The 115,343-nt window shown below is 62.4% G+C and carries 100 protein-coding genes and 1 tRNA gene (2 of these 101 only partly in view); 60 read left to right on the forward strand and 41 right to left on the reverse strand.

Features of this window, described 5'->3' with window-relative positions:
- On the reverse strand, positions 1-535 hold the 5' portion of the coding sequence (locus BMY91_RS00955) for a YdcF family protein (RefSeq protein WP_256212511.1). It extends 44 nt beyond the left edge of the window; only the first 535 of its 579 coding nucleotides appear in the window; the start codon lies at positions 533-535; the stop codon falls past the left edge of the window.
- 60 nt (positions 536-595) lie between these two features.
- Entirely contained in the window at positions 596-1,060 is a 465-nt protein-coding gene (locus tag BMY91_RS00960) for an Lrp/AsnC family transcriptional regulator (RefSeq protein WP_090817073.1), read from the reverse strand.
- 171 nt (positions 1,061-1,231) lie between these two features.
- On the opposite strand from BMY91_RS00960, the gene pdhA reads away from it, so the two are divergent.
- Genes pdhA through BMY91_RS00975 form a run of 3 tightly spaced genes read left to right on the forward strand, consistent with a single transcriptional unit; the run spans position 1,232 to position 4,985 of the window.
- Positions 1,232-2,425: a pyruvate dehydrogenase (acetyl-transferring) E1 component subunit alpha gene (gene pdhA / locus BMY91_RS00965; RefSeq protein ID WP_090817076.1), complete on the forward strand. Its 1,194-nt coding sequence runs from the start codon at positions 1,232-1,234 to the stop codon at positions 2,423-2,425.
- Positions 2,422-3,519 (forward strand): alpha-ketoacid dehydrogenase subunit beta, encoded by a 1,098-nt coding sequence (locus BMY91_RS00970; RefSeq protein ID WP_090817079.1) that lies wholly within the window; start codon positions 2,422-2,424, stop codon positions 3,517-3,519. Before pdhA ends, BMY91_RS00970 begins: the two co-directional genes overlap by 4 nt.
- Positions 3,507-4,985 (forward strand): dihydrolipoamide acetyltransferase family protein, encoded by a 1,479-nt coding sequence (locus BMY91_RS00975; RefSeq protein WP_090817082.1) that lies wholly within the window; start codon positions 3,507-3,509, stop codon positions 4,983-4,985. The genes BMY91_RS00970 and BMY91_RS00975 overlap by 13 nt, the downstream gene beginning before the upstream one ends.
- 129 nt (positions 4,986-5,114) lie before the next feature.
- Here the strand turns inward: BMY91_RS00975 and BMY91_RS23270 are convergent, their stop codons facing one another.
- Entirely contained in the window at positions 5,115-5,423 is a 309-nt protein-coding gene (locus BMY91_RS23270; protein ID WP_218143818.1) for a hypothetical protein, read from the reverse strand.
- Positions 5,424-5,585: 162 nt separating this feature from the next.
- Here BMY91_RS23270 and BMY91_RS00980 point away from each other — a divergent pair, with 162 nt between their 5' ends.
- From BMY91_RS00980 to BMY91_RS00990, 3 genes are all read left to right on the forward strand, one after another.
- The gene (locus tag BMY91_RS00980; RefSeq protein WP_256212570.1) at positions 5,586-8,129 is read left to right on the forward strand and encodes a S8 family serine peptidase; all 2,544 of its coding nucleotides are present in this window, start codon (positions 5,586-5,588) and stop codon (positions 8,127-8,129) included.
- Between the two features lie 209 nt (positions 8,130-8,338).
- Complete coding sequence (locus BMY91_RS00985; RefSeq protein WP_256212512.1) at positions 8,339-9,847, forward strand: polysaccharide pyruvyl transferase family protein; 1,509 nt, start codon at positions 8,339-8,341, stop codon at positions 9,845-9,847.
- Between the two features lie 87 nt (positions 9,848-9,934).
- On the forward strand, positions 9,935-10,807 hold the full coding sequence (locus BMY91_RS00990) for an MBL fold metallo-hydrolase (RefSeq protein ID WP_256212513.1): 873 nt from the start codon (positions 9,935-9,937) through the stop codon (positions 10,805-10,807).
- A 122-nt stretch (positions 10,808-10,929) separates the two neighbouring features.
- Here BMY91_RS00990 and BMY91_RS00995 read toward each other — a convergent pair whose 3' ends face one another.
- Positions 10,930-12,192 carry a choice-of-anchor P family protein gene (locus BMY91_RS00995; RefSeq protein ID WP_143054023.1) on the reverse strand — a complete coding sequence of 421 codons (1,263 nt, stop codon included), beginning with the start codon at positions 12,190-12,192 and terminating at the stop codon, positions 10,930-10,932.
- A 316-nt stretch (positions 12,193-12,508) separates the two neighbouring features.
- Here BMY91_RS00995 and BMY91_RS01000 point away from each other — a divergent pair, with 316 nt between their 5' ends.
- The 5 genes from BMY91_RS01000 to BMY91_RS01025 all read left to right on the forward strand — a co-directional run bounded on the left by BMY91_RS01000 (position 12,509) and on the right by BMY91_RS01025 (position 22,576).
- A complete protein-coding gene (locus BMY91_RS01000; RefSeq protein WP_090817092.1) occupies positions 12,509-13,624 on the forward strand; it encodes a hypothetical protein in 1,116 nt (371 codons plus the stop codon).
- A 98-nt stretch (positions 13,625-13,722) separates the two neighbouring features.
- Positions 13,723-15,144, forward strand: a complete 1,422-nt coding sequence (locus tag BMY91_RS23040) for a cell wall anchor protein (protein ID WP_177179819.1) — start codon at positions 13,723-13,725, stop codon at positions 15,142-15,144.
- A gap of 150 nt (positions 15,145-15,294) precedes the next feature.
- Positions 15,295-16,512, forward strand: coding sequence for an MFS transporter (locus BMY91_RS01015; RefSeq protein WP_090817101.1), 1,218 nt, complete (start codon positions 15,295-15,297; stop codon positions 16,510-16,512).
- Positions 16,513-16,748: 236 nt separating this feature from the next.
- Positions 16,749-19,565: a S8 family serine peptidase gene (locus BMY91_RS01020; RefSeq protein WP_090817105.1), complete on the forward strand. Its 2,817-nt coding sequence runs from the start codon at positions 16,749-16,751 to the stop codon at positions 19,563-19,565.
- Positions 19,566-19,804: 239 nt separating this feature from the next.
- Entirely contained in the window at positions 19,805-22,576 is a 2,772-nt protein-coding gene (locus BMY91_RS01025) for a S8 family serine peptidase (RefSeq protein WP_256212515.1), read from the forward strand.
- Between the two features lie 96 nt (positions 22,577-22,672).
- Here the strand turns inward: BMY91_RS01025 and BMY91_RS01030 are convergent, their stop codons facing one another.
- The gene (locus BMY91_RS01030) at positions 22,673-24,022 is read right to left on the reverse strand and encodes an acyltransferase family protein (RefSeq protein ID WP_090817112.1); all 1,350 of its coding nucleotides are present in this window, start codon (positions 24,020-24,022) and stop codon (positions 22,673-22,675) included.
- Between the two features lie 301 nt (positions 24,023-24,323).
- Here BMY91_RS01030 and BMY91_RS01035 point away from each other — a divergent pair, with 301 nt between their 5' ends.
- On the forward strand, positions 24,324-24,512 hold the full coding sequence (locus BMY91_RS01035) for a hypothetical protein (RefSeq protein WP_256212516.1): 189 nt from the start codon (positions 24,324-24,326) through the stop codon (positions 24,510-24,512).
- A gap of 29 nt (positions 24,513-24,541) precedes the next feature.
- Here the strand turns inward: BMY91_RS01035 and BMY91_RS01040 are convergent, their stop codons facing one another.
- Complete coding sequence (locus BMY91_RS01040; RefSeq protein ID WP_090817118.1) at positions 24,542-25,555, reverse strand: phosphatase PAP2 family protein; 1,014 nt, start codon at positions 25,553-25,555, stop codon at positions 24,542-24,544.
- 52 nt (positions 25,556-25,607) lie between these two features.
- Here BMY91_RS01040 and BMY91_RS01045 point away from each other — a divergent pair, with 52 nt between their 5' ends.
- Genes BMY91_RS01045 through BMY91_RS01060 form a run of 4 tightly spaced genes read left to right on the forward strand, consistent with a single transcriptional unit; the run spans position 25,608 to position 30,288 of the window.
- Entirely contained in the window at positions 25,608-27,026 is a 1,419-nt protein-coding gene (locus BMY91_RS01045; RefSeq protein ID WP_090817121.1) for an extracellular solute-binding protein, read from the forward strand.
- The gene (locus BMY91_RS01050) at positions 27,023-27,985 is read left to right on the forward strand and encodes a carbohydrate ABC transporter permease (protein ID WP_090817124.1); all 963 of its coding nucleotides are present in this window, start codon (positions 27,023-27,025) and stop codon (positions 27,983-27,985) included. The genes BMY91_RS01045 and BMY91_RS01050 overlap by 4 nt, the downstream gene beginning before the upstream one ends.
- Before the next feature lie 8 nt (positions 27,986-27,993).
- Positions 27,994-28,866: a carbohydrate ABC transporter permease gene (locus BMY91_RS01055; RefSeq protein ID WP_090817127.1), complete on the forward strand. Its 873-nt coding sequence runs from the start codon at positions 27,994-27,996 to the stop codon at positions 28,864-28,866.
- Positions 28,867-28,893: 27 nt separating this feature from the next.
- Positions 28,894-30,288 (forward strand): glycoside hydrolase family 32 protein, encoded by a 1,395-nt coding sequence (locus tag BMY91_RS01060; RefSeq protein ID WP_090817130.1) that lies wholly within the window; start codon positions 28,894-28,896, stop codon positions 30,286-30,288.
- A 244-nt stretch (positions 30,289-30,532) separates the two neighbouring features.
- Here BMY91_RS01060 and BMY91_RS01065 read toward each other — a convergent pair whose 3' ends face one another.
- The 3 genes from BMY91_RS01065 to BMY91_RS01075 form a co-directional block, all read right to left on the reverse strand.
- Positions 30,533-31,585 carry a LacI family DNA-binding transcriptional regulator gene (locus tag BMY91_RS01065; RefSeq protein WP_090817135.1) on the reverse strand — a complete coding sequence of 351 codons (1,053 nt, stop codon included), beginning with the start codon at positions 31,583-31,585 and terminating at the stop codon, positions 30,533-30,535.
- Positions 31,586-31,647: 62 nt separating this feature from the next.
- Positions 31,648-31,929, reverse strand: coding sequence for a hypothetical protein (locus BMY91_RS01070; RefSeq protein ID WP_090817137.1), 282 nt, complete (start codon positions 31,927-31,929; stop codon positions 31,648-31,650).
- On the reverse strand, positions 31,926-32,555 hold the full coding sequence (locus tag BMY91_RS01075) for a DUF2510 domain-containing protein (protein ID WP_254779929.1): 630 nt from the start codon (positions 32,553-32,555) through the stop codon (positions 31,926-31,928). The genes BMY91_RS01070 and BMY91_RS01075 overlap by 4 nt, the downstream gene beginning before the upstream one ends.
- Positions 32,556-32,670: 115 nt before the next feature.
- Between BMY91_RS01075 and BMY91_RS01080 the strand changes: the two genes are divergently transcribed.
- From BMY91_RS01080 to menD, 4 genes are all read left to right on the forward strand, one after another.
- Complete coding sequence (locus tag BMY91_RS01080) at positions 32,671-33,279, forward strand: hypothetical protein (RefSeq protein ID WP_256212517.1); 609 nt, start codon at positions 32,671-32,673, stop codon at positions 33,277-33,279.
- 61 nt (positions 33,280-33,340) lie between these two features.
- Complete coding sequence (locus BMY91_RS01085) at positions 33,341-34,357, forward strand: o-succinylbenzoate synthase (protein ID WP_090817147.1); 1,017 nt, start codon at positions 33,341-33,343, stop codon at positions 34,355-34,357.
- Positions 34,358-34,435: 78 nt separating this feature from the next.
- Positions 34,436-36,526 (forward strand): PhoX family protein, encoded by a 2,091-nt coding sequence (locus BMY91_RS01090; RefSeq protein ID WP_090817150.1) that lies wholly within the window; start codon positions 34,436-34,438, stop codon positions 36,524-36,526.
- A 239-nt stretch (positions 36,527-36,765) separates the two neighbouring features.
- A complete protein-coding gene (menD, locus tag BMY91_RS01095) occupies positions 36,766-38,475 on the forward strand; it encodes a 2-succinyl-5-enolpyruvyl-6-hydroxy-3-cyclohexene-1-carboxylic-acid synthase (protein ID WP_090817153.1) in 1,710 nt (569 codons plus the stop codon).
- A gap of 114 nt (positions 38,476-38,589) precedes the next feature.
- On the opposite strand, the gene BMY91_RS01100 is transcribed toward menD, so the two are convergent.
- The 4 genes from BMY91_RS01100 to BMY91_RS01115 form a co-directional block, all read right to left on the reverse strand.
- Positions 38,590-39,378, reverse strand: a complete 789-nt coding sequence (locus BMY91_RS01100; RefSeq protein WP_090817156.1) for an amino acid ABC transporter ATP-binding protein — start codon at positions 39,376-39,378, stop codon at positions 38,590-38,592.
- Between the two features lie 11 nt (positions 39,379-39,389).
- Positions 39,390-40,181, reverse strand: coding sequence for an amino acid ABC transporter permease (locus BMY91_RS01105; protein ID WP_090817160.1), 792 nt, complete (start codon positions 40,179-40,181; stop codon positions 39,390-39,392).
- 93 nt (positions 40,182-40,274) lie between these two features.
- Complete coding sequence (locus BMY91_RS01110; RefSeq protein WP_090817164.1) at positions 40,275-41,072, reverse strand: ABC transporter substrate-binding protein; 798 nt, start codon at positions 41,070-41,072, stop codon at positions 40,275-40,277.
- A gap of 158 nt (positions 41,073-41,230) precedes the next feature.
- Positions 41,231-42,583: an isochorismate synthase gene (locus BMY91_RS01115; protein ID WP_090817167.1), complete on the reverse strand. Its 1,353-nt coding sequence runs from the start codon at positions 42,581-42,583 to the stop codon at positions 41,231-41,233.
- 91 nt (positions 42,584-42,674) lie between these two features.
- Here BMY91_RS01115 and BMY91_RS01120 point away from each other — a divergent pair, with 91 nt between their 5' ends.
- From BMY91_RS01120 to BMY91_RS01135, 4 genes are all read left to right on the forward strand, one after another.
- Positions 42,675-43,436, forward strand: a complete 762-nt coding sequence (locus tag BMY91_RS01120) for a demethylmenaquinone methyltransferase (RefSeq protein WP_090817170.1) — start codon at positions 42,675-42,677, stop codon at positions 43,434-43,436.
- Between the two features lie 29 nt (positions 43,437-43,465).
- Positions 43,466-44,809 carry a geranylgeranyl reductase family protein gene (locus BMY91_RS01125; protein WP_090817173.1) on the forward strand — a complete coding sequence of 448 codons (1,344 nt, stop codon included), beginning with the start codon at positions 43,466-43,468 and terminating at the stop codon, positions 44,807-44,809.
- A gap of 9 nt (positions 44,810-44,818) precedes the next feature.
- Positions 44,819-45,922: a polyprenyl synthetase family protein gene (locus tag BMY91_RS01130; protein WP_090817176.1), complete on the forward strand. Its 1,104-nt coding sequence runs from the start codon at positions 44,819-44,821 to the stop codon at positions 45,920-45,922.
- Positions 45,923-46,497: 575 nt separating this feature from the next.
- On the forward strand, positions 46,498-47,367 hold the full coding sequence (locus BMY91_RS01135) for a type IV toxin-antitoxin system AbiEi family antitoxin domain-containing protein (protein ID WP_090817179.1): 870 nt from the start codon (positions 46,498-46,500) through the stop codon (positions 47,365-47,367).
- A 181-nt stretch (positions 47,368-47,548) separates the two neighbouring features.
- On the opposite strand, the gene BMY91_RS01140 is transcribed toward BMY91_RS01135, so the two are convergent.
- Entirely contained in the window at positions 47,549-47,974 is a 426-nt protein-coding gene (locus BMY91_RS01140) for a hypothetical protein (protein WP_026546392.1), read from the reverse strand.
- Between the two features lie 13 nt (positions 47,975-47,987).
- Entirely contained in the window at positions 47,988-48,659 is a 672-nt protein-coding gene (locus BMY91_RS01145) for a trimeric intracellular cation channel family protein (RefSeq protein WP_090817182.1), read from the reverse strand.
- Between BMY91_RS01145 and BMY91_RS01150 the strand changes: the two genes are divergently transcribed.
- The 10 genes from BMY91_RS01150 (at position 48,660) to BMY91_RS01195 (ending at position 59,176) form a co-directional block, all read left to right on the forward strand.
- Positions 48,660-49,427, forward strand: coding sequence for a sirohydrochlorin chelatase (locus BMY91_RS01150; protein ID WP_090817185.1), 768 nt, complete (start codon positions 48,660-48,662; stop codon positions 49,425-49,427).
- A gap of 153 nt (positions 49,428-49,580) precedes the next feature.
- Entirely contained in the window at positions 49,581-51,317 is a 1,737-nt protein-coding gene (locus tag BMY91_RS01155; protein ID WP_090817188.1) for a nitrite/sulfite reductase, read from the forward strand.
- On the forward strand, positions 51,314-52,066 hold the full coding sequence (locus BMY91_RS01160) for a phosphoadenylyl-sulfate reductase (RefSeq protein WP_090817191.1): 753 nt from the start codon (positions 51,314-51,316) through the stop codon (positions 52,064-52,066). Before BMY91_RS01155 ends, BMY91_RS01160 begins: the two co-directional genes overlap by 4 nt.
- The gene (gene cysD, locus BMY91_RS01165; RefSeq protein WP_090817194.1) at positions 52,063-53,022 is read left to right on the forward strand and encodes a sulfate adenylyltransferase subunit CysD; all 960 of its coding nucleotides are present in this window, start codon (positions 52,063-52,065) and stop codon (positions 53,020-53,022) included. Before BMY91_RS01160 ends, cysD begins: the two co-directional genes overlap by 4 nt.
- On the forward strand, positions 53,023-54,426 hold the full coding sequence (locus BMY91_RS01170; protein ID WP_090817197.1) for a sulfate adenylyltransferase subunit 1: 1,404 nt from the start codon (positions 53,023-53,025) through the stop codon (positions 54,424-54,426).
- 93 nt (positions 54,427-54,519) lie between these two features.
- Positions 54,520-55,473: a homocysteine S-methyltransferase gene (gene mmuM, locus BMY91_RS01175; RefSeq protein ID WP_090817200.1), complete on the forward strand. Its 954-nt coding sequence runs from the start codon at positions 54,520-54,522 to the stop codon at positions 55,471-55,473.
- 153 nt (positions 55,474-55,626) lie between these two features.
- Positions 55,627-56,778: an ABC transporter substrate-binding protein gene (locus BMY91_RS01180; RefSeq protein ID WP_090817203.1), complete on the forward strand. Its 1,152-nt coding sequence runs from the start codon at positions 55,627-55,629 to the stop codon at positions 56,776-56,778.
- A 96-nt stretch (positions 56,779-56,874) separates the two neighbouring features.
- Complete coding sequence (locus tag BMY91_RS01185) at positions 56,875-57,606, forward strand: ABC transporter ATP-binding protein (protein WP_090817206.1); 732 nt, start codon at positions 56,875-56,877, stop codon at positions 57,604-57,606.
- Positions 57,596-58,540 (forward strand): ABC transporter permease, encoded by a 945-nt coding sequence (locus tag BMY91_RS01190; protein ID WP_090817209.1) that lies wholly within the window; start codon positions 57,596-57,598, stop codon positions 58,538-58,540. Before BMY91_RS01185 ends, BMY91_RS01190 begins: the two co-directional genes overlap by 11 nt.
- Positions 58,541-58,636: 96 nt before the next feature.
- A complete protein-coding gene (locus BMY91_RS01195) occupies positions 58,637-59,176 on the forward strand; it encodes a hypothetical protein (protein ID WP_143054026.1) in 540 nt (179 codons plus the stop codon).
- Between the two features lie 109 nt (positions 59,177-59,285).
- Here the strand turns inward: BMY91_RS01195 and BMY91_RS01200 are convergent, their stop codons facing one another.
- Positions 59,286-59,903 (reverse strand): DUF305 domain-containing protein, encoded by a 618-nt coding sequence (locus BMY91_RS01200; protein WP_090817216.1) that lies wholly within the window; start codon positions 59,901-59,903, stop codon positions 59,286-59,288.
- Positions 59,904-60,596: 693 nt separating this feature from the next.
- On the opposite strand from BMY91_RS01200, the gene BMY91_RS01205 reads away from it, so the two are divergent.
- Positions 60,597-61,154 (forward strand): dihydrofolate reductase family protein, encoded by a 558-nt coding sequence (locus tag BMY91_RS01205; protein ID WP_090817219.1) that lies wholly within the window; start codon positions 60,597-60,599, stop codon positions 61,152-61,154.
- Between the two features lie 51 nt (positions 61,155-61,205).
- Here the strand turns inward: BMY91_RS01205 and BMY91_RS01210 are convergent, their stop codons facing one another.
- From BMY91_RS01210 to BMY91_RS01230, 5 genes are all read right to left on the reverse strand, one after another.
- Positions 61,206-61,736 (reverse strand): hypothetical protein, encoded by a 531-nt coding sequence (locus BMY91_RS01210; RefSeq protein ID WP_090817222.1) that lies wholly within the window; start codon positions 61,734-61,736, stop codon positions 61,206-61,208.
- A 107-nt stretch (positions 61,737-61,843) separates the two neighbouring features.
- Complete coding sequence (locus BMY91_RS01215) at positions 61,844-62,383, reverse strand: hypothetical protein (RefSeq protein WP_090817225.1); 540 nt, start codon at positions 62,381-62,383, stop codon at positions 61,844-61,846.
- Between the two features lie 106 nt (positions 62,384-62,489).
- Positions 62,490-62,939, reverse strand: coding sequence for a hypothetical protein (locus BMY91_RS01220; protein ID WP_143054027.1), 450 nt, complete (start codon positions 62,937-62,939; stop codon positions 62,490-62,492).
- Positions 62,940-63,124: 185 nt separating this feature from the next.
- Complete coding sequence (locus tag BMY91_RS01225) at positions 63,125-63,634, reverse strand: hypothetical protein (protein WP_090817229.1); 510 nt, start codon at positions 63,632-63,634, stop codon at positions 63,125-63,127.
- 2 nt (positions 63,635-63,636) lie between these two features.
- Entirely contained in the window at positions 63,637-65,430 is a 1,794-nt protein-coding gene (locus tag BMY91_RS01230) for a hypothetical protein (RefSeq protein WP_090817232.1), read from the reverse strand.
- 269 nt (positions 65,431-65,699) lie between these two features.
- On the opposite strand from BMY91_RS01230, the gene BMY91_RS01235 reads away from it, so the two are divergent.
- The 6 genes from BMY91_RS01235 (at position 65,700) to BMY91_RS01260 (ending at position 72,901) form a co-directional block, all read left to right on the forward strand.
- On the forward strand, positions 65,700-66,743 hold the full coding sequence (locus BMY91_RS01235) for an LLM class flavin-dependent oxidoreductase (RefSeq protein WP_090817234.1): 1,044 nt from the start codon (positions 65,700-65,702) through the stop codon (positions 66,741-66,743).
- Between the two features lie 124 nt (positions 66,744-66,867).
- Positions 66,868-67,779, forward strand: a complete 912-nt coding sequence (locus BMY91_RS01240; RefSeq protein WP_090817237.1) for a glutaminase — start codon at positions 66,868-66,870, stop codon at positions 67,777-67,779.
- A 15-nt stretch (positions 67,780-67,794) separates the two neighbouring features.
- Positions 67,795-68,595, forward strand: coding sequence for a DNA alkylation repair protein (locus BMY91_RS01245; RefSeq protein WP_217639253.1), 801 nt, complete (start codon positions 67,795-67,797; stop codon positions 68,593-68,595).
- A 91-nt stretch (positions 68,596-68,686) separates the two neighbouring features.
- Entirely contained in the window at positions 68,687-69,964 is a 1,278-nt protein-coding gene (gene cobA / locus BMY91_RS01250) for a uroporphyrinogen-III C-methyltransferase (RefSeq protein ID WP_090817240.1), read from the forward strand.
- 20 nt (positions 69,965-69,984) lie between these two features.
- Complete coding sequence (locus BMY91_RS01255; RefSeq protein ID WP_090817243.1) at positions 69,985-71,451, forward strand: FAD-dependent oxidoreductase; 1,467 nt, start codon at positions 69,985-69,987, stop codon at positions 71,449-71,451.
- Between the two features lie 85 nt (positions 71,452-71,536).
- Positions 71,537-72,901, forward strand: coding sequence for an MBL fold metallo-hydrolase (locus BMY91_RS01260; RefSeq protein ID WP_090817246.1), 1,365 nt, complete (start codon positions 71,537-71,539; stop codon positions 72,899-72,901).
- 75 nt (positions 72,902-72,976) lie between these two features.
- On the opposite strand, the gene BMY91_RS01265 is transcribed toward BMY91_RS01260, so the two are convergent.
- From BMY91_RS01265 to BMY91_RS01275, 3 genes are all read right to left on the reverse strand, one after another.
- The gene (locus BMY91_RS01265) at positions 72,977-73,657 is read right to left on the reverse strand and encodes a FadR/GntR family transcriptional regulator (RefSeq protein WP_090817249.1); all 681 of its coding nucleotides are present in this window, start codon (positions 73,655-73,657) and stop codon (positions 72,977-72,979) included.
- Positions 73,654-74,940: an MFS transporter gene (locus BMY91_RS01270; RefSeq protein WP_090817252.1), complete on the reverse strand. Its 1,287-nt coding sequence runs from the start codon at positions 74,938-74,940 to the stop codon at positions 73,654-73,656. Before BMY91_RS01270 ends, BMY91_RS01265 begins: the two co-directional genes overlap by 4 nt.
- A gap of 78 nt (positions 74,941-75,018) precedes the next feature.
- Entirely contained in the window at positions 75,019-76,461 is a 1,443-nt protein-coding gene (locus BMY91_RS01275) for a PucR family transcriptional regulator (RefSeq protein ID WP_090817254.1), read from the reverse strand.
- 144 nt (positions 76,462-76,605) lie between these two features.
- On the opposite strand from BMY91_RS01275, the gene BMY91_RS01280 reads away from it, so the two are divergent.
- The gene (locus tag BMY91_RS01280; protein WP_090819041.1) at positions 76,606-78,036 is read left to right on the forward strand and encodes a gamma-aminobutyraldehyde dehydrogenase; all 1,431 of its coding nucleotides are present in this window, start codon (positions 76,606-76,608) and stop codon (positions 78,034-78,036) included.
- A gap of 46 nt (positions 78,037-78,082) precedes the next feature.
- The gene (gene gabT / locus BMY91_RS01285) at positions 78,083-79,438 is read left to right on the forward strand and encodes a 4-aminobutyrate--2-oxoglutarate transaminase (RefSeq protein WP_090817257.1); all 1,356 of its coding nucleotides are present in this window, start codon (positions 78,083-78,085) and stop codon (positions 79,436-79,438) included.
- 167 nt (positions 79,439-79,605) lie between these two features.
- Here gabT and BMY91_RS01290 read toward each other — a convergent pair whose 3' ends face one another.
- The 3 genes from BMY91_RS01290 to BMY91_RS01300 all read right to left on the reverse strand — a co-directional run bounded on the left by BMY91_RS01290 (position 79,606) and on the right by BMY91_RS01300 (position 84,279).
- Entirely contained in the window at positions 79,606-82,026 is a 2,421-nt protein-coding gene (locus tag BMY91_RS01290) for a polysaccharide lyase 8 family protein (protein ID WP_256212518.1), read from the reverse strand.
- A gap of 133 nt (positions 82,027-82,159) precedes the next feature.
- Positions 82,160-83,254 carry a LacI family DNA-binding transcriptional regulator gene (locus BMY91_RS01295; protein WP_090817261.1) on the reverse strand — a complete coding sequence of 365 codons (1,095 nt, stop codon included), beginning with the start codon at positions 83,252-83,254 and terminating at the stop codon, positions 82,160-82,162.
- On the reverse strand, positions 83,254-84,279 hold the full coding sequence (locus tag BMY91_RS01300; protein WP_090817264.1) for a hydroxyacid dehydrogenase: 1,026 nt from the start codon (positions 84,277-84,279) through the stop codon (positions 83,254-83,256). The genes BMY91_RS01295 and BMY91_RS01300 overlap by 1 nt, the downstream gene beginning before the upstream one ends.
- Before the next feature lie 256 nt (positions 84,280-84,535).
- Between BMY91_RS01300 and BMY91_RS01305 the strand changes: the two genes are divergently transcribed.
- Genes BMY91_RS01305 through BMY91_RS01325 form a run of 5 tightly spaced genes read left to right on the forward strand, consistent with a single transcriptional unit; the run spans position 84,536 to position 91,586 of the window.
- The gene (locus tag BMY91_RS01305; RefSeq protein WP_090817266.1) at positions 84,536-85,576 is read left to right on the forward strand and encodes an ABC transporter permease; all 1,041 of its coding nucleotides are present in this window, start codon (positions 84,536-84,538) and stop codon (positions 85,574-85,576) included.
- Entirely contained in the window at positions 85,560-86,540 is a 981-nt protein-coding gene (locus tag BMY91_RS01310; RefSeq protein WP_090817269.1) for a carbohydrate ABC transporter permease, read from the forward strand. The genes BMY91_RS01305 and BMY91_RS01310 overlap by 17 nt, the downstream gene beginning before the upstream one ends.
- Positions 86,541-86,575: 35 nt before the next feature.
- A complete protein-coding gene (locus BMY91_RS01315; RefSeq protein WP_090817271.1) occupies positions 86,576-88,225 on the forward strand; it encodes an extracellular solute-binding protein in 1,650 nt (549 codons plus the stop codon).
- 32 nt (positions 88,226-88,257) lie between these two features.
- Entirely contained in the window at positions 88,258-90,222 is a 1,965-nt protein-coding gene (locus BMY91_RS01320; RefSeq protein WP_256212519.1) for a DUF2264 domain-containing protein, read from the forward strand.
- Positions 90,219-91,586, forward strand: coding sequence for an alpha-L-fucosidase (locus tag BMY91_RS01325; protein ID WP_256212520.1), 1,368 nt, complete (start codon positions 90,219-90,221; stop codon positions 91,584-91,586). The genes BMY91_RS01320 and BMY91_RS01325 overlap by 4 nt, the downstream gene beginning before the upstream one ends.
- A 95-nt stretch (positions 91,587-91,681) precedes the next feature.
- On the opposite strand, the gene rarD is transcribed toward BMY91_RS01325, so the two are convergent.
- Entirely contained in the window at positions 91,682-92,746 is a 1,065-nt protein-coding gene (gene rarD / locus BMY91_RS01330; protein ID WP_090817277.1) for an EamA family transporter RarD, read from the reverse strand.
- Between the two features lie 117 nt (positions 92,747-92,863).
- On the opposite strand from rarD, the gene BMY91_RS01335 reads away from it, so the two are divergent.
- From BMY91_RS01335 to BMY91_RS01360, 6 genes are all read left to right on the forward strand, one after another.
- Positions 92,864-94,312, forward strand: a complete 1,449-nt coding sequence (locus tag BMY91_RS01335) for an FAD-dependent oxidoreductase (RefSeq protein ID WP_090819050.1) — start codon at positions 92,864-92,866, stop codon at positions 94,310-94,312.
- A gap of 135 nt (positions 94,313-94,447) precedes the next feature.
- Positions 94,448-95,797 (forward strand): GAF domain-containing protein, encoded by a 1,350-nt coding sequence (locus tag BMY91_RS01340; RefSeq protein ID WP_090817280.1) that lies wholly within the window; start codon positions 94,448-94,450, stop codon positions 95,795-95,797.
- 96 nt (positions 95,798-95,893) lie between these two features.
- Positions 95,894-97,417 (forward strand): acetaldehyde dehydrogenase ExaC, encoded by a 1,524-nt coding sequence (locus BMY91_RS01345; protein ID WP_090817283.1) that lies wholly within the window; start codon positions 95,894-95,896, stop codon positions 97,415-97,417.
- A 43-nt stretch (positions 97,418-97,460) separates the two neighbouring features.
- Positions 97,461-98,471: an alcohol dehydrogenase AdhP gene (gene adhP / locus BMY91_RS01350; protein WP_090819052.1), complete on the forward strand. Its 1,011-nt coding sequence runs from the start codon at positions 97,461-97,463 to the stop codon at positions 98,469-98,471.
- On the forward strand, positions 98,471-98,887 hold the full coding sequence (locus BMY91_RS01355; protein ID WP_090817285.1) for a DUF779 domain-containing protein: 417 nt from the start codon (positions 98,471-98,473) through the stop codon (positions 98,885-98,887). The genes adhP and BMY91_RS01355 overlap by 1 nt, the downstream gene beginning before the upstream one ends.
- A gap of 157 nt (positions 98,888-99,044) precedes the next feature.
- Entirely contained in the window at positions 99,045-100,598 is a 1,554-nt protein-coding gene (locus BMY91_RS01360; RefSeq protein WP_090817288.1) for an APC family permease, read from the forward strand.
- Between the two features lie 116 nt (positions 100,599-100,714).
- Here BMY91_RS01360 and BMY91_RS01365 read toward each other — a convergent pair whose 3' ends face one another.
- Positions 100,715-101,350 (reverse strand): DUF2461 domain-containing protein, encoded by a 636-nt coding sequence (locus tag BMY91_RS01365; RefSeq protein WP_090817291.1) that lies wholly within the window; start codon positions 101,348-101,350, stop codon positions 100,715-100,717.
- An 11-nt stretch (positions 101,351-101,361) separates the two neighbouring features.
- Between BMY91_RS01365 and BMY91_RS23335 the strand changes: the two genes are divergently transcribed.
- The gene (locus BMY91_RS23335) at positions 101,362-101,484 is read left to right on the forward strand and encodes a hypothetical protein (protein WP_256212521.1); all 123 of its coding nucleotides are present in this window, start codon (positions 101,362-101,364) and stop codon (positions 101,482-101,484) included.
- On the opposite strand, the gene BMY91_RS01370 is transcribed toward BMY91_RS23335, so the two are convergent.
- The 3 genes from BMY91_RS01370 to BMY91_RS01380 are packed head-to-tail and all read right to left on the reverse strand — an operon-like array spanning position 101,481 to position 104,260.
- Positions 101,481-102,962, reverse strand: a complete 1,482-nt coding sequence (locus tag BMY91_RS01370) for a catalase (RefSeq protein ID WP_090817294.1) — start codon at positions 102,960-102,962, stop codon at positions 101,481-101,483. The two genes, BMY91_RS23335 and BMY91_RS01370, sit on opposite strands and share 4 nt — an antisense overlap.
- A 14-nt stretch (positions 102,963-102,976) precedes the next feature.
- Entirely contained in the window at positions 102,977-103,453 is a 477-nt protein-coding gene (locus BMY91_RS01375) for a Fur family transcriptional regulator (protein WP_017199873.1), read from the reverse strand.
- Positions 103,454-103,483: 30 nt separating this feature from the next.
- A complete protein-coding gene (locus tag BMY91_RS01380; RefSeq protein ID WP_090817297.1) occupies positions 103,484-104,260 on the reverse strand; it encodes a hypothetical protein in 777 nt (258 codons plus the stop codon).
- 80 nt (positions 104,261-104,340) lie between these two features.
- Between BMY91_RS01380 and BMY91_RS01385 the strand changes: the two genes are divergently transcribed.
- Both BMY91_RS01385 and htpX read left to right on the forward strand, forming a co-directional pair.
- Positions 104,341-105,612: an MFS transporter gene (locus BMY91_RS01385; RefSeq protein WP_090817300.1), complete on the forward strand. Its 1,272-nt coding sequence runs from the start codon at positions 104,341-104,343 to the stop codon at positions 105,610-105,612.
- 146 nt (positions 105,613-105,758) lie between these two features.
- Positions 105,759-106,628, forward strand: coding sequence for a zinc metalloprotease HtpX (gene htpX / locus BMY91_RS01390; protein ID WP_090819055.1), 870 nt, complete (start codon positions 105,759-105,761; stop codon positions 106,626-106,628).
- 32 nt (positions 106,629-106,660) lie between these two features.
- On the opposite strand, the gene efeB is transcribed toward htpX, so the two are convergent.
- From efeB to BMY91_RS01410, 4 genes are all read right to left on the reverse strand, one after another.
- Positions 106,661-108,112, reverse strand: a complete 1,452-nt coding sequence (gene efeB / locus BMY91_RS01395; RefSeq protein ID WP_090817303.1) for an iron uptake transporter deferrochelatase/peroxidase subunit — start codon at positions 108,110-108,112, stop codon at positions 106,661-106,663.
- Positions 108,109-109,293 (reverse strand): iron uptake system protein EfeO, encoded by a 1,185-nt coding sequence (gene efeO / locus BMY91_RS01400; RefSeq protein WP_371261003.1) that lies wholly within the window; start codon positions 109,291-109,293, stop codon positions 108,109-108,111. The genes efeB and efeO overlap by 4 nt, the downstream gene beginning before the upstream one ends.
- Before the next feature lie 41 nt (positions 109,294-109,334).
- Positions 109,335-110,189: an iron uptake transporter permease EfeU gene (gene efeU / locus BMY91_RS01405; RefSeq protein ID WP_090817305.1), complete on the reverse strand. Its 855-nt coding sequence runs from the start codon at positions 110,187-110,189 to the stop codon at positions 109,335-109,337.
- 218 nt (positions 110,190-110,407) lie between these two features.
- Positions 110,408-110,899 (reverse strand): YajQ family cyclic di-GMP-binding protein, encoded by a 492-nt coding sequence (locus BMY91_RS01410; RefSeq protein WP_017200185.1) that lies wholly within the window; start codon positions 110,897-110,899, stop codon positions 110,408-110,410.
- A 182-nt stretch (positions 110,900-111,081) separates the two neighbouring features.
- On the opposite strand from BMY91_RS01410, the gene BMY91_RS01415 reads away from it, so the two are divergent.
- Both BMY91_RS01415 and BMY91_RS01420 read left to right on the forward strand, forming a co-directional pair.
- Positions 111,082-111,348, forward strand: coding sequence for a hypothetical protein (locus tag BMY91_RS01415; protein WP_090817308.1), 267 nt, complete (start codon positions 111,082-111,084; stop codon positions 111,346-111,348).
- Between the two features lie 128 nt (positions 111,349-111,476).
- Positions 111,477-111,558 (forward strand) — tRNA-Tyr (locus tag BMY91_RS01420).
- Between the two features lie 153 nt (positions 111,559-111,711).
- On the opposite strand, the gene BMY91_RS01425 is transcribed toward BMY91_RS01420, so the two are convergent.
- Positions 111,712-112,485 (reverse strand): potassium channel family protein, encoded by a 774-nt coding sequence (locus BMY91_RS01425; protein WP_090817310.1) that lies wholly within the window; start codon positions 112,483-112,485, stop codon positions 111,712-111,714.
- A gap of 46 nt (positions 112,486-112,531) precedes the next feature.
- The gene (locus BMY91_RS01430; RefSeq protein WP_090817312.1) at positions 112,532-112,753 is read right to left on the reverse strand and encodes a hypothetical protein; all 222 of its coding nucleotides are present in this window, start codon (positions 112,751-112,753) and stop codon (positions 112,532-112,534) included.
- Between the two features lie 179 nt (positions 112,754-112,932).
- On the opposite strand from BMY91_RS01430, the gene BMY91_RS01435 reads away from it, so the two are divergent.
- Positions 112,933-113,478, forward strand: coding sequence for an acyl-CoA thioesterase (locus tag BMY91_RS01435; RefSeq protein WP_090819061.1), 546 nt, complete (start codon positions 112,933-112,935; stop codon positions 113,476-113,478).
- Here BMY91_RS01435 and BMY91_RS01440 read toward each other — a convergent pair.
- The 3 genes in view from BMY91_RS01440 to BMY91_RS01450 are tightly spaced (each overlapping or abutting the next) and all read right to left on the reverse strand, a layout consistent with a single transcriptional unit that may run on beyond the window.
- Positions 113,475-114,275, reverse strand: a complete 801-nt coding sequence (locus BMY91_RS01440; protein ID WP_090817315.1) for an ABC transporter permease subunit — start codon at positions 114,273-114,275, stop codon at positions 113,475-113,477. The genes BMY91_RS01435 and BMY91_RS01440 overlap by 4 nt on opposite strands.
- Complete coding sequence (locus BMY91_RS01445) at positions 114,268-115,290, reverse strand: ABC transporter ATP-binding protein (RefSeq protein WP_090817317.1); 1,023 nt, start codon at positions 115,288-115,290, stop codon at positions 114,268-114,270. The genes BMY91_RS01440 and BMY91_RS01445 overlap by 8 nt, the downstream gene beginning before the upstream one ends.
- A protein-coding gene (locus BMY91_RS01450; RefSeq protein WP_256212522.1) for a TetR/AcrR family transcriptional regulator crosses the window boundary here: on the reverse strand, positions 115,256-115,343 show its 3' portion. It continues 620 nt past the right edge of the window; only the last 88 of its 708 coding nucleotides appear in the window; the start codon falls outside the window, past its right edge — the gene reads right to left on this strand; the stop codon is at positions 115,256-115,258. The genes BMY91_RS01445 and BMY91_RS01450 overlap by 35 nt, the downstream gene beginning before the upstream one ends.

The following is a 115,343-nucleotide window of genomic DNA, read 5'->3' on the forward strand; positions in this document are numbered from 1 at the left end:
CGCCCGTTTCGACCACTAAGCGGTCCATCCAAGCACCTGCGGAAAGGTCCGGCTGGGACCCAACCATCTGCACCTCGGCCGATGTGCATTGTCCAATCAGGGTGCCCGCCCGCATGAGGTGATATTCAGACGTCACCACGGTCACGGATTTCCAGCCATGATCCGCAATCAATCCGCGCAAGGCCTCGGCCTCGCCCCTTGTATTCAGAGGAGAAGGTCGGAAGCACACAAGATCAGGATCGCCTTCGCCCGCGTTCTCCTGGCATAGCGCGTCCCCTTCCACGTTGCCGGCCAAGCCGGTGGTTGAGACGACCAGAACGGGTATATCCAGGTTCTCCTGCAATTCCAACGCCACCGGCAACCGTTCCTTGCTCATGCCACCCAGGACAACGATCGCGTCCGTGCGGTGGGGCGTCGCCTGAGGCGGGTTGTAGAAGAATTGAAACGCTGCGATCAGCCAGAGCAATACCGCCAAGAAGCAAGCGCCAACAACAACGCCAATGATGCGCGTAGCGGGGGCAGTTTTGAGGGGCACGGGGACAGTCTAAGGTTCGGAAATGTGTGCCCTCTCCCAGCCAGGAGCCGCCGGGAGCGCCTAGCGGGTGTCAACATCCTCAAACACAAGGAAAGTCTGGGTATCCAGCACACCGTCCATGGACTGCAATTGGTCGAAGATCACACGGCGGAGATGGATGTTGTCCGTAGCACGCACCAGAAGAATGACGTCAAAGTCCCCACCCACCAGTGCAATGTGGTGAACCTCGGGAATGGCCCGCAGTTGTTCCTTCAGTTCGCGCCACGAATGTTGCTGAACCTTCAGCGTCACGTAGGCAGAAGACCGTAGGCCTGCCTTGATGGGGTCAACCAAGGCAGTGAACTTGGTCAGCACGCCCTCGCCGGTGAGCCGGGCAATGCGGGAGTACGCGTGGGCGCGGCTGATGTGGACGTTCTCGGCCACCTGTGTGATGGACATGCGGCCGTCGGTGGTGAGCTCATGGATGATGTCCCGGTCCACGTTGTCCAGGGGTATGGCAGTCTGCTCCGCCTCGGCCTCACTCATGCGCTCTCCAAACCGTCTACAGCACGGGCACGTTACCCAGCTCACAATTGCAATCTGTCTTTCAGAATACCCATTTTAGGCAAGGTCTTCCATGATTCAGCCGAAAGCTGGATACGAAATATCGCGGGGGAACATACTGGAAGCACATAGTGGCTAGAGAAGGACGGACCAATGACGATCCACGCAGACCACTCTGCGCCGGAAACGGTTGTAGAGGACCAAGCTGCTGACGTTCGGACAAAATTCGGCATCAGCGTTGAGGACTACATGCTTCCCGCCCGGCACCAGATCCAAATGGTGAACCCGGACGGCACCCTCCGCTCCCATGACGAGCAAGGCACCGAACCCGGCCACGAATACCCCACGCCCAGCGATGCTGAACTCATGGCCGCGTACGAGCAGCTCGTCGTCGGCCGCCGCGTTAACGACCAGAACTCAGCGCTCGTCAGGCAGGGCCGTATGGCCGTCTATCCCTCAAGCCACGGCCAGGAAGCCTGCCAGGTGGCAGCTGCCATGTGCCTTAGCGAGGGGGACTGGCTTTTTCCCACCTATCGTGATGCCGTCGCCGTCATGACCCGCGGGGTGGACCCCGTTGAGGTGATGACCATTTTCCGCGGCGACTGGCACGGCGGGTACGACCCCACCGAGCACAATGTGGGCATCCAATGCACCCCGCTCACCACCCAATTGCTGCACGCCGTGGGCGTCGCCCACGCTGCCAAGCTGCGCGGTGAAAACACCGTTGTGATGGCGATGTGCGGCGACGGCGCTACCAGCGAGGGCGACTTCCACGAGGCCCTGAACTTCGCCGCCGTCTTCCACCTTCCCGTCATCTTCTTCGTCCAGAACAACAAATACGCCATCTCCGTACCGCTCAGCCACCAGTCCGTGGCACCGTCGCTGGCCCACAAGGCTGTTGGCTACGGCATGGCCGGTGAGCGCGTTGACGGTAACGACCTCGTGGCGCTGCTCGCCGTGATGGACCGGGCCGTGAAGCTGGCCCGCGACGGCTCTGGACCGTTGCTGATCGAAGCCCACACCTACCGCATGCAGGCCCACACCAACGCCGACGACGCTACCCGCTACCGCCCGGACAGCGAAGTCGCCGAATGGCAGGCAAAGGATCCGCTGGCGCGTATGAAGTCGTACCTCACGGACAAGGGTCTCCTCGACGATGAGGCCAGCAACAGGATTGCTGAGCACGCCGAAACCGTCGCCACCCAGCTCCGCGAAGGCCTGGGCGAGGACGTCCCCGTTCAGCCGCTGGACCTCTTCAAGTACGTCTTCGCCAAGCAAACCCCGCAGTTGAAAGAACAGTCCGAGATGCTCGCCAGCGAACTCGCACGAGAGGAGAGCGCAAAATGACCGTCACCACCACTGCCGGCACCACCACAGCCAACGTCAGCGCAGCCACCGCCAGCGCCGCCGCTTCCGCCGCGGCCACTGCCGAAGCCACCGGCCCGCAAAGCCTCACCATGGCCAAGGCGCTGAACACGGCCATGGCCGATGCCATGCGCGCCGACTCTTCCGTCCTGGTCTTCGGCGAAGACGTGGGAATGCTGGGCGGCGTCTTCCGCATCACCGACGGCCTCATGGCCGAGTTCGGCGAACAACGCTGCTTCGACACCCCGCTGGCAGAATCCGGCATCGTCGGCATGGCAGTGGGCATGGCTATCAACGGCATGCGCCCTGTCATCGAAATGCAGTTCGACGCCTTCGCCTACCCTGCCTTCGAGCAGATCGTCAGCCACGTGGCCAAGATGCACAACCGCACCAAGGGCAAGCTCAAAATGCCCATGGTCATCCGCGTTCCCTACGCCGGCGGCATCGGGGGAGTGGAGCACCACTGCGACTCTTCCGAGTCCTACTACGCCCACACCGCCGGCCTCAAGGTCTACACCCCGGCCACAGTGGCCGACGGCTACCGCATGCTCCGCGAAGCAATCGACTCTGATGACCCCGTGATGTTCATGGAACCCAAGAAGCTCTACTGGTCCAAGGATCAGGTTGACTTGGGTGCCTTGCGAGCAGAGCACGACGCCGGCACCTCCACCGAGGGCCGCGCGGCGGTTGCCCGTCCCGGCACAGACGCGACGCTCATCGCCTACGGCCCGTCCGTACCCACCGCGCTCGCCGCTGCCGCTGCCGCCGCTGAAGAAGGCCGCTCCCTGGAAGTCATCGACGTCCGCACGCTGGTCCCCTTCGACGACGAGACCGTCTGCGCGTCCGTACGCAAGACGGGACGCGCCGTCGTGATCGCTGAAGCGCATGGCTTCGCGTCCGTGTCCTCCGAGATCGTTGCCCGCGTCCAGGAACGCGCGTTCCACTACCTCGCGGCGCCGATCCTCCGCGTCACCGGCTTCGACGTACCGTTCCCGTCTCCCAAGCTGGAGCACTACTACTTGCCAAGCGTCGATCGCATCCTCGACGCCGTCGACGACCTTCAATGGGAGGACTGACCGTGAGCTCAGATATGCAGGTCTTCAAACTGCCCGACTTGGGGGAAGGCCTCACCGAAGCTGAACTGGTGAACTGGCTTGTCGCCGTTGGTGACGAGGTCAAGGTTGACCAGCCGATTGCCGAGGTCGAGACCGCCAAGTCAATGGTGGAGGTGCCTTCGCCTTACGCCGGTACGGTTGCCGAGCTTCACGGTCAGGCCGGGGAAACGCTCGACGTCGGCAAGCCGCTGATCTCGATCGCCCGGGCTGGCGCTGCGGCCGCGGCGCCCGCTGCCGCAGCCGTGTCTGTGGCGCCCACTGCCGTCTCCTCCGGTATTGATGCCTCGCCTGCAGTTGAGGCTGCGGCGGAGTCGTATCGCACGGAGGAGAAGGCCGGTTCCGGCAACGTGCTGATCGGCTATGGCACCCCTGGTGGCGCGACCGGTGGTCGCACCCGGCCGCGCAAGGCGAGTGTCGCCGTCGTCGATCTTGGAGCCGTGGCTGAGCCCGCTGCTGAACCGATGATGGAACCGGTGGTTGCCGGGACGCGCATCCCAGGAAAGCTCAGCGCCGTCATTTCCCCGCTCGTGCGTAAGATGGCACGCGACCATGGCGTTTCGCTCGACGCCATTGAAGGCTCGGGTGCCAGCGGATTGATCATGCGCCGGGACGTGGAGGCTGCTATCTCAGCGCCGGACGCTCCTGCAGCTCCCGCCGTTTCTCCGTCCAAGGCAGAGGCGACGGCCGCTGCCGAAGGTTCCGTTGATAACCGGACTGGCTTGGCCGTCACGGCGCGGACACCGGTTCGCGGAGTCCGCAAGGCTGTCGCGGCGAATATGACCCGCAGCCGTTCCGAGATCCCCGAGGCAACGGTCTGGGTGGATGTAGACGCAACGGCTCTGCTTGAGATGCGGGCTGAACTCAAGAAGCGCGCACCGCACGATACCCCCGGTCTGCTGGCCTTCATCGCCCGTTTTGTCACGGCTGGGTTAAAAAAGTACCCGGCCCTGAACACCCGCTTTGAAACTGCTTCAGATGGCTCGCAAGAGATCGTCGGCTTCGATGGCATCAACCTCGGTTTCGCGGCCCAGACGGACCGCGGTCTCGTTGTTCCTTCGGTCCGCAACGCGCATGGGCTGAGCGCCCGTGAGCTGGACGCGGAGATTCGCCGCCTTACCGCCGTCGCCCGTGAGGGTAAAGCGACTCCAACCGAGCTGGGCTCGGGCACCTTCACGCTCAACAACTACGGTGTGTTCGGCGTGGACGGCTCGGCTGCAATCATTAATTACCCCGAGGTTGCGATGCTGGGTGTGGGCCGCATCATCGACAAGCCGTGGGTGGTCAATGGTGAGCTGGCCGTCCGCAAGGTCACCGAGTTGACCCTCGCCTTCGACCACCGGGTGTGCGACGGCGAAACGGCTGCGGGCTTCCTGCGGTACGTGGCTGACGCGATCGAGAACCCGGGTGGAGCGCTCGCGGATATGTAAGTACTTGTTGCACACAAAGAGGGCCTCGGATCGTCATGATTCGAGGCCCTTCCGCATTTGTTGTGGCGGTGTCTTAAATGCAAAAGTGGCGCGGCGCAAGTCAAAAGTCTGCTTACAATCTCCCGGGGGTCAGTTGGTGATCTCCAACTGCCTGCGACCAACCGACTCAGGGGTGGTCGCCATGTCCGTAGGATGCCCAGAAATATGCCAAAGAATTTCCGTGCCCGAGCGCTGGCTGCGTCCGGCACAGTAGTTGCGACTCTTTTGTTCAGTATGGGAGCGGTGGCGCTTCCCGCCTTCGCAGACAACAATGAGGTTTTGCCTAGCACGCCCCATTTGCTCCAGGAATCGTCCGAGGTATTCACTGATCAGTTCATTGTTGGTATCAACTCCAACGCTGGACAGGAACTTGCGGTAGCAGAAAATGCAGTCGTTCAAGCGGCAAGCATGCTCGAAACTACTGCTGAAGAGGTACGCCAAACAGCCGCCGGCGGGTACATCGTGAAGCTCGATGAGGCGCTTTCAACAGATGATTCTGGGCTTTTCCTCGATGCACTCAGATCTGATCCGAAGGTTTCATACGCAGAACCTGATGCCATCATGCAGACTTCGGCTGAACCAAACGATGGTTTATACCAGTTTCAGTGGAATTTGCGAGAAGACCAGACGGGCATTCGGGCGCCGGGAGCATGGGAATGGAACCGAGGTCAAGGCGTCGTGGTTGCCGTTGTTGACACCGGGATCACTAGCCATTCGGAGCTGGACGGCAACGTCCTCCCGGGTTATGACATGATTTCGAGCGCCTCGATTGCGCGCGACGGAGATGCGCGGGATTCCAATCCTTCAGATGAGGGGGACTGGGTTTCTGCAAATCAATGCTCATACGGCAGTGCCCAGGGAGAATCGTCTTGGCACGGAACACATGTAGCGGGCACCGTGGCTGCCATCGCTGGCAACAAGAATGGTGTTAGCGGCGTGGCTCCGGAGGCTCGGATTTTGCCGATCCGTGCGCTCGGTGCCTGCGGCGGGTACACATCGGACATTGCAGACTCAATTATTTGGGCCGCCGGTGGTGATGTCGCCGGGGTGCCGGTCAATCCCAACCCAGCGCGAGTGATAAACCTCAGCCTCGGCGGTACAAGAGCCTGCTCGGTTACGTACCAGAATGCGATCGACTTCGCTCACAACGCAGGTTCTTCAGTGGTTGTTTCAGCCGGGAACTCCAGCCGGCCAGCCGCGGATTCAAGCCCTGCCAATTGCCGGAACGTCATCGCAGTTGCTGCGAGCGGACAGACGGGAGCGCTGGCTCCGTATTCTAACTACGGCAGTGTGGTAGACGTCACCGCGCCAGGTGGAGACATGAGTTGGGACGCTTTAGGCGGCATCCTGTCGACTTCCAACACGGGCGCAACGACACCGGGGCAGGAGGCCTACCAGTTCAAACAGGGGACTTCGATGGCGGCTCCACATGTTGCCGGCATAGCTGCACTCCTGTATTCCGAAGCCGGCGCTGACCTTAGTCCTGATGCAGTAGAACAGCGTCTGAAAGACTCAGCGCGTCCGCTTCCTTCCGAGTGTTGGATGGGCTGTGGTGCAGGCTTGGTGGACGCTGCGGCAGCGGTGGACGGGGTAGTCGCACGTACGTCCGTGACCCCTGCGCCAGTGGTGTTCGCCGACGAGGACGGTACGCCGAATGACACCTACACGGTTCCGAAGACAATTGGCGTTGAGTATGTTGTTGCTGGCGAAGTAGTCGCTTCAGGCACCTACCCGGGAGCAGGCACGGTGAAGGTGACGGCAAGGGCCATGAGGAAGTACGTACTCGCCGAGGGTGCTGCCACGGAGTGGTCGTATACGTTCAAGGCGACTCCCTTTACCGTGACTCCTGCCGCCGTTGTCTTTACGGACAAGGACGGTTCGAAGGACGACGTGTATGTTGTTCCTTCGACGACGGGTGTTGAGTACCTGGTCGGTGGGAAGGTCGTTGCTGCTGGCACGTACCCGGGAATGGGCGCGGTGACGGTCACGGCGAAGGCGACAACGGATTACGTGTTGGCTGTTGGTGCGACCGCGTCGTGGTCTGCCACGTTCAAGGCCTCCCCGTTTGTGGTGACTCCTGCAGCCGTCACGTTTACGGATAAGGACGGCACGAAGGACGACGTTTATGTTGTCCCGTCCACGGCGGGTGTTGAGTATCTGGTCGGCGGGAAGGTTGTCGCTGCGGGCACGTATCCGGGAACTGGCACGGTGACGGTCACGGCGAAGGCGAAGACGGATTACGTGTTGGCTGTTGGTGCGACCGCGTCGTGGTCTGCCACGTTCAAGGCCACCCCGTTTGTGGTGACTCCTGCAGCCGTCACGTTTACGGATAAGGACGGCACGAAGGACGACGTTTATGTTGTCCCGTCCACGGCGGGTGTTGAGTATCTGGTCGGCGGGAAGGTTGTCGCTGCGGGCACGTATCCGGGAACTGGCACGGTGACGGTCACGGCGAAGGCGAAGACGGATTACGTGTTGGCTGCTGGTGCGACCGCGTCTTGGTCTGCCACGTTCAAGTCCGCGTCCGCGGTCTCGTTCGCGGATGTTGCGCCGGGCGCCCAGTTCCATGCTGAAATTTCGTGGTTGGCATCGCAGGGGATTTCCACGGGGTGGGTTGAGGCGAATGGGTCCAGGACGTTCCGCCCGTTGCAGGCGGTGAACCGGGATGCGATGGCTGCGTTCATGTATCGATTGGCTGGTTCGCCTGCGTTCCAGGCACCCGCGAAGTCGCCGTTTGCTGACGTGACTCCGAGTACGCAGTTCTACAAAGAGATCACCTGGCTTGCGTCCCAGGGCATCTCGACTGGTTGGGTGGAGGCCAATGGGTCCAAGACGTTCCGGCCGGTGCAGCCGGTGAACAGGGACGCTATGGCTGCTTTCATGTACCGCTTCGCGGGTAAGCCGGCGGTCACGTCCTCTGCCTCGTTCGCGGATGTGCCTGCTGGGGCCCAGTTCCAGAACGAGATCAGCTGGCTGGCTGGGGCAGGGATTTCCACTGGCTGGACCGAGGCAAATGGGTCCAAGACGTACCGGCCGCTCCAGCCTGTGAACCGCGACGCGATGGCTGCTTTCATGTTTCGCTACAACCAAAAATACGGAAAGTAGCCGTGTAGAAGGCATTAAGACCTTCACGACGCCGGTGGTCAGGTTCCCCTCGAACCTGACCACCGGCGTCGTACTTTTCCACAACCAAAAAGCCACCGTCCGGTTCCCACAGCCCGACCCGGTAGGCTGGAAGCTGCTTTTTGACGCTCTAAAACCGAGGTACCGTGCGAGTTGTAGTTCTTGGAGACATTGGTCAATCCATTTATCACGTGGGTGACGAAGCGATGACTCATGCCGTAGTGGACGAACTCCAGGCCCGCGGAATCACGGACATTGTGCTCCTGTCCCGGAACCCGGAACAGAGCAGCAAGCTGTATGGCACGGCCGCAGTGAAGACCTTGAAGTTCCCGTGGCCTCCCAACCGTCGAGAGACGTACCTGAAGGAAATCCAGGCTGTCCTGGCGGGTGATATGGATGCCCTTCCTGCCGCAGATCAGGTCCATACGCTCATCGAGACAATTAAGTCTTCTGATGGTGTGGTTATTGCAGGCGGCGGCAACATGAATTCCCCGTATGGCTGGTTGCTGTACGAACGGGCCGCAGTGGGCGCAATTGCGAACGCACTCGACAAGCCGCTGGTCATCTCTGGCCAGACCGTGGGACCCGTCCTCACAGGACCCGACTACGACGCCGCTGTGGAACTCTTCCGCTCGGCAGCGCTCTCCAGTGTCCGGGAGCAAACGTCCTTCGAACTGATGCGTGAAGCTGGCGTCCCGGCCGGATTGACCTTGGATGACGCCAGCTTCCTCAAAGCGGGCCCTGTTGACGCAGCCTATTCGTCGGCCGTTCCGACGTACCAGCCCAGCCCGGATCGGCCGTACATAGTGGCCAGCTTCGCGCCTGGAACGGGAGCGATGGACAGGGACGACTTTAACCAGGGCGTAGCCGACCTGCTGGACAGAATCGCTGATGCCGGCCAGGTGGACGTCGTGATGGTTCCGCACATGTCCCGACCGGGGAACCGTGACATGGACATGGAGACGCACGAGGATATCCGCCGCCGGATGCGGTCCAAGAACGTCACCGTCTGCGGGCAGTTCACTGCGGAAGACGCTGCATCCCTGACGATGCGGGCCGAATTCGTAGTCGCCAGCAGATACCACCCCATCGTCTTCGCATTGGCAGTAGGGGTGCCTTGCCTTGGTATTGCGGTGGACTACTACGGAGAAGTCCGGCTGGGTGGCGCCCTTGCCAACTGGGGCTTGGGACACACCCTGCGTTCATTGAGGCACGTGGTAACCCCAGGGTTTGACGACTATGTGGACCTTCTCTGGAACCGCCGGAATGACATCCGGGCTTATCTGCAGGACCTCAGCCCTGCGCAAAGCTCGTTCCAAAGCACATGGTGGGACGCCGTCGTCGAGACCCTCAAGGGCGCCACCCTGGACGCCCCGGTCCTCAGCACTCCGGAACCGGTCTTCCCCGAACTGCACTCGGGCGAGCACCCTGCCGCTGCCAAACTAACGGCCAACAACGAATCGCACATTGGTCACCAGTCCGTGGAGCTTTACCGGCTGACCCATGCCTTGGAGGACACCACCGGCACTCTCGCGGCGGTGGAAGCTGAACACGAGAAGCTGCGGGTTGCTTTGGAGGACTCGGCCGGGAAACTGTCAGCCGTAGAGACCGAATCCAACGAGCTCCAGAATCAGCTCCGGGCGCTCGAGACCTCCCTTGTTGTACGGGTGGCACGACGCCTGAAGTTGCTGCGGGCCTGACCCGCCAGTCTTCCAGCTTTCCCTCGGTTTTGATGGGTAGAGTAGAGGCCTGAACATCGCCGGATTGCAGTGGATACGGAGCACGAATTGTCAGCTTGGCTAGAACTCGGACCGGACAACTACGTCTTGGAAACCGAGGGATCGTTACTGAACACCGGGCTCGTGGTGGGCTCTGAGCTTGCCATGGTCATCGACACCGGCTGCGGCCCCCGCCAAGGCCGGGAGATCCTCGCTGCGGTCCGCGAAAAGACCCAGCTGCCGCTGGTAGTTGTGAACACACATGCGCACTATGACCACTTCTTCGGCAACGCAGTCTTTGCCGACGACGGCGTCACAGAGTTTTGGGCGCACGCCAACTGTGCTGCGGCCATCCAGCGCGACGCCGACAACCAGCGCCGCTTCGTGGCCACCAACGAACCGGAGATGGCAGCATCGGAAGGCGACGCCGTCGACATCGTTGTTCCCAACGCGCTGGTCCACGACCAGCCGGTCCTCGTGGACCTCGGCGGAATCACAGCGACCCTCTTCTACCTGGGCCGCGCGCACACTGACGGTGACCTCTTGGTAGGCACCAGCTCCACGCTTTATGTGGGTGACTTGGTGGAGCAGGGCGCGCATCCGTCGTTCGAGGATTCGTACCCCGAGGAGTGGGCAGATGCCCTGCGGCACATCTCTGCCCTCCGCCACCGCTACGAGTTCCTGGTGCCAGGTCACGGCAAGCCCGCCAGCGACGAGTTCGTCAAAACCATGGCCGACACCATGAGCACGGCTGTCCGCCAGGCCACCCAGAGCATTCGGGACATGCCTTCAGACGCAACCAAGGCGATTCCCGTCCTGCCATACGGCCCGGAGCAGTCCCGCTGGTTCATCAAGAGGCTTCAAGAAACCAACGCCCAAGGACGTGCCTCGCTGGCTACTCCGGACTTCGGACCGGGAAAAACAGGTTCCTACCCTTCTTAATCCAGGGCTGCTGAAATCCAGTCAACGAAGCAGAAGAACGGTCCGTCATCAGAATGTTGGTGACGGACCGTTCAGTTTCTAACCAGTGATAAGGACCCAATCCTTGGCCTACAGACCGCCGGCTATTGTCCGATTCCTGTGTAGGAGTAGCCGATCTGGATCTTGGATCCTGTGGGCAGTGCGCCGATGGGTTGGCTCAGCACCACGTCAATCATGGTGACGATGATTGATGTGGATGATTTGCTGACCTTGTGCAGAGTCACTTGGCCGAGGCCCGCCACCTGCACCACGGTGTTCGGGGCGACAGAAGCGTTGATGGCCGGCAGCCCCGCGATCCTGAGGTTGGTGAACGTTGACGTGTCCGACAATGTCGCTGTGGTGGCGCCCGCGGCTCGGGTCGTACTCGTCTCGGCCTTGATGGCATCGGCCTGGATCAGTCCGTTGAGCACGTTCAGTCCTGCAAGGGAATTGGTCACGGTGACCTTCGGTTGTGGTGACAGAACTCCGATGGTCTTCGTTGAGGCTGCTCCGGAGCTTGCAAGGCCAGGGATATTAAGTCCTGCCACGTTTGCGGAGGTGGTCCCAGCACCACACCCTGCGTAGGCCACCGCTGTAGGCCCGGAATTGAGCAGGCCATTGGCGAGAACGGCCCTGCTGGTGAAGCCCGTACCGGAAAGATATCCGGCCTGGGCTGGGGTAAGGTTGGCCGTGCTGACGCCGAGGCGGATGTCCGTTCCGACCTTGATGCCGGCCAGACCAGCCTTAAGGACCTCAACACGAAGGGCCGTGGTCGAAACCTTGTAGACGCCGTTGACAAGGACTTTTTCCTGGCCATTGAGCGTGATTTTTCCGATGGAACCCAACAACGGTGCCTTGAGGTCGAGCACAGTGTTCGCGCCGGGGTTGGCCCCAACCGCGACTCCCAAAACCTTCAAGTCAGCAATGGTCGTCTTATTTGTTCCAGAAAAAGCGCCCGCAGTGTTTTTATCCGCAGAACTTTCGGAGGTGATGGCACCGGCAGTGACAAGTCCACCCAGAAGGTTGGTACCAGCGATCGTTGATTTGCTTTCGATTCGCTTACCTGTGGTGGTCAGCAGTGTTTTGACACTGGTTGTTGCGGCGCCGACGTTGCCGACGGCGGGCACGGGCAATGCCGCTGCGGTGTTCGAGGACGTCCTTCCAGTGAGGCCTGTGCAACTGATGCCGGAACTCGCCGTAGGACCTGAAGTTAGTGTCTTGTCCGTATTGAAAATGTAGGAACCATACGCGGTACCAGCGAATCCGGTGGTTACCTGCGCTGGTGTGGTTGCGGCGAGGGCCGGCGTAGCCGACCCGGCAAGCGCAAGAGTTAGTGCCCCCAATAAAGCAACATGCGAACGTTTCATGTAGTTCTCCCCAGAATGTCGTACACGATCTCGTAAGAGTGCTTACGGTGGTGCTCACGGTACAGTCCGGAAATAGGCTAAAACAATAGATCCAACGAATCGGGTAAAGAGTTTCTTTTCTATTCCCTCGTCCGACGCCCTAGGCAGGACTAACCAAGAATTGTCCGCGCGGTGCAGGCTGCAGGGATTCTGTGAGATGAGGGCCCCCCGGAATCACGTTGTGAAATCTTGTTTACTCCCAGCCATGGACTAATGGGTAACTCCAGTCCTAGGATGAAGGCGACCATTCGGTTCGCGACTACCTGGGGGTGTCGAGATGAAGGGCACACGCGTATTCCCGCGTGCTACCAACATTCTCCGCTCTGTCATGATCGCTGGAGCCGGTACGGCAATCTGGATGGCACTCTCCGCAACAGCTGCGAATGCCGACAGTGGATCTGCAGATAATCACACACTTGTGGGTGAAGCATCGTCCAACGTCTCCGCTGCTGTTTCCTCGGCAACAGACGCCGTCGGGTCCGTTGCAAAAGCTGCTGATCCACCTGCGAAGGCTCAAATCATCAGCATTCCTGTCCCGAACGTGCCGCTGCCCGCACCTGCTAAGGCGGTAGTGCCCACTAAACCGATGACCATTCATGTTCCGGTGGTGACGCCCATCGTGGAGCACGTGGGGGGATCGGTCGGCACCATCGTGGGGACCGTCCCAGTCGTCAACCACGTTGTTCCGGCTGAAACAGTCGAAAACGTCGTGGACACGGTGGTGGCTCCAGTAACTGGAAGCGTTGACCAGACCGTGGAGGCAGTGGTTCCTCCCGTCAACGATGGCCTGGCACCCCTTGGCTTGGAGCCCGTCACCGACGTAACGAACCCCATTGTTCAGCCGATCGTGGATGTGGTTGACACCGTCCTCCTGCCAGTCGCCACGGTTGTTCCACCGGTTGTACCGGGCCTTCCGCCGCTGGCTGGTGGGGGCTCCGAACCTCCCGAAATCCCGGCTGGAGACACAGCCCCGGGCGTCGGCACGCTCCCAGGTTCCGGCGTCGTAAGTCCACCGGAAGGTGAGGCCGTGGCCGGAACTCCACCCCGGGAGTCATCTCCCGCACAAGTCGAGCAGCTAGCACTCGCGACTGCTGCGCCGGTGCTTCCCAACGCCCGCGTGCTCGGCTATTCAGGCACGGTACTGGCCGTTGGAGCAGCCGCGACGAGCAACCGTAGGGCGCCGGCGGAGTTGCCTGCGGACCCCAAAGCTGTACCGGCTGGCCTGGCTGGGGCCGGGGCCGGTAACTCCCAAAACGGTCCACCGACCCCTGCGGCAGCTTTCCTGCACGGCGGGCTCATCATTCCCGCGGATTTCCTTTCTGACCTTGTGACGGTCAGCGATGAACACCATCCAAAGCCGGTCTGTTTTGATCCCGGCTCCTCTCCTGACTAGTTCCCCAGCCCAGCTGCGCTTTAGTCCGCAGCAGACGGTAATTCGGCCGATCCGACAACGGACGCCTCTGGGAACAAGACCTTCAGGAGAAGATCACAATGAACACGACCATTCGCAAGTGCCTGATCGGCACATGCTTTGCCGGGGGCATGATTGTCCTCAGCGCAACCGCGGCAAATGCCGCGGATACTACCAGCGGCAAGGACGGGCTCCTTTCCGGAACGCAGGTGGTTGCGCCTGTATCGGCGCCTATCACCACCGGCGCCACATCACTGGGACTGTTGGGGGATTCAGCAGCTACGACGTCCGCGCCGGCAACTGCTGGAGGTTCGGGCCAAGCACCTGCTGCCACCACCAGCGGCTCCGACAGCATCGTTTCCGGTACGCAAGTAGTCGCCCCGGTTTCGGTGCCCATAAACCTGGGCTCGTCGTCAGTGGGTCTGCTGGGGGGCTCCACTGTGGCGAGCCCAGCCACACCTGCCGCACCAGCAGCGGCAACAAGTTCGACGCCGGCAGCCGGGACCAGCGGTTCCGGCGGCATCGCCTCGGGAACCCAAGTGGTCGCTCCCGTGACGGTTCCCATCACGGTGGGGTCGACGTCGGCGGGCGTCCTGGGTGACTCATCTGCCACCTCAACGCCGGCAACATCAGCTCCCGCACCGGCTCAAGCGCCGGCGCAGGCAACAACGTCGGGGGGAGAGTCAATCGCATCCGGCGCTCAGGTAGTGGCTCCGATAGTGGTCCCTGTTAATGTCGGAGCCACTGCTGTGGGTGTGGCTGGAGATTCTGCAGCCACGTCCGGCAGTTCTGGTGGGACTGTTCCTGCTGGTGGCACTTCTGGCGCTTCGACGAGCGGTTCGGATGGTGTTGGTTCGGGGACTCAGGTTGTTGCTCCGATTACGGCCCCGGTGAATCTGGGTTTTACTTCGGCTGGTGTGTTGGGTGACTCTTCCGCAACGAGCACTGGTTCTTCCGGTGGGGCTGCTCCTGCTGGCACCACGGGTGGCAGCACCACTTCCGGCAACGACGGACTCCTCTCGGGAACCCAGCTGGTCATACCGATTACGGCTCCCGTAACTGTCGGTTCCACGTCAGTGGGCGTCGGAGGCGGCTCAGTCGGCACCGTTACGCCTCCGGTTGTGAACCCGCCTGTGGTTGCGCCTCCGGTGGTGAACCCGCCTGTGGTTACGCCTCCGGTGGTGAACCCGCCTGTGGTTACGCCTCCGGTGGTGAACCCGCCGACCGTCAACCCGCCTGCTGGCGGCGGTCCTAACGCTGGGGGCAACGCTCCCGTTACCGGCACCACTGCAGGGGTCGGCACCCAAGCTGGCACCGTTGTGACCCTTAGTTCCACCCAGGGTGCGAAGACCGCGGCAGCCTCCACCGCCGTCGGGAGCTCAAGCTCACTGGCCAATACGGGGCTGAACGGCACCTTCGTTGTCTGGGCAGGCGCCATGCTTCTGATGGGCCTGCTCCTGGCCGCAGGTAGCCGACGGAAGGCGGCAGCCAACCGCCGGTAGTCGGCCGCAGGCAATCCCGCTTCGCATGTAGCTGTTGCGGCTTCGGATCCCGGAGCCGCAACAACTGCGGAACCCACTGGTGTGCTGGTGCGCATTGCACAACGTAATGCTGGCCCCGACTGCAGCTACCGCAGTCCTAGGATGAAAGGGATGACCAAGACCCAGACGAATCAAGCCTTCAGCCTTCGCAGCGTTGCATTGCCGGCCTTCGGGCCCGCACTGTTGTTCTGTATAGGTGAAGGGGCGGTCCTTCCGGTCATCGCACTCTCGGCACGTGACCTCGGGGCGTCCGTCGCAGTTTCCGCCTTGATCGTGACGCTGATCGGGCTGGGGTCCTGGATCTTCAACATTCCGGCATCAATCATCACCGAGAAGTTCGGCGAACGATGGTCGATCGTCGGGGCGGGCGCCCTGGGCGCTATGGCGTTAGGTGCGGCAGCTTTCGCACCTCAAATGGAGCACGGGCTCTGGTTGCTTGCGGCGTCCATGACCCTGGTGGGGATGTCGGCCAGCGTCTTTAACCTTGCACGGCAAAAGTTCCTCACCGAAGCTGTCCCTGTTCTTTACCGGGCCCGGGCACTGTCCACACTGGGCGGCGTCACCAGGATCGGTATCTTCATTGGGCCTTTCGTTGGTGCCGGCGTCATGCAGTTCGCGGGAATCAGCGGGGCATACTGGGTTGGATTTGCGGGGATGATGGCGGCAGCGGCCTTGTCGCTCACCATCCCGGACCTGGTGGCCCCTGACACGTCCGACGGCGGTCCACGCCCTCCGGCGTCCACGTTGCGGAGCGTCGCGGCATCCCACGCGGGGGTGTTCCTGTCCGTCGGTTTCGGCATCCTACTGCTCAGTGCATTGCGTGCCTCACGTCAAGTGGTTATCCCGTTGTGGGCGGATCACCTGGGCCTCGATGCGACGCATGCTTCCCTTCTCTTCGGTCTCTCCGGAGCGATCGACATGCTGGTGTTCTACCCTGCCGGAAAGCTCATGGACAGGAAGGGGCGGCAGTGGGTGGCCATCCCGTCCACCGTGATTATGGGGAGCGCCCTGATCCTGATCCCATTCACTGGCGGGTTCGTGCCGTTGCTGCTGGTCGCCCTGCTGATCGGCTTCGGCAACGGCATCAGCTCCGGGCTCATCATGACTCTCGGCGCAGACTTCTCGCCCGACAACGGGCGGAGCCACTTCCTTGGCATCTGGCGATTCATCGCCGACTCGGGCGCTACCGGGGGGCCTGTGCTCATGTCCGGACTGACGGCCGCCATTTCACTGTCCGCAGGCATCTGGGCCACAGGCGTACTTGGCTTCGCAGCGGCGGTGGTGTTCGCCGTCGCGATTCCCAGGCTGAAGCACCGGCGCAATTATTGAGTTGTTTTGCGTAGGTTTCTGACCCTGTTTATTCCACTGAGGGGCGTTCTGAAACCTCGATAGGTTGGGATCGGCTCCTGTGACGGGCAAACCCGATGAAGAACCCCCGGCCGGCGCCAGAGACGACTCACAGGAAATTCGCAGGAAACTCCAGAGAGTGGCTAAACTCATGCTGGCCGTAGACTCGCGGCCATTTTTCCGCGCTCTTGGGGGCGTTTGAGCAGAGGGCGCTGTCTATGCAGAACCGACGGAGAGCCAGCGTGCGCTCTCAATTACTACTTGTAGGCGTTATCGCGTTGGTCGGAGCTGGCCTGCCAGCGTTGCCGGCAACGGCGGATGACGTTCCAGTACCGGCGCCGAGTGCGGCGCCGTTGTCGACGTCCACGCAATCGTCAGTGATACCCACCGATCAGTTCATCGTGAAGTTCAAAGAGCGCGCGGGCATCCAATCTGTTGACCGGCAATCTTCTCTTCGGCAGGCTGCCGGTGCCGCTGGCGTCCCTGTCCAAGCCGTACGGACCACCGCCACCGGCGAGGAAGTAGTCAAGACCGACCGAAAGCTTGGGGCCGAAGAAGCCGGTGAGTTGGCTGCCACGCTGGCGGCGGATCCTAATGTGGAATACGCAGAACCGGACATGATCATGCGGCTCCACGATGTCCGGCCCAACGATACCTATTTTGATTTTCAGTGGGGTGTGGGCGACAACACCCGGGGCGGCATTCGCATGCCAATGGCTTGGGACATCAACCAGGGTGAGGGCAGCGTAGTCGCTGTCATCGACAGCGGGATTCTGAGCCACTCCGACCTGAACGCAAACGTCCTCCCTGGCTACGACATGATCAACGACGCCGCGGTGGCCCGCGATGGGAACGGGCGTGACTCCAACCCACGTGACGAAGGAGACGCCGCCGGCGCTGGTCAGTGCGCGCCGGGCGAGCCTGCCAATATTTCCTCTTGGCACGGGACCCACGTAGCCGGCATTGTTGCGGCCGTCGGTGGCAACGGAAAGGGCGTCACCGGTGTGGCGCCAAAAGCCAAGGTTGTGCCGATCCGAACCATTGGCACGTGCGGTGGCTACACCTCCGATATTGTCGACTCGATCATATGGGCCGCGGGTGGAACCGTGACCGGTGTCCCCGCGAACGCAAACCCTGCCCGCGTCATCAACCTCAGCCTTGGTGGGCGATCCACGTGTCCCACCGCCATGCAGAACGCCGTGGACTTCGCTCATGGCAAGGGTGCGGTGGTGGTGGTATCTGCCGGCAATGAAAACATCGACGCGTCCCTGGTAAGCCCCGGCAACTGCCGGAACGTCATTAACGTCGGCGCCACCACGAAAGACGAGCTCAAGGCTTATTACTCCAACTACGGGCCGGCCATCGACGTCATGGCGCCTGGCGGCGACATGAGCGTGGACGTTCTGGGCGGCATCGTGTCCACGCTCAACAACGGCACCGACCGCGCTACAACGGAGGATTACTACCTCAAGGCTGGAACGTCCATGGCCGCACCGCATGTTGCGGGAGTGGCTGCAATGATGTTGTCGGTCCTGCCTGCCCTGAAGCCCGAGGACGTAGAAGCGAAGCTCAAGGCAACAGCCAAAATGCCTACCTGCACCGGTTGTGGTGCGGGGCTCATTAACGCTACAGGTGCCCTTCGCGACGTACAACTGGAAGCTGAACCGATTATTGGTGGAACCCCGGTGATCACGGGTGAGCCCTTCGTAGGGAAAACCTTGACCTCTACCGACATCGGCAACTGGACCTTCAACCACCTCACGCAGTGGACCCATCAGTGGAACCGTAACGGTGTTGCTATTCCTGGCGCCAGCGACTACTCGTACACGCTCTTGCCGGAAGACTTGGGCTCGACACTCACGTTTACTGTTTCAGCCAAAAAGGATTTCACTCCCACGGTCTCAGGCACCTCAGCTCCGACGGCCACGGTGAAGCCGGGCACGTTGTCTTCAAACGTTCCCACTATCAGCGGATCGGCCTACGTGGGCAATGCACTGACGATGGACGCGGGAGCATGGGGACCTGAACCCGTCGAACTTTCGTACCAGTGGTATCGGGCCGGGGCCTCTATCCCTGGCGCCACGGGGACGGGTTACACCCTTGCCGATGCAGACGCCGGTAAGACAGTGACCGTCAAGGTAACTGGCGTAAAACCGGCCTACGGCACCGTGGTCAAGACCAGTGCTGCCACCCCGACCGTTGTGACGGCAGACAAGGCAGTCACACCGGAGGCAGTTGGCTTCGCAGAAGCCCCATATATGGCGGACGACAAATACACCATCCCGGAATCCGAGGGCACTGATTATCAAATTTCGGGGACAACAGTTGTCGCCGGGACTTATGCAGCTCGAGGCCAGGTCAAGGTCACGGCCAAGATCCGGGACGGCTTTGCACTGGCAAACGGTGCAGCATCGGAATGGCTGGCGTACTTCAGCTCCAAAGGCCCAGCCTTCACCCCTCCGGCCAAGTCGCCGTTCAAGGATGTGCTGACCTCCCAGCAGTTCTACAAGGAAATGGCGTGGATGGCAGATCGGAAAATCTCCACGGGTTGGGTAGAAGCGGACCAGTCCGTGACTTACCGCCCCGTGACACCGATCAATCGTGACGCGATGGCTGCGTTCCTGTACCGTATGGCGGGCTCGCCCGCCTACACGCCACCGGCCAAGTCCCCGTTCAAGGATGTGCTGACCTCCCAGCAGTTCTACAAGGAAATGGCGTGGTTGGCCGAAACAGGCATCTCATCGGGATGGACGGAATCTGATGGGTCACGGACCTACCGACCTTTGACGCCCATCAACCGTGACGCCATGGCTGCCTTCCTGTACCGCTTGGCGAACAAGCCCGATTATTTGCCACCGAATTGGCTGCCATTCTATGACGTGCCCTATGGAACGCAGTTCTATAAGGAAATGGCGTGGATGTACGAACAAGGGATCTCCAAGGGCTGGCTTGAGGCTGACGGACAGTACACCTACCGCCCGCTGTCTCCCATCAACCGCGATGCCATGGCAGCCTTCCTCTACCGGATGCCGTAGCGACGCCAAAGTACAAATCAACCGGGGCCGGTTGCAGACTTTTCTGCAGCCGGCCCTCGGTGTTACCGGGCATGTGATACACGACTCACAGGTAATTCGCAGGAATCTTGACTCTCTGGCTAAACTCAATCTGGCTGCAGACTCGCGGCCATTTTTTCGCGCTCTTGGGGGCGTTTGAGCAGAGGGCGCTGTTTATGCAGAACCGACGGAGAGCCAGCGTGTGCTCTCGAGTATTACTGATGGTTGTAATCGCGATGGCCGGCGCCGTGCTGCCGGCTCTTCCTGCTGCTGCTGCCGACGATGAGCCCGTGCCCAGTGCTGCACCGCTGTCGGAAACTGTCTCTGCGGCGCCAGCACCGACCGATCAGTTCATCGTGAAGTTCAACGAGCGTGCAGGTATTCAGTCTGCTGATCGCCGTAGTTCCCTGGACCGTATCGCCGATAATCTCGGCGGACAGGTTGAAAGCGTTCGAACCACGGCCGCAGGCGAACAGGTGGTCAAAACGGACCGGAAGCTTACCGCGGACGAGGTCGGTGACGTCATTGAAACCCTGGAGGCCGACCCCAGCGTGGAGTACGCCGAACCGGACGTCATCATGAGGTCATTCGCCAGCGCACCGGACGACACGTACTACGACATGCAGTGGGCGCTTGGCGACGGGAGCGCGGGAATCGACATCCTTGGTGCCTGGGACTTCAGCGAAGGTGAAGGCAGTGTGGTTGCTGTCATTGATAGCGGCATCCTCAAGCACACCGATCTCGATGCCAATATCCTTCCGGGTTATGACATGATCGCGGACCTCGACACTTCCCGTGACGGCGATGGCCGGGACTCCAACCCCCAGGACGAGGGTGACACAACCTTTGATGGCCAGTGCGCTGCTGGGGAGCCTGGGACAAAGTCCTCATGGCACGGAACGCACGTCGCAGGCATCATCGCCGCTGTTGCTGACAACGGGAAGGGTGTTGCGGGCGTCGCTCCGAAATCGAAAGTTGTCCCGATCCGGGCTATCGGAACGTGCGGGGGATACACCTCTGACATCGCGGACGGCATCCGATGGGCCGTCGGTGGAACCGTGACCGGGGTGCCCGCGAACGCAAATCCCGCCCGGGTGGTCAACTTGAGTTTGGGCGGAAAGGCCACATGTTCCACGACGTACCAAAACGCTATTAACTTTGCACGCAGCAAGGGAGCTGTAGTGGTTGCTGCTGCTGGCAACGAGAACGTGGACGCCGCCCAGGTCAGCCCGGCAAACTGCCAAAACGTGATTACCGTAGCCGCCAGCACACGAACACATGCCAAAGCCGATTACTCGAACTTCGGATCCGTGGATCTCTATGCTCCCGGTGGCGAGATGAGCAAGGCAGCGGTAGATGGCATCGTGTCCACGCTGAACAACGGAACCGACCGACCCGGCGTCGAGGATTACTACCTCAAAGAAGGCACATCCATGGCGGCTCCGCATGTGGCGGGCGTCGCTGCCCTCATGCTGGCGCGGATGCCGGCCTCCACTCCCGCAGATATTGAACGACGACTCATCACGACCGCCCAAGACCTCGGATGCACCTACTTCAGCTGCCGGGTGAACGTGGTTGACGCCAGGTTGGCTCTGAGGGAAACCGAGTGGGATGCAACCCCTTTGGTGGCTGTCCCTCCCACCATCAGTGGTGATCTGAGTGTGGGCTCGGTCTTGTATGCGCTCCCAGGCAACTGGGGACCTGCAGGTAATGATGTTGTTCGATGGGGGTACCAGTGGTTTCGGGATGGCGTACCCGTCCCGGACGCTACGAGTTCCTCCTACAATGTGGTCCCGGGAGACCTGAACGCCGCAATGACGGTGAAAGTCACGGCTAACAAAGTTCACTTTGACGAAGTCACAGCGACCTCGGTGCCAACGGCCAAAGTGGGGCCGGGAACCATCAACGCCAGTGTTCCCGTCATCGACGGGCCCGCATACGTGGGAAGCGTGCTGAAAGCAGAGACAGGGACGTGGGAGCCGGCTCCGGTCGAGTTGACCTACCAATGGAGCCGTGCCGAAAGCCCGATCGAAGGGGCCACTGCCCCCGAGTACGAGGTTACGGAAGCAGACGCGGGCAAGCCTCTGCGGGTCACAGTGTCCGGAAGTAAGACTGCTTACGCACCGACGTCGACCACGAGCGCCCCGACCATCAACGTGCTTGGCGCCGACAAAGCGGCTACACCCGCACAGGTCGTTTTCGAGGATCATTCCTACATGGGCGACGACAAGTACACCATTCCCGAGTCCAACGGTGTGGAGTATCAGGTGAGCGGCAAGGCGGTCGCGGCTGGTACCTACCCCGCCAGGGGACAGATGAAGGTCACAGCCACGGCCAAGCCTGGGTACCTCCTGAAGGCCGGCGCCACTTCGGGGTGGTCGGCATACTTCAGCACCAAGGGTCCCGATTTCACCGCCCCCGCCACGTCGCCGTTCAAGGATGTCCTCACTACCCAGCAGTTCTATAAGGAAATGTCCTGGCTTGCCGACAGGAAGATCTCAACGGGATGGCTTGAAACAGATAAGTCGGTCACCTACCGTCCGGTGACGCCCATCAACCGTGACGCCATGGCCGCATTCCTCTATCGCATGGCTGGCTCGCCGGAGTACACACCGCCGGTAAAGTCCCCGTTCAAGGACGTGCTGACCACGCAGCAGTTCTATAAGGAGATGTCCTGGCTGGCTGAAACGGGCATCTCATCCGGTTGGACGGAAAGTGACGGCTCACGCACGTACAAGCCGCTGACGCCGATCAACCGCGACGCTATGGCAGCGTTCCTCTACCGTTTGGCCAACAGCCCGGACTTCGAGGCTCCCACAACCTCGCCGTTCCAGGATGTGTACACCACTCAGCAGTTCTACAAGGAGATGGCGTGGATGGCCGACAAGAAGATCTCGTCGGGTTGGCTGGAGTCAGACGGCGCCTACACCTACCGGGCGTTGTCTCCGATCAACCGTGACGCGATGGCAGCCTTCCTCTACCGCATGCCCTAGGTGATAGGGCCGGAGCGCCACGATCCTGTTTGACACAGCAACGGCCGCGGAGCAACCTCATCAGGTTGCTCCGCGGCCGTTTGGCATCAAAGAAGATCAGGACGCTCGAGGCCCCACCGGTACTGGAGTCTTCCACGCGCGATCCGGAACCTTGCCGGTCACCAGGGCTACAGCAATGACCAGAAGAACCAAGCCCCACGTTGCATTGGCGACGTCCAGGGCCTGCCTCATCACCACGAACGGCGGGATGATCGCCAACGCTGTCCCCATCAGGATGCGCCACATGGCAGGCCGGGCAGCTCCTGGCGCCAACGCAGTACTGGCCAGTTCCAAGCGGACCAGCGGGGTTGAAACCAGGAGCACCAAGGCCCAGGCCGCACCATAGAACAGGGGCCTGCTGAGCCACCACTCGGTGCTGGCCGGCTCAGGGAACGGCAGCCGAAGGACCAGCGCGATCCCGAACATTGCGATGATCAACGGCAGGTGCCACAGGTAAATGGTCATCGCCCTGCTGCCCACCACGAACATCACCTTCTGCACCCAGCCAACGTGCACGCACCGCTGCAGGACCGGGTACACGGCCTTCACCAGCAGTACGTGGGCCAAACCCACCAGGATGAGCGGGAACATGGGTGGGTTCTGGCTGGTCAACATATCCACGGGGTAGGGCCCCATGTGGGTGAGCGGAATCAGCGTCATGTAGCAAGCAACCGCGGCCAGGATCAGCTTCCACCGGGCAATCCGATCGAAGAAGCCGTCAGCGTAGAAGAACCCGAGCTGCTGCAGCAAGCCCCAGACGAACACCATGTTCAGCAGCCCGACCGGGTTTGAATCGAAGCCCCAGGGGTTGCGCTCCAAGCCCAAGCGAACAACGTCAACGACGACGGCGCCCGCAGCCAGCGCTGCGAGGGTCCGGTACGGTGCCAGGCCGTGGAGCTTGGCCAAAGTGGGCACCATGGCCTGGCAGATCAGGTATGCGGCGAGGAACCACAACTGCACTCCGGCGCCCGCAGCGATCACTGCGAGAAGATCGCCCGGGACGCCAACCGCCGTCGCGCACCACAACGCTATGGCGAGGAACACGTACAGGGCCACCGTAGGACGAACCAGTCGCAGAACCCTGTTCCGTAGGTAATCCCCGGCATCGCCGCCCTTGCGCTGCAAGCTGCGCCACGAGGTCAGCGACGCGAAGCCACCCACCACAAAGAAGAGCGGCATGACCTGCCCAAACCAGGTTCCCTGTGCGAACCAGCTCAAGGAGGTCAACGGGTTACCCACTCCGATGCCGGATTGGTCCACGCTGATGCCCATCATGAGTAAGTGGACGGCCACCACAGCAAACATGCAGGCGACGCGAATGAAATCCACCACCAAGTCGCGGGATGCGGGAACGGCGTCAGTGAGCGCAGTGCGGCTGGTGGAATCGGGCCGAAGGGTGGAAGGCATGGGTGCTCCTGGGATTTGCCATTGTTTGTCCATCGAATGGACTAACTGTAATGCATGCGTGGCATATCGTCGACGTCATCCTGGAAAAAGTTGCCCTTTATGGCTCGCGATCGGTCTGTCGGGCGTAGCCTGAAGAAAGAGGACCCCGTACCAAGCCCCGAGTGTTTGTTGCAGCGCATTATGGGAGTCCTCCAAGCCCCTCAATCAATGAACGGCAGCGCTGATCATCATGCACATCAGGGAATTTTGGACTCAGCTTTCTCCGGACACACAGCGGTGGCTCATGGATAACCCTGGAAGCATGATTGTGCCCCGGACCATGACGGCAATCTTCAATGGGGAAACGGGTGAGGACGGCGCCGTGGACATCCATGGCGGCACGTCGCTTACCGCCGATGATCGCCTCTTCATTCAGGAGCAGGCCCGGGGGAGTCGGGATGCCGCCGGGGAGGCTCCCCGGTTCTTCGACTCAGTGGGCCCCGAAGACTAAGGGTGGACCGCCGTCGACTTCTGGCGGCACTAGGCCTTCCGCGCCGCCAAGCCGAACAGCCATGTCCCGCCAAGGGCTGAAAGATAGCCTGCGATGACGATGAATGCGGTCCCTGCCCAGAAGTAATCGATGGTGCTGTCGGTGCTCAAGCCAGGCATGACCTGCATCAGTGAGTAGCCCGCCACCGCGATCGCAATTACCAGCGCGGCTACTGTGAGCCATACCCAGATGCGGGACGCGGCCCAGTGTTCGCCGTATCCCTTCCAGACGTTCCAACTGCTGCCGGTGCGCAGGATGAGCCAGCCCGCAGGGAGCATGACGGCACCCACTACCAGGAAGGCCGCCACAACATCCGCCGGGCGGTGCCACTGGTTGATGAGCGTGGAAACGCCTGTTGCCACAGCGAAGGAGCTGCCGAGGAATCCTGCCAAGGGGCGCCAGCGCGGCGAGACCATGAGGAACACGGCGGCTGCGGCGGAGGCGGCAAGCGTGGTGTGCCCGGACGGCAGTGAATTCAATTCCAGGGTCTGCACGCCGCGATCGGGCCTGTCCGGGATGAGGAACTTGAGGATCTGGGTGGCTGCGTTGGCGGCGATGCACGCGGCCACGGCGATTCCCGCCGCCCTCCAGCGACGCCGTGCAACGGTCACGAAGAGCACCATCACCGTGGCGATCGCCAGCGAGAGCATGGGGAGCATGTCCAGGAATTCGGTGGAGGCCCTGCCGGCCGTTCCGCTCAGCACTGTGGCTTCGACGAGAGCTGACTCGTCGATGAACTGCCCCATGGTGGTGCGCACAAAGAAGTAGTACGTCGCGGCCAGGCCAACGATGCTGGCGATGGTGGCCAGGACGAACAAAAGACCTGTGCCGGCGCCTGCGTCGCGTCGTTGAAGCGGCCGCTTGCTCGACCTCCCGCTGGTGCGGAATTGCTGGGAACTCATTCTGTCTAGGGTGCCACAGTTCTCTGGATGGCTGGTGTGAGCATCGCCTTCGCGTGGCGGGGTCCGGTGAGACGTGTGCAACATTCCTGTGACGCTTGACACGTGTTAGGTGGCGGATTAGGCTTCCTAACACGTGTTAGGAAAGGGAATCTACATGTCGGGAACCAATGGGGCTTTGCGTCAATTCACACGCAGAAGTGCCCTCACAGCCCTCGGCGCCGGGATTGTTGGAGTAACCGCGGCGTCGTGGCCGCGCTTGACCGGAGCAGACATTCCGGGCCGGGGAGACAACAGCCTCAGCATCGCGATCATGGGCACTGCCGCGGACGCTGCCGCCCGCCAGAAGGTTATTGACGCCTTCGCCAAAGTCCACCCTGAAATCAAGGTCAAGGTTCAGGCCATCCAAGCCGTGGACTGGAAGGATTTCTTCACCAAGATCCTCACCATGGTGGCCGCGGGCACTCCGCCGGACGTGGTGTATGTGGCCACGGAAGGCGCCCAGCTGTTCGCCGAAAAGCTTGCCCACCCGCTGGATGAGTACCTGCGCCGCGATGCCGCGGACATGAAGGAGTACTTCGAGGACGTTCATCCAAGCCTGGTTGAAGCGTTCATGTACAAAGGCAGCCTGTTCCAGCTCCCCATCGACTGGAACGCGGCCAACATGTACTACAACACCGCTTCCCTCCGTGCAGCAGGGCTTGAACGCCCGGCAGATGACTGGACGCACACCGACTTCCGGAGCACTCTCGCCGCCATGAAGAAGGCCAAACCGGCCGATTTCACTCCGTACTACTGGACCAACCGCCTCTTCGGCGGAGTGGTGCCGTGGCTGTACGCCAACGAGACCAGCTTCCTCAAGGAAACCAAGTCCCCGGGCGGCGAATGGTTGTGGGATGGCTTCTACGCCAACGATCCCTCGCGAAGCCTCCGCTCCGGCGGCTACCAATGGCTCGAACCCAACGCCGACGATCCCCGCGTTTTCGAATCATTCGACTACCTCCGCGGACTGGTCAAGGACGGGCTGGGTGTGCGGCCCGAGGAAGGAGGCGGAAGCGCGCTGATCGGCCTCTTCGCCTCCAGCAGGATAGGTACGACGCCGGCGGGCGGCTATTGGGTGCAAGGCCTCCACGAGGCGGGCATGACGGAGAACGACTTCGACGTCCAGTTCTTCCCGAAGTGGCGGACCCAGCGGCACCAGTTCGGCACGGCCGGCTACGCGATCATGAAAACCGCCAAGGATAAGGACGCCGCCTGGGAATGGGTGAAGTTCAGCTCCAGCCTTGAAGCCATGCAGATTGTGTTCCCTACCCCGAACACGACTCCGGCCCGGCGGTCCATGGTCAACGAACAGCTTTACGCGGGAACCGGTCCGCGGAACTGGAAGGTCTTCTACGACACCCTGGACCGTTTCCCCTGCACAGGTCCCATTCCGGCGCCACCGCAGCAGGCCGCCGTCGAGACCGCCCTGATGAAAAACGTCAGCCTGGCTGTGAGCGGCGACGAGCGCCAACTCAAGGACGCGCTCACTGCCATGCAGCGTGACCTTGAACTTGCCCTGAGGAGGCAGCCATGAGCACCGCAACCAGTACGCCCACTGGAACGGGCAGCGAGCCGGGCCGTAAACCCGCCCACAAGGGCGGTACAACCTCCAAGCGTGGGCGCGTGCAGCAGCGCTGGCTGCCCTGGGCCTTCCTGGCCCCCACCATCGTGGGCATGGGCATCTTCACCCTGCTGCCGATTGTCGCTTCAATCGCGCTCGCGTTCTTCCGGTGGGACATCATCTCCGCGCCGACGTTCGTGGGCTTCGACAACTTTGCTGAGGTAGTCCAGGACCCCACGGTGCGGGTCTCGTTCCTGAACACCATCGTGTTCGTGGTGGTGGCCGTGGCACTGCAGTTGGGCTTGGCCCTGGGCTTGGCGATCATGGTGCAGGAAAAGCTCCCCGCCTGGCTGCGGGTGTTCTTCCGCTCGGCCTTCTTCTTTCCGCTGATCCTCTCCGCAGCATCGGTAGCGATCTTCATGCGCTACCTCTTCAACGAGCAGTTCGGCGTCGTGAATTGGATGCTCTCCCTGGTGGGGATTCCCGCGGTGCCGTGGCTGACGACGCCAGGTGGGTCTGCCGCCGTCGTGATCCTTGTGTACGTGTGGCAGAACTTCGGGTTCTCGTTCCTGCTGTTCATCGGCGGCCTGGCCTCGATCCCAGTGGAGACCTACGAGGCCGCGTCCATTGATGGCGCTACCGGTTTCCGCAAGCACTTCTACGTCACGCTGCCGCTCCTGAGCCCCACCACCCTGGTGGCCTCGGTGATGGCGATCATCAACGCGCTTCAAGTGTTCGACCAGCCCTACGTCCTCACCCGTGGCGGACCCGGCGACTCAACGCGCACAGCGGTGATGGTGATCTTCGAGTCCGCGTTCCAACGCCTTGAGTTCGGCCAGGCCTCGGCGATCGGCGTGATCCTGACGCTCATCATCATGGCCATCACCGCCGCGCAGTTCCGGCTCAGCAAACGATTCGTCTTCTACCAGTGAGGCCCGCCATGACCACCATTCAAGAACGTGTCACCACCACGGCGCCCGTTGTCACGCGGAAGAAGCGCGATTGGTCAGTGGCCGTGCGCGTCGCCGTCCTGCTGATCGCGTCCGTCTTTGTCCTGGGGCCGGTTTTGTGGACGTTGTCCACCTCCTTGCGCCCGCCGTCGGAATCCTTCAAACTGCCGCCCGCGTTCCTGCCGCTGAACCCGGACCTGACCTCCTATACGCAGGTCTTCAAGCAGCTCAACATTGTGGCCCTGGTGGTGAACAGTGCGTTGGTGACCGGACTGATCGCCGTCGGGCAGATGCTTACTGCAGCACTGGCCGGCTACGCTTTCGCGTATCTTCGCTTCAAGGGGCGCGGTGCACTGTTCTCGATTGTGCTGGCCACCATGATGGTCCCGGCGCAGGTGACGATTGTGCCCGTCTTCATGTTGATCCGCGGCGTGGGACTCTCCGACACCCTGCTGGCACTGATCATCCCGGCCATCCCGACGGCGTTCGGCACCTTCCTGATGCGCCAGTACTTCATGGGGTTGCCGGGCGAGCTCGCTGAAGCGGCTGCCATCGACGGAGCCTCGCCGTGGCGGACTTTCCGTTCCGTGTACGCCCCACTGGCCATGCCCGGCCTGGCGATCGTGGGCATCCTGGCGTTCAACTTCCACTGGAACGAGTTCTTCCGGCCACTCATCATGACCATCTCGGAGCAGAACTTCACCCTGCCCCTGGGCTTGGTCTCGCTCCAAGGCAACCTCGGCACCGGAAGTATCTCCGTGGTCCTGGCCGGTGTTGTCCTCTCCATGATTCCCGCGCTGGTGGTGTTCATGTTCGGCCAGCGTGCGCTGCAGGACGGACTCACCGCAGGCACGGGTAAGTAATCTTCTCTTCTCCCTGAAAGGGCTTCCATGACGGACCTTGCACTTGTTGACTCGCTGGCTATGGCTGCGACGCACCCGGATCCCGCGTTCCCGCGCTTCCACCCCCGTCCGGCGCAGGGTTGGATCAACGATCCCAACGGCGTCAGCTACATCAACGGCAGCTACCACGTGTTCTTCCAGTACAACCCCCTCTCCGCTCGGCACTCGCAGATCCAGTGGGGCCACGTGAGCTCCCCGGACCTGGTGGGGTGGGAAGAGCACCCTGTGGCGCTTTCGCCCCAGCACGGCGGGCCCGATTCGGCCGGGTGCTGGACGGGAGTGGTGACCACTGATGACGGGGTGCCGACGGCGGCGTACTCCGGAGTCAAGGATCATGGCGGCCATTCGCAGGTGGTGATTGCCCGGGGTTCCTCTGACTTGGTGACATGGGAACAAGACGGGCATGTTGCGGCCTCGATGCCTAACGACCCCCTGGTGACCGCCGTGCGAGACCCCTTCATCTTCCGCTTCAACGGTGGTCGGTACGCCATGCAAGGCGCCGGCCTGGCCGACGGGCGCGCTGCACTGCTGCTGTACACCGTGGAGGACATGAACGACTGGAAATACGAAGGGATCTGGCTGACCACGGCCAACCCTGTGGCGGCTTCCCACACCCCGGCTGAGATCTGGGAGTGCCCGCAGCTGGTTCAGGTGCCTTCGGGCGAATGGGTGATGATGTTCTCCCTGTGGCTCTCCGGTGACGATCACGAGCACGCCAACGGTGTGGGGCACCTGATCGGTTCGTTGACCGGGGATCCCGTCTCAGGGTTGCCGGTATTTGTGCCTTCCTCCGGCGGGAAGTCCGATCTGGGCCGTGACTTTTACGCCCCGCAGATCGTGCAGCTTCCTGCCCTCGGTTCCGATTCTGAGATGGGGTCTGAGCCCGCGGCGTTGCTGTGGGGCTGGGCAAACGAGGGCCCCGGCCGGGACGGTCGCCGTGGCCGCACCCAGGAAGAAATCGACCAGGCCGGCTGGGCGGGCGTGTTGACGCATCCGCGCGTTCTAACCGTGGTTGAGGGGGCGCTCGCTGTTTCTCCGGCGCCGGAAATTGACGCCTACCGGGGTGCCGCTGTGGCCTCGGGCGTTGCCGGTTCGGTTGTTGTTCCGGGGTTCGCCGAGGTGTTGGTTCGGGGTTCTGCCGCCACGTCAGGCCTCGTGGAGCTGGTGCTCGGATCGGGGGCCGATGCTCAAGTGGTCTACTCCGGATCAGTGGCTGCCGGGGAGGAGCTGAGGATCTTCCTGGATGCATCCCTCGTGGAGGTGTACCGATCCGGCTCCGTGGCCACGACGCTCCGTGCCTACCCTGCTCCGGGGGAGGAATGGGAGCTCACCCTGCCCACGGGCGCGACTGCCGACGTGTGGGAGTTGACCCTGCCGGCCTAGGCGGCAGGCCGGCGTCGTGCGTGTGTTGTGGGGCCTGCTGTGCGTGTTTCCGGGTTGTTTTCGGGCGCAGAGTGGGCCTCACAACGTGGGTGGGGTGCGTTGTGGGGCCTGCTGTGCGTGTTTGCGGGTTGTTTTGGGGTGCAGAGTGGGCCTCGCAACGTGGGTGGGGTGTGTTGTGGGGCCTGCTGTGCGTGTTTCCGGGTTGTTTTGGGGCGCAGAGTGGGCCTCACAACGAAGGCGTGTGTCAGCGGGTGGGCACGGGGCCTGTCGACTCACGCACCACGAGACGGCAGGGGACCATGGTTTCGATCGGAGTCTCTTGTCTTGGTTCGCCCGTGCCCTCGATCGCGTCCAGCAGCGTGGTCATTGCGGCACGGCCGATTTCCCGTAGGGGCAACGCCATGGTGGTGAGGGAGGGAACCATGGTGTCGGCGATCCGGGTTTCGTCGTCGTAGCCCATGATGGACAGGTCCTCAGGAACTCTCAGTCCAAGACGCGCGGCGGCGAGGATTACGCCCACCGCCAGGCGATCGTTCGCGCACATGATGGCTGTGGGCCGATCGGCGGGGGACACGCCGTCGAGCACTTTCATGGCGCCGCGGAAGCCGGCGTCGATGTCCCAGCCGGCCATGAAGATCCGGTCCTCAAGGACCGGTAGCCCGGCCGCGGCGTGCGCGTCACGGTAACCCTGAACGCGCAGAGGGGCCGCGGGCGAATCCTCTAACCCGGCAAGCAGCGCGATGTCCTGGTGGCCAAGTTCCAGCAGGTGCTCAGTGGCCTCCCTGCCGCCGGTGATCTCGTCCGGAATCACATGGCGCAACTGCGGCTGGGGGTGCTCGTCGTAGCAATTGGCCAGGACCGAGGGGACGCGGAGCATCCCGTGCGGAACCTCGATCGGTTTCAGGCCCACGGTCACGTACATGAGCCCATCAACCTGCCGGTCCAGGAGGGTTTCGATGGCGCTCGCATCCCTGGCGGTATCGCGTTCAGTGTCCATGACCACGGTGACGAATCCGCGGGCGCGGGCAACGTCGTCGGCGCCACCGATGATGTTGCCGTCAAAGGGGCTGACCACCACCTCGTCGGACAGGATGCCGATCACGCGCGACCGCTGATTTCGGAGGCTCAAGGCGATGGCATTGGGGGAGTAATTGAGCTCCTCAGCCGCCTGCCGGATTCGGTCCTGGCTCTCCTTGGCCACGTTCCCGTCGCCACGACCGTTCAAAACCAGCGAGACCGCACTCCTGGAGACACCCGCCTTCTTGGCGACATCCAGCGCGGTGGCCTTGCGGTTCATTGACAGTCCTTTCGTCCTTTATTGTCAGCAGTCTACCTAACGCGTGTGAGGGAATCGGGCTTTCAGTACCCCAGTTCGTAGAACACTGACTGCATGAAGGGCAGCGCCTTGGCGACCCCAGCGACGATGTAGAGGCCCCACGCGGCAACGATGACTGCAATTGGCCACAGCCCTCTTCGTGGTGCCACCTTATGCACCTCTGGGTTCCAGGACACCATCAGGCTACCCACGCCAAAGGGCAGACATGCGAGTAGCCAGATGAACGGGTTGCCAACTGCCTGATCTGTGGCCAGCAAAGGGCGTGGTGTGTCCGGTGGGGGATACCAGCCGGGCGCTGCTGTCATGCGTTGACCGAGTACCCAAACTGCGAGTACATCGACTGCATGAAGTTGGACATCCAAATGCCGGTAACCACCAGGCTGATAACAATCACGGCGATGCTGGCCCACACCGGCCACAGCCCCCGCTTGGGCGCCACTTTGTTGACGATCACAGAGCGGCCGATCACGTACACCAGTGAGCTGAGGAACGCCCAAGCCCAGTGGAAGGGACGGACGACGCCGGACTTGAGCAGGCGTTGACGGTCCAGGAAAGCGAAAAGCACTGAAAGCCCGTAGGACAGGAAGCTTGCGCCCATCAGCAGGAAATAGCCGGGGGTGTACATGGAGAAGGGGTCCATGGTGGTAACGCCCTGCCGCGTGGTCATCATCCTGAACTCCGGCTGCCAGGTGAGCAGGAGCAGGACGGAGAGCAGCGGCAGCAAGGTTATTGCCCAGATGAACGGGTTGTACACCGGCGTGTCCGGGCTGAGCTGAGGACGTGGTGGCTGGACGGGCGGCTGGAACTGGCCCGGTGCTTGGAATTGGGCGGGCGCTTGGTTGGCTGTCCAGGCGCGTCCGTCCCACCACCGGACGAAACGTGAGTCCGAAGGGTCCGGGTACCAGCCGGGAGGTGTTGTGGAACCGGGCATTGATTGAGTCATTATTCCCCCGCGTTAAGTCGTGGTTCTGAGAATATCGCGATTGCGGCCTCTCGCTTGCAAAGAGCCCCTCCCCAGACGCCACGTGGCGGTGTATGGATGGAGCATGAGCCTTTTCGATGACCTCCCTCAACAGCCATCGCGTCCGCGTGAACCGCAGCCTCCCCAGCCCGGGTGGTTCGGCCCGCCTTCGGACGAGATGCCTGGCATCGCACGCGTTGGTGGGTTTGTTTTCAAGAGCCAGCGGATGGTCCTGGTGCTGAAACTGGTGGAGGTTTTCTCCACTGGTTGCTTGTTGGACCTGGTCTGGTCCGTGCGGCGGGGCAGCGAATCGGACCAGGAATGGCGGGAGATCGTGGAGGAGAGCTATAACAATTCGCGGTCCAGCATAGACACCAGGACGGGCTTGGAAATCGGTGTTGCTTTGGCAGACGGACGCAAAGCTGTGGCGGCCATTCACGGACCGTCGGCCTTCGAAGACGCCGACGACGTCACTGGCCCCGTGCTAACAACTTTGGGAGGCGGTGGAGGAAGCAACAACTCCGAGTTTGCCCAGTTCACCGGTCGGTACTGGTTGTGGCCGTTGCCGGTTGAGGGGGATACGGCGTTGGTGGCCAAATGGGATGCCCTGGGAATGCCGGAAAGCTTGCTCGTCCTGTCCGCACAGCAGCTGGCTGACGCCCTGGGCCGGGTGCAAAAGTACTGGAGCGAGTAGCTTTTCCACATAGCCGAAACGGGCTCCTTGTTGGGTGGGAGGCCGCCGGTACAGTGGCAATATGCCTGCACTTCCCTCTCTCGAAGACCTCCTCGATTCCGCCCACGTAGTCTCGCTGCCCATGCGCGTGAAATTCCGCGGCATCATGGAGCGCGAGACCCTCCTTTTGCGTGGACCGCTCGGCTGGGGTGAGTTCTGTCCTTTCCCCGAATACGACGACGACGAATCCTCCCGCTGGCTGGCCGCAGCGCTGGAAGCGGGCTGGCTGGGTTTCCCCTCACCATTGCGGGACAGGATCCCCGTCAACGCCACAGTTCCCGCCGTCGCTGCGGAGCGGGTGCCTGAGGTGCTGGCGCGCTTCGGGAGGGTTGACGCCGTCAAGATCAAAGTTGCCGAGCGGGGGCAGGAACTGGCGGACGACGTCGCCAGGGTGAATGCAGTACGCGAGACCCTTCCTGACGCTGCCATCCGGGTGGATGCCAACGGAGGATGGGACGTAGACCAAGCCGTGGAAGCGCTGAGCAAACTCTCCGCGGCTGGGCTTGAGTATGCCGAACAACCCGTTCCCACCATCGAGGGCCTAGCTGAGGTCCGGCGTCGGCTGACGTCTGCAGGTGCGCCTGTCCTCATCGCCGCGGACGAGAGTGTCCGCAAGGAAGAGGACCCACTTCGCGTTGCCCGGGCCGGTGCGGCTGACCTGATCGTAGTTAAGGTCGCCCCACTCGGGGGAGTTGCGCGTGCACTGGACATTGTGGAGCAAGCCGGGCTGCCCGCCGTCGTAAGTTCTGCCTTGGACACCTCCGTGGGCATCCGTGCCGGCTTGGCGCTCGCAGCCGCGCTGCCGTCACTCCCTTATGCCTGCGGCCTTGGCACCGTTTCGCTGTTCGCTTCGGACATCACACTGGACCCGCTGGTGGCCGACGACGGCGCCATCCAGCTGCGCGATACCGTTGCCGACCCTGGCCTGCTGGAGCAGTATGCGGCACCGGGGGACCGCCGGGACTGGTGGCTGGACCGGCTCCGCCGCGTGCACTCCGCGTTGGCTCGAAACCAGCATGGTTTGTTCACCGGGGATTAACCAGAGAGACCTCTCAGCTTTGGATTCCGCTGACAGGCTCAGCGGGAACCTCGTACATCCTCTGGAAGGTCTACCCCCATGTCTGAAACCACCGGACGCACGTTTGCGCTGCTCCCCATGCTTGGCCACACCAAAGGCAAGCGCAGTCCCGTGACGTGCGCACTGAAATGCGACAACGCCTGCTCGGGCGATGTCTGCAATACCAGCGCCAACGGTTACTTCCGGGACATCGCTTCAACGGCCATGTCCCGTCGCGCCGCCCTTGGGCTTGGCGCCGCAGGAGCGCTCGCGATCGTGCTTGGTGGTGCTGTTACTGGTGGTGACGCTGCAGTGGCTGACTCGGGCAACGGGCTCTCCGATGCCGCTAAGAAGGGCTACGACAAGTCCAAGCTGAAGTTCACCGCCATCAAGCCCGTTGACGCTGCGGTGGATGCCTTCACCGTGCCTGAAGGGTTCGACTGGAAGCCGGTCATCCGCTGGGGCGACCCCCTCTTCGCCGACTCACCGGCCTTTGACCTCAACGCGCAGACCGCTGCGGCGCAGGCACGCCAATTCGGCTACAACAACGACTACACGGACATCCTGCCGATTTCCGGTTCCAAAGATCGCCGAGCCGTGCTGTTCAGCAACCACGAGTACACCAACGAGAACATCATGCTCCCGGAGGGCTTCGACCCCGCCGAGGCGCGCGCGATCGGTCGCGCAGGGCATGGGTTGGCCGTCGTTGAACTGGAACGCAAGAACAAGAACAAGCCGTGGAGCTACGTCCAGGGCGCACCGCTGAACCGACGCTTCCTCACAGACACCGTCTACGAACTGACTGGCCCTGCCGCCGGGACCAACTTGGTCAAGACCATCGATGACCCCGCCGGCCGGTGGATCAAGGGCACACTGGGCAACTGCTCCGGCGGAACCACCCCGTGGGGCACCATCCTCTCCGGCGAAGAAAACTTCAACGGCTACTTCGCCGCCCCTGGCACCAGTGATGGCGACAAACGCTATGGCATTTCCGCCAAGGCCACCACCCGCCAGTGGGAACTCGATGAGCCGCGCTTCGATACCCGCAATTCCGGCTACGCCAATGAAACCAACCGCTTCGGGTGGATCGTGGAAGTGGACCCGTTCGACCCCACATCCACCCCCAAGAAGCACTCCGCCATGGGCCGCTTCAAGCATGAGGGCGCCAACGTCATTGTTGCTCCTTCCGGCCGGGTAGTGGCCTACATGGGAGATGACGAGCGCTTCGACTACCTCTACAAATTTGTCTCCAAGGGTAAGTACCAAGCCGGCGACTCCGCCGCTGCCCGCCGGAACAATATGGGCCTGCTCTCCGAGGGTGACCTCTACGTCGCCAAGTTCACCGGCGATTCACCGGTTGCTGAGATCGATGGCTCCGGCAAGGTTCCCGCGGACGGAGCTTTCGATGGCGCCGGCGAGTGGCTGCCCCTGGTGGTGGACGGCAAGTCTGCTGTTCCGGGCATGTCTGTTCCGGAGGTGCTGGTCTACACGCGCCTCGCGGCAGATAAGGTTGGCCCCACCAAGATGGACCGCTGCGAAGACGTCCAGCCGAACCCGCTCACCGGCAAGGTCTACGTCGCCTGCACCAACAACTCGGACCGCGGCAAGCCCGGCAAGGAAGGTGCCACGGAGGTCAACCCGCGTGCGCTGAACCGCGACGGGCACATCGTGGAGATCACCGAAGGTCGCGAGCAGACGGGCACCAAGTTCAACTGGACGCTCCTGCTGGTGGCGGGGGATCCCGCCAAGAACACGTCCACCTACTTCTCCGGCTTCCCGGCGGACAAGGTCTCCCCGATTTCCTGCCCTGACAACGTTGCCTTCGACTCCGTGGGCAACCTCTGGATCTCAACCGACGGCGCGCCGTCCACCATCGGCTACGCAGACGGCCTGTTCAAGGTGACCCTTGAGGGCCGGGAACGCGGCAAGGTGGAGCAGTTCCTGGCCGTGCCCCGTGACGCCGAGACCTGTGGGCCGATCGTTCATGACGAAGAGCGCACTGTCTTCGTCGCGGTACAGCACCCGGGCGAGGAAGGCACCTTCGCGGACCAGCACTCCTTCTTCCCGGACTACGTTCCGGCCGGAAGCACCCCCGCGGCTGGTACTGTGCGGGCCCCGCGCCCGTCCATCGTGCAGGTGTTCCGCAAGTAACCCTCTCTCACCTTTCGTGCGGTTGGGGTGGATGCTCTCTCACCTTTCGTGTTGTTGGGGTGGACCCTCTCTCACCTTTCGTGCCGTTTGGGCGGACCCTCTCTCACCTTTCGTGCCGTGCACGCTGGTAGGTGAGAGAGGGATGCCCGTTAGGGGCCGGTAGGTGAGAGAGGGATGCCCGTTGGGGGCCGGTAGGTGAGAGAGCGTTGGGGCCTCTTGGACGCCAATAGACTGGAACGGTGACTTCCCAGGACTCTCTGACTTCCATCGCCGCCGCCCGGATCGCCGTGACAACACTGCTGGACGGCGGTGTGCGGCACGCGGTGGTGGCGCCGGGCTCGCGGTCGGCGCCCCTGGCTTATGCGCTGGCTGAAGCCGAGGCAGCGGGGCGTGTTCGCCTCCACGTGCGGATCGACGAACGCGACGCAGGATTCACTGCTTTGGGCCTGGCCCTCTCCACCGAGGCTCCCGTCGCAGTGGTGACAACATCCGGCACCGCGGTGGGCAACCTCCTGCCGGCCGTCATGGAAGCCAACCATTCAGCCGTTCCAGTGGTGGTTGTCTCCGCAGACCGGCCTGAGGAACTCCACGGAACGGGGGCCAACCAGACCACCATCCAGCTGGACCTTTTTGGCGAGCATGTGCGCTTCGCCGTCGACGTTCCTGCGGGTGACCATCCTCAGAAGGCCATTGCCACCGCCCTTTATGCTGCCACCGGCGCCCTGGAAGACACTCCGCCCGGCCCCGTCCAGGTAAATCTCGCGTTCCGGGATCCTCTGGTTCCGGGGGTGGGTGACGCTCTCCCGGAGACCGCGGGACACGGCGTGTTCCATTACGACGCCGGCCCCCAGGCACTGGATCTCCCGGCGGCTTTGACGGACCTCCCCGTGCGACGCGCCGTGGTCCTCGCGGGCCACGACGCAGGTGCCGTGGCCGAAGCCTTTGCACGTGCCCACGGCTTGCCGTTGCTCGCAGAACCTTCGTCCAACGCCCGCTTCGGCCCCAATGCCGTGGGCCCGTACCGGGTGTTGCTGGAACACTTTGGACCCGGATCGCCCGCCCCGATCGAACGGGTGGTGCTGTTCGGCAGGGCAACCCTTTCCCGTCCCGTTTCGGCTCTCCTTGCCCGGGAATCGGTCGAATCCGCCATTTACCAGCCAGTGCCCGTGGCCTGGTACGAGGCCGGTCGACGTCGTGAGAAACCCATCGAGACCCTTCCCGAACTGGCAGCATTCGCCGGCCGCGGGTCCTCAGATTGGCTGGACTCCTGGCTTCTGGCAGGTGCTGCGGCCCAGCATGCCCTGGACAGCACCTTGGACGCGGAGGACCTTGCCAACGGGCCTTCCGTGGGGGCAACGGTCTGGGAACACTCCCGTGGGCAGTTGGTGCTCGGGTCCTCCAATGGAATCCGCGACGTCGACCTCGCAGGTCAGCCGCACACGGAACCCCTTGCCACTGTCTATGCCAACCGCGGTCTGGCGGGGATCGACGGCACCATCGCTACGGCAACTGGTATCGCGCTGGGCAGCGGACGTGAAACAACGGTCCTCCTGGGCGACGTTACGTTCCTGCACGACGCCGGCGGGCTCTTCCTCGGCCATGGTGAACCCGTCCCGGATCTCCGCATCGTGGTGCTCAACGACTCAGGCGGAGCCATCTTCGCGCTGCTGGAACACGGTGCCGTGGACGACTCAGGCGCCTACGGCACCGCCGTCGAACGCCTCTTTGGTACCCCGCACTCAGTGGACATCGCGGCACTCGCGGCGGCATACGGCGTCGGGCACCAGACCGTGAGTACGACGGCGGAACTCGCCGACGCACTCAAGTCACCGCTGAAGGGGCGCACCATTGTGGAGGTGCGCGTGGACAGGACCGGCTTGCGGGCGCTCCATGCACGGATCAAAGAGGCCATCAACGCCGCGGTGGGCCAGGTTCTCACCGCAGGCTAAAGAACTGGCTCGCCAGTGACGTAGAAACTCGCCAGTGACGCAGAAACGGGAGGGCTGCACCCACATGTGAGTGCAGCCCTCCCGTCTCGGTAGCGCTAACGGCGGTGCGTGCCGTTAGGCTTCCTCGACACCAATGTGCGTCGGGTCCAGGACGCGGCGCAGGAATTCCTTGGTCCGCGGCTGGGTGGGGGCGCTGATGACGTTCTCCGCCGGGCCTTCTTCCACCACAACACCGGCGTCCATGAAGACGACGCGGTCGGCCACTTCACGGGCGAAGCCCATCTCGTGGGTAACAACCAGCATGGTCATGCCCTCCTGGGCCAGCTTGCGCATGACAGCCAGGACATCGCCAACTGTTTCGGGGTCCAGCGCCGAGGTGGGCTCATCAAAAAGCATGAGCTGGGGATCCATGGACAGCGCGCGGGCGATGGCCACACGCTGCTGCTGGCCACCGGAGAGCTGGTCCGGGAAGCGATCGGCCAAGTGACCCAGGCCCACGCGTTCCAGGTTGTGGCGCGCCACTCCGGAAGCCTCGGACTTGGAACGCTTGAGGACCTTCAACTGAGAAATGGTGCAGTTGTCCAACACGCTCAGGTGCGGGAACAGATTGAAGTGCTGGAACACCATTCCAACGCTTTGGCGCATCTTGTTGAGATCAACATCGGGATCGGTGGCTTCGAACTTGCCCACATTGATGGTGCCGGCGTTGGGCTGCTCCAGCAGGTTGACGCAGCGCAGCAGCGTGGACTTACCCGAACCCGACGGGCCGATCAGGCAAACTACCTGGCCCGGTTCGACGGTCAAGGAGATGCCCTTGAGGACCTCATTGCTGCCGTAGGACTTGCGAAGGTCCTTGATGTCCACGCCTGCAGCGCGAACTGTGCTGTTTACGACGTCGTTCATGACTGTCCTGCCTATCGCTTGGTCCGCGCGGAGCGGCTTTCGAACTTCCGTGCCAGGAGGCTCAAGGGGATGGTGATGACCAGGTAGAAGGCACCGGCCACCAGCAACGGGGTCAGGCCCGCGCCGAGGCTGGAGATTCCGTCGCGGCCGAACTTGGTGAGCTCGTACTGGGACGCGGTGAGGCCCAGGACGTAGATCAGCGAGGAGTCCTTGGTGAGCAGGATGATTTCGTTGGTCAGCGGCGGCAGCACGATCTTGAAAGCCTGGGGGATGACGATCGAAACCATGGCCCGCCAGTGCGGCATGCCCAGCGAACGTGCAGCTTCCATCTGGCCCTTGGGCACAGCCTGGAGGCCTGCGCGGAGGGTTTCAGCGATGTAGGCGGAGGCCACCATACCCAGCGAAACCATGACCACGATGTTGACGTCCCACTGGACACCAAACGCGAGCGGGACGCCGTAGCCAAAGGCGATGAAGACCAACAGGGCGGGGACACCGCGGAAGAATTCGATGTAGCCCGTGGCCAGCCAGCGGTACAGCGGGAAGGAGGAAAGCTTCATCAGGGCAAGCAGGAGGCCGCCGGACAAGCCCACCACGAAGGCCAATGCCGTGTAGATGAGGGTGTTCTTGAGGCCCACCAGGAAGATGTCCGGGAACATCGGGCCGATCTTGGCGAAGTTGAAGACGCTGGTGCCGATCGTCTTCCAGTCCACAGCAAGGATCACTGCGGCCAGGACCACAACAAAGATTCCGGCCTGGACGTACAAACTGACTTTGGCTCGTTGACGTGCAGTCATTGCCATGGTGTTCTCACATTCGTGTTGCGCAGGTGGGGCCCCGAAACAACGTATCGTTTCGGGGCCCGCCTGCGTGGTTCTCGGGAGCCGGGGCTCGGACTACTTGGTGGCTTCGCCGAACCAGGTGGTCTCGAACTTCTTCAGGGAGCCGTCGTCGGTGATGCGCTTCAGCGTGGCGTTCACGGCATCGGCCATGGCGGTGTTGCCCTTCTTGATGGAGATACCCAGCTTCTCGCCCGTTGCGTAGTCCTCAACACGCTTCAGGTTGGAGTCGTCCTTGATGGCGTAGCCCAGGACGGACTGGTTGCCGATTGCGGCGTCGATGGTGCCGGCCTTGAGGGCCTGGACCAGGAGGCCGGAGTCTTCGAACTGCTGTGCGTCGATGCCCTTGTCCTTGGCATACTGGGCGCCGGTGGTGGCCTGCTGGACGCCCACCTTCTTGCCCTTGGCACCGTCAATGTTGCTGATACCGGAGGACGAGGTGGCCACGAGGGTGAGGTCGTCGTCCAGGTACGGGGTGGAGAAGTCCATGACGCTCTTGCGGACATCCGTGATGGAGATGGAGGAGATGGAGACGTCGCAACCGGTCAGTGCGGTTCCGGTCTCGATTGCCTCGAAGGAGCTGTCCACCACATTGAGTTCGGCCTTGACGTCCTTGGCGACTTCAGCGGCGATGTCCATGTCGAAGCCGACAATCTTGCCGTCCTTCTGGAACTCGAAGGGCTCGTAAGGAACGTCCGAGCACACCGTGAGCTTGCCTGCGTTGATGAGCTTGAGGCCGGAGGCATCCGAGGCGGCCGGAGTGGACGAACCACCGCAAGCGGTGAGGGCCAGTGCGCCGGCGGCGAGCACGGCGGCAATCTTGGTGCCGGACATAACCGAACGGGAGATCTGCATGTTGTTTACCTTTTGTTGCGGTGGATGCTGAACTGAGTCGGTTTTAGTGTAGCGCCGAACATGAGATGTGCATCACAGGAAACGAAGTTTCACTAGTAGATAACTAGTTTACGCACCTATCAACCGCCGAAAAGGAAGTGCTGTCTGGAATCCCAGAATCAGCGCCGAATGCCCAGCGCCTCAAGCATCGGGCGGAATTTGGCCCAGGTTTCGGCCAGCTCGGCTTCCGGCTGCGAGCCCTCAACAATGCCGCATCCAGCGAACAAGCGCACAGTGTTGGCATCCTCAATCACGGCTCCGCGGAGGGCGATGCCCCACTCACCGTTGCCCGCGGCGTCCAGCCAACCCACTGGCCCGGCGTAGGGGCCGCGGTCCAGATGCTCCAGTTTTCGAATCAAAGCGCCGGCCACCAAGGTGGGTGTCCCGCACACTGCCGCAGTCGGATGCAGTGCATTAATGAGGGCAAGGCACGTGGGCACGTGGCCCTCGATATCCGCCAGTTCAGCCTTCACATCCGAGGCGAGGTGCCACACGTTGGGCAGTTCCAGAATGAACGGTTCGCTGTGCGAATTCATCGCTTCGGAGAACGGAGCCAGCTGGCGCGTCAGGGAGTCAATCGCGATTTCGTGCTCATGGCGCTGCTTATCGGATCCGGCCAATACCCGTTCGGCGTACGCCATGGGGGATCCATCAACGCCCTCTGCATCCCTGCGGTCCAAAGTTCCGGCGAGCACCCGGGCCTGCGCCGTGCGGCCCTCCACCTGGATCAGCATTTCCGGCGTGGCACCCACCAGACCGTCAACGCCATACGTCCAGCACTCGCGATACCGTGCTGCCAGCTGGCGAAGTACCTCCGCAGCGTTTACGCCCTCAGGCAGGGTGGCAACGACGTCGCGCGCCAACACCAGCTTTTCCAGCTTGCCGGCGCGGATCTCTTCCACGCCATCGGCAACAGCCTGCATCCAGGCGGCTTCGCTCAGGGAACCGTGGCTGAGGTGACCGGCTCCGTCTGCGGCGACAGTTTCAGCTGACGGCCCGACGCCGGACCCTCCTGCCGCTGAATCCTCACCGTTCGGCTCGCCGCCAGTCAGCCAGTGGTCAACGGCAGCGAGGACGCCGGCCTCGGTGAGGGGTGCGTCGTCGAACGTTAACTGTGTGGCCCAGGCGCGGCCATCGCGGATGCCGACCACCAACTCCGGGAGGATCAGGCGAGAGATGTGGGGTGATGTTTTGGAGAAGGCGAACGAGCCGAAAGCCACCGGTCCTGTGCCGGGAAGCTCCACATAATCAGTGATCTCTGCCTCAAGAATGAGGTGCCGCCACCAAATATCGGCCTCGAGGAAACGCTCAGGGCCCGTGGCGTTGAACCGGGTCAGCTCGCCGAATCCCACCAGGCCCGCTTCACGGCGGGACCAGCAGAGGACGTCATCCCGCACCAGAAACGACGGCAGCCCCCCGGAGGATGATTCGACATCGAGGGGGACTGTCAAGGTGCGGAGCGTGCTCGTCATGATGGAACAACAGTACTCCCGCGGACAACCAGATTCTGTGCCGACTTCTACAGCGCAGCAAAGTCGCGTGAATGTCTGAGACAATTACAGGGTGAACCGAGCATCCTTGGAAAAGCGTCCGGACGAAGTTGCGACGATGTTTGATGATGTCGCCCCCAAATACGACGTCGTGAATGATGTCCTGTCCATGGGACAGACGCGTCGTTGGCGCCGGATCGTGGTTGATGCCATGGATGTGAAGGTGGGGCAGAAGGTCCTGGACCTCGCCGCCGGAACGGGAACCTCCAGCGAACCCTATGCAGACGCAGGCGTTGACGTCGTAGCCTGCGATTTCTCCCTGGGCATGCTCAAGGTAGGCAAACGCCGCCGCCCGGATATCGACTTCATCGCTGGTGACGCCACCAACCTGCCGTTCGCGGACAACAGCTTTGACGCCTCCACCATTTCCTTTGGCCTGCGCAACGTTGTGGAGCCGCGCAAGGCCCTTGAAGAGATGCTGCGCGTCACCAAGCCCGGCGGCCGGCTGGTCATCGCCGAGTTCTCCCACCCTGTGGTGCCGCTGTGGCGCAACCTCTATACCGAGTACCTGATGCGCGCGCTCCCGGCCATCGCCACCAAGGTTTCCTCCAACCCGGACGCCTACGTGTACCTCGCCGAGTCCATCCGCGCCTGGCCGGACCAGGACCACTTGGCCCAATGGCTCAGCGACGCTGGCTGGACCGACATCACCTACCGCAACCTCAGCGGCGGCATCGTAGCCGTGCACCGGGCACAAAAGCCCGCTGAGCACCGCGAAAGTGTTCCCGTAGCCAAGCTTCGCCGCCAGATCAAGCCGCGCCACCAGGCCGGCTGACCTCGTACTGCCTGCTGATTTAGGACGACGTGAAAGTACTGATTGTTGGCGCGGGCCCAGCCGGGTCCACCGCCGCGTATTATCTCGCCCAGGCGGGCATTGACGTCACGGTGCTGGAAAAGACTTCCTTTCCCCGTGAGAAGGTGTGTGGCGACGGACTGACCCCCCGCGCTGTCCGCGAAATCCAAAAGCTTGGCCTTCCGCACGCTGTTGAGGAGGGGTGGCGCCGGAACAAGGGGCTGCGCCTCATTGCCGGCGGACGCACCATCGAGTTGCCCTGGCCCGAGGTTGCCGACTTCCCCACGTACGGCCTGATCCGGACCCGACTCGGTTTCGATGAGGACCTGGCCCGCCACGCTGAGTCCGCCGGCGCTGTCGTGCTTGAACGCCACAGCGTCACCTCCGCACTGACTGCAGACGACGGTCGCGTCATCGGCGCCCGCGCCGCCATCCTTGACGAGTCCGGACGCAAGACGGGCGAAACGCGCGACTTCCATGCCGACGTCGTACTAGCCGCAGATGGCAACTCAACGCGAACCGCCGTGTCGCTGGGCATGCACAAGCGTGACGACCGGCCGCTGGGTGTCGCGGTGCGCACCTACTTTACGTCGCCGCGGCACGAGGACGACTGGATGGAAGGCTGGCTGGAACTGCCCGGCAAGTCCGGGAAGCCACTGCCGGGCTACGGCTGGGTGTTTGGCGTCGGCGATGGCACGTCCAACGTGGGCCTCGGCATCCTGAACTCTTCCAAGGAATTCGGCAAGCTGGACTACAAGCAGGTCCTCCGCGAATGGACCGCCGGCATGCCCCCAGAATGGGGCTTCACGCCCGAAAACCAGGTGGGGGAGATCCGCGGTGCCGCGCTGCCCATGGGCTTCAACCGCACGCCGCATTACTCGCCGGGGCTCCTCCTGCTGGGCGACGCCGGGGGAATGGTGTCCCCGTTCAACGGTGAAGGCATCTCCTACGCCATGGAATCGGCCCGGTTCGCGGCTGAGTTCCTCGTTGACGCTTCTTCGCGTTCGGCTTCCGCCGGTTGGTCCACGCACGACGCCGATGCTCACCTCGCGCGGTACGCGGACTATGTACGGGACCAGTGGGGATCACACTTCACACTGGGACGTCTCTTCGCCGCCCTCATTGGAAAGCCGGCCGTGATGAAACTTGCGCTGCGCACGGGCATGCCGGTTCCGGTGCTGATGCGCTTTGTGGTCCGTATGCTGGCCAACCTCACCGACCCGTCGGCGAAGGGCTTCGAAGACCGCGTGATCCGGGTCCTCGAGATGCTGGTTCCGGCCACGTCCAACACTTCCTCTGCCCGTGCTTTTACGGCGGCAGCCTCCGACACCGCGGTTTCCGCACCAACTAGTTAGGGTTAACCCGTGACGAACTCTGCCGAACACAGCTGGACGCATGCCGGGCACGGCTTGCCGCAGACTGTTGAGCCTGCTCCCAACACCACAGCGATCGCTACGGGGCTTCAGCTGCCCGCCGGTTTTGCCGCCATCGCCGGCGACGCCGAACTCGGTCCTGCCATCACCACCAACCTTGCCCGGGTGGAGAAAAAGCTCCGCGAAGCAATCTCCAACTCGGATCCCCTGGCTGACGCGACGTCCCGTCACCTGGTGGAAGCCGGCGGCAAGCGCATCCGTCCCCTCCTCACGTTGCTGTGTGCGCACCTCGGCGATGCTTCGCGCCCCGAGGTTGTCCAGGCTGCCGTGGTTGTGGAGCTTACGCACCTTGCCACGCTCTACCACGATGACGTGATGGACTCCGCACCCTTCCGCCGCGGTGCTCCCACCGCCCACGAAGTGTGGGGCAACTCGGTAGCCATCCTTACCGGCGACCTCATCTTTGCCCGCGCCTCCATCCTGGTCTCGGAACTGGGCTCCCGCGCCCTTGGCATCCAGGCCCGCACCTTCGAGCGCCTGTGCCTGGGCCAGCTCCACGAAACCGTGGGACCGCGTGAAGACGAAGACCCCGTGGAGCACTACCTGTCCGTCATTGCTGACAAGACCGGCTCGCTGGTGGCAGCATCCGGCCAGCTGGGTGCGATCTTCGCCGGTGCCGACGAAGCTTTTGAGGATTTGCTGGTTGAATACGGCGAGAAGGTTGGCGTGGCCTTCCAGCTTGCCGACGACGTCATTGATGTCACCGGCGTTAAGGTCAAGTCCGGCAAGTCACCGGGCACCGACCTCCGCGAAGGTGTTCCCACGCTGCCCGTCCTGTTGCTTCGTCGCGACGCCGCTGCGGGGGATACCTCCGCTGCTGCCCTCCTTGAATTGATCGACGGCGACCTGTCCTCCGACTCGGCTCTGGCTGAGGCCGTGGCAGGCCTGCGCGAACACCCCGTCACCAATGAGTCCTGGAAGATTGCCCGCCAGTGGTCCTCGGAGGCCATCGCCGCACTGGCGCCGCTGCCCGAAGGTGTTGTAAAAGACTCCCTGACCAACTTCGCCCACGCAGTGGTGGACCGCAGCAGCTAAGTTTTCCCTGTTTTCGCAGGCGTCCGGACTCTCGTAGTCCGGGCGCCTGCTTTTTGTTGCTGCGACTTGGGCGCAGGCGGTCTTGTGCCTGGTACCGTCAGCACCCACTTTGCGGGTCCGAGTGTGGCGACACACTGGTAGATGCGGCGTGTTGGGCGGTTTGTGGAATCAAAGTGGGTGGTGGGCGCATGCGGCTCGACGCACAACCTCCGGGAAAAACGGAATGGCCCCGGCTCGCTGCAACGTTACGAGTCATACGCTGCACCGAACCGGGACCACAATCTCCGTTCGCATCAGACCCACCGGAGGCATTTAGTGGATCCGTGAAAAGCTTATGACAATCCTGTCACATATGCAACTCTCTGGGTCAACGGTTTTAGTGATGGTGCAGCACGATTTACAGCCAATCGCCGTCCCTCGCCATCAGCTTTGAATTTTGGAAGCGACGGACACACCGATTTCGGGGTGTGTTGCAGCCTTCCAGGTGTTCAAAGAGGGTGGTGGAGGTACACGGAGTTGTCCACATACGGGACTTCTCAGCGACCGCAGGCTCCCGCCGAAGCCAGCATGGCTGTATGAACATCGAAGATTTCCTCCGAAGCCGGAGCGGAGCAACCACCACTCGGACCCTGCTGACTGCTGGCTTTACTCGCCGCATACTCGCACATGCGGTGAGAGACGGCCGCGTAACCCGCCTTCATCGTGGCGTCTATACGTCCAAGGACTCAGATCCCGACGTCGTGGCCGCCTTTCGATCCGACGGACTACTTACCTGCATCTCGGCTGCGCGCTTCTATCGCCTGTGGACCCTCGAGGCAGCTGAGCCGCTGCATCTCAGTTGCAGTACTGGACTAGGGGGACGGGGCGTAGTCCACCACGGAGGCTGCCTACACCCGGCTCACCCGTATCTACCAGTTGCAGGGGTAGCCGATGTGGTGATCCACGCCCTCAGATGCCTACCGGAACTTGAAGCACTAGTCATGGTGCAGAGCGCAGTTAGCCAAGCCCTCCTGTCAACAGAATTCCTGAGATCGAAGCTCCCCGGCAACCGGAACGGTAAGGTCCGGGAGACCTTGCTTTTGGTTCTACCTCGTGCCGATTCGCTCTTGGAGGTGCTGGCACACACCCACTTCACCAGGGCAGGTCTTCGAGTCCGTATGCACGTAGACGTGCCCGGTGTGGGAGAGGTGGACTGTCTGGTCAATGAATGCCTGATCGTTGAACTCGACGGCGGGACTCACCTTGAGGGAAAGCAGGTCAAGAAGGACCAGTACAGGAACAACGCGGGCATGCGGGGAGGCCTTTTGACTCTCCGCTATTACTACGTGGACGTCGTGCATCATCCGGAGAGAATGGTCGCCGAAGTCCTGACAGTCCTGCTCAATAGGGAAGTTGGCCGCTACGCTCCGGCACGATACGCGCCAGGGTGGGTTCCGCCGTCGTGAGCCCCCCTCACGGTGGTACCGCCACCACCAACTTTGAACGAAAAAATCAGGCGACACGCCCCGCGAGCGGCGTGTCAGAGTTGTTCCGGAATCAATGTGGGTGGTGGCCGTACGCAGGCCACAAACACAACAGCCCCTCCCAGACCAAGAAGGCCGGGAAGGGGCTGCGGAAAAGTGAAACTTAATCTTCGTCGTCGTTGAATGCCCACTCGAACATGTCGAACACGAACTCGGAGAACGTGCCTTCTTCGCTCTTCCACTGGCCGCGTGCGTTGTTGCGGCGCCAGACGATGGGGTCCGGGATGCCGAGATCGGCGGTGCGGAAGCCCCAGGTGAACTGTTCCTCTTCGTCCTCGAGGAACATGAGGAAGCCTTCGTCATCAACTTCGAGTTCCTCGGGATCCCAGAAGTAGTGGTAGGCCTCCATGAGGTCCTCGCAGCCGCCGATGGCGAGGTAAAACTCGCGCAAAACCAGCGGGATGGTGAAGGAGTGATCGGCCAGCGCGTCGTCCAGCTCGTCCGGCGTGAGGCCGTCTTCTTCCTGCCATTCATCCTCGAGATACTTTGGGACCAGCGCGCGGAACTTCTCGAGGAACATGTCAGTCATGCTCTTATCCTAGCTAATCCCGGAGACCTGAAATTGCGCCTCCACCGGTACCTGCGCGATGCCATCCGCGCACAGCCAACGGCACATACCAACTGCGCCGCCACGCGGTTACCCGGAAAGCGAAAACAACCCCCGCAATGACACAAGCGGTAACCCCGTTGAACAGGCCAAGGTTCCACAACAACGTGGTCAAGCCGGCACCAGCGAACGCCGGCAGCGCATAGATGTCGCGGTTGTTGAACAAGGTGGGGATTTCGTTGGCGGTGATGTCACGGAGCAGGCCTCCGCCCACGGCTGTGGTGACTCCCAGCAGGATCGCGGCCACCGGATTCATGCCCGCGCCGATTGCCTTCAACGTGCCCGTGATGCAGAACAAGGCCAGCCCGCCGGCGTCGAACAGGGTCAAAAGGGAAGTGAAGCGCTGCACTGAGGAGAACAAGTAGTAAACCAGCAGCGCAGCCAGCAACGGCGGGGCCAGGTACGCGGGGTTGGTGAAAGCGATAGGGGGACCGGCGTTGATCACGATGTCACGGATTACGCCACCGCCCAGCGCCGCGATGGACGCGAGGAGTATGGAGCCCACGACGTCGAACTGCTTCCGGGCTGCCAACAACGAGCCTGATACAGCAAAAAAGAACACACCAATGAGGTCAAGCCAAAGAAGAACAATGTCAAAGGAAATCAAGTGGACGGGTTCTTTCTTAAGGTGCTTAACAACGGGTGCTGGCTCAACGTTACGCTAGCTCCCATGAACAGCCCCGTTTTGATTGCCTGCGCCCACGGAACCCGCAATGCCGAAGGCCAGGCTGCCATCCGACAGGTCATGGCCGACATTGAAGCCCTGCGCCCGGGTTTGCGCGTTGTTGAGGCCTATGTTGACGTGCAGGAACCCGAGTTGGGCGGTGTGGTGGAGGGCCTGCCTGAGGGGACGGACGCCGTCGTCGTACCGCTGTTGCTGTCCACGGGCTTCCACATCAAGGTGGACGTGCCCAAGGCGATAAAGAACCGTTCTGAGGTAGTTGCTGCCCGTCCGTTGGGTCCGGACGCGCGGCTGGCTGAGCTGTTGGCCACCCACCTGCGTGCGGCTGGGTTGCAGGAGAACGACGGCGTGCTGCTGGCTGCCGCGGGATCGTCCCTTCCGGACGGTTCGGTGGACTCGGAAGAGCAGGCGCGACTCCTCGCCGAGCTGCTGCCGAACAAGGTGCGCGTCGCCTATGGCGCCAGTGCCCAGCCGACAGTGCCCGACGGCGTCGCCTCCTTGCGGGCAGAACTCGCCGCTGAGGGCGAGGCAGGCAGGGTGTTCATTTCCTCCTACCTCCTGGCAACCGGCTACTTCCATGATCAATTGGCCAAAGCGGGGGCGGACATTGTGTCGGCGCCCTTGCTGCCGTCGAAGGTACTCGCTGAGATCGCGCTGGAACGGTACGACGCAGTGTTGGAAAGGCTCTCCTAACCTTTATCCACGCGGAAAAATGCCCAAAGGGGCCTGCATTAAACAGGCCCTTCGGACAAGGCCAATGGCGTGTTCGTGACGAAATGTTTCCCTAGGTGACTTAGCATTTCCGGACCTTTGCTGGCGAAATCTGGCCAGACCTACAGTCGAGATATGACAGATACAGCTGTAGCCGGTGCGTCGGCTGATACCGCCAAGCGTCCGGCACGCACGCGCCCTGCCGCCAAGCCCCACGGCCAGTGGAAGGTTGACGGCACTGAGCCCCTCAATGCCAACGAAACCTGGAAGCAGGAAGACAACGGGCTGAATGTCCGTGAGCGCATTGAGTCTGTCTACTCCAAAGAAGGCTTTGATTCGATCGACGGCACGGACCTTCACGGCCGCTTCCGTTGGTGGGGCCTCTACACCCAGCGCAAGCCCGGGATCGACGGCGGCAAGACCGCAACGCTTGAACCGCACGAGCTCGAAGACAAGTACTTCATGCTGCGCGTGCGCATCGACGGCGGGGCACTGACCACAGAGCAACTCCGGGTCATCGGCCAGATTTCCGTGGACTTCGCCCGCGGCTCGGCTGACCTGACGGACCGTCAGAACATCCAGCTGCACTGGATCCGCGTAGAGGACGTGCCGGAGATCTGGCGCCGCCTTGAAGGCATTGGACTGTCCACCACAGAAGCTTGCGGTGACGTTCCCCGCGTCATCCTCGGTTCGCCGGTTGCGGGCATCGCCAAGGACGAGATCATCGATCCCACGCCGCTCATCCACGAGCTTGCGGAGCGTTTCATCGGCGATCCCGAGCTGGCCAACCTGCCGCGCAAGTACAAGACCGCCATCACGGGCCACCCGTCCCAGGACGTGGTGCACGAGATCAACGACTTCGCCCTGGTGGGCGTGGTTCACCCTGAGCTCGGTGCCGGCTACGACCTCTGGGTTGGCGGCGGCTTGTCCACCAACCCGCGCCTGGCCGAGCGCCTTGGCGTGTTCGTCTCCGCGGATGTGGCAGCTGAAGTATGGCTCGGCGTTACCAGCATCTTCCGTGACTACGGCTACCGCCGCATGCGCACCAAGGCCCGCCTGAAGTTCCTCATGAACGACTGGGGCCCGGCCAAGTTCCGCCAGATCCTTGAGGACGAGTACCTCGGCTTCAAGCTCCCGGACGGCCCCGCCGCACCCAAGCCCACATCTCCCGGCGACCACATCGGTGTTCACGAGCAGAAGGACGGCAAGTTCTTCATCGGCGTCACCCCCACTGTCGGACGCACGTCCGGCGAAGCACTCGTGACGCTGGCTGACACGTTGGAGAAGCACGGCAGCTACCGCCTCCGCACTACTCCTCACCAGAAGCTGGTCATCCTGGACGTGGCCAAGGAGCAGGTGGAGCCGCTCATCGCCGAACTGGACACCCTGGGCCTTTCCGCCCGTCCGTCCGTGTTCCGCCGCGGCACCATCGCTTGCACGGGCATCGAGTTCTGCAAGTTGGCCATCGTGGAAACCAAGGTCACGGCAGCTACGGCCATCGCTGAGCTGGAGCGCCGCTTGGCCGACCTCGTGGAATCCAAGCAGCTGCCGTCGGCACTGTCCCTCCACATCAACGGTTGCCCGAACTCCTGCGCACGTATCCAGACGGCCGATATCGGCCTGAAGGGCATGATGCTGCCAACGCCCGACGGCGACCCCACCCCGGGTTTCCAGGTTCACCTCGGTGGCGGGCTGGCGAACAACGAGCGCGAGGAAGCCGGTTTGGGACGTACCGTCCGCGGCCTCAAGGTCACGGTGGAAGACCTGCCCGATTATGTGGAGCGCGTGGTCCGAAAGTTCGTCGCCGTAGGCGCCGAAGGCCAGACCTTCGCAGAGTGGGCACACTCGGCAGATGAAGGAGATCTCCAATGACAGATCCCGTCACTATCACCAACCTCGCCAGCGCGGCAGCGCGTCCGGCGCTGCGTTCTCCTGAAGAGCTCAAGGCCCTGGCTGAACAAGGCGCCGCTGAGCTCGGCTGGAACGCCCCTGCCCGGGACATCATCGCCTGGGTGGCCCGTAACTTCGAGCTGCCTGCCGTGACCGTGGCCTGCTCCATGGCCGACGCCGTACTGCCCGCCTTGGTGGCGGACCAGCTTCCCGGCGTCGACGTCTTGTTCCTGGAAACCGGCTACCACTTCAAGGAAACGTACGAGACGCGCGACGAAGTCGCAGCGAACCTCCGCGTCAACGTGGTGGACGTCCTTCCCGAAACCACTGTGGAACAACAGGATCGCTTGCTGGGCAAGGACTTGTTCGCCCGCGACCCCGCCCAGTGCTGTGCACTGCGTAAGGTGCAGCCGCTGCGCCGTTCGCTGACCGGATACGAAGTCTGGTTCACCGGGGTGCGACGCGACGAGGGCCCCACCCGCACCAACACGCCGGTGGTCACCTGGGATGAAGGCTTTGGCCTGGTCAAGGTGAACCCGATGGTGGACTGGACCTTCGATCAGCTGATCGAGTACTCCGAGGACAACATCCTTCCCGTCAACCCCCTCCTGAGCCAGGGCTACCCGTCCATCGGCTGCCAGCCCTGCACCCGCAAGGTTGCCCCGGGTGAAGACCCCCGCGCCGGCCGCTGGGCAGGATCCGACAAGACAGAATGCGGACTACACACATGAGCACGTACACAACAGAGGAGTCCACGGTGAAAGTTGCAGCGGCAGTCGACGCCCCCTCGGTCGAGCGCCTGAGCTCATTGGACACCCTCGAGTCCGAAGCCATTCACATCATCCGCGAGGTTGTTGCCGAGTTCGAGAAGCCTGCACTGCTGTTCTCCGGCGGCAAGGATTCCGTGGTCATGCTGCACCTGGCCACCAAGGCGTTCTGGCCGGGCAAGGTTCCGTTTCCGGTCCTCCACGTGGACACCGGCCACAATTTCCCGGAGGTCATCGACTTCCGTGACCGCACTGTTGAGCGCCTTGGCCTGAAGCTGGTTGTTGGCTCGGTCCAGGAGTTCATCGACCGCGGCGAACTGGCTGAGCGTGCCGACGGCACCCGCAATCCGCTGCAGACCGTCCCGCTGTTGGACGCGATTCAGCGCAACAAGTTCGACGCCGTGTTCGGCGGCGGCCGTCGCGACGAGGACAAGGCCCGCGCCAAAGAACGCATCCTGAGCCTCCGTGACGAGTTTGGCCAGTGGGACCCGCGCAACCAGCGCCCCGAACTGTGGAATCTGTACAACGGCCGCCACACCGTGGGCCAGCACGTCCGTGCGTTCCCCATCAGCAACTGGACCGAGCTGGACATCTGGCGCTACATCGAGCGCGAGAACATCGAGCTTCCCAGCCTGTACTACGCCCACGACCGCGAGGTCTTTGCCCGCGACGGAATGTGGCGGGCAGTGGGCGAGGTTTCGCAGCCGTTGCCGCACGAGGAAGTCATCACCAAGCTGGTCCGTTACCGCACGGTGGGAGACATGTCCTGCACCGGTGCAGTCGAGTCCGACGCACGCACTGTGGCCGACGTCGTTGTTGAAGTCGCTGCCTCCACCCTGACCGAACGTGGCGCCACCCGAGCAGATGACCGCATCTCCGAGGCAGCCATGGAAGACCGCAAGAAGGACGGCTACTTCTAAATGAGCACCGAAACTTTGGCTGCCGGGCTGGAAACAGCCCTGCCCACCACACTCTTTCGCTTTGCAACCGCCGGTTCGGTGGACGACGGCAAGTCCACTTTGGTGGGCCGTCTCCTTCACGACTCCAAGGCGATTCTTGCTGACACGCTCGACGCCGTTGCCCGCACCTCTGCGGACCGCGGCTTCGGTGGCGAAAAGGGCGGGATCGACCTCGCCCTCCTGACCGACGGCCTGCGTGCCGAGCGTGAGCAGGGCATCACCATCGATGTTGCTTACCGCTACTTCGCCACGGACCGCCGCAGCTTCATCCTGGCGGACTGCCCCGGCCACGTTCAGTACACCAAGAACACGGTGACCGGCGCGTCCACGGCGGATGCCGTCGTCGTACTTATTGACGCCCGTAAGGGTGTGCTGGAGCAGACACGACGGCACCTGTCCGTGCTGCAGCTGCTACGGGTTGCCCACGTCATTGTGGCGGTCAACAAGATCGACCTGGTGGACTTCAGTGAGCAGGTGTTCCGCGACATTGAAGCGGATGTGCAGAAGGTTGCCCGCGAGCTTGGCCTTGGATCGGACGGAGTGGCTGATCTGCTGGTGGTTCCGGTCTCGGCGCTTGATGGCGACAACGTGGTGGACCGCTCCGAGCGCACCCCTTGGTACACCGGCCCGGCACTGCTGGAGGTCCTCGAAACCCTCCCCGCTGCTGACGAACTTGAGGCCGAACTGGAGAGCTTCCGCTTCCCGGTTCAGCTGGTGATCCGTCCGCAGGGTGCCCTGGCCCCGGATGCTGTTGCTGCCGGGCTCGATGTGGAGGCGTACCGCGATTACCGCGCTTACGCAGGCCAGATCACCGAAGGCTCAGTGAAGGTTGGCGACGAAGTCTCCGTCATCAGCCCGGGCCATGAGCCTCGCACCACCACGGTGATTGGCATCGACTTCGCTGGCCAGTCATTGGAAGAAGCTGCGGCTCCGCAGTCGGTAGCCGTCCGCTTGGCTGACGAGATCGACATCGCCCGCGGTGACACCATTGCCGCTGCCGGAACGGTCCGTGAAAGCACCGCTGACTTGTACGCGTCGCTGGCATGGCTTTCACCGAAGCCGCTCCGTGAAGGCCAGAAGGTCCTGGTGAAGCACGGCACGCGCACGGTCCAGGCACTGGTCCGCAACGTCACCGGCAAGCTTGACCTCGCCACGTTCAACGTGGAGCCTGCGTCCAACCTGGAGCTCAACGACATCGGCCACGCACAATTACGCCTGTCCGCTCCGTTGCCGCTGGAAAACTACCTGCACCACCGCCGCACCGGTGCTTTCCTGGTGATCGACCCCATCGACGGCAATACCCTTGCCGCCGGACTTGTGAAGGACCACCCGGGCGACCACGAAGACGAACGTTACGTCATCTAGGGTCACGTAGTCACAAAACCGCAGCTTGTTCGCGACTCCTCACGTTGTACGGCGGGATTCGAACAAGCTGCGGTTTTCTTTTTGGAAGGCCGCATGCCACAGAACACCACCCTCAGCACACTCCTCAACGCGGGCACGGACCTGGTCCTGGACGGCGCCTTGGCCACCGAACTGGAGGCCCACGGCTGCGATCTTGAGGATCCGTTGTGGTCGGCCAAGGTCCTGCTGGAGCAGCCACACCTGATCAAACAGGTCCACCGCGACTACTTCGACGCCGGTGCCTCTGTGGCCATCACGGCCAGTTACCAGGCGACACCCCAGGGTTTTGCGCAGCGCGGATTGTCCGTTGATGAGTCGTTGGAGCTGGTGGCTTTGAGCGTCCGGTTGGCGGACGAAGCACGGCAGGAAGCCTTGGCGGAGGGCACCGCGAATGGCCCCCTGCTGGTGGCTGGATCTGTGGGTCCCTACGGGGCCTACCTCGCTGACGGCTCAGAGTATCGGGGCGATTACACGCTTTCAGCCGCGGAATTCCGGGACTTCCACCGGCCACGCATAGCCGCGTTGGTGGAGGCCGGTGCGGATTTCCTGGCGTGCGAGACTCTGCCGTCGTACGCCGAAGCGGAGGCGCTGTTGGCGCTCGTGACGGAGTTCGACGTCGAATCCTGGTTTACGTTCACGCTGCGGGACAGCGGCCACATCAGTGACGGAACCCCCATTGCGGATGTGGCTGCGCTGCTCCGCGCCGAAGCGCGGGTTGCCGCCGTCGGGGTTAATTGTGTGCCGCTTGAACTGGTCACCGAAGCGCTAGGCACCCTGCAGAGGTCCTCCGGAAAGCCCTTGGTGGCGTATCCCAATTCAGGGGAAATCTACGATGCTGCGAGTAAGACGTGGAGCCCGGCAGAAGGGGTTCAGGGGAGCGGGACCCTGGCCGGCAACGCCGGTGTTTGGCGGGGTAAAGGAGCCCGTCTCATAGGTGGGTGCTGCCGCACAACTCCGCGCGACATTGAAGGCCTGGCAGCGAATATGACGTCAGGTGACCCTGCATGAACCTTGGTTTCTACGGGATTGAAGCGGAAATATGACAGTCCCTACTGTGAACACATGACCTCTCCGGAATGGTCCTTCCTTGCCCACCACGGGCGATGTTACGGGGCCTGATCTTCGCCCCACCTCGCATCCCACATTTCATAAGGACCCCCCATGGCAAACACACCCGAGTCACAGAAACCCGATTCCGGTACCACCCGCATCGTCGCCGGTGAGACCGCACCCAAGCCCAAGCGCCGCCGCACCCTGGAGATCGGCCTGGCCGTCGGCCTCGTGCTGCTGATCGGAGCAGGCGCAGCAGTGGCCTCCGCTGTCTCGCAAAACAACCAGGCCGCACCGGCTCCTGCCACGACTCCCGCAGCGGAACTCAAGCTGGGCTACTTCAGTAACGTCACCCACGGACCGGCGCTGGTAGGTACCAGCAAGGGCATCATCGCCAAGGAACTGGGCGAGACCAAGCTCAGCACGCAGATCTTCAACGCAGGCCCCGCCGCGATCGAAGCTTTGAACGCCGGCGCCATCGACGCCACCTACATCGGCCCCAACCCCGCCATCAACTCGTTCGTCAAGAGCAACGGTGAGTCCATCAGCATCATCGCCGGTGCTGCTTCGGGCGGCGCCCAACTGGTGGTCAAGCCGGAGATCAACTCCGCAGCCGACCTCAAGGGCAAGGTCCTCAGCTCACCTCAGCTCGGTGGCACGCAGGACGTGGCACTCCGTGCCTGGTTGGGCGATCAGGGCTTCAAGACCAACACCGATGGCAGCGGCGACGTCAACATCAACCCCACCGAAAACGCCCAGTCGCTGAAGCTCTTCCAGGACGGAAAGCTCGACGGCGCGTGGTTGCCTGAGCCGTGGGCCTCCCGCCTGGTGCTCGAAGCCGGAGCGAAGGTGCTGGTGGATGAGAAGGACCTGTGGGAAAACGGTGACTTCACCACCACCATCCTGATCGTGAACAAGAAGTTCGCTGCCGAACACCCGGAGACCGTGAAGGCGCTCCTCAAGGGTCACGTGGAGTCCGTGAACTGGCTCAACTCGGCATCCGCTGAGGAGAAGGCAACCACCATCAACGCTGTCCTCAAGGACACGGCCGGCAAGCCGCTTCCCGCAAATGTGATCGAACGTGCACTCCAGAACATCAAGTTCACCACTGATCCGCTCGCCGGAACGTACAAGAAGCTGCTGGATGACGGCGTCAAGGCCGGCACCACCAAGCAGGCTGACATCAATGGCATCTTCGACCTCCGCACCTTGAACGAGGTGGAGGGCAAGAAGACCTCCGCTGCCGGTCTCGGCCAGGACTAAGCAGTAACAGGCTGGTCCGCTTCCCTCCTGTTGACCGGGGGAGCGGACCGGCCTTTAGCCATATCAGCTCTACCAATCAACACGAAGGACGGGACCATGCCAGTCGTACTCGAGAACCTGGGCAAGCGCTTCGGCGACGGCGCCCCGGTGCTGGACGACGTCAACGCCACCATCGCGCAGGGCGAGTTCGTTGCCCTCCTCGGTGCGTCAGGCTGCGGCAAGTCCACCCTGCTGAACATCATGGCAGGACTGGAAAAGCCGACGTCGGGCGCCCTTGAAGTCCCCAGCGACGGTGCCGCCTTCATGTTCCAGGACGCATCGCTGTTCCCGTGGCTGACCGCGCGTGGCAACATCGAGCTGGCTTTGCAGTTGGCGGACAAGACCAGCACCAAGGCGAGCCGGCGTGAACGCGCCACCGAACTGTTGGAGCTTGTCCACCTCGGTGGCGCAGGGGACAAGCGTCCGCATGAACTCTCGGGCGGCATGCGGCAGCGCGTTGCCCTGGCTCGTTCTTTGGCTCAGGATCGGCAGCTGCTGTTGATGGATGAGCCGTTTGCTGCCCTCGATGCGATCACCCGCGACCTTCTCCATGATGAGCTTGAACGGATTTGGAAGGAAACCGGCCGGACCATCGTGTTCGTGACCCACAACGTCCGCGAAGCTGTCCGCCTCGGCCAGCGGGTGCTGCTCCTGTCCTCGCGTCCCGGCCGCGTGGTGGCTGAATGGAACGTCACCGAGGAACACCGTACCGATGCTGGTCGAGCCGGGGAGCTGACCGGCGTCATTACCCGCCGTCTTCGCGAGGAGATCCGCCGCCATGCCAAGTAACCCCATCACCACCGAAGAGCGGACGCTTCCCGTGACCGAATCCAAAGAGCACATCACCTCGCCGTCGCTGAAGGGCAACGCCTCCGAACTCCGCGATCTTGAAGCCGGCCTGGACAACCTCCAATCTGACACGGGCCGCAAGCACGGTATTGAGTGGAAGCGTGTGCTGCTTCCAATCGCCGCATTGGTGATTCTCATCCTTGCGTGGCAGTTCTATGTTTCGCTGGGCCTCAAGCGTCGCGACCAAGTACCGGGGCCGTTGGATGTGCTGAACCAGCTGGTTCTGCTCTGGAGTGAAGGCAAGGTCCAGGAATCAGTGTGGACCTCGCTGCAGCGTGGTGTGATCGGCTTCCTGATCTCGGTGGTCATCGCAACGCCGGTTGGCTTGATCCTGGCCCAGGTAGCACCCTTGCGCCGTGCGTTTGGTCCGCTCATTTCCGGGCTGCAGGTTCTTCCGTCCGTGGCATGGGTTCCCGCAGCCATCATCTGGTTCGGCCTCACCGATGCCACCGTTTACTTTGTGGTGTTCATGGGCGCCATTCCGTCGATCATCAACGGGCTCATCTCCGGCGTGGACCAGATCCCGCCGCAGTATCGCAGCGTGGGCACCGTCCTTGGTGCGAACAGGCTCCAAATGGCGTTGCAGATTGTCCTCCCAGCGGCGCTTCCCGGCTACATCGGGGGCCTGAAGCAGGGCTGGGCGTTCTCCTGGCGCTCACTCATGGCCGCCGAAATCATTGCCGTGGGCGGCACCATCGGGTTCGGGCTCGGTTCGCTTCTTGATCAGGGCCGCGTCTTGTCCGACATGGCAATCGTGATGGCCGCGATCCTGCTGATCCTTGCGGTGGGCATCCTGATTGAGCTGCTGGTGTTCGGGCCGATCGAGAAGCGTCTGCTGCAGCGCCGGGGTTTGCTGGCGGGCAGCTCGCGCTAACCGGATCTGGTTTCACACCGGACGAGATGCTACGTTTCGACCAGCCTTTGCATATGGGGGAGGCGATTCCGGGAATCGTGTTAAGGGTGGCAGGTCATGACCAGGCAGCAAAGAATGCTGGTGTCGGTTGCTGTAGCTGCACTGCTTGCCGTCACGTCGTGTGCAGCGCCGGCACCGCAGCCCGACGCGGAAGCGAAGGGCGCTGTTCAGTCTCTTATCGAGCGGGCCATCGACCGTAGAAATCATCAAGTTGTCACAGGGTTCTCCTCCACCAAGGATGAGATCAGTATGGATTTCGTCCCGGCGGCAATTGAGGGTATCGAGCTTGAGTACCGAAAACTCCACCAACGCAGGGACGCGATTGCTCCCTATGGCGTCCTTTTGACGGACACCGGCTCGGAGATCACCATCAAGAAATTCACCATCACCCAAACCGGCGCCAAGGTTGAGATCTCGGAGCAGACACAGCTGGAACACGGTCCGGTGAACGGCGTGCAAGGCCCCGGCGAGGGGTACGTATACGACCAAACCGTTGAGCTTGAGAGGACCGGCGACGCGTGGAAGATCAGCAGTATCGCCCCTGAAAATCCGGGCAAGCCATACCCGACGACAGTTGTTGATCCAGACACGATTTAGGCCCTCGGCACTAAGCGTCGACCGTTGCATAACGTCGACTTCCGGACGGCGCGCAAGGGCTCGACGGCGACCTCCCGCCGTCGAGCCTTTGCGTCACCAGACGGTGAGGTTAGAGTCCCGTCAGCAGATCCCGCATTTCCCGAATCTCTGCTTCCTGCGCCGTGACGATGTCCTTGCCTAGCTGGACAGCCTCAAGGTTCTTGCCCTGGGCTACTTCGGCTTTGGCCATGGTCACGGCACCTTCGTGATGCGCGATCATCTGCGTCAGGAAGAGCTTGGCGGCTTCCACGCCTTGGGCTTCCCTGAGTTTCTGAAGGTCCGCTTCGCTCAGCATGCCCTCCATGCCGTGGCCGCCATGCCCGGAAGATCCCATGACAGGCACATTCCAGCTGTTCAGCCAACCGGTCATCTTCTCGATTTCGGGTGCTTGCGCGTTTTTGATCTTGACGGCCAAGGCAGTGATTGCGGGCGGGATGTCAGCCTTTGCCAGCATGACGTCGGACATCTCCACTGCTTGGGAGTGATGGGGGATCATCATTTGGGCGAACATGGTGTCTGCGGCGTTGTGCCCGGCGTCGCTGCTGTTCGCAGAGGGGCTGATGGAAGTGCCGGAACTTCCATGGTTCATGCCCGGCATGGAACCGGAGCCGGAGTTGGAAGCACAACCAGCCAGGGCAAGCAGACCTGCGAGAGCCGCTCCGGTCACAGTGAAGTGAGTTCTGTTCATGAGTAAAAGTCCTTTGCATTTCGGGCGGCGGTGATAGTCAGCCGCCCGGTAGTCAGCAGATGGTGAATGGATGTACGGTCCCGGCTGTTACCGGACCATCCAGTGCTCACGTACGGCTGATGCAGAGTTGCCCGGGTGTAGGACCGTGGGGTTGGTAGGACCAGGACGGAAAAATGGTGGGCAGTTCCCACGATGCAGGGGTGACTTCGCCTGTCGTGCCGGGCGGGGGAGCGCTCAGGGAAGCTGTTGTGAGGGATGGAATGCAACTGGCAGCCTGAGTGCAGGAGCAGCTTCCAAACTCCGTGCCGCGATCGTCGGCAGCCGAGGCAGCGCTCACCTCATGAGAAGGGCCGTGCGCGTGGTGGGATGAGGAGGTGCTCACTAGGGGTGATGCCGCATGAGACCCATGCGTTCCCCCTGCCCCATGCGGACCGCTGATGATGTGCATTCCGAATATGCCCGCAATGACGGCCGTTACCAGAAGTAGAAGCAACGCCCGCCCGACGACGGCGGCAAGAGCTTGAGGGGACAGCTGCTTGCTCATGATGCTTCACCACCTTCGTCCACTTCCAGGGCTTCCAGCATACCCCGGTAGGGTATACATGAGCGATTCTTTTTCTGGCAGCACTCCTTATCCTGGGCAATCCTCCGCTTTACGCTGCGCCTTTGCGCCTCGCGGCCTAGAATCGTCGAATGGGCCTCTTAACGTTCAGCATCAACGTCACGCTCGATGGTTGCGTGGACCACCAGGAGGGCATCGCCGACGACGAGACGCACGCCCACTTCACCCGCCTTCTGGATAAGAGCGGCGCCATGCTCTGGGGCCGGACTACCTACGAAATGATGGAGGTCTACTGGCCCTTGGTGGCTAATGGTGAGGTTGAAGCCCCGCCGTCGCTGCTTGAGTTTGCCCTTGAACTGGAAACCATGCCCAAATACGTCGTTTCCACAACGCGGAGCGACTTCCCCTGGACCAATAGTCATCAGCTGGTCGGCGAACTGGGTGCGGCCGTTCGGGAACTCAAGGACAGGACTCCCAAGGGGGTGCTTGTCGGCAGCGGGAAACTAGCAACAGAGCTGGACCGACTGGGCTTGATCGACGAGTACAAATTCCTCATCCACCCCATGATCACCGGTCACGGCCCCACCCTGTACCAAGGCGGACTGCCCAGCACCCGGCGCCTTGAGCTGATCTCGGCCGAGCCGCTCAGTAACGGAGCGGTGGCGATGCACTATCGCCGGGCTGTCTGACGAATGTGCAGGCAACATGGCAACGCCAAGCCATCCCCATGAACTCCGGTTTTAGAAATCTCCACCGGGGTAGGTGCCCTCGGGCAATGTGAAGCACGGCGAGCCCGAATCGATGTCAATCTGGTTTGGGGCCAATCCTTCGGAGACGACGTAGTTCTCCCCAGGTGCAGGCGGGTCGATCTGAATTCGATAGTCTTCGTTTGGATTGCTATCGGCGGATACTTTGGTTCCTTTCGCCCGGTAGTGGGCCTCGATGGCTCTCACTATCTGCTCGATTTTGGTTCCTTCGGCAACGGTGATGGCCGTGAAGCCCTTCCAGTTGTGCTGGGTCTTGTTGCACGACAGAAGCATGCCCTTCTTCTTCTGATCAATTGAGACAACAGCATCTTTTGGGATCAGGGCGGCGAGGTCCAGTTCCATCGCTTGGGTGTGGGCTTTGGCTTCCTGCCAGGTCAGTTCAGCATTCATCGGTTCACCCTGTGTCTCTGCTGCGGTGGGTGCTGCTGGTTCGATATGTGTCCCTCCGGGGCTTCCGGAACAGCCTGCCAGAACCATCGCACCCACCAGCAGCAACGACGCCATGGCACCGCGACGCGCCCTCATCGAGCCACAACTCCCGGCACGTCATTGAGCGCATGGTCGTTGTCTTCACTGTTAGAGGCTACGAGATCACGGTTGCTCAAAAGCATCTAGAAATCCCCAACAGGATAGGTACCCTCGGGCATTGTGAAGCAAGGCGAACCTGACGCAATGCGAATGACGCGGGGATCGTCCTCCCTGATGAGATACATTTCCGAGGTGGCCGGATCGCTTATCTCAACACGAAAGGTGCCTTGTATGGTCCGGTCGCTTGAGACCTCAAAACGATGATCCGTGAAGTGTGTCCGTGCAGCCGTCTCAAGTTCTTTCACGACAGATTCAGCTTCGCTTCCCTCAGCCAGCGTGATCGAAGTCGAACCGTTCCAGTTGTGTTCTGTCTTGCTGCAGGACAGGAGAACGCCCGTCTCTTTCTGGACTATGGAAGTAACCTTGTCCTTTGGGATCAAAGCCGCTATCTCCAGCGCTTCCTTTTCCGTGTTTGCTTTAGCTTCCTGCCTAGTGAGTTCCGTGGTCATCGGTTCCTCTTGTGTATCAGCGGCAGTTGGCACGGTTGACTCGGTCGAACTCACGCTTGGGTTTCCGGCGCAACCTGCGAGCCCGATCGAACCCGCCAACAGCAACAACGCCATGGCTCCTTGTCGCGCCCTCATTGAGACACAATTCCAGGCATGACTCTGAGTACTTGCAGGTTGTCCTCGTTGTTTGAGGCGATGAGGTTGTAATTGTTCATGGGATCTAGAAATCCCCGCCTGGGTAGATGCCCTCGGGCAGTGTGAAGCATGGAGAACCCGAATCGATCCAAATCTCATCAGGTTTTACGCCTCCACCGACGAGGTAATTCTCCCCAGGAGCAGGTGGATCGATTTGGACCAGTATCTTTCCGTCTATATCCCTTTCGGCTGACACCTTGAGTCCATTCGCCCGGTAGTGGGCTTCGATGTCCTTCACGATTAAATTGATTTTGGTTCCGTCGGCTACCGTGATGGTCGTGGAGCCCTTCCACTTGTGCTGTGTCTTGTTGCAGGACAGCAGCACGCCCTTCTTCTTTTGATCGATCGAGACAACCGTGCCTTTCGGGATCAGGGCGGCGATCTCCAATTCCATGGCTTGGGCTTTGGCCTTCGCTTCCTGCCACGTCAGTTCAGCTTTCGTCGGTTCACCCTGTGTCTTTGTTGCGGTGGTCACTGGTGGTTCGATGTGTGTCCCTCCGGGGCTTCCGGCGCAACCGGCCAGAACCAGCGCACCCGCCAACAACAACGCCATGGCGCCGTGTCGCGCCCTCATCAAGGCAGAATTCCAGGCATGACTCTGAGTACTTACAGGTTGTCCTCGTTGATTGAGGCGATGAGGTTGTGGTTGTTCATGTGGACCTAAAAATCTCCACCGGGGTAGGTGCCCTCGGGCAATGTGAAGCACGGCGAACCGGAATCAATGCGAATCACATTTGGGGTTAGGCCTCTACCGATAAGATATCCTTCACCGGGAGCGGGCCCAAGCAAATGCACTTGATAGTCACCATCAATTCCCCTTCGAGTTGTCACCTCGAAGCTGCCACCTCTGTAGTGCAGTTCAAGGCCTTTAATAACTTCTTCCACATTCGCGTCGGCCGTCAGCGTGATATCTGTCCAACCGTTCCAGTTGTGAGCGGTCTTGTTGCACGACAGGAGTACGCCGGTCTCCTTCTGAAGGACGGAAGTGACTTTGTCTTTCGGGATTAGACCGGCGATCTCGAGTGCGGTCTTCTGCGTATCTGCTTTCGCGCTTTGCCATGTCACGTTTGTTTCCAAGTCATTTTCCTCCCTTGAAATATCCGTACCAGTACAGCCGGAAAGACTTATGATGGTCACCAAAAATAGGGCGATAGCCGTGTAGCGTGACATTTTCATCGGTTAATCAGGCTTTGCATGTCCCGAAGCGCCTCCCGGTTGTCCTTAATGTTGGAGGCAATGAGGTTGTGGTTTTCCATGAGGATGTTCCCTTCTTCGACGGTGTTGATCGCCCTAAGTTGGTCGTCGTGGGGGCCGCGGTAGTAGTGCTGTTCGAACTCTTCGTGATGAATCGGATTGTTTCCCTCCCACACCACCCCTTTTTTCGTGACGGGGTTGGTAACTCCCTGGCCATGGATGAGCAGATCATAGTAGTACAGGTTCGAATATTGCGTGGTTGGCTGTGGTTTCCAGTCCGGGAGCATGCCTGCCCCAGCGAGAGAGACCACCTTGTCGTATCGGGCCCCGGCGACTTCGGAGCTGGCGACGTTTGCCAGGCCCCAGCTGTGCCCGATGCCGATTTGTTCGGCACCGTTCAGGAAGGGATCAGTGCGCATCCCGGCTTCGAAGGATGCCAGTTGCTGCCCTGACGTGCGTGCGAGTTTTTCATCGTTCGCCTCACCGATTCTCGCTAGGTTCGGACCGCCGGCAGTGTTCTCCTCCCCGGGGAACCGCCCATCCTTATAGACGAAAGCCACCGTCCCCGGCACGTTGTTATTGAGGTATGACGAGACCTGCTGTACGCCGCCTTCGTAGAAGATGTTCAGTCCGGTGAACGTTCCCGGGACGTAGGTGATCACATGCCGTGTGTCGGGGCCCGGGGTGCCGATCATTTGCACAATCCGGGACTGGTCCCGGTCATAAAGGTAAAGCTGCACGTCCCCGGCTTCCACCTGCTTCAGGTAGGCCACCTCATTTTCCAGCATCTTTGTTCGGTTCGGGTCGTGGTGGGCTTGCCCGATCCCCGACAACTTCCGGGCTGTTTCCAGGTCGTTCTCCGCCGCACGGAGCAATCTTGGCGCGTTCAACTGGTTAGCCCGGACCCGGGCCAGTGCGGGCACCCCGTCCAAAGCGCCGAACATGGCCGGAGCCGCAGCCAGCAGCAGCTCCTGCACCTGCGTGAACCCGGACTCGTTCGCTGCAAGGTGGGCTCCCGTGTTCATGCCCGCCCACCAAGCCCCAATTTTCGATGGGTCCATGCCTCGCAGGGTCTTCTGCCATCCGGGTATGGTGGCCAATGCCTTCACGTCAGCCTCGGAGGCAGTGGACAAGTAGCCCAGCAGCGCCGAGCCCGATAAGGTCATCGGCGCCGTTGCAAGCACAAGAACGCCGTTCGATACCGTTATCTGCCCGAGGACACCGCTCCCACCGGCAGCACGGAACGTCGACGCGATGTCGGAAAGCCGGGCTGCGTCCTGATGGTTGTCTTCCAGGAACCGTCGCAGCCCGCCACGGACAGCGTCGAGATCAGAGTGCACCCAGGAGCACTTGTCCTCGAACTCGGACACAGCTGCACTGACTCTGTTGGCCGCGCCTCGGTCTGAGTCGTCCTGGATCCTGAAGGTTGACACTGCGGAGTCCAAGGTGTCCGGATCAGCGGAACTCGCCCCACCAGTGCTTCCGCTCGCCCAGACGCGGAATCCCTGCCGCGCAGTCTTCACGCTCACCACCGGACGGTCAGTCTCCTTCATCGACGGGCGCGGCCCCACATCCACTGCAAAACCTCCGCCAGCACGGGCCCAACCGGAGGCAAGCGCCCACTCCGTCACATCGTCCAAGCGACGTTGCTCAACCTCCGCCGCGCCCTTCGCTTCGTGGACCTGACGGGCAACATCTTCCAACATGTGGACCAGCTCGGACCGGGCCGCCCGTTCAGCGGCAACGTTCTCCCGGAAGCAGTCAGAGAACACGCCCCGAAATTCCGCGAGTGCAGCCGTTGAGGTCGATTCCCGTCCACCGCTTTGATCTTGTAGTGTTCGCGCTGCGTCTCGACATGCACCGATCAGACGATCGGCAACCCCCGTGTCGAAATTCATTTTACTCCATCAAATAGATAAACTGCCGACGGCTCCACTATACCTAATGCGCTCGACGGATTCTGAATCATTTTCGGAAAGTGCTGAGCACTGGACGAGGGGCTCCGTGGAATTCTCCGGGCCCCCGCGGAGTTGTCCCGAACATGCACAACAAACGGATCGGTTTCCTCTCCTTCGGTCACTGGGCCCGTGTCCCGGGTTCCCCCGTGCCAACGGCTGGGGAGGCCTTGAAACAGGGCATAGAACTCGCTGTGGCCGCTGAGGAACTGGGCATCGACGGGGCCTTCTTCCGGGTGCACCACTTCGCCCGGCAGCAAGCATCGCCCTTTCCACTGCTGAGCGCTATTGCAGCCAGGACCAGCCGTATCGAGATGGGCACCGGCGTCATCGACATGCGCTACGAAAACCCGCTCTACATGGCCGAGGAAGCAGCAGCCACGGACCTCATCAGTGATGGGCGGTTGCAGCTCGGAGTGAGCCGTGGTTCACCCGAACCCGCACGGAACGGGGCAGCGAACTTCGGCTACGTCCCCGAGGACGGTGAGGACGGCGGCGACATGGCCCGCCGCCACACTGCATTGTTCCGCAAAGCCATCGCCGGGCATGGCGTAGCCGAGGCAGATCCCCATTACGCGGGCGGCGCCACGGGACTACTGCCCATCCAGCCCCAATCACCTGGCCTCGCACAAAGAATCTGGTGGGGTGCCGGAACCCGCAAAACGGCTGTGTGGGCTGCTGAGCAGGGGATGAACCTAATGAGCTCAACCCTCCTCACTGAGGACACAGGCGTGCCCTTCGATCAACTACAGGCGGAGCAGATCAGCCTTTTCCGCGAAGCCTGGGCTGCCGCCGGGCACGACTTTGAGCCACGAATCTCCGTGAGCCGCAGCGTGATCCCCATCGTGGACGACGTCGACAACCACTACTTCGGGCTCCGCGCCCAAGCGGACAGCCAGGACCAGGTGGGAATTCTCGACGGCGCGTTGTCCCGTTTCGGGAAGAGCTACATTGGCGAGCCGGATTCACTAGCGGATGAGCTGGCGATGGACGCAGCCGTGCAAGCAGCTGACACTGTCCTGCTCACAGTGCCTAACCAACTGGGAGTGGACTACAATGCCAAGCTGCTTGGGAACGTGGCCAAGCACATTGCACCGGCCTTTGGCTGGAGTGCCTCCCCGACCAAGTAACGGACCCCACGGCCGAGGAAAGGCAGGTATTGTTGCTGGCTGTGCGCTCTCGCGTCAAGAGCGCGCGAGCACTTGTGAGTCCCGTCAATGAGGACAGGAATCACCCAGAGAGCAAAGGTTGCCCATGGACATCCAGAACCTCCTCGAGGACATCGTTGGAGCAGTTCAACCCCACGTCGGTCAGGGAAAAGTAGCCGACTACATCCCGCAACTCGGGGCCGTGGATCCTCACCAGTTTGGGATATCGCTGGTGACCCGGGAGGGGGAAGTGTTCTCGGCAGGGGACGCCCATGTGGAGTTCTCCATTCAAAGCATCTCCAAGGTCTTCGCCCTTGCATTGGTTCTGGCTGCGGACGGCGACCACATTTGGAAGCGCGTCTTCCGCGAACCCTCAGGCAACCCCTTCAACTCCTTGGTTCAGTTGGAAAGCGAAGAGGGCATCCCGCGTAACCCCTTCATCAACGCCGGCGCAATCGTGGTGACGGATCGGCTACTAAGCCTCACAGGCGACGCAGCCAAGGCCGTGCGGGAACTGATGCGCCAGGAGACCAGCAAGGAGAGCATCGACACCGATCACGTTGTGGCCTCATCCGAACTGGGCAAGGGACACCGCAATGCCTCGCTGGCCCACTTCCTGGCAAGCTGCGGCAATCTGGAGAATCCTGTCGAGGATGTCCTGGACTCGTACGCAAAGCAATGCGCGCTCGCCATGACCTGTGAAGACCTGGCGCTCGCCACCCGTTTCCTTGCCTCGAATGGTCTGGGCGCGGACGGAACCCTGCTGCTGTCTCCAGCCCAGACCAAGAGAATCAACGCCGTCATGCTCACCTGCGGAACATACGATGCCGCGGGCGAATTCGCCTACCGCGTGGGCCTTCCGGGAAAGAGTGGAGTAGGCGGTGGAATCGTGGCCGTGGTTCCCAACAAGTGCTCCATCAGCGTGTGGAGTCCGGGCCTTGGACGGTCCGGGAATTCCGTGGCAGGTGTTGCCGCACTGGACGAATTCACCACCCGTACTGGCTGGTCGGTGTTTTAAGCGCATGATGGTGTCATGACCCCCAAGGACGGAAAGGCCACGAAACCAGTCAAGGTCCGCAAGCCTGCTGCGCCGGCACCGGGAACCCAACCCACCGCCGTCGGCTTTTTGCAGCGTTTGAAAATCCGTCAGTCAGACATCGAGCAAGCCAAATACCAGCGCTATTTCAAGACCGGCAAAGGTGACTACGCCGAAGGCGACTTCTTCATGGGCGTGCGCATGGGCGAAGTTTTCACGCTCAGCAAAGAGTTCGCTGCCATGTCAATGGAGGACATCGAAAAGCTTCTGGAGCAGGACATCCATGAGGCCCGCGCGGGCGCCGTAAAGATCATGTCGCTCCAAGCCCAGAAGAAAAAGACCACCGAAGAGCGGCGTCGCCAACTTTACGAGCTCTACCTGCGAAGGCACGACCGGATCAACAACTGGGACCTCGTGGACCTGGGCGCGGGACGGGTGGTGGGTGGCTGGCTCATGGACAAACCGCGGGACCCACTCTACGAACTCGCCCACTCGGAGAACATGTGGGAACGCCGGACCGCCATCGTCGCCACCTCGGCGTTCATCCGTGAAGGCCAGCTGGACGACACCTTCGCCATCGCAGAGATCCTGCTCCACGACAAGGAGGACCTCATCCAAAAAGCCGTGGGTGGGTGGGTCCGTGACGCCGGGCGGAGCAGCCGCGAACGCCTGCTGGCTTTCCTCGACGAACACGCAGCCACCATGCCGAGGACCACGCTTCGTTACGCGATCGAGCATCTGGGCAAGGAGCAGCGGGCCTACTACCTGACCCTGAAAGACAGGGTTTTTCCCACGTGAGTCCATTCCATATGTGACGCTGGATTACCCAGCGTTACCGGGTGTTTCCGAGTCTTTGAAGCATGTTACGGAGCCGCCCTACAGTTTTTTCATGGCAATACAGGACATTTACCCCACCGCGCTGCGGCTGCTCGGCCGCCCGGTGCTGGTGGTGGGCGGCGGACCCGTTGCGGAGCGCCGCGCCAAGGGACTGCTCGACGCCGGTGCGAAAGTCACCGTCGTGGCGCCCGTTGCCACCCAAAACCTTCACGCACTCGCCGCTTCCGGGCTGCTCACCTTGGAGCAGCGCGAGTACCGCACGGCAGACCTCGACGGCGTCTGGTTCGCTCAGACCGCCACGGGCACTTCCGCCGTGGACACCCAGGTAGCAGCCGACGCCGAAGCGCAGCGCATCTGGTGCGTCAACGCCTCCGATCACGAAGCATCAGCCGCCTGGACACCCGCCGTTGCCGTGGTGGACGACGTCAAGATCGCCATTAACGCAGGGGGAGACCCGCGCCGTGCCATGGCCCTTCGCAACGCAGTGGCAACCGCCCTGGAAACAGGTGACCTGCCGCTCCGCCGCCACCGCAAGCCGGACGTCGCTGGCACAGCGCCCGCCGGCTCCGTGGCCCTCGTGGGTGGCGGTCCTGGCGACTCGGGACTCATCACCGTCCGCGGCCGGCGCCTGCTGGGCCAGGCCGACGTCGTGGTTGCTGACCGCCTCGGCCCCCGTGAGTTGCTCAACGAACTTGCCCCGGACGTTCGCGTGATCGAGGTTGGCAAGACGCCCGGCCACCACCCGGTTCCTCAGCTGGAGATCAACCGCATCTTGGTGGACGAAGCCTTGAAGGGCAACCGCGTGGTCCGCCTCAAAGGCGGCGACCCCTACGTCCTGGGGCGCGGCGGCGAGGAAGCAGAATTCTGCCGGCAGAACGGCGTCGAGGTTGAAGTGGTGTCCGGCGTGACGTCGGCAATCTCGGTTCCGGCCGCTGCCGGTATTCCCGTGACACACCGCGGCCTGGCCAAGGGCTTCAGCGTAGTGACCGGCCATGAAGAACTGTCCGAGGTCCCCGCACGCCCCGATCACACTGTGGTGTTGCTCATGGGAGTAGCGCAATTGCGGGATTCCGCGGCCGCTCTGGCAGGCTCGGGTCTGCCTTTGGACACGCCAGTAGGTATCGTAGAGAACGGGTATTTGCCGGATCAGCGCGTCACCATCGGCACTCTGGGTACCATCGCGGACCAGGCGGAAGCCGTCGGCGTGGCTAACCCGGCGGTCATCGTGATCGGCGATGTGGTCCGCGTCAGCCCCTTTGCACCGCAGCATTTCAAGACCGCTGATTACAGCACTATTACCCCAAATCGTCCCCGCGTCCGCAGTAACTGAGAAGAAGAAGGAACACAGCCGTGTCAATTAGCACCCCCGTAGGTTCTGCGGACCGTCCGCTTCGCGTCGCCGTCATCGGCTCCGGCCCGGCCGGCGTGTACGCAGCGGACATCCTGACCAAGAGCGAAGCCGTCAAGAGCGGCGAGCTCACCGTCAGCATCGACCTCTTTGACCGCTACCCGGCACCGTATGGCCTCATCCGTTACGGCGTAGCCCCGGACCACCCCCGCATCAAGGGCATCGTCAATGCCCTGCACAAGGTGCTGGACCGCGGCGATATCCGCTTCTTCGGCAACGTGGACTACGGCACGGACATCTCCATTGAGGACCTCCGCAAGCACTACGACGCCATCATCTTCGCCACTGGCGCCATCAAGGACGCCGACCTGAACATCCCGGGCATCGAGCTTGAGGGTTCGTTCGGCGGCGCGGACTTCGTCTCCTGGTTCGACGGTCACCCGGACGTTCCCCGCGAATGGCCGCTGGAAGCCACCGAAATCGCTGTTCTCGGCAACGGCAACGTGGCCTTGGACGTGGCCCGTGTCCTATCCAAGCACGCCGATGACCTGCTGGTCACCGAAATCCCGGACAACGTGTACGCCGGTCTGAAGGCCTCGCCCGTCACGGACGTGCACGTCTTCGGTCGCCGTGGCCCGGCACAGGTGAAGTTCACCCCGCTGGAACTGCGCGAACTCTCGCACTCCAAGGACGTTGACATCATCCTCTACGCCGAGGACTTCGAATTCGACGAAGAGTCCGATCGCCAGGTCCAGACGAACAACCAGATCAAGACCATGGTTGGCACGCTCACCAACTGGATCGCAGAGCAGCCGGAGGACCTTTCCGAGCTCAAGGCTTCCCGTCGCCTGCACCTGCACTTCCTGCACAGCCCGGTGGAAATTGTCGATTCCGCAGAGACACCTGGCAAGGTTGCCGGCATCAAGTTCGAGCGCACCGAACTGGACGGCACGGGCAACGCCCGCGGCACCGGGGAGTTCATCGACTACCCGGTCCAGGCCGTATACCGAGCAATCGGCTACTTCGGTTCGGCCCTGCCGGACGTCGAGTTCGACCACAAGAAGGGCGTCGTGACCAACGACGGCGGCCGCGTCCTGGACGCCGACGGCCAGCACGTGCCGGGCCTCTACGCAACGGGCTGGATCAAGCGTGGTCCGGTTGGCCTCATCGGCCACACCAAGGGTGATGCCCTGGAGACCGTGACGTACCTCTTGGAAGACCGCGAAAACCTGCCGCTCGCCGAGGTTCCCGCAGCCGACGCCGTGGTGGATCTCCTGGACGCCCGCGGTGTGAAGTTCACCAGCTGGGAAGGCTGGCTGGCGCTGGACGCCCACGAGCTCGCCCTCGGCGCTGCAGCAACCGAGGCCGGCACCTCCCACGGTGTTGAGGTCAAGCGTGAGCGCATCAAGGTTGTTCCCCGCGAGGACATGGTCAACATCTCCCGTGACGGTGTAGCCGCACAGGTCTAGTTCCCGCGTTTCCTGGCAGCGGGGTCACTCCTTTCGAGTGGCCCCGCTGCTGCTTATGGGACAACCGCCGGCGGTACCCTGAGTCATGGACGTCGTTGTCATTGAAACGCCCCAGTTGGGGGACCGGAGCTACTTGGTGCACGACGGCAATGTGGCGCTGGTGATTGATCCTCAACGCGATATTGACCGGGTTGAAGCTGCCGCCCGCGAAGCCGGAGTTCGGATCACCCACGTGGCCGAAACGCACCTCCACAACGACTACGTCACCGGCGGGTTGGTCTTGGCAGAGAAGCACGGTGCTGCGTACCTGGTGAATGCCGAGGATCACCTCGCATTTACCCGGGTGCCCGTCACGGACGGGCAGGTTATCCGCGTTGGCCAGCTCGTGGTGCGAGTGGTTGCCACGCCAGGCCACACTCACACGCACCTTTCGTATGTGGTCCGGGATGACACGCACGACGACGGCGCTGAGGCCGTCTTTTCCGGCGGCAGCCTGCTCTACGGTTCGGTGGGCCGGACGGACCTGGTCTCTCCCGATGACACTGCGACGTTGGCTCATCACCAGTACTCCTCGGTTCGGCGACTGGTGGGCTCGTCGCATCCGGAGGCCTCGCTCTACCCAACTCACGGCTTCGGATCGTTTTGTTCCAGCGGCCCCGCGAGCCACCAGGAAGCATCCACAATTCGTGAGCAATCCAAGAGCAATCATGCCCTGACGGATCCCGACGAGGACCACTTCGTCTCAGAGTTGTTGGCGAACATCACCGCTTATCCCGCGTACTACGCCCACATGAGCCCGCTCAATGCGGCAGGAGTGGGACCTGCGGCCCTTGCTGTCCCGGACTCCGTCAATGCTGAAGAGTTGACCCGACGCCTGGACGCAGGGGAGTGGGTGGTGGATCTTCGGCACAGGGTGGCTTTCGCGGACAGCCACCTCAAGGGCAGCGTGAGCTTCGAGTACGGGAAGGGCGATAACTTCACCAGCTACCTCGGCTGGGTGATCCCCTGGAATCAACCACTCACGCTCTTGGGGCCCAGGGGAGAGGTGGAAAAGGCGATCCGCGACCTGGCGAGAATCGGCATCGACAGTCCGGATGCCGCCGTCGGGCATCAACCTGGTGAGTGGTCGCCGGAGTCTCCGCCGGCGAGCTACCCGCACGGGGAGTGGACTGCGCTCCTCAAAGGCCGTGAACCGGGGGACGTGGTGCTGGACGTTCGTCGCCCGGAGGAGTTCGGGGCATCGCACATCAAGGGAGCCCTCAACATTCCCGTCTACGAGCTTCCCGGCAAGATCACGGAACTGCCGGATGCGAAGATTTGGGTTCACTGTGCCACGGGATACAGGGCGAGTGTCGCGGCCAGCCTGCTGGACCGGGCCGGACGCGACGTGGTGCTGATCAACGCCAGATTCAGGGACGCAGCCGGGGCCGGGATCGAAACGGTGCCGTAAGACGTTGCCGGCCCGCTGAACCGTGGTGGGGCAACAACGGTTCCGCGGGTTTGGAACGTCATAGCCCAGCAGACGTTACCGCGGCGCCTGATCCGAACAGTAGTCAAGGTTCCGGTACACGCTGCGGACGGCGGCATCGGGATCGTGGGCCTCCAAAGCGTCCACCAATTCGTCGTGGCCTTCGCGGGGGATGCCGTTGAAGCCACCTTTCCTTTGCTGGCGGAGGAGGTCGTTGTGGAAGACACCGCCGAAGGAGACGTATAGCTGGTGCAACAGCGGATTGCCGGACGCCAAGGCAACGCGCTCGTGGAATTCCCAGTCGGCGCTGGCCCACGTGGGGTAGTCCTCGGCCTGCCAGGCATCATGCCGGAGTGCGAGGAGGCGGCGCATCTCGGCCAGATCCTCGGTGGTGGCGTGCTTGGTGGCGAGCCGGGCAGCCTGGGTGTCCAGACCGAGGCGGACCTCCACAATGTGTTCCTGCGTGTGCTCCAAGTACATGCGCTGGGCTGCACCGGACATCTCGCTGTTCGCCCGCACATACGTGCCATCTCCCCGGCGGACCTCCAACATGCCCGAGTGCGCCAGCGCCTTGATGGCCTCGCGCAGGGTTCCCCGCGAAACACCAAGGGTGGACATGAGCTCGGGCTCGGCAGGAATCCGCTCCTGTAGCGGCCATTCACCGGACTTGATCATGTCCCGCAGCTTGGCGGTGATCTCCTCGGCAAGGGCCGGGCGATGCGAAGGGGTTAGGGTCATGCTGTCCTCGGTCCGGTCTTGGTGGCAGTGCGCTTGCTCGTCAGCAGGTGGCAGGTAACCATGAGCGCCACGGCCACGATGGACAGCAGGCTCAGCGGCAATACCCAACCGCCGGTGGCGCTGTGGAGCAAGCCCATGCCAAAGGGGCCAATTGCCGCAATCAAGTATCCCAGCGATTGGGCGATGGTGGAGAGCGCGGTGGTTTCCGCCGTCGAGCGTCCACTACGGCTGATGATCACCAGCACCAGCGGGAAGATGCCCAAGCCGAAGCCAAACAGCACGGCGGGAACAACGGCCAATGACGTCGGCAGCCAGACCATGGCGGCGATGGCCAGCAAGGTTGAGCTGCTGGCCAGATACAGGGCCGGGCGGAGCATGCCGGGCCTGGAGCCGAAGGCGAGCAGGATCATGCCGGCAGCGACGGATACCAGTTGCATCACACCGAACTGCAGGCCGCTCTCGGAGGGGCTGAGACCTTGAGACGTCAGGATGTAGGCGAACCAGCTCATCACGGCGTAGGCGAGGAAAGCCTGGAAGGTGAAGATCGCGGTGATCAGAAGGCCCAAACGGGTGCGCAGCAGGGGCCACATGGAGACCCGCGGACGATCGGTTTTGGTGGCCTTCCGATGCGTGTGCAGGACTACCGGCAGGAAACCCAAGAGAGCCGCGACGCCGAGCAGGCCCCAAGCAGCCAGTCCAATGGACGGCGAGCCGAGCTCCTGGGCCAGCGGAACGCTGACCACTGCGGCGAAGGTGGCTCCGCCTGACATGGTGAAAGTGTAGAGGCCGGTCATCATGGAGGTGCGCTCGGAGTAGTGCTCACGGATGAAGGACGGCATGGCCACGTTGCACACGGCAAGGCCGGACATTGCCAGGACTGTGCCTCCAAGGAGGGCGCCCGTCACCGGAATGCCGCGCACCAGCAAGCCGCCAGCCAGCAGTGCCAAAGCGATGGCGATCGCCTTCTCCACGCCCACCCGGCGGGTTAGCCAGGACGTTCCCATGCCTGCAACGGCAAAGCACAGCAGTGGGATGGACGGCAGGATGGACGCCACCAGAGCGCCATAACCCAGCACCTGCTGAAGGTCATGGAACAAGGCTGCGGCGCTGGTGATGCCCGCGCGCAGATTCAGGCCGATGAGCACCACGGCAATAATGCCGACGACGGCGACGACGCGCGTCTTGGGGACTGCTGAAGTTGCCGAAAGCGCAGGGGCGGCCTGAGCTGGGCTGACAGTAGGGATGTTTCCGGTGCTGGGGGTAAGAGGAGTCGTCGCGGCCATATCTAAAGGTTAGACGTTTGACGTCTAATGTCTAGACTTTTGTGGTGAAGCTCTCCGCGCTGGTTGTTTACGAGGCGGCTATCGAGGGTTGCGGGAACCCAGGCGCTGGACGGCCAAAGCCAACCACAGCTGCACGCGGTCCTGCGTTTGCGAGGGGTCGTAGCCGGTCAGTTCCGTTATTTGCGCCAAGCGGTAGCGAACAGTGTTCCTGTGCAAGGTCAGAGCTTCGGCGACGGCGGCCACTGACCCATTGTGGTTGAGGTAGCTTTCCAACGTGGCCACCAATTCGGCGCCATGGGCAGCATCAAACTTCCGCAACGGGGTGAGGGATTCGCTGGCCATGTCCGCCAGCGGAACATCCTCGCTGGCCAGCAGCAGGGACGTCAGGCTCAACCGCTCAGGCTCGTTGACCGGCAAGCCGTGTGCCACGGCGTCGCGCGCTTCAAAGTAGCTCCACCGCAAGCCGTTCGGCTTCGTGTAGGCGCCCCCGATGCCAACGACCGCGTGGATTCCAGCCTCCTGCAAGTGATCGCTGAGGCTTTTGGCCAACGCGGTAGCTGAGCTGCCGTCGTCGCTGATGACCGTCACCAAATCCTTCCCGACGACGGCGCTGACGCCGGCTTCCAGGGCCTGAGGCAGGGAGATGCTGATCAGTTGCTTATGGTGTGCCGTTGATTCCGCCACGAGCACTACGTTTTTCCGTGTGCTGTTGACTCCAACACCCGCCAAGCGCCTTGCGGCCTCAATGGTCTCCAGGGTGCCGTGGATGACGTCGTCCAGCACTTGGCCGGCCATCGCCCGCTGGGACTGACGTTGCTTAACCATGTTGTTGAGTTCCACGCTGATAAGGTTCTGCGCGTAACTGACGATTCCGGAGTCCACAAAGGGCTGCCGCAACCAGAGCGTGCAAGCATCCCTGCGGCCGGTGGGAATCGGGTACGAAGCCCAGCCATCCGCCGTCGGGGCCGGTTTCCCCGCCACGCTGTTGTAGAGCTGCGCGCTGAACTGGGTGAGTACAACGTCGGTGCGGAGCATGCTGCCCAATTGCTTGAGGAGTTCGTTCAGGCCACCGCCGGTAAGGAGTGAGCGGGCCAGGATCTGATGTCCGGCGAGCAGGCGCTCCAGGTTTGAGTAGTGGTCCGCGGAGTGTGACTCGGCCACGAGCTTTCCGATGGCGATGAAGGGGATCTCGTACGGCACTTCCACGAGGGGCAGCCCCCAGCGGTTGGCCTCGGCAATGAGGGCATCCGGAACCGACTCGTGGGTGAGGCCGATGCCGAAGCCGATGCCCACGGCGCCGGCGCGCTGTGCTTGGCGGACAAACCGGCGCTGATCGGCGGCGCTCTTGAGGCGCAGCCCTGTGGTGAGGACCAGTTCTCCGCCGCTCAGAAAACGCTGCGGGTCTTCCAACTCCGTGACAGCAACCCAGCTGATGTCCTGGTTCAACGTGGTTTCAGCGAGGCCGGCCTGACGGAGTTTCAGGGAGGGGACAGCGACGAGCGAAGCGAGGGACATTGCCATGCTTTAAAGCGTAACCCGGTACTGGTCAAGCGCACTAAGCGGGGGGTTCTTGTGTGTGCAGCTGGCTATTCCTTGGACCCCCTCCCTGGCATAGGCTCTGATCAGCTAAACCCATGCCCAGACTCCGAAAGAGGGTTGCACACCGTGGTTCAAACCTTGCAGAACTTCATCAACGGCGAATTCGTTACGCCGGCAGGCACGGGTCTTTTGGACATCGTTAACCCGGCCACCGGGGAGATCGTTGCCAAGTCGCCCATCTCGGTGCAGGCCGATGTGGATGCCGCCATGACCGCAGCCAACCAGGCGTTCAAGTCCTGGAAGAAGGCCACCCCGGGCCAGCGCCAGCTGATGCTCCTCAAGCTCGCCGATGCCGTAGAGGCCAACAGCGATGAACTCGTGGAAGCCCAGCACCGCAACACCGGGCAGGTCCGCTCCCTTATTGCTTCCGAGGAAGTTGCCGCAGGCGCCGACCAGCTCCGCTTCTTCGCAGGTGCTGCACGCATCATGGAAGGCAAGTCCGCAGGCGAATACTTCGAAGGCCACACCTCCTACGTGCGCCGCGAGCCTATCGGCGTCGTGGCCCAGGTTGCTCCGTGGAACTACCCGTTCCTCATGGCCATCTGGAAGATCGGCCCGGCCCTGGCCGCAGGCAACACGATTGTCCTGAAGCCCTCGGACACCACCCCCGAGTCCACGCTGGTCCTGGCACGCCTCGCCGGCGAGATCTTCCCGGCCGGCGTCCTCAACGTTGTTCTGGGCACCGGCGAGACCGGCGCCATGATGGTTGACCACAAGGTTCCAGGCCTGGTGTCCATCACCGGTTCCGTCCGCGCCGGCATCGCCGTTGCCAGCGGTGCAGCCAAGGGACTTAAGCGTGCCCACCTTGAACTTGGCGGCAAGGCCCCGGCCATCGTCTTCAAGGACGCCGACATCAAGAAGAGCGCAGCGGCCATCGCCGAGTTCGCCTTCTTCAACGCCGGCCAGGACTGCACGGCCATCACCCGCGTACTCATCGAGGATTCGGTCCACGATGACGTTGTGGCAGCCATGGTGGAGCACACCAAGACCCTGCACACGGGTTCGCAGAACGACGAAGACAATTACTTCGGCCCGCTCAACAACGTGAACCACTTCAATGCCGTGACCTCCGTGGTGGAGCACCTCCCGGAGAACTGCAAGATCGAAACCGGCGGCCACCGGGCAGGCGAGAAGGGCTTCTTCTTCGAGCCCACCATCATCACCGGTGCCAAGCAGAGCGACGACATCGTGCAGAAGGAAACCTTCGGCCCGGTCATCACCGTGCAGAAGTTCAGCACGGAAGAAGAAGCGCTCGAGTTGGCCAACGACGTCGAATACGCCCTGGCATCCAGCGTCTGGACCACCGACCACGGCACGGCCATGCGCATGAGCCGCGACCTGGACTTCGGTGCGGTCTGGATCAACACCCACATCCTCCTGACGGCAGAGATGCCTCACGGCGGCTTCAAGCAGTCCGGCTACGGCAAGGACCTCTCCATGTACGGCGTCGAGGACTACACGCGCATCAAGCACGTGATGTCTGCGCTTGACGCATAGCGCCGTCGCGTAACCCGTACGAATTTCCCAGAAAGGCAACCACCTCATGACCACCACCGCGAACGAACTCTCGTACCGCATCGAGCAGAAGCGCAACATCAACGGCACCTTCCCCGGCCCCAAGTCGCAGGCACTGGCCGAGCGCCGCTCCGCCGTCGTTGCTGCCGGTGTCGCCTCGGGCGTCCCCGTCTACGTTGAAGACGCCGACGGCGGCATCATCCGCGACGTCGACGGCAACTCCTTCATCGACCTCGGCTCCGGCATCGCCGTGACCAGCGTCGGCGCGTCCGACCCCGCCGTCGTCGCCGCTGTCCAGGAAGCTGCCGCGCACTTCACGCACACCTGCTTCATGGTCACCCCGTACGAGGGCTACGTTGCAGTTGCTGAGCAGCTGAACCGCCTTACCCCGGGCGATCACGCCAAGCGCACCGTGCTGTTCAACTCCGGCGCTGAAGCCGTGGAGAACGCCGTCAAGGTTGCACGTCTGGCTACCGGCCGCGACGCCGTGGTTGCTTTCGACCACGCTTACCACGGCCGCACCAACCTGACCATGGCACTCACCGCCAAGGCCATGCCGTACAAGACCAACTTCGGCCCGTTCGCGCCCGAGGTCTACCGCATGCCCATGAGCTACCCGTTCCGTGAAGAGAACCCGGAGATCACAGGTGCCGAGGCTGCCAAGCGCGCCATCACCATGATCGAGAAGCAGATCGGTGGCGACCAGGTTGCCGCGATCATCATCGAACCCATCCAGGGCGAGGGCGGCTTCATTGTTCCGGCCGAAGGCTTCCTCCCGGCACTGTCCGCGTGGGCCAAGGAAAAGGGCATCGTCTTCATCGCTGACGAGGTCCAGTCCGGCTTCTGCCGCACGGGCGAATGGTTCGCCGTTGACCACGAGGGTGTTGTCCCGGACATCATCACCATGGCCAAGGGAATCGCCGGCGGCCTCCCGCTGTCCGCGATCACCGGCCGCGCCGACCTCCTCGACGCCGTTCACCCGGGCGGCCTCGGCGGTACGTACGGTGGCAACCCGGTTGCTTGTGCTGCAGCTCTCGCAGCCATCGACACCATGGAACAGCACGACCTCAACGGCCGTGCCCGTCACATCGAAGAGCTCGCCCTGGGCAAGCTCCGCGAACTGGCTGCTGAAGTTTCCGTCGTTGGCGACATCCGTGGCCGTGGCGCCATGCTGGCCATCGAGCTGGTCCAGTCCGGTTCCAAGGAACCGAATGCTGAGCTCACCAAAGCCGTTGCTGCCGCTTGCCTCAAGGAAGGTGTCATCATCCTGACCTGTGGCACCTACGGCAACGTGATCCGCCTGCTCCCGCCGCTGGTCATCAGCGACGAACTGCTGATCGACGGCCTTGAGGTCCTCGCCGCAGCCATCAAGGCTCACGCGTAACACTCCACGCTACAAAACGAGGAGGGCCGGGAAATTTCCCGGCCCTCCTTTTGTTTGGGCGCCGAGTTCGCGGGAAGGCGGCGAGGTCGCTGGAACTCTCCGGCGATCTGGCACACCTCCCGCGAACTCGGCGGGGGCCCGCGAAAGCGCTCGACGGCGAGACGCGCCTAGCTGCCCAGCGTCAGGTTTTTCTGGTGCCCATGGCCGTCGAGTTGGACCTCGACGACCAGGGGATTGGCGCTGACCAGGATGACGCCGGGATCGGCCTGCAGCAGCGTGCGCCACTGTGAGCCAGCCAGCGTTAGCCGGACAACGGACTGCGTCCGGGACGGATCCGCCACAGACAGGGTGAGCTTGTCCCCGGGCTGGTGGGCAGCCACGGTGCAGGGCCCGGACGCTGCGTAGCCGCCGGCAGATGCTGCGGCGAAGAAGTTGGCCAGGACCAGCTTGTCTTTGCCCACTTCCACGATCTGGGCATCCGCCGAGTTGGCCAAGACCTTCACATCGGGGTTGGCCGACTGGGAGAACGTGTCCGAAGCGGCTGCGGCAGGCAGCATCATGTAGGCGTAGCCCGACGCCACGGGGTCCACGCCGTGGCGGTGGGTAACGGTCACATAGTCTCGCGTGACAGGATCCGTAGTGCCGCCAGTGTCCGCGCCTGAGTTGACGTCGAACCAGTTGCCGGTCCGCCGGACCACAGCCACTTCCGGGGTGCCCGAAACTCCGGGTGAGTCCAGGAAGACGTAGCCGCCGTGACCTTCAAGGTGCACGGACCGCTTCACGGCAGCTGGTGCATCACCTGGTGCCATATGACGATTCCGGGAATCCGTGCGCACAGCAGGCACTGAACCCACGGCGAAGGACCTGTTTTCCACCGTCGTCCGGACCGCGGCGCCGCCGGTTCCTGTGATGCCTGCGCCGAGGCAGACCACGGCGTCGTCCAGGAAGAACCATGACTTCCGGCCGGACAGGGTCTTGTTGTGGTTCAGGTGGTCCATGCCGATCACACCCCAGCGACCGTCCACGGTGAGTCCTCCGGCGAACGCCTGGAATGCGCGGGGGATACCGGTCCCTGCGCCTCCAGCTCCGCTTGCCCGAACCTGGTCATTGACGGTGGTGCCAGGAAGGGAATAGGGGTCAACAGTGGGCCAGAAGTCGGCGCTGAATTGGGACGGATCCTGACGGGTGTAGAGAAACGTCATGCCGTCGCCCTGGTACCAGCCGAGGTTGTTCTCACTGTTGCCCCACTCGTAACGGCCTATCCTCTTGGAGGACAGGTTCACGGTGCAGCCCCATCCGGGACGGTGATGGACCAGCCGGTCCTGATCGGCAAACATGCGGCTGTACACAGGCGCCGGGACAGCAACCACGCTGGAATCGGAGAGCACGCCCAGGGAGAGCAAGGACTTCGCCAGGCTCTGCGTTGGATGCCCCACCAGCTTCTGGTCCGCGCAGCGTTCCAACCACCCCTTGGCCAGTGCCAGGAAACGGGAACGGTACGGCTCCTCACAACCCGGTGCCAACAGAAGGACAGCGGAGATCAGCCCAAAGCCGCTGACGTAGTCAGGTTCCCGCTGCCGGGAAACCGCGCGTCCACGGATGGTGTCCATGATCCGGCCGTCCCAGACGAACGGGGCGTACGTCTCTTCCACGGCGTCGAGGAGTACGGATCTCTTGGGGTCGTTGACCGCCCAGGTGCTTCCCCCCAGCATCGCGATGATCTCGGCGATGCCGGCCAAAGCCACCACCCCGTACGTACCGGCGTAGGGCAGATAGGAGTGCTGCACATAGGACCCGTCGGCGTAGAAGCCGTCGCCGCTGGTGACGTATGTGAAGACACTGTTGGTTCCACCGCGGACAGTATCGCTGAGGGCATCGCGGCCCAAGGCGATCTCACTGGGATTGTTGTCCAGGATGCCCCGCATGCAGCAGGCCAATGACTTGTCCACGCGGTTGGCGCCCGTCTCTGCCAGGGATGTAGCACGGCCGCGCCAATTCGGGTTGGGAGCGAACCATCGGACGGCTGCCAACAGCGACGTTCGCAGGGCCGCGGGAACTTCAGCATGAAGGAGGGTCAGGATATCCACGGTCTTCCGGGGGACCCCGATCTCCCAGAACCACCAGTTGCCTGCTGCTTTGATGGACGGTTTGTAAGCAGTGTCATTCAGGAGCTGCAGGCCCGCCACGATGTCGGCGGCCAAGTCCGGGTTTCCAGCGTAAGGATTGCCGGGGACTGCGTATCCCAAAGCCATGTCGTACAGGCGGTTGAAGTGCAGGCCCATGTTGCCGGTAGCAGCAGTGGACTGTCCGATGCCCGTCAACGGAATGTCACTCCACAGCGAGGTTCGCACCGGTGCCTTGTCCATGGAAGTCCACCATTTCCCGGTGGTTTCACCCATTCCTTCAAGCTGCGACGCGAGCTCGGGGATGTCTGCCGCGCTCCGGCCTCCGGTCAGGACCAGCCGGCGTCGCTCGATGAGTTCCTGCACTCCGGCATCGGAGGCGGCAAAAGCGGGGCCGGTTTGGGAGAGCAGCGCCCCGGCGAGGGCTGCTGCACCTCCTGCGCGGAAGAGGGTCCTGCGGCTCATTGCGGGTCCATTGAAGTTCAAAACTGCTCCGTTCAGAACTGTTCCAGGTGTGATGGGGGTGGACATTGCGGTGAAAGTTTCCGCAACTTTATGTCCGGTTCCCGGGCACCTCAACAGAAATGAACAAAACTGCTCAGGGCTTGTTGGGTGGCGAAACCGAGTCCCGGATGACGATGTGTGTGCCGACGGTAAGGGTGTTGTCAGAGGAGGCCCCGGCGTCGTGAGGTGACTGGGAGAGCGCCAAACGCACGGCCTCGCGCCCCAGTTCCTCCAGCGGAACCCGGACCGTGGTGAGTCGGGGGCGCAGCTCGCTGGCCACCGGAACGTCGTCGTAGCCAACCACCGAGACGTCCTGTGGAACGCGGATGCCACGCTCCTCCAAGGCTTCGAGGATGCCGGCGGCTACCAGGTCATTGGCACCGAAAACGGCGGTGAAATCCACCTCTTGGTCCAGGAGCTCGCGCATGCGGCTATACCCGAAGCCGCGGCCAAAGGCGCCCTCATGAACCAGGGCCGGGTCCCGCTCAATTCCGCGCGCATCCAAGGCGCGGTAAAAACCGGACAGCCGGGACGCCGTCGTGGAAAAGTCCCGAGGCCCTCCGACATAAAGGATCCTGCGGTGCCCCTGCGAGATCAGATAGTCGGTGATGGCGAAGGCGCCTCCTTCATTGTCGTAGGTGACCATCTTGGTGGGCACTCCCGCCCCCAAGGACGGCCTGCCGCAGAGGACCAGTGAGGAGCCGGCCGCGTCCAACGCGCGTGCCCGGTCCGCCATCTGCTTCCTGTATCGCGGGTCGTCCGAAGCGCCCCCCACCAGAATTACGGCATCAGTGCGTTGTTCACGCATGAGGTCCACCAGCGCGAGTTCGCGTTCCTTGTCCCCATGGGTGGCGGTGATGAGGCACATGCGCCCTTCTGCGCTCGCCTGGCGTTCGACTCCGCGGGCGATGTAGGCGAAGAAGGGATCGGCCACATCGTTGATGATGATGCCCACGGTCCTGGTGGTAGCGCCGGCGAGGGCCCGGGCGTGTGCATTGGCCACATAGCCGAGGTCCGTCACGGACCGGAAGATTCGCTCGCGCGTGGCTTTTGCTACCGGGTAGTTGCCGCTCAGGGCCCTGGAAACAGTGGCCACCGATACGCCTGCCGCCTGGGCGACATCAGCAATGGTGGCGCCGCTGCCACCGCGGGCATGGATCGGATCTGTAGGGGAGCTTTTCTCAGTCACTAAGCGATTCTCGCAAGATCCGCGGCCAATACCGGATAAGCCAAGGGCAAGCCCTCGGTCAATCGCCGGATTTCCATCACGGCGTGGCTGCCCAATCGGTGGATTTCGTTGCCCATTGCCCCCGCAATGTGGGGCGTCAGCACCACATTGGGCAGCGTGTGCAGCACGGAGCCGATCGGAAGCGGCTCTGGTTCTGTGACGTCAAGATACGCGTCCAGCCGTCCTGAAACCAGCTCGGCAGTCAGGGCCACGGCATCGATCAAAGCACCCCGGGCAGTGTTGATCACCAGGGTTCCGTCCTTCATGAGACCGAGTTGCTGCGCACCGATGATCCCCTTGGTTTCTGCGATGTCCGGTGCGTGGACGCTCACGACGTCCGACAAAGCACACAGCTGGTCCAAGCCCACGGTTTCCACGCCGAGCGCCGAGGCTTCGACGGCGGTGAGATAGGGATCGTAGACCAGCACCCGGGCATCGAGGTTCTTGAGCAAGCCGATCACCAGGCGCCCGACGCGGGAGGCGCCCACCAGTCCGATGGTCACGCCGTTGGTTCCTATGGTGGGGAAGCCGGACGCGTTGCGGGAAGCGCCTGTGATGCGCAGTTGTTCGCTGAACCGCCGGGCCCTTTTGAGGCCCATGACAATCGCGGCGAAGGTGTACTCCGCCACCGGCACCGCATTGGCAGCGGCCGAGGACGAAACCTCTATTCCGCGGGCGTAGACCTCCGGGGACAGGAAGGTTTTGACGGTACCGGCTGCGTGGACGATGCAGCGCAACTCCGGCAGCTGATCCAGCACGAACCCATCGATGGCGGGCGCGCCCCACCCTGTGATGAGGAGCTGGACGCCCCTGAGTTTTTCCAACGCTCCACGGGCGGCGAAGTCGGCGATGGGCTCGGAGTCCAGGAGCGTGACCATTCCGTGGAGTCGCGCGAGGTCCTCGGAGCTGAACAGGGTGCGCAGGTTGTTGCGGCCCATCGCGAACGCAGCCTTGATGGCGCCGGCTTGGTGGAGGTTGGTGGTCACTGCGGTTCCGTTCGGTTCGTCGAGGGAAATTTATAGTAAGCGCTTGCTATTTGCAGCCACACTAGGTGGCCGGTTGAAATCCTGTCAATCCCGGCAGAAGCAATGAATGTATGGTTTTGTGCATGTTATTGACATCACACCTCGACCATGGGTAGCTTCTTCTCCATAGTAAACGCTTACTATTTCTAGCCATTGAGCGCTCCCCAGGCGCCGGGCCACTCCACATCCGCCCTGACGGCGCAGACAGAGGAAATACATGAGCAGCAACAGTCAGACACTCACGCCCCAAGCGACGCCCGACGTCGGCGGGCCGGCGACGGTGGCGGAAGGTCGCCGTCGGGGTCGACCACCGGCCAATGGTGCAGGGCAGGCCCGCAAGAAGGGTCTCATGGCAAGGATTCGGCGCGACAAAGTGATGCTGCTGCTGATCGCCCCCGGCTTCCTGTACTTTGTGGTGTTCCACTACGTCCCCCTTGCAGGAAACGTCATCGCGTTCCTGGACTACAAGCCGTACCTCGGCTTTATGGACAGCGTCTGGGTGGGCCTGGATAACTTCGCGGCCATGTTCCAGGACGGTGCCTTCTGGGAGGCCCTCCGGAACACGCTGGTGATCACGGGCCTCCAGTTGGCCCTTTTCTTCCCCGTTCCCATCTGCCTGGCGCTGCTGCTCAACAGCATCGTGTCCAATAAGATCCGGAAGTTCGTGCAGAGCGTTGTCTACCTGCCGCACTTCATCGGGTGGGTCATCATCGTGGCGGTCTTCTCCGAGGTCCTCGGTGCCACAGGAGCGGTTCCGCACCTGCTCGAAAACCTGGGCCTGCCCCGCTTCGATGCCATGACCACGCCGGAGTTCTTCCCGTTCCTGGTCACCATCCAGTCCATCTGGAAGGACGCCGGCTGGGGAACCATCATCTTCCTGGCAGCGCTCATGAACGTGGACCAGGAGCTCTACGAGGCCGCGGCGGTGGATGGAGCAAATGCCCGGCATCGGCTCTGGCACATTACGCTCCCCGGGATCATGCCGGTGATCGTCCTGTTGCTCATCCTCAACCTGGGCAGCATCCTGTCCGTCGGATTCGAACAAATCGTCCTCCAACGCGACAACGTGGGACCCGGTGCCGGCGAAGTCCTGGACACGTACGTCTACTTCCACGGCATCCAGGACGGCCAGTGGGGACCCGCGGCCGCCGTGGGCCTCGTCAAGGGAATCGTCGGACTGTTCCTGGTACTTGGCGCCAACAAGCTCGCGCATTTCTTCGGACAGGAAGGTGTCTATTCCAGTGGCAAATCCAAGTAGCACGCTGGTGGCCGGCTTGGGCCGCCGCCCGAAGAACGGGCCCAGGAACGGGCCGAAGAACGGGCCAAAGAACCGGCCCAAGGCCAAGGACTCCCGTCCCGTCTGGATGGAGAAGCCCAAGCCGGCCATGCAGATTTCCAAAGCCATCGCTTTGGTGGTCATCTGTTTCCTGGCGCTGTACCCCTTGCTGGCGGTCCTCGCCACAAGCCTCTCCAGCCAGAGCGAGATCGCCAACAACAACGGCCTGGTGCTCTTCCCCAAAGAACCAACCTTCGCCGCGTACCAGACCATCTTTGCCGGCGGTGTAGTCACTGATGCGCTGATCCGGTCCTTGGTCATCACCACCGTGGGCACGGCCCTGTCCCTGGTGGTCACGGTGGCGATGGCGTACGGCCTGACCCGCCGGGACCTCGTGGGCGGACGGTTCTTCCTGATGACGGCGTTGTTCACCATGCTCTTCAGCCCTGGCATCATCCCCAGCTTCCTCATGGTCAAGGAGCTCGGGCTGCTGGACAATTACGCGGCTTTGGTCCTGCCCACCCTGATGAGCGCCTTCAACCTGGTGGTGGTGCGGTCCTTCTTCATGAACCTGCCGCAGGAATTGTTCGAGGCTGCGAAGATCGACGGCGCGGGAGACTTCCGAATCCTGGTCCAGATGGTGCTCCCTTTGTCGCGGGGAGTGCTGGCCGTCGTCGGGCTTTTCTACGCAGTGGGGTACTGGAACGCGTTCTTCAACGCCATGCTCTACCTGAATGACGACAAGTGGCCGCTGTCCATGATCCTGCGCCAGTACGTTCTGCTCGGCCAGCCCATGGGCGATTCCGCAGTAGCCGAGATCGCGGTGCCGTCACAAGCGATCCAGATGGCCGTCGTCGTGATTTCACTGATCCCCATCGTGATCGTGTTCCCGTTCCTTCAGCGGTACTTCACTAAAGGCGTCCTCACCGGCGCCATCAAAGGCTAGTCGACTCAACTATCCACTTTTTGAAAGGGAATCCCATGAAAGCAGTCCCCACCACCGGCCCCAGCCGCCGGAACTTCCTTTCCGTCACGGGCATCGGCGCCCTGGCTTTGTTCAGTGGCGGAGCCTTGGTTGGCTGCGGCCAGCGCACCACCAGTGTTGCCTCCAATGCCAGCGAAGCACTGCTCCCAACGCACATGCCCCTCAAAGCAGCCGCGGCGGACATTCCAGGAACGGCAGAGGGTGTGCCGTCGGCGTTCTACAAGTACCCGGCTCCGTTCCGGAGTGTGGAGAACGCACCGCTCAAGGGCGGCAAGGTCACCGCCATCACCAACCTGTTCGGAACTGCCCCCAACGCCCGTGCGGACAACCCGGCGTGGCAAGCCATCGAAGCCCGTCTGGGCGGCCAGGTGGAGATCACCTCGGTTTCCTCGGATGACTATGCCACCAAGTTCAATACGATCATTGCCGGTGGCGAGCTGCCGGACCTCATGCTCAACGACGGCGCGGCGGTGCCCAACATCGTGGAATTCCTGCAGGCCAAATGTGCTGACCTCACGCCGTTGCTGGGCGGGGACAAGATCAAGGAGTACCCCAACCTGGCGGCCATTCCGGAGGTGTTCTGGAAGCAGACAGTCCAGGCCGGCAAGCTCTACTCGCTGCCCATCCCACGCAACCTCACGGGCGGCTCGGGTTTTGTGAACCAGACCTTGCTGGAAAACGTGGGCATCACATCCACCGAGGACATCAAGGACAAGGACGATTTTTACCGGGTGGCCAAGGAGCTCACCAACCCGTCCAAGAACCAGTGGGCCTTGGGCAGCACCAAGTTTGGACTCACCATGCTGCACCACATGTTCCGCACACCGAACGTCTGGAAGAACGACGGCGGCAAACTCACCAGGGCGTTCGAGACGGACGAATACATGGCCGCGATCGAGTTCGCAGCCAAGCTCTACAAAGACGGACTGTATGTGCCGGGTTCCGAGGGCTGGACCAAATCGCAGATGGTGAACTCCTTCATCTCCGGCAAGGTTGCCATGATTTACGACGGGCTTCCCGCGTACATCGGACCCACCGGTTACGGCCGCAGCATCCCTGCAGCGAACAAGGCCAACAAAGCTGTGCCGTTCATTCCCGTAGGCCACGACGGCGGGAAGGCACAGACATGGCTGGACAACATCACCTTCGCCACCGTCATGCTTAAGAAGGCAGATGAAGCCAAGCTCAAGGAAGTCCTGGCCGTGGCAAACTTCCTGGCTGCCCCGTTTGGAAGTGAGGAGTACCTGCTGCTGAACTACGGTGCAGAGGGAGCGGACTACACCCTGGATTCCAACGGGAACCCGGTAGTCACCGAGCGTGCGCTGCTGGACAACGCTGTGCCGTGGAAGTACCTCGCCGCTCCGCAGCAAGTGGTGTACGACCCCAGCAACAAGGACATTGTGGACGTCATGCACAATGCCTACTCCAAGCTCATTCCGCTGGGTGTCGAAGATCCATGCGGCACCCTGTTCAGCCCCACCAACGCCAGCAAGGGCGCCAAGCTGGGCCAGCCAGTCTCCGATGCCGCCACGGCAGTGATCGCAGGCCGTGGCACCATGGACGCACTCAAAAGCGCAGTGGCGGACTGGAAGAAGAATGGTGGAGACACCATTCGTGGCGAATACGAATCAGCGCTGGCCAAGTAGCCGGTCCGCAGAGACCCAAGGATCCGAATACCGTGACACAGACCGTGCCCAACCTGCCCAGCCACCCACGCCTGCCGTGGCTGCCCACTCCAGATCCCGTCCAGTCCCCGTTCACCGGATGGACGCGCGGCCATTGGGAAGCAACAGCTGACCACTGGCTGGAACACATCCGCGACTATTCCAGCCCGCTCAAGGCCAGTCCACGCCTGCCGGGCCCTGTGACGCGTGACGGCGAGCGCCGGGAAGGCATGGAGACCATTGGCCGGAGTCTGCTGATGGCCGCGCCGCGGATTGCCGGGGCGCGTGGCGAGGACCGGCTTGGGCTGGCGGCCTGGTACCGGGAGGCGCTGCTGGCAGGGACTGATCCTGAAGGCGCGGAGCGCTGGCCGTTGGGTGTCACCTGCAAGTCTCCGCTGTTGGGGGTAACCAACTCGATCGTGGAGGCCGCGAACATTGCTTTCTCGCTTTTCGTTGGGCGTGAGTGGCTGTGGGAGCCGTTGACTGCGCCTGAGAAGAAGCAAGTTGCAGGCTGGTTGCGGCACCATGCCCGGCTTGAGGTGTGGGGCAATAACTGGCAGCTCTTCCCGGCGATGGCAGAGGGTTTCCTGCGTTCGGTGGGCGAGGACGTGTCCGGCTGCACGGGTGCGCGGAACGTGGCCCGGGTGGAGTCCTGGTACCTGGGGGACGGCTGGTATACGGATGGGCCGGAGCATTCCATCGATTACTACAACGCATGGGCCATCCACCCTTATTTGTGGGCTTGGTACAAGATGACCGGCCGGGAGGACACCCCTGAGGGCCGCCGTCATCTGGAGCGCTTGCGTGAGTTCGTGGGCACGCAGAGCCTGATGTTCGCCAGCGATGGCGCAGTGCTGCACGTTGGGCGATCCCTGGCGTACCGCACTGCTGTCCTTGCGGCCATGTGGTGTGCTGAGATCTCCGGGGTGAATCCGTTGACACCGGGTGCCACGCGGCGGCTGGCGTCAGGGGTGTTGGCGAACTTCACAGCCAGGGGCGTTGGTGTGGAGGGGCCGCCGAACCTTGGCTGGTATGACGAGCACGTGGGTTCCTGCCAGGCGTACAGCGGTTTTGGTTCGCCGTATCTGGCGGGCATTGGATTCCTTGGTTTGGCGCTGCCGCCGGAGCACAGGGTGTGGCAGGACGCCGAAGAGGCCCAGCCCACCGATGGTCCCGGCGTGGTGCAGCCACTACCCGATGCCGGTTGGACCATGAGCACCGATGGCGGCCTGGTCCGCCTGACCAACCACGGCAGCGATCACTGCGGCCTGCCCGTGGGCGGCGGGACGGACCCCGACGATCCGCATTACGCCAAGTTCTCCTATTCGACGCACACGGCTCCAGGTACGGGAGCTGCGTGGGAGGACAACGTTGACGGTCACTTGGCGCTGTTGGGGTCCGACGGCGTGGCCAGCCGCCGCTGTGCCCTCCGCGCCACCCGCACGGACGGGCTCGTCAGCGGATCGGTGCACATTCCGCAGTTATATGGGAAGACCTTGCCCGGCACGGCGGTGACCACCGTCTCTGCAGTGGATGGGATCTACGAGCTTCGCTGCCACTTGGTCTGCGGCCCCGTGGAGTACTCAGTCCGGGAGGGTGGCCATGCTGTGGCTGGGAACCACCCCGGGGAAGCGGGGCTGACCGGGGACACATCGTGGGTCAACAATGGTGACGTGTTCGCTGCCGTCACCGCCGTGCACGGCTGGGAGGTACCAGGGACCACCCGATACACGGATGCCAACGCCATGGGCAAGCACTCGACGGTCCCGAGCCTGAGCGCGCAGCGCCGCGGTGAGGAAACGGTGCATGTTGCCCTCCACGCGCTGACCAGGGGACCGGCTCCGGCGCCCGCAGAACTCAAATCAGCTGCCGCCGTCGTGGTCTCCGGTACGGAAGTCTCCGTCAGGTGGGCAAGCGGCACTTCGCAAACTTTTGACCTGCGGACGTTCGTGCCGTGGGACGGGCAGGTGGGGAAATGATGGAGCTCAAGTACGGTGCATCCCGGCTGGAACCACGCCAGGACGCCGCAATGCAGCGTTTCCGCGGCCATCGGGTGGGGCAGTTCATCCACTGGGGCCTGTACTCGCTCCCGGCGGGCCGGTGGGAAGGCAAGGACGTGGAGTTCGCGGCGGAGTTCCTGCCACGCGTCGCCAAGATTCCGCAGCAGCGGTGGGAAGCCCTTGCCAACGATTTCACGCTGGCCGATTTCGACGCCGGGCAATGGGCAGACACGGCCGTGGCTTTGGGTGCGCGCTACATGACCATCACCACCAAGCACCACGATGGCTTTTGCCTCTGGCCGAGTGCCCACACGGACTTCCACATGGGCAACACGCCGTCGGGCCGGGATGTCTTGGCCGAGCTCATTCAGGCCTACGAAGCCCGGGGGATCGACGTCAACTTTTACTACTCAGTGCTCGACTGGCGGCACCCTGACTGGCGCTTCACGCTGGAGAACGACGACGACCACGCGGCTTTTGCCCGCTACCTGGACTTCGCGATGAAGCAGTTGGAGGAACTCGCGAAACGTTATCCGAGTGTCAAGGGCTTCTGGTTCGATGGCACGTGGGACAAATCCGTCAAGGCCAACGGCCGGTGGACCTGGGAAGTTGAACGGATGCTGAAGGACCGGATTCCCGGCGTGGTGGTTAACAGCCGATTGCGTGCCGACGACATGGGAGCCAGGCATGTGGATACGAATGGCTTCCTGATGGGTGATTACGAAAGTGGCTACGAGCGGAGGTTGCCTGAGCCATGGGACCACGCCGTGGCTACCCGCGACTGGGAAGCGTGTATGACCATTCCGCAGGCAAGCTGGGGGTACCATCAGGGGCCCTGGGCGCAGTCGACACTGAAGCACCCATGGGATGTGGTGGACATGATCGCCCACTGCACGTCCCTTGGCGGTAATTTCCTGTTGAACTTCGGACCCCGGGGCGACGGCTCCATGGCTCCGGCAGAGGTAGAGATTGCCAGCAGGGTGGGGGAGTGGCTCGCCATCAACGGGGAAGCGATCCATGGCTGTGGCTTCGCTGAAGGCTGGGACTACCCGGGGTGGGGGTACTTCACCCGGTCTGGCACCGGCGAGGTGTATGCCATTGTGACCCGGGCGCCGGTATCCGGGCGGATCCGGCTGCAACTGCCCGCGGGACTGGAACTCGTGGGGCTCCGGTTGCTGGGCTTCGCCTCCGGTGAGTATCCGTCCAAGAGGCTGGCCGACTCCTTGTTCGAGGTGGATCTTGGAGTTGCCTCGGGCTCCGGGCCGCTCGTTTTCGCGGTGACAACGGGTGTCCGGACCGCGGTCGCGTCCCCAAGGGAACCCAATCCGGACGTGCTGGACTAGGGCTTATCGACGAGTTCGCGGGAACCATGCCAGTTCGCCGGGAAACTTCCGGCGAGTTGGCAGGCTTCCCGCGATTTGGCGGGCTTTCCTCGCGCCTACGCAGCGGCCAGCCGGGCCTTCTTCTTCAGGACCGAGTTCTTCCGGGTGGTGCGGAGCATGTCAATGGTGAGCAACACCAGAGCCAACCACACTACGCAGAAGCCAATCCAGCGGGCTGTGGTCATGGTCTCGTTGAACACTGTCAGCGCCACGATGAACTGAAGGACCGGGGCGAAGTACTGGAGCAGGCCGATGGTGGTCATGGGCAAGCGTCGTGCCGAGGCTCCGAAGAACAGCAGGGGAACAGCCGTGATGACGCCGGAAGCCACCAGCAGCCAGAAGTGCTCGGCTCCCAACGTGGTGAGGGTCTCCGCGCCGGTCACACCCAGCACGACCATGGTGATCGCTGCGAAGGGAGCCAACACTACGGTCTCCACGCTGAGGCTGGTGAGGGCATCGACCTTGGGTCCCACGCGCTTCTTCACGAAACCGTACAGGCCAAAGCTGAAGGCCAGGATCAGGGCGATCCAGGGGAGTTGGCCGTAAGAGAAGGTCAGCACGCCCACTGCGACAAAGCCGATACCCACAGCTGCCCACTGCAGGGGGCGCAGCTTTTCCTTGAGAACAAAAACGCCCAGGAGAACAGAGACCAGAGGGTTGATGAAGTAGCCCAACGACGTCTCAACAGCATGGCCTGTAGTGACACCGAATGTGTAGGTGAGCCAGTTGATGGCGATCAGCCCCGCAGCCAGGGCAAGGGGACCGAACACGGAACGATCCTTCACTGCGGTCCAGAACGTTTTCCAGGCCCTGGTGATGGTGATCAGCAGCGCGCAGAACAGCAGGGACCACACGATCCGGTTGGCCACGATCTCGATGGCACTGGCCGGCATCAGGACGAAGAAGTACAGCGGAAGCAGGCCCCACAGGCCGTAAGCACCAATGCCGAACAGGACCCCCGCGGTCGACTCGCTCCGCACCGGCTTGGCGGAACCGCCGGTGCCTTTCCTCCCGCCCCCGGCTACCGTCGTCGTGGATTGCTTTGAAGGGGGGCCTGAGATGATCTGTTCCGGTGTCGACACATTGTCGGCAACACCATCCGTGGGCGCAATATTCCGCAATGTTTGGGAATTTCTGTGACTCCTGCCATATAAGCGGTCTGGCGTAGGGTCGACATCTAGAATTGGAATCTGCGCGCCCCAACAATGGCGTGGCTCACTGCTTCGGAAGGGCTTACGGTGTCCAACTCAGCCGCAACCACCCCCAAACGTCCACTTCGCGTTGCGATCATTGGCGCAGGTCCTGCAGGCGTGTACGCCGCGGACATCCTGACCAAATCCAATGAGGTCAAGGACGGTGACGTGGAGGTCAGCATCGATCTCTTCGAGGCATACCCGGCGCCTTATGGCCTGATCCGCTATGGAGTGGCCCCCGATCACCCACGGATCAAGGGCATCGTGAACGCGCTGCACAAGGTGCTGGACCGCGGCGACATCCGCTTCCTGGGAAACGTGACCTATGGCCGCGACCTGACGCTCCACGATTTCCGCGCGTTCTACGACGCCGTGATCTTCTCCACGGGTGCCATCAAAGACGCCGCACTGAACATCCCCGGAATCGAACTGGACGGCTCGTTCGGCGGTGCCGATTTTGTGTCCTGGTACGACGGACACCCGGACGTTCCCCGCGAATGGCCCTTGGACGCCAAGGAGATCGCCGTCATTGGCAACGGAAACGTGGCCCTGGACGTCGCCCGCATGCTGGTCAAACATCCCGAAGAACTGCTGGTCACCGAGATTCCGGACAACGTCTATGCCGGGCTCAAGAAGTCCCCGGTCACCGACGTCCACGTTTTCGGCCGACGCGGCCCCGCCCAGGTGAAGTTCACCCCGCTGGAACTGCGCGAACTGTCCCACTGCAAGGACGTGGACATCGTGCTCTACCCGGAGGACTTCGAGTTCGACGAAGCCTCGGATGAGGCCATCAAAACCAACAACCAGATCAAGACCATGGTCAACACCATGACCAACTGGTTGGTGGAGGAGCACGCCGAGTCGGAGCAACCGTCCTCGCGGCGCCTGCACCTGCATTTTCTGCACAGCCCCGTGGAAATCCTCGACTCGCCGGAGACGCCCGGGAAAGTTTCCGGGATCAAGTTCGAGCGTACGGAGTTGGACGGAACAGGCAACGCCAAAGGCACCGGGGAATTCGTGGAGTACCCCGTCCAGTCCGTGTACCGCGCAATCGGCTACCACGGTTCGCCGTTGGAGGAGCTTGAGTTCGATGCCCGCCGCGGCGTCATCCCGAACGACGGCGGCCGCGTCCTGGATGCGGACGGAAACCACGTGCCAGGTATCTACGCCACTGGCTGGATCAAGCGCGGACCCGTTGGCCTGATCGGCCACACCAAAGGCGATGCCCTGGAGACCATCGGATTCCTCCTCGAAGACCGGCTCACCCTGCCTCCCGCCCGGAATCCGGATCCGCAGGCCATCATCGATCTCCTGGAGGAACGGGGCGTCGAATACACCACGTGGGAGGGCTGGAACCGGCTCGATGCCCACGAGGCCGCCCTGGGTGAAGCTTGGACTTCCGGCGAAGGTTCCAACGCCGAAGGTAACGGCGTGGTCCGCGAGCGCATCAAGGTTGTTCCGCGTGAAGAAATGATCCAGATCTCCCGCGGCTGACTGGTGGGTTTTTGCACAGGTAATGCCCCTTAGACGGGGTCATGAGGGCTTCACCTGTACCAAAACTCCCGTCCTCGAACTAGACTTCACGGTACTGTGCCGCCCACCGCACGCGCAGCGCATCAGGGGAGTTCGATGAGGAATCCAATCCATCCACCGGTTCCGGGCAGCGATGCCGCGGAACTGGTTCAAAGGCGTGCCTTGGCTGGGCACGAGCGTTTGGAGACTCTGCGGCTGGGGATGCCCGAAGGTGAAGGCATTGTTGGCCTCCGCCGCCTGGTGCGTGAGTCCTGGCAGCGTTCGGCAAATCTGCACGCAAACCCAGACGTCGCCGAGGCACCGCTTGCCTTGGACCGGGACGAGCTGGAGGAGTATCGCAGGCAACACCCGTTGGCTGCCATCATGCCGGTCATCAAGAAGCTCCTGGTTCAGCCCAGCCATGACAGCGGACTGTTGGTGGCCGTGGGCGACGACGTCGGGCGGCTCTTGTGGGTGGACGGCGATCCCGTGATGCAGCGCCGCGCTGAAGGCATGATGTTCGTTGCGGGAGCTGATTGGTCCGAAGCATCCGTGGGCACCAGTGCACCGGGTACGGCGCTGGCCCTTGACCGAAGCATCCAGATCTCCGGTGCGGAGCACTTCAAGCGCTCAGTTCACCCGTGGAGCTGTACTGCCGTTCCCTTCCACGATCCCGATTCCGGTGCCGTGCTGGGCGTCGTAGACATCACGGGCACGGAAACCGCGGTTGCCCCGCACACCCTTTCGTTGGTGGAGGCCACCGTCGCTGCGGCCCAGGCACAGCTACGTATTGAACGCCTGACGATGGCGGCCGCGGTCAGGGAGAAACCTCGACGCCGGAGCGCCGCCACCACCTCCGGGCAGGCCCTGTACCGGAACAGCCTCCAATTGTTGGGCCGGGACCAAGCTCTGCTCAGTATCGAAGGCCGGACTGTCTCGCTTTCCGCACGGCACAGCGAAATCCTGGCGATTCTCAGCAGCCAGCCCGAAGGGCTGAGCGCCGATGACCTCTGCGCCCAGCTCTATCCCGGCGACGGTTCCTCAGTGACTCTCCGCGCGGAAATGGTGCGGCTCCGTAAGGTCCTCCAGGAACTCAGCCCCGATGCTGTTCCCGAATCCCGTCCATACCGTTTGCCTGTCGAGTTGCTCCCGGATTCCGGCCAGGTGCTCAATTGCCTGCAGCGTGGAGCACATCGCATCGCCCTGGAAATTTACAAAGGTGCCGTTCTTCCACGTTCGGAAGCGCCCGGCGTCGTGCAGTTGCGTGAACGGGTCGGGCACTTGCTGCGCGAGGCGCTGCTCACTGACGGCAGCGTCGATTCGCTGCTCAAGTACGCTGAGCTGCCCGAGGCGAAGTACGACGTCGACCTCCGCCTCGCTGTTCTGAGGCTGCTGCCGCCGCGCTCACCGAAGCGGGCCGCCGTCGTGGCTGATCTTGAACGGATCGAAACCGACCTCACTGCGTGAGCTGAATCACAAGGGTGCAACGTAGCTGCAACCTCCCCGCTCCTAGGCTCGAATCAATGGCGACAGCCACCGTGATTCGCAGCAAAGGAGCTAGCAATGACTGTTTACGCACAGCCGGGTGCCGAGGGTTCGAAGGTCACGTTCAAGGACCGCTACGAGAATTGGATCGGCGGCGAGTGGGTGGCCCCGGTGAAGGGCGCCTACTTTGAGAACATCACACCAGTGACGGGCAAGGCTTTCTGCGAAGTTGCCCGTGGCACGTCCGAGGACATTGAGCTTGCCCTCGACGCCGCCCACAAGGTTGCACCGTCCTGGGGGAAGACCTCAGCCACCGAGCGCGCAGCCATCCTGAACAAGATCGCAGACCGCATTGACGACAATGTGGAGCTCCTGGCGGTAGCGGAGACCTGGGACAACGGCAAACCCGTCCGCGAAACGCTCAACGCAGACATCCCGCTGGCAGCAGATCACTTCCGCTACTTCGCTTCGGCAGTCCGTGCACAGGAAGGCCACCTCTCGCAGCTGGATGAGGACACCACCGCCTACCACTTCAAGGAGCCGTTGGGCGTTATTGGCCAGATCATTCCATGGAACTTCCCCATCCTCATGGCCGTCTGGAAGCTTGCCCCGGCGCTCGCAGCTGGCAACGCCGTAGTCCTCAAGCCTGCCGAGCAGACGCCCACGTCCATCCTGGTCCTCATGGAACTCATCGGTGACCTCCTCCCGGCCGGCGTGGTGAACGTCGTCAACGGCTTTGGTGTGGAAGCCGGCAAGCCGCTCGCTTCCAGCTCCCGGATCCGCAAGATCGCCTTCACGGGAGAAACCACCACTGGCCGTTTGATCAGCCAGTACGCGTCGAACAACCTCATTCCCGTCACGCTGGAACTGGGCGGCAAGAGCCCGAACATCTTCTTCGATGACGTCGCCGACCAGAATGACGCCTTCTACGACAAGGCCCAGGAAGGGTTCACGCTCTTTGCCTTCAACCAGGGCGAAGTCTGCACCTGCCCGTCCCGCGCCTTGGTCCAGGAAGGCATCTACGACTCCTTCATGGCCGACGTCACGGCCAGGACCAGCAAGATCATCCAGGGCAACCCGTTGGACACCGACACCCAGGTTGGAGCCCAGGCCTCCAACGACCAGCTGGAGAAGATCCTCTCCTACATCGACATCGGGAAGCAGGAAGGTGCCAAGATCCTCACAGGCGGTGCTCGCGCGGAACTTTCCGGCGACTTGGCTGGCGGCTACTACGTCCAACCCACCATTTTCGAAGGCCACAACCGGATGCGCATCTTCCAGGAGGAGATCTTCGGCCCAGTGGTGTCGGTGACCAAGTTCAGCGACTACAACGACGCAATCGGGATCGCCAACGACACCCTTTACGGGCTTGGCGCCGGCGTCTGGTCGCGCAATGGAAATGTCGCCTACCGCGCCGGCCGGGAGATCCAGGCTGGCCGCGTGTGGGTGAACAATTACCACGCCTACCCGGCAGGTGCCGCCTTCGGTGGCTACAAGTCCTCAGGTATTGGCCGTGAGAACCACGCCATGATGCTGGACCACTACCAGCAGACCAAGAACCTCCTGGTCAGCTACAACGAGAACAAGCTCGGCTTCTTCTAAACCCGTCCTGTTCATCGATCAAAGGAGATCGTCAATGACCACCATGCAAGCAGCAGTAGTTACGGAATTCGGAACCGACCTTAAGATCCAGGAAGTGGAACGGCCGACGCCGGGTCCCGGCCAGGCGCTGGTCCGCCTCATCACGTCGGGGGTATGCCATACCGATCTGCACGCCGCCGAAGGCGACTGGCCGGTCAAGCCGACGCCGCCGTTCATCCCCGGTCACGAGGGAGTCGGTGAAGTGGTGGCCCTTGGTGACGGTGTCACGGATGTGGCCGTGGGCGACCTCGTGGGAAACGCCTGGCTATGGTCGGCCTGTGGTGATTGCCAGTACTGCCGAACCGGCTGGGAAACGCTGTGCGAGTCCCAACAAAACGGTGGCTACAGCGTTGACGGCTCGTTCGGCGAGTACATGCTGGTGGATACCCGCTTCGCCGCGCGTATCCCGGAAGGCTCGGACCCGGTGGAAGTTGCGCCCGTGCTGTGTGCAGGGGTCACCGTCTACAAGGGCCTGAAGATGACTGAGGCCAGGCCGGGGCAGTGGGTCACCATCTCCGGAATCGGCGGTCTGGGACACATAGCAGTGCAGTATGCGGTGGCCATGGGTCTTCGCGTGGCTGCGGTGGACATTGCCGATGACAAGTTGGCCCTTGCCCGCGAACACGGTGCCGAGCTGACTGTGAACGCCCTGCACGAGGATCCGGCCGAGGTCATCCAGCGCGAAACGGGTGGCTGCCATGGTGTTCTGGTCACGGCAGTGCATCCCTCAGCATTCGGCCAGGCGATCGGCATGGCACGGCGCGGGGGAACGATCGTCTTCAACGGGCTGCCTCCGGGAGACTTCCCGGCGCCCATCTTCGAGATCGTGCTCAAAGGTCTCACGGTCAGGGGGTCGATCGTGGGCACCAGGCAGGACCTTGAAGAGGCACTGGAGTTCTATGCGCAGGGAAAGATCAAGCCAACGGTCTCTACCCGGGAGCTCTCGGAGGTCAATGCGGTGTTTGACGAGATGAAGCACGCCAAGATCGACGGCCGAGTGGTTCTGAAGTTCTGATGAATCCCAACGGCTTGGAAGCCGCAGTGACGCTGCCCGGAGAGGACTTCTCCCGGGTGGCGCTCACCGCGGTGTCCGTGGAACTGCTCCGCAAGCTCTGGGACCAGCACGGGCCGCTCATGTTCCATCAGTCAGGTGGCTGCTGCGATGGCTCCGCTCCCATGTGCTATCCGGCGGGGGAGTTCCTGACAGGTGACTCCGATGTGTTGCTCGGCCGATTCGATATTGGATCCAGCGCAGGGCCGCAGCCACTGGAGTTCTGGATGTCCAAGGAGCAGTTCAACTACTGGTCACACACCCATCTCACTGTGGACGTGGTCCCGGGCAGGGGCAGTGGCTTCTCGGTGGAATCGCCAGAAGGCAAGCGGTTCCTGATCCGCTCAACACTGATGGACTGGGACGTTCCCAGCGTCTGAGAGGTGTGACGGGGGCTACCTGTCCCCGTCACACCAGCAACACCAGTCACGGCGTTTTTGGGTTCGTCTCACTATCTGGGATAAATATGGCCGTCCATTGGTCGGACACTATTCTTGATGAGTCCTATACCACCCCCATCCAGAATGTGGCATTTTTATGAACATTTTCAGGACCAAGTCGATCGAGCAGTCGATCGCCGATGCCGACGAACCCGGTCGCAAGCTCAAGCGCAGCCTGAGCACCTGGGACCTCATGATCATGGGCGTCGCCGTTGCTGTCGGCGCCGGGATCTTCTCGGTGGGCGCCAAGGCTGCTGCAAACTTTGCCGGCCCCGCCGTCACCATCTCCTTTGCCATCGCCGCCATCACATGCGCGCTGGCCATCATGTGTTACGCAGAATTCGCCACGGCAATTCCTGTCGCAGGCTCCGCCTACGTGTTCACCTACGCCACCATGGGCGAGGTCCTCGCGTGGATCATTGGCTGGAACCTCATCCTTGAACTTTTCACCGCCGCTGCCGTGATCGCCAAGTACTGGGGCATCTACCTCAGTACGGTCTTTGGCCTGATGGGCGTGGACATGCCGCCGTCCATCAACGTGGGCGGGGTTGACCTTTACTGGGGCGCCTTCCTCATTGTCGCGATCTTTACCGTGCTGCTGGTGCTGGGGACAAAGTTGTCCGCCCGCGTTGGCAACGTCTTCACGCTGATCAAGATCGCAGTGGTGCTGTTCGTGATCGTTGTTGGCTTCAGTTACGTGAAGTTCTCCAACTACACACCCTTCGTTCCTGCTTCCGAGCCCACAGACTCCGGTGCGGCCGACGTCATGAAGCAGTCCTTCTTCGGCTTCCTGACCGGCGCCGCTCCGGCCCAGTACGGGACCCTGGGTGTCTTCGCAGGTGCAGCACTGGTGTTCTTCGCGTTCATCGGCTTTGACGTGGTGGCGACCTCCGCAGAAGAGGTGAAGAACCCGCAGAAGACACTTCCCCGCGGTATCTTCGGTGGCCTTGCAGTAGTTACGCTGCTCTACATCCTGGTTTCCCTGGCGTTGACCGGTATGGTCTCCTACACGCAGTTGGCCGAGGTCAAGAACCCCACCCTGACCACAGCCTTCGAGGCCGTGGGCAACACTGACGCAGCCAAGGTCATTGCCTTTGGCTCGCTGGTGGGCCTGACTACCGTGATCATGGTGCTGCTTATGGGCTTGTCCCGCGTGGTTCTGGCCATGAGCCGCGACGGACTCCTGCCGCGCTCGCTGTCCAAGACCAGCGAAAAGCGCTCCACGCCTGCCCGGCTCCAGATCATTTGTGGTGCTGCGGTTGCCCTGGTGGCCGGCCTGACCAACGTGGATCTCCTTGAGGAAATGATCAACATCGGCACGCTGTCCGCGTTCGTGATGGTGAGCCTGGGCATCCTGGTGCTGCGTAAGAAGCGCCCGGACCTCAAGCCTGCCTTCCGCGTTCCGTTCGGCAAGGTCCTGCCATGGGTCTCCGCGGTCCTCTGCCTATACCTCATGACAAACCTGGCCGTTGAAACCTGGATCTTCTTCGCGATCTGGCTGGTCATCGGCATGATCATTTACGTCTCCTACGGCCAGCGCCATTCACGGCTCAACGAGAAATTCGCTGCGGCGAAGAATGCCGTCACCGGTGATGCCCACAGCAAGCAGCCCAAGGGTGACGAGGACGAAGACACCTACACCAAGGTTTAGCCCCCGCAACAACTGCTTGTCTGACAGCTGCGGCTAAATAGACGTGAGGCGCCCGGGAACCACCATCGGTTTCCGGGCGCTTTTTGCATGTTCCGCCCGCCCCGGCCCCAGTCCAGTCAGGGTGCCGCATGCCCTCGGACCCACTCCACCAGGGGCCTCAGCACCTCCCAGCGGGAAGCGATCTCATCCCTGGCCGAGGGATTGGACAACCACTCCGGCTGCCCCACCTCAATGCCCGCTGAGAGGGACTTGTGCTTGAGCAATTCCCCGCGCGGATGGTCCTTGTCGTAGCCCCTCGGAACGGTCTTGAGCTTCTCGCCCTCAATGGCGAAGCCCGCCGCCGCCACCGCGTCAACGATCTTCTGGAGCTCCTCCCCACTGGCAGGAGCATCCACAGCGGCACGGAAACGCGCCAGCTGCGCCGGTGTGTGCGAGTGGTAGCCGCCGCCGATCAGCAGCCCATCTGCGCTGATCTGGAGATAGAAGCCCACACCCTCCTGAGTGGCAGCGAAGGCGCCCTGCGCGGTCTTGTACGGTGACTTGTCCTGGGAGAACCGGATGTCCCTGTTGGGACGAAAGATCTTGGCTGGCCCGAACTGCGGCTCCAACTCTAAAAGGAGAGCGGTCAGCGGCTCTCTGACGTCGGCGTCGTAGGTTGTTTTATGTTCCAGCCACCACTCACGGTTGTTGTTCTCTTCAAGCTCGGCATAGAAACGGAATGCGGCAGCAGGGATGCCTTCGAATGTGCTCATAAAGGGATCCTATGGACGGCGGCACATCCGCAGCCATAGCCCGGGACCGCTATGTGGAAAAACAAAAAGAACACCCCGCCGCGGAGATCCGCAACGGGGTGTTCCTGGAAATGCAGTGGAGCAATGACGCTTAGAGCTTGTTGGCTGCTTCGGCGTCGGACTCGGTCTGGCCGGCGCCGAGGTTGGCGCGGAGCTTGGCGCCGAGGTCGGCATCAACGTTCGTCCAGTACTGGATAGCGCGTTCCTTGATGTCGGCGTGCTTTACGCCGCCCACAGCACCGGTGATGGTGTCAAGGAGGCGGGCCTTTGCGGCGTCGTCGTAGACCTCGCGGTACAACGTGCCAGCCTGGCCGAAGTCGTCGTCCTCAGCGTGAAGGGTGTGGGCGGAGAGGGTGAGCTCGCCGTCGTTCTCCCAGCCACCGGCCGGTGAAGTGGGCTCAACAGCAGCCGGGCCACCTACCGAGTTCGGTGCGTACACCGGGGTGGAGGGGGAGTTGAACAGGAAACGACCCTGGCCATCCTGGCTGTAGTTGTTGACCTGGTTCTTGGGCTGGTTCACCGGGATCTGAGCGTGGTTGGTGCCCACGCGGTAACGGTGTGCATCTGCGTAGGAGAAGATGCGGGCCTGCAGCATCTTGTCCGGGGAAGCGGCAATGCCCGGTACGAAGTTCGACGGCGCGAAGGTGGCCTGCTCGATCTGCGCGAAGTAGTTCTCCGGGTTCTTGTTCAGCTCCATGGTGCCCACGTGGATCAGCGGGTAGTCAGAGTGCGGCCACACCTTGGTGAGGTCGAACGGGTTGAAGCGGTACGTCTTGGCGTCCTCGTACGGCATGACCTGGACGTGCAGTTCCCAGGAGGGGAAGTTGCCATCGGCAATGTTCTCCTGGAGGTCGCGGATGTAGAAGTCCGCGTCCGAGCCAGCCAGTTCGGCAGCTTCGTCACCGGTGATGGTCTTGACGCCCTGGTTGGACTTGAAGTGGTACTTGACCCAGAAACGCTCGCCGGCGGCGTTGATCCACTGGTAGGTGTGCGAGCCGTAGCCCTGCATTTCACGCCAGGAAGCCGGGAGGCCACGGTCGCCCATGAGCCAGGTGACCTGGTGGGCGGACTCGGGGGAGAGGGTCCAGAAGTCCCACTGCATGTCAGCGTCACGCAGATGGCTGCCCGGGAGGCGCTTCTGGGAGTGGATGAAGTCCGGGAACTTGATGCCGTCGCGGATGAAGAAGACGGGGGTGTTGTTGCCAACGAGGTCGTAGTTGCCCTCGGAGGTGTAGAACTTCACGGCGAAACCGCGGGGGTCACGCCAAGTGTCGGGAGAGCCGTTCTCGCCTGCAACGGAGGAGAAACGGATCAGCATGTCCGTCTCGGTACCCGGCTGGAGGAAAGCAGCCTTGGTGTAGGCCGAAACGTCCGAGGTGGTCTTGAACGTACCGAATGCGCCGCCACCTTTGGCGTGCACTACACGCTCCGGGACCCGCTCGCGGTTGAACTGCGCAAGCTTTTCCACCAGGTAGTGGTCGGTGAGGATGATGGCACCGTCAGCGCCGACGGACTTCGAGTGCGCGTCGGACGTAACGGGGGCACCTGACTGGGTTGTTGAAATGGCAGTCATTGTTCTCCTTTTTCTTATTTCTGAGTTACGGAAGTTACGGGAAGCTGTTGTTTGGACTGGCAGTCCTGGCAGATGCCCTGGTAAAGGACATCGGCGATCTGGATGGTCATGGGCTTTGAATTCTCATCCCAATGCGGAGTAAGGCACGGTGCGTGGCCCACGGCGCAATCCACGTCCTCCACCTTGCCGCAGCTGATACAGACGGCGTGGTGGTGGTTATCGCCTACCCGGGTTTCGTAAAGCGCCGGGGAGTGCGGGGGTTCAAAGCGGCGCAGCATCTGCAGATCCGTGAGGTCGCTGAGCACTACGTAAACGGACTGCGCCGTCAGTTCAGGAAGCTCTTTGCGGGCGGCGGCAAGAATGCCTTCCGCCGGGGAATGCGGATGGTGCTGGACCGCGGCCAGCACAGCCAGCCGCTGCTTGGTCACACGCCTGCCGTGGGCATGCAGGGCGGCGGCCCATTCTGCTTGCTCGGCTGTGTGATCTGTCATGCATTCATTGAAACACTTATTTTGAGGAGTTCACAATAAGGCAAGGCTAACTTCGGGTGAACGGAGCAGTGCCTCCAGCGGATTGACTTCTTCTGCCACGGATCGTCCCAGCGCATGGACCCTTAAGGGGACACCAAGTGACTCGGATTCCAACACAACACAGCTGAATCCACTGAGTCCCCCGGACAGCGGAAGCGCCCCCAAGGCCGATGCCATGGCCAAGAGCTCCGCCGGCTGAAGATCCTCGATGGACGCAGTGTGCCGGGCCGGCTCCATGACGGTGTGACGGGGGCCTGCATCGATCGTCCGCACCAGCGGATCGGATCCACTGACAGGCCCGACGACGGCACGCACCTGATCGGCAGAAGTCACCGGGGAGCGGTGTCCACCTCCCCGCAGCGCTTCACGGAGCGCGGCATCGGTACCGTCCAGCTCGTCGTCCGGCACCCCGGTCCGACGGTGGGCCGGAAGCGACAGCTGGAGTCCCGGCGTCGTGGTTTCTCCGTCCCACCGTCCAAACAGGTGGAACGTGGGGGTTGATGACTCAGCGACGGGTTCGCCCATGGCCGAGCCCAACGGGTGCCATTGGTGGGCGAACATGACGGCGCAGCGGGTGGCATCCAGAACCTCACGGAGGGCAGTGCGGACCAGGTTGTGACAGAAAAGCCAGTCGGCGGCCGAGGGGTGTGCGAACTCTGTAGAGGGATCCGAGAGCCTGATCAGGACGTGCCCGGCAGTCAGCGGATGGCGTGGACGGGCGATCTCCCAAAAGCCCGAACGGTACAGCAATCGTCGCGACAATACCATGTCAACTCCTTCCCCCGGGTGAGCCTACCAAGCCGGCACGCGTGGCGGGAGGCTGCTGCAATGGTCGTTAAGGTAGGACGGTGGCGAAACTACTGGCAGACATCACTCCGCTGAAGGAGAGTCCCGCTTTCCGGCGGCTCTGGATGGGGGCATCGGTGGCCGCCATAGGTACCCAACTGACGCTGGTGGCCGTGAGCCTGGAGGTTTACAGGCTCACGCAGGAGAGCTTCTACGTGGGTCTTCTGGGGATCTTCGCGTTGGTTCCGCTGGTCATCGCGGGCCTTTACGGTGGTTCCATTTCCGATGCTTACGACCGCCGCAAAGTGGCCCTCATCGCCTCATTGGTCCTCTGGGCAACCACTGCGGGACTGGCACTGCAGGCGTGGTTGGAGATCGGAAACATCTGGATCCTGTACGCACTGGTGGCCATCCAGAGCGGCGCCCAAGGCATCAACGGACCAGCCCGCAGCGCCATCATCCCGCTTCTTGTTCGAAAGGACCTGCTGCCGGCGGCCAACGCCCTGAGCATGCTGACCTTCGGCCTGTCCATGACTGCCGGGCCGCTGTTGGCCGGTGTGCTGGTAGCCACCATTGGCTTTGGCTGGACCTACACCATTGACGTCATCAGTTTTACGTTCGCACTCTGGGGCCTCTTCAGGCTTCCGCCATTGCCACCTTCCAAGGATGCTGTGCGGCCCGGACTGCGTTCCGTGGTTGAAGGTTTCCGGTTCCTGGGCACCCGGCCCAACGTCCGGATGACCTTCATCATCGACCTCATCGCCATGATCTGCGCGCAACCCCGTGCGCTCATGCCTGCCATTGGGGCGGTCATGATCGGCGGCGGCGAAACTACGGTGGGTGTTCTGCTCGCGTCCACGGCCGTGGGTGCTTTCCTCGCAGGCCTGTTCTCTGGACCGCTGGGGCGCGTACGCAAACAGGGCAGCGCCGTGGTGTGGTCCGTCGTTGGCTGGGGTGCCTCGATCGCCGGGTTCGGACTGGTGGTGCTGCTGGCCGGCGATGCCGGTCGCGATGGCGTCACGGCCTGGCTCATTCCTGCAGCCGTCTGCTGTGCGCTCGCTGGCATTTCCGACTCTGTCAGCGCCGTCTTCCGGACCACCATCCTGCAGGCGGCCACACCCGATCACCTGCGTGGGAGGCTGCAGGGCGTGTTCATCGTGGTGGTGGCGGGAGGGCCCCGTGTGGGTGACATGCTGGCCGGCGGTGTCACGCAGTTCCTCAGCGAAGGCGGTGTACTGCTCCTCGGCGGTCTCCTGTGCATTGTCCTGGCATGGCTGGCCTCGCGCATTCAGCCTGGTTTCGTCGCTTACGACGCCAAGCATCCGGTGCCCTAGCTCCGCTGGCCACACGATGACCACAGCCAGTCACCCTGCCGCCAGCCACCCGGGCGACGTAGGCTGACAACGGAACACGGCGACCGGCGTCGGCGTTAATCCTGAGAGAACCCCTGCAAGTGCTGACGAAAGTGACCAGAGAAACCGTGCATAAACACAACAATGGACTCAAGACTGCCGCGCTCTTCGGTGTGCTGTGGGCGGTGTTGTTGGGTTTGGGTGCCATTATCGCGGCAGGGACGCGCAGCACGACGCCCATCTGGATCATGGCTCTGATCGGCGTTGGTACCACTGCCTACGGATACTGGAACAGCGACAAGATCGCCATTCGTTCCATGGCCGCATACCCAGTCACTGAGGCACAGGCTCCGCAGCTGTACCAGATCGTGAGGGAACTATCAGTCCGTGCCAACAAGCCCATGCCGCGGATCTACCTTTCGCCCACCATGACTCCCAATGCCTTTGCCACCGGACGCAATCCCAAGAACGCCGCCGTGTGCTGCACTGAAGGTATCCTGCACCTTCTGGACGCACGCGAACTCAGAGGCGTGCTGGGGCATGAATTAATGCACGTGTACAACCGAGACATCCTGACCTCATCCGTAGCCGCTGCCGTGGCCGGTGTCATTACCTCGGTGGGTCAGATGCTGCTGATTTTTGGCAGCGGCGACCGGCGCAACGCCAACCCGCTGGCTACCATTGCCATGGCCCTGCTCGCGCCCTTCGCAGCCTCACTGATCCAAATGGCCATCTCCCGCACACGTGAGTACGACGCCGATGAAGACGGCGCCGAGCTCACTGGCGATCCTCTGGCACTCGCCTCAGCCCTGCGCAAGATTGAGTCCGGCGTCAGCCAGTTGCCCCTTCCCCAGGACCAAAAGCTGGTCAACGCCTCACATCTGATGATTGCCAACCCGTTCCGAGGCGGCGGTATGCGGCGCATGTTCTCCACGCACCCGCCCATGAAGGAACGGATCAGCCGGCTGGAACGAATGGCCGGACGCCCACTTTCATAGAGACAGAAACGCGTTGTGAACCCGCTGCGGGATTAGGAGAACAGGCCCTCGCCGATGTATCCGCCCGCTTTGACGCCGGGAGGCACAGCGAATAGACCGGAGCCTGTGTGCTTCAGGTACTCCACGGACAGGGTGTCGCCCTTGGCCAAGGCCAGCTGCATGGGCACGTAGTGGGTCCGGGGATCCTTGACGAACGCGATAAAGAACAGTCCGGCGTCGAGGTGACCCAGGCCGTCCGAACCGTCGGTGAAGTTGTAGCCGCGGCGCAGCATTCTCACGCCGGCGTTCTGGTCCGGGTGTGCAAGGCGGACATGCGAATCGAGGGGAATGAGGGGCTCGTCGTCACGTCCCTTGATCCCGAAGTCCGGAGCGGTGAACTCATCTCCGCCTGACAGGGGAGCGCCCACGCCCTTGGTGCGGCCGATCAGCCCTTCCTGTTCACGCAGGGAAGTCCGGTCCCAGATTTCGATGTGCATTTGGATCCGGCGGGCCACCAGGTAGCTGCCCCCGCTCATCCACTGCTCACCTGGCCGCGAGCTGGACGGCACCCACACGTGCTCATCCAGCAGCGTGTTGTCTTCGACCTTGAGGTTGTTGGTGCCGTCCTTGAAACCAAAGAGGTTCCGCGGTGTCACCTGTGCCCTGGACGTGGAGGAAGTACGGCCAAAGCCCAATTGCGACCAACGCACACGGACTTTCCCAAAACCGATCCTGGCGAGGTTGCGGATGGCATGGACGGCAACCTGGGGGTCATCGGCGCAGGCCTGGATCACAATGTCACCACCCGTGCGGCCCGGCTGAAGGTCATCCCCGGGGAAGTGGGGGAGATCGATCAAGGCCTCAGGCCGGCGTCCGTCCAGCCCAAAACGCGCCTTGCCATCCTCCTCAAACAGCCCGGCACCGAAACCGAAGGTCAGGGTGAGCTTGGCAGCCGGCAGGTCCAGTGCTTCGCCGGTGTCTTCCGGCGGTGCATCGTAGGGCCCATCGACGGCGCCCGTCTTGCCCGTGGGAATACCGGTTGTCATGGCCTCGGCCGCGGCAGTCCAGTCTTTGAGGAGCTTGATGAGGTCCTTGCGGTCCTCGGTGGTGACGTCGAACGCGGCCATGTGCAGGCGGTCCTGGGCGGGCGTGGTGATACCCGCCTGGTGGTCGCCGAAGAACGGGACCACAGCCTCCCCGGCCTTGGTGTCCGAGGCTGAAGCGTTGGCAGCCGTCAAAGCATCGTGCCCCAGGAACCCGGCGGCCAAGCCGGCAACGGCCCCGGCGCCGCCCACCCCCGCGAGAGAGAGCAGGCCGCGTCGGGACATACGTGAGGTACTGGCCGCAGCGGTAGCTGCTGAACCGGCGTCGGACGCTTCCTGGGACGTCAGCCCGGCGGAAGTCTCGACGCCTGCTGACGCGCCGGAGTGTCCGACGACGGATCCCTCACCGGTGCGGTTGGCGTCAGGGCTTTCGCCAGTGTGCCCGAAGGGGCAGCCGGTCACAACACCACAGCTGCGGTGAGCTTGGAGAGGGGCTCACCCAGCGAATCGACCAAGGCGGCGAGCTGCTGGACCTGGTCCTGGCTCAGCTCGTTGTAGTACGCGAAGCCATCGCCCTTGGCGTGCTTCTTGAGTTCGGCCTGCAGGGCGGCGAATTTCTCGTCCAAGGACTTTGCCAGCTCCGCATCCTTCTGCTCAAGAGCAGGCTTCAGGCTTTCGAAGGCGATGCGCGCACCGTCCACATTGGCCTGGAAATCCCAAAGGTCGGTGTGGGACCAGATCTCCTCTTCGCCGGTGACCTTGCCGGTGGCCACTTCATCAAGAAGTTCCTTGGCGCCGTTGCCGAGCTTGTCCGGGGTGAGCTGGACGGTGCGGGTGCGGGTGACGAGGTCCTCGGTGTCAGCCACCAATTGTGTGGAAATCGCCGTACGCTCCGCGGCAGTCATGGCTGTGTAGTCTGCCGGCGGGAAGAGGTCCTTCTCAGCGCGGTGCCAGCCGGTCCATTCTTGTCCCGGCTCAAGGTCGGCCTCACGGGCATCGAGCTTGGGATCGAGGTCGCCGAATGACTCGGCCACGGGTTCGATCCGCTCCCAGTGCATGCGGGTGGACGCGTAGAGGTCCTTGGCCTTGGCGGCGTCACCTGCGGCGAAAGCCTCGGCAAAGGCCTTGGTGCCCACAATGAGCTGTTCGGTCTGGTCCTTGACGTAGGCCACGTACTGCGCGGATCCGGTGTCAAGGAGTTCCTGGAAGCCGGCGTCCACGCTGGGCTTGTTTCCGGACTCAGTGACCTCGAAGGAGGCGCGGATGCCTTCGCCCTGCATGCCAGGCTTGCATGCGGTGTTGTACTTGCCCGCAGGCGCAGTAACCACCAGGTTGCGGGTGATTCCGGGGCCGATGTTCTCTACTTCGCCAATGATCCGCAAGCCGTCTTCGGCCAGCAGGTAGAACTCGGTGACCTCGGTGCCTTCGTTCTTCACGTTGAAGGTCAGGTTGCCGCTGGGGGCAGTGCTGGTGGAGACCTTGCACTCGTTGGCGGTGCTGCTGACCTGGATGGGACCATCCGTTGCGCCCGTGGTCTTGGTGTTGTCAGTGCAACCGGAAAGCACCAGCGGTACGGCTGCGGCTGCCCCGATGACGGCGAGCGTCCTGCGAAGTTTCGGGGAAGAGGAGGCGGGCAGGAACATGGGTGTGTCCTTTGTGTTGGGGGCGGGCGTCAGGGCGGGGACTACGGGTGGGCCGTGACGGCGGGGGTGGAAGTCTTGCTGGAAGCCTGGGGTGGAGCCGAACGGTTGGCCCGGATGTAAAGGAACAGCACCGGAATCACGTACAACAGCCATGCAGCGGCTTCGAGCCAGGTGGTGGCGGGGGAGAAGTTCAGCGTGCCCTTCAGCAGGGTTCCGTACCAGGACGACGGCGGGATGGCAGCTGAGACGTCGAAGGCCAGGTTGTTCAGGCCCGGCAGGACGCCCGCCTCCTGGAGATCGTGGATTCCGTAGGCAAGGACGCCACCGGCAATGATGATGAGCCCCACCCCGGTCCACGTGAAGAAGCGGCCGAGGTTCACCTTCAGCACACCCCGGTGGAGCAGATAACCCAGGCCGGCAGCTGTCAGCAGACCGAGCAAGGCCCCGAGCAGCGGCAGGGTGGTTTCGCCGGTTGCCTGGGCCGCGGCCCAGATGAAGAGGGCAGTTTCGAGGCCTTCGCGGCCCACTGCCAGTGCCGCAACCACCACGAGGCCCCAGGCGGCGCCGTCGGCTGCTTTATCCACCTGCGATCGGAGTTCGCCGCCGAGGCTGCGCGCCGTGCGGGCCATCCAGAAGACCATCCAGGTCACCAGCGCGACCGCCACGATGGACAGGCCTCCGCCGATCGCTTCCTGGGCCTCGAACGTGAGGCCGCGTGGGCCGAAGGTCAGCAGAGCGCCGAAGCCAAGAGAAATGGCGATTGCGAGGCCTACGCCCATCCAGACACGGGAGATCAGATGCCGCCGGCCGGTCTTGATGAGGTATGCCATCAGGAGGACCACGATGAGTGAGGCCTCAAGGCCTTCGCGCAGGCCGATCAGGTAATTGGCGGTCATGGAAGTTCTTTCACTAAGGGGAACCGTACTTAGGTTCGCCTAAGGAAGAAGGATACTGTGACTTGACTATTACGCAAACTAATCGTGTGCTAATGCGCTGGCTCATTACGACAGTCGGTGTAGTTTTTGGGCAGCAAAAAGCCGGGACACGGCGCCCTGATGAGCGTGCGTCCCGGCTTTGAGGCCGGTGGTTGCCTCGGTGCTTTTTGACGAGGGTGTTAGCTGCGGAAGTTCACGAACTGGAGATCGGCCTCTTCGAACTTCTTCAGGATGTTCATCGTCTCCTGGAGGTCGTCACGGGACTTGGACGTCACGCGGAGCTCGTCACCTTGGATCTGGGACTTGACGGACTTGGGAGCTTCATCGCGGATGATCTTGTTGATCTTCTTGGCGATGTCCTGGGCGATGCCCTCCTTGATGGTGCACTCAAGGCGGAACTCCTTGCCGGAAGGGAAGGGTTCGCCCTGGTCCAGGGACTTCAGGGAGATGCCGCGCTTGATGAGCTTGGACTGGAAGACGTCCAGGACAGCGAGGACGCGGTCCTCGGAGTTGGCCTTCATGAGGATCTTCTCGCCGCTGAAGTCGATCTCTGCGCCGACACCCTTGAAGTCGTATCGCTGCGCGATTTCCTTCTGGGACTGGTTGAGGGCGTTGGCGACCTCTTGCTTGTCTACCTTGCTGACGACGTCGAATGTGGATTCGCCTGCCATGACTCTCCTTAGGTTGGGGGCCCTGTGAGGGCGGGTTGGTCTGGCATCCAGCCTAGTACGGAAGCCGCCGCTTGGGACGGTGGAGGACTTTCACAGTTCGCTCACAGCACATGCAGGGCTGGAACCGAGCGTGCGGGTTGAGAGTTGTAACAGTTGGAAGAACGCATCGTCGGAGGATCAGCATGAGCAGCAAGGCCGTCCAGTCCATTACCAAATCCGCGTCCGCAGCAGCGGGTTCCATCGGAACGGCCGCCGTTGCGGCGGCGAGTGCAGTGGCGGCAGCGGCTGTGGCAGCATCGATCGTCCTGAGCCCGGTACCCGACGCTGCGTCACGTATGGACGGGGTGCACGCGGATTTGCTCCGCGCCGTGCAGCTCAACCAAATCACCGCCGAGCAAGCCGAGAAGTTTGAGGCCAAACTGGCTGGACGGATCCTCGGCGAAGCCTGAAATACGCGGAATTCCGGGGTATCTGCCCCCGATTAGATTCTTCGCAGGAAATTCTGTAAGGTTGTCTCTGCCTTCGGTTACCGGATCGAAAAGAAACGGTCTCCGGAAGTGATCTTCTTTTGAAGTTCGGCAGATTACCCGAGCGGCCAAAGGGGGCTGACTGTAAATCAGCTGGCAACGCCTACGGGGGTTCGAATCCCTCATCTGCCACCCAAGGAAAATCCCCGGAACCACTGGTTCCGGGGATTTTTTCGTATCCCGGGGGTTGCCTCGTTTTTTTCGGGGATTGCTCGTTCTTTTCGGGGGTGCGTCATTTCGGGGCGCCGCCTGGCGACGCCGGGAGGTGGTGTCCTCAGCCCGAAACTATGACCCGGGCTTTTGCCCGGGTTCCGCGATCTCCCTGAGCTCCGCGATCTCGCGGCGCAGGGCCGCGATCTCCATCACCAGGTCAGCCATCTCCGCACGAACAGGCTCCTCGGCCTCGGCTGCCTTCTGGCCCGCTGCCGCCGCCACGCCCTCGGCGTTCTCTTCGATCCGCTGGACGAGCCAGGAGGCGATGGAAGCCGTCACAATACCGAGGACAGCGATGCCGCTCATCATGAGCGCCGCTGCGACAATCCTGCCGATCGGAGTGACCGGATAGAGGTCTCCGTAGCCCACTGTGGTGATGGTGGTGACAGCCCACCAAGCCGCGTCCCCAAAGGTGAGGATCTTTGCGTCCGGGGCGTTCTGCTCCACGTCGAGCACGGCCAACGCGCCGATGAGGATGAGCATCGCAGCCGCGCCGGCAACGTAGGTGGCCACGCGTCCGCGCAGGGTCTCACCCACGGTGCGTTGGAGGACGGACAAGAGGGTGACCAGGCGCAGCAAGCGAAGGGGCCTGAAGAAGGGGAGAACCACGATCAGGAGCTCATGCAGGTTCCAGAGGAACCACCGCCCGCGGTCCTCGGCGAGCCACAAATTCACGAAGTAGTCCACCGCGAAAATTCCCCACGTGATCCAGAGAACGATCTCGAAGGGCACGGCAGCAGCGCCGTCCACGCGGCCGATGACCTGCCACCCGTAGGCGGTGAGGAAGATCAATGCGGTGGCCATGAGGGGCCATTCCACGAGGTCCCGATATCGAGCTTGCGTCATAGGGGAATACTAGTCACCGCAGGCGCCCTGCCTGGGATGGGCCGGTTCAGGCGGCGGGCGTCTCCAACCAGTAACCATCCAGGTGGTGGATCAACTGGCGGCCAAGGCCACCCTTGAGTTGGATCCAGAGTGTGCTGCGGTCGTTGGTCATGCCATCGATGGTGCCCTCGATCCGGTTGCCACGGGCATCCTGGAGCACAACGTCCTGGTGGCGGGAGAGTTCCGGCCAGATTTCGCCGTGCGGCCTGGTGGTTTGCAGCGTGCTCATGAGGAGTCCCCCTGGTGTTTCCTGGTCAATACGAGTTTCAGATATTGTGCACGGCTTTCATGAACCAGCGGTAAACGTTAGTGCAATCGTTGGACATAAATGGAGCCTCGCAGCCGGTGTGGTTCCAGCATGTGGTCCGCATATTCACAGCAAAGTTACCGACGGGTAACATTGCAGGCATGCATCTGCTTCTTCGCACCCTCATGTTGCTGTTCACGTCCTCCAAGCGCTCGCCACTGGGCGTTTGGGAAGAATCCTCACTGCCTCTGCGGGTGTTGCCGACGGACATCGACATCGCCATGCACGTCAACAACGGAATGTACTTCTCGCTGATGGACCTGGGCCGGTTCGATCTCATGGTTCGCAGCGGAATCTGGACAAAGATGCGCAAGCGGGGTTGGAACCCGGTAGCAGCCGGGGAAACCATTGCCTTCCGGAAGTCCCTGCAGCTGTGGCAGCGGTACACCATCGAAACCCGCATCATTGGGCTGGACACCAAGGCCATCTACTTTGAGCAGCGCATGGTGGTGGACAGCGAAATTTACGCCCGCGCCCATATCGCCACCCGTTTAGTGCACAAGGGCAAGCCCGTCACGCAGGAAGAAATCATCGCAGAGTTCGGTGCCCCGCCGGCTGACCTCGAGCTGCCCGAATGGATTCACGAGTGGCGCGGGAACAACGCACTTCCCGGAGCGAGCCGCCCCGCACCCCACGTCTGGGCCTAAACTCCCACATCACGTCGCTGCAGGGCGGCAGCACCCACCGCGACGAGCGCGGCCGAAATTCCGAGCAAGCCCCAGGCGGCACCCCAATCGGCGCCGTTTGTTACGGGTGAATTGCCGTACGCCCAGTGGTACGGCGAAAGGTTCAGCAGCCAATCGACGTCGGGACTCTGCCTCCCGACCGCATTGAACACGTAGCCCAGGACGGCCACCGCGGCACCCGCGGCAATCCCGTAGACCTTCCGGCCCGTCAGCGCGCCTGCGCACAGGGCTGCCGTGCCGCTCAGCAAAGCCAGCGCGGCAAACAGGACCACCGCTCCGAACAGATGCCCGACGTCGATGCCCAGTTCCGAGGGCCGGTTCAGTACCAGCACCAACAGGAAGACCAGTGCGGAGAGAACCACGGTCCGGACTATCAACGCGAAAGCCCTTTCGAGGACCACCTGGACACGGGTAACGCTGTGCGCGAGGGTCAGTTCCAACAGTCCCGATTCCTCGTCTCCGCCTACCGCTGCGGCCCCCCAGCCAACGGACGCCATGGACATCAACAGGAAGCCGATCAGCCCGAAAAGTGTGGCTTGGGTATAGCCGGGACCGGTTGCAATCTGGTCGTAGTTCAGTGCTTTGGTCATTTCAGGGGGAAGGGCATTGATGAGGTCCTGCATTTGCGAGTTTCCGCCAATGGAGGGATACAGCGGCAGGTAGAGCATGATCGCCGCCGTCAGACCCAGGGCCCAGGCCAGGGTGGACCGCCACGAATCTGTGAGCGCCTTGGTGAACAATGGCAGGATCTTAGGCACGGTGGGCTCCTTCCTTTCGGGCGGCCGGTCTGGAGCCGGAACCGGACGCGTTGTTGGAGCCGGGGCCCTCTCCGTGTCCCGGCGCAGGGGATGTTCCGGTGTAGAGGGTCAACACGGCTTCTTCCAGATCAGGTTCCTCAAGGACCAGGTCCGTCAGATTCAGGCGGGCGAGTTCCTGGACAAGGGGCTGGACGTGACCTGACAGCGTCGCCGTGGCTTCAACGGTCCCGGCAGCATGGCCATCAGCGGGAAGCTCCCGCACCGCTATGTTGGCGACGCCAGGCACCCTGCCCAGCAACGCCCCGACGTCGGGCGCTTCTATTCCAGTGCTGGTGAAGCGAAGCTGCCGGACTGCGGCCGTCCTGAGAGCTTCCACGGTGGACACGGTGACGATTTCGCCGTCGCGGAGGATAGCCACGGCGTCGGCCGCTTGCTGGACTTCGCTGAGGACGTGCGAACTGAGGAAGACAGTGGCGCCGCCGTCCACGGCCTCGCGGACCATGGCATGGAAGACCTGCTGGACCAGGGGATCAAGGCCGCTGGTCGGCTCGTCAAGAACCAGGAGTTCAGGCTGATGCATGAAGGCCTGCAGGAGTCCCAGTTTCTGCTTGTTGCCCTTGGAAAGCTTGCGGCTCTGCCGGTCAAGGTCCAGGTCCAGCCGCTCGGCAAGCTGATCGATGTATCCGGGCTGCACGGGTCCACTGATCGCTTCGAAGTGTTCCAGCATGCGGCGGCCCGTAGTGCGGTTCTCCAAGTGCAGTTCGCCCGGAAGATAGCCGATCCTTCGGCGGAGACCGGTGCCTGCCCTGCGGGGGTCCTCCCCAAGCACGGCAATGGAACCCGCGCTGGGCCGGATGATGTCCAGCAGGCAGCGCATGGTGGTGGTCTTGCCCGCACCATTCGGTCCGATGACGCCGAACACCGTCCCGCGCTCCACGGCGAAATCAAGTCCGTGCAGCACCTCCCGGTGTCCGAACTTCTTACGCAACCCCTCGACGACGATTGCCTGGGTCACGGGGCATGCTCCCTTCCTTGGTTGGTGTGTCTTGCCGGAGTGCGTCGCGGGCT

The sequence above is a fragment of the Arthrobacter sp. yr096 genome, assembly GCF_900108925.1.
GTDB lineage: Bacteria > Actinomycetota > Actinomycetes > Actinomycetales > Micrococcaceae > Arthrobacter.

Coding starts and splice junctions, on each gene's coding strand:
- BMY91_RS00960 (WP_090817073.1), bottom strand. CDS start 1,060: ATGAGTGAGGCCGAGGCGGAGCAGACTGCCATACCCCTGGACAACGTG.
- pdhA (WP_090817076.1), top strand. CDS start 1,232: ATGACGATCCACGCAGACCACTCTGCGCCGGAAACGGTTGTAGAGGAC.
- BMY91_RS00970 (WP_090817079.1), top strand. CDS start 2,422: ATGACCGTCACCACCACTGCCGGCACCACCACAGCCAACGTCAGCGCA.
- BMY91_RS00975 (WP_090817082.1), top strand. CDS start 3,507: ATGGGAGGACTGACCGTGAGCTCAGATATGCAGGTCTTCAAACTGCCC.
- BMY91_RS00980 (WP_256212570.1), top strand. CDS start 5,586: ATGCAGACTTCGGCTGAACCAAACGATGGTTTATACCAGTTTCAGTGG.
- BMY91_RS00995 (WP_143054023.1), bottom strand. CDS start 12,192: ATGAAACGTTCGCATGTTGCTTTATTGGGGGCACTAACTCTTGCGCTT.
- BMY91_RS01000 (WP_090817092.1), top strand. CDS start 12,509: ATGAAGGGCACACGCGTATTCCCGCGTGCTACCAACATTCTCCGCTCT.
- BMY91_RS23040 (WP_177179819.1), top strand. CDS start 13,723: ATGAACACGACCATTCGCAAGTGCCTGATCGGCACATGCTTTGCCGGG.
- BMY91_RS01015 (WP_090817101.1), top strand. CDS start 15,295: ATGACCAAGACCCAGACGAATCAAGCCTTCAGCCTTCGCAGCGTTGCA.
- BMY91_RS01020 (WP_090817105.1), top strand. CDS start 16,749: ATGCAGAACCGACGGAGAGCCAGCGTGCGCTCTCAATTACTACTTGTA.
- BMY91_RS01025 (WP_256212515.1), top strand. CDS start 19,805: ATGGTTGTAATCGCGATGGCCGGCGCCGTGCTGCCGGCTCTTCCTGCT.
- BMY91_RS01030 (WP_090817112.1), bottom strand. CDS start 24,022: ATGCCTTCCACCCTTCGGCCCGATTCCACCAGCCGCACTGCGCTCACT.
- BMY91_RS01035 (WP_256212516.1), top strand. CDS start 24,324: ATGATTGTGCCCCGGACCATGACGGCAATCTTCAATGGGGAAACGGGT.
- BMY91_RS01045 (WP_090817121.1), top strand. CDS start 25,608: ATGTCGGGAACCAATGGGGCTTTGCGTCAATTCACACGCAGAAGTGCC.
- BMY91_RS01050 (WP_090817124.1), top strand. CDS start 27,023: ATGAGCACCGCAACCAGTACGCCCACTGGAACGGGCAGCGAGCCGGGC.
- BMY91_RS01055 (WP_090817127.1), top strand. CDS start 27,994: ATGACCACCATTCAAGAACGTGTCACCACCACGGCGCCCGTTGTCACG.
- BMY91_RS01060 (WP_090817130.1), top strand. CDS start 28,894: ATGACGGACCTTGCACTTGTTGACTCGCTGGCTATGGCTGCGACGCAC.
- BMY91_RS01065 (WP_090817135.1), bottom strand. CDS start 31,585: ATGAACCGCAAGGCCACCGCGCTGGATGTCGCCAAGAAGGCGGGTGTC.
- BMY91_RS01070 (WP_090817137.1), bottom strand. CDS start 31,929: ATGACAGCAGCGCCCGGCTGGTATCCCCCACCGGACACACCACGCCCT.
- BMY91_RS01075 (WP_254779929.1), bottom strand. CDS start 32,555: ATGCCCGGTTCCACAACACCTCCCGGCTGGTACCCGGACCCTTCGGAC.
- BMY91_RS01080 (WP_256212517.1), top strand. CDS start 32,671: ATGAGCCTTTTCGATGACCTCCCTCAACAGCCATCGCGTCCGCGTGAA.
- BMY91_RS01085 (WP_090817147.1), top strand. CDS start 33,341: ATGCCTGCACTTCCCTCTCTCGAAGACCTCCTCGATTCCGCCCACGTA.
- BMY91_RS01090 (WP_090817150.1), top strand. CDS start 34,436: ATGTCTGAAACCACCGGACGCACGTTTGCGCTGCTCCCCATGCTTGGC.
- BMY91_RS01100 (WP_090817156.1), bottom strand. CDS start 39,378: ATGAACGACGTCGTAAACAGCACAGTTCGCGCTGCAGGCGTGGACATC.
- BMY91_RS01105 (WP_090817160.1), bottom strand. CDS start 40,181: ATGGCAATGACTGCACGTCAACGAGCCAAAGTCAGTTTGTACGTCCAG.
- BMY91_RS01110 (WP_090817164.1), bottom strand. CDS start 41,072: ATGCAGATCTCCCGTTCGGTTATGTCCGGCACCAAGATTGCCGCCGTG.
- BMY91_RS01115 (WP_090817167.1), bottom strand. CDS start 42,583: ATGACGAGCACGCTCCGCACCTTGACAGTCCCCCTCGATGTCGAATCA.
- BMY91_RS01135 (WP_090817179.1), top strand. CDS start 46,498: ATGAACATCGAAGATTTCCTCCGAAGCCGGAGCGGAGCAACCACCACT.
- BMY91_RS01140 (WP_026546392.1), bottom strand. CDS start 47,974: ATGACTGACATGTTCCTCGAGAAGTTCCGCGCGCTGGTCCCAAAGTAT.
- BMY91_RS01155 (WP_090817188.1), top strand. CDS start 49,581: ATGACAGATACAGCTGTAGCCGGTGCGTCGGCTGATACCGCCAAGCGT.
- BMY91_RS01160 (WP_090817191.1), top strand. CDS start 51,314: ATGACAGATCCCGTCACTATCACCAACCTCGCCAGCGCGGCAGCGCGT.
- cysD (WP_090817194.1), top strand. CDS start 52,063: ATGAGCACGTACACAACAGAGGAGTCCACGGTGAAAGTTGCAGCGGCA.
- BMY91_RS01170 (WP_090817197.1), top strand. CDS start 53,023: ATGAGCACCGAAACTTTGGCTGCCGGGCTGGAAACAGCCCTGCCCACC.
- mmuM (WP_090817200.1), top strand. CDS start 54,520: ATGCCACAGAACACCACCCTCAGCACACTCCTCAACGCGGGCACGGAC.
- BMY91_RS01180 (WP_090817203.1), top strand. CDS start 55,627: ATGGCAAACACACCCGAGTCACAGAAACCCGATTCCGGTACCACCCGC.
- BMY91_RS01185 (WP_090817206.1), top strand. CDS start 56,875: ATGCCAGTCGTACTCGAGAACCTGGGCAAGCGCTTCGGCGACGGCGCC.
- BMY91_RS01190 (WP_090817209.1), top strand. CDS start 57,596: ATGCCAAGTAACCCCATCACCACCGAAGAGCGGACGCTTCCCGTGACC.
- BMY91_RS01195 (WP_143054026.1), top strand. CDS start 58,637: ATGACCAGGCAGCAAAGAATGCTGGTGTCGGTTGCTGTAGCTGCACTG.
- BMY91_RS01200 (WP_090817216.1), bottom strand. CDS start 59,903: ATGAACAGAACTCACTTCACTGTGACCGGAGCGGCTCTCGCAGGTCTG.
- BMY91_RS01205 (WP_090817219.1), top strand. CDS start 60,597: ATGGGCCTCTTAACGTTCAGCATCAACGTCACGCTCGATGGTTGCGTG.
- BMY91_RS01210 (WP_090817222.1), bottom strand. CDS start 61,736: ATGGCGTCGTTGCTGCTGGTGGGTGCGATGGTTCTGGCAGGCTGTTCC.
- BMY91_RS01215 (WP_090817225.1), bottom strand. CDS start 62,383: ATGGCGTTGTTGCTGTTGGCGGGTTCGATCGGGCTCGCAGGTTGCGCC.
- BMY91_RS01225 (WP_090817229.1), bottom strand. CDS start 63,634: ATGTCACGCTACACGGCTATCGCCCTATTTTTGGTGACCATCATAAGT.
- BMY91_RS01235 (WP_090817234.1), top strand. CDS start 65,700: ATGCACAACAAACGGATCGGTTTCCTCTCCTTCGGTCACTGGGCCCGT.
- BMY91_RS01240 (WP_090817237.1), top strand. CDS start 66,868: ATGGACATCCAGAACCTCCTCGAGGACATCGTTGGAGCAGTTCAACCC.
- BMY91_RS01245 (WP_217639253.1), top strand. CDS start 67,795: ATGACCCCCAAGGACGGAAAGGCCACGAAACCAGTCAAGGTCCGCAAG.
- cobA (WP_090817240.1), top strand. CDS start 68,687: ATGGCAATACAGGACATTTACCCCACCGCGCTGCGGCTGCTCGGCCGC.
- BMY91_RS01260 (WP_090817246.1), top strand. CDS start 71,537: ATGGACGTCGTTGTCATTGAAACGCCCCAGTTGGGGGACCGGAGCTAC.
- BMY91_RS01265 (WP_090817249.1), bottom strand. CDS start 73,657: ATGACCCTAACCCCTTCGCATCGCCCGGCCCTTGCCGAGGAGATCACC.
- BMY91_RS01270 (WP_090817252.1), bottom strand. CDS start 74,940: ATGGCCGCGACGACTCCTCTTACCCCCAGCACCGGAAACATCCCTACT.
- BMY91_RS01275 (WP_090817254.1), bottom strand. CDS start 76,461: ATGGCAATGTCCCTCGCTTCGCTCGTCGCTGTCCCCTCCCTGAAACTC.
- gabT (WP_090817257.1), top strand. CDS start 78,083: ATGACCACCACCGCGAACGAACTCTCGTACCGCATCGAGCAGAAGCGC.
- BMY91_RS01290 (WP_256212518.1), bottom strand. CDS start 82,026: ATGAGCCGCAGGACCCTCTTCCGCGCAGGAGGTGCAGCAGCCCTCGCC.
- BMY91_RS01305 (WP_090817266.1), top strand. CDS start 84,536: ATGAGCAGCAACAGTCAGACACTCACGCCCCAAGCGACGCCCGACGTC.
- BMY91_RS01315 (WP_090817271.1), top strand. CDS start 86,576: ATGAAAGCAGTCCCCACCACCGGCCCCAGCCGCCGGAACTTCCTTTCC.
- BMY91_RS01325 (WP_256212520.1), top strand. CDS start 90,219: ATGATGGAGCTCAAGTACGGTGCATCCCGGCTGGAACCACGCCAGGAC.
- BMY91_RS01340 (WP_090817280.1), top strand. CDS start 94,448: ATGAGGAATCCAATCCATCCACCGGTTCCGGGCAGCGATGCCGCGGAA.
- BMY91_RS01345 (WP_090817283.1), top strand. CDS start 95,894: ATGACTGTTTACGCACAGCCGGGTGCCGAGGGTTCGAAGGTCACGTTC.
- adhP (WP_090819052.1), top strand. CDS start 97,461: ATGCAAGCAGCAGTAGTTACGGAATTCGGAACCGACCTTAAGATCCAG.
- BMY91_RS01355 (WP_090817285.1), top strand. CDS start 98,471: ATGAATCCCAACGGCTTGGAAGCCGCAGTGACGCTGCCCGGAGAGGAC.
- BMY91_RS01360 (WP_090817288.1), top strand. CDS start 99,045: ATGAACATTTTCAGGACCAAGTCGATCGAGCAGTCGATCGCCGATGCC.
- BMY91_RS01365 (WP_090817291.1), bottom strand. CDS start 101,350: ATGAGCACATTCGAAGGCATCCCTGCTGCCGCATTCCGTTTCTATGCC.
- BMY91_RS23335 (WP_256212521.1), top strand. CDS start 101,362: ATGGACGGCGGCACATCCGCAGCCATAGCCCGGGACCGCTATGTGGAA.
- BMY91_RS01370 (WP_090817294.1), bottom strand. CDS start 102,962: ATGACTGCCATTTCAACAACCCAGTCAGGTGCCCCCGTTACGTCCGAC.
- BMY91_RS01375 (WP_017199873.1), bottom strand. CDS start 103,453: ATGACAGATCACACAGCCGAGCAAGCAGAATGGGCCGCCGCCCTGCAT.
- BMY91_RS01380 (WP_090817297.1), bottom strand. CDS start 104,260: ATGGTATTGTCGCGACGATTGCTGTACCGTTCGGGCTTTTGGGAGATC.
- efeO (WP_371261003.1), bottom strand. CDS start 109,293: ATGTTCCTGCCCGCCTCCTCTTCCCCGAAACTTCGCAGGACGCTCGCC.
- efeU (WP_090817305.1), bottom strand. CDS start 110,189: ATGACCGCCAATTACCTGATCGGCCTGCGCGAAGGCCTTGAGGCCTCA.
- BMY91_RS01410 (WP_017200185.1), bottom strand. CDS start 110,899: ATGGCAGGCGAATCCACATTCGACGTCGTCAGCAAGGTAGACAAGCAA.
- BMY91_RS01415 (WP_090817308.1), top strand. CDS start 111,082: ATGAGCAGCAAGGCCGTCCAGTCCATTACCAAATCCGCGTCCGCAGCA.
- BMY91_RS01425 (WP_090817310.1), bottom strand. CDS start 112,485: ATGACGCAAGCTCGATATCGGGACCTCGTGGAATGGCCCCTCATGGCC.
- BMY91_RS01430 (WP_090817312.1), bottom strand. CDS start 112,753: ATGAGCACGCTGCAAACCACCAGGCCGCACGGCGAAATCTGGCCGGAA.
- BMY91_RS01435 (WP_090819061.1), top strand. CDS start 112,933: ATGCATCTGCTTCTTCGCACCCTCATGTTGCTGTTCACGTCCTCCAAG.